The organism is Mesorhizobium sp. B2-3-12, from assembly GCF_006442205.1.
Classification (GTDB): Bacteria; Pseudomonadota; Alphaproteobacteria; order Rhizobiales; family Rhizobiaceae; genus Mesorhizobium.
The window spans coordinates 1-111,213 of sequence record NZ_VFVR01000006.1; the positions used below are offsets into that span (position 1 = coordinate 1).

The 111,213-nt window shown below is 63.0% G+C and carries 116 protein-coding genes, 3 tRNA genes and 1 pseudogene (1 of these 120 only partly in view); 63 read left to right on the forward strand and 57 right to left on the reverse strand.

What is annotated here, in order from left to right:
- Nucleotides 1-166: 166 nt before the first annotated feature.
- A tRNA-Leu gene (locus FJ948_RS17785) sits at nt 167-252 on the forward strand.
- Nucleotides 253-820: 568 nt separating this feature from the next.
- Nucleotides 821-1,606 carry a hypothetical protein gene (locus FJ948_RS17790; RefSeq protein ID WP_140706621.1) on the forward strand — a complete coding sequence of 262 codons (786 nt, stop codon included), beginning with the start codon at nt 821-823 and terminating at the stop codon, nt 1,604-1,606.
- Between the two features lie 219 nt (nt 1,607-1,825).
- Here the strand turns inward: FJ948_RS17790 and FJ948_RS17795 are convergent, their stop codons facing one another.
- Nucleotides 1,826-2,548, reverse strand: a complete 723-nt coding sequence (locus FJ948_RS17795; protein ID WP_140706623.1) for a hypothetical protein — start codon at nt 2,546-2,548, stop codon at nt 1,826-1,828.
- A 165-nt stretch (nt 2,549-2,713) separates the two neighbouring features.
- Nucleotides 2,714-3,292: an NUDIX domain-containing protein gene (locus FJ948_RS17800; protein WP_140706625.1), complete on the reverse strand. Its 579-nt coding sequence runs from the start codon at nt 3,290-3,292 to the stop codon at nt 2,714-2,716.
- 157 nt (nt 3,293-3,449) lie between these two features.
- Between FJ948_RS17800 and FJ948_RS17805 the strand changes: the two genes are divergently transcribed.
- The 4 genes from FJ948_RS17805 to FJ948_RS17820 all read left to right on the forward strand — a co-directional run bounded on the left by FJ948_RS17805 (nt 3,450) and on the right by FJ948_RS17820 (nt 5,711).
- A complete protein-coding gene (locus FJ948_RS17805) occupies nt 3,450-4,553 on the forward strand; it encodes an NADH:flavin oxidoreductase/NADH oxidase (protein ID WP_140706627.1) in 1,104 nt (367 codons plus the stop codon).
- A 215-nt stretch (nt 4,554-4,768) separates the two neighbouring features.
- Complete coding sequence (locus tag FJ948_RS17810; RefSeq protein ID WP_246677544.1) at nt 4,769-4,984, forward strand: SH3 domain-containing protein; 216 nt, start codon at nt 4,769-4,771, stop codon at nt 4,982-4,984.
- Nucleotides 4,985-5,148: 164 nt separating this feature from the next.
- Nucleotides 5,149-5,442 (forward strand): DUF982 domain-containing protein, encoded by a 294-nt coding sequence (locus FJ948_RS17815; RefSeq protein WP_140706631.1) that lies wholly within the window; start codon nt 5,149-5,151, stop codon nt 5,440-5,442.
- 29 nt (nt 5,443-5,471) lie between these two features.
- A complete protein-coding gene (locus tag FJ948_RS17820; RefSeq protein WP_136617408.1) occupies nt 5,472-5,711 on the forward strand; it encodes a DUF2188 domain-containing protein in 240 nt (79 codons plus the stop codon).
- A gap of 58 nt (nt 5,712-5,769) precedes the next feature.
- Here FJ948_RS17820 and FJ948_RS17825 read toward each other — a convergent pair whose 3' ends face one another.
- A complete protein-coding gene (locus FJ948_RS17825) occupies nt 5,770-6,054 on the reverse strand; it encodes a hypothetical protein (protein WP_140706633.1) in 285 nt (94 codons plus the stop codon).
- 55 nt (nt 6,055-6,109) lie between these two features.
- Nucleotides 6,110-7,123: an alpha/beta hydrolase gene (locus tag FJ948_RS17830; RefSeq protein WP_140706635.1), complete on the reverse strand. Its 1,014-nt coding sequence runs from the start codon at nt 7,121-7,123 to the stop codon at nt 6,110-6,112.
- A 238-nt stretch (nt 7,124-7,361) separates the two neighbouring features.
- Between FJ948_RS17830 and FJ948_RS17835 the strand changes: the two genes are divergently transcribed.
- The 6 genes from FJ948_RS17835 (at nt 7,362) to FJ948_RS17860 (ending at nt 15,157) form a co-directional block, all read left to right on the forward strand.
- Nucleotides 7,362-8,105: a competence/damage-inducible protein A gene (locus FJ948_RS17835; protein ID WP_140706637.1), complete on the forward strand. Its 744-nt coding sequence runs from the start codon at nt 7,362-7,364 to the stop codon at nt 8,103-8,105.
- Nucleotides 8,106-8,204: 99 nt separating this feature from the next.
- Nucleotides 8,205-9,038: a universal stress protein gene (locus FJ948_RS17840; protein ID WP_140706639.1), complete on the forward strand. Its 834-nt coding sequence runs from the start codon at nt 8,205-8,207 to the stop codon at nt 9,036-9,038.
- Nucleotides 9,039-9,154: 116 nt separating this feature from the next.
- Nucleotides 9,155-9,655: a xanthine phosphoribosyltransferase gene (gpt, locus tag FJ948_RS17845; protein WP_140706641.1), complete on the forward strand. Its 501-nt coding sequence runs from the start codon at nt 9,155-9,157 to the stop codon at nt 9,653-9,655.
- 210 nt (nt 9,656-9,865) lie between these two features.
- Nucleotides 9,866-10,354 carry an NUDIX hydrolase gene (locus tag FJ948_RS17850; RefSeq protein ID WP_140706643.1) on the forward strand — a complete coding sequence of 163 codons (489 nt, stop codon included), beginning with the start codon at nt 9,866-9,868 and terminating at the stop codon, nt 10,352-10,354.
- 91 nt (nt 10,355-10,445) lie between these two features.
- Entirely contained in the window at nt 10,446-10,757 is a 312-nt protein-coding gene (locus FJ948_RS17855; protein WP_140706645.1) for a PilZ domain-containing protein, read from the forward strand.
- A gap of 620 nt (nt 10,758-11,377) precedes the next feature.
- A complete protein-coding gene (locus tag FJ948_RS17860; RefSeq protein ID WP_140706647.1) occupies nt 11,378-15,157 on the forward strand; it encodes a vitamin B12-dependent ribonucleotide reductase in 3,780 nt (1,259 codons plus the stop codon).
- A 116-nt stretch (nt 15,158-15,273) separates the two neighbouring features.
- On the opposite strand, the gene FJ948_RS17865 is transcribed toward FJ948_RS17860, so the two are convergent.
- A complete protein-coding gene (locus FJ948_RS17865; RefSeq protein WP_140706649.1) occupies nt 15,274-15,723 on the reverse strand; it encodes a lysozyme inhibitor LprI family protein in 450 nt (149 codons plus the stop codon).
- Nucleotides 15,724-15,910: 187 nt separating this feature from the next.
- Between FJ948_RS17865 and FJ948_RS17870 the strand changes: the two are divergent.
- Nucleotides 15,911-16,283: pseudogene (locus FJ948_RS17870) on the forward strand (VOC family protein).
- 22 nt (nt 16,284-16,305) lie between these two features.
- Entirely contained in the window at nt 16,306-16,479 is a 174-nt protein-coding gene (locus FJ948_RS30280) for a hypothetical protein (RefSeq protein WP_181173734.1), read from the forward strand.
- Here the strand turns inward: FJ948_RS30280 and FJ948_RS17880 are convergent.
- Nucleotides 16,476-17,549 (reverse strand): GH25 family lysozyme, encoded by a 1,074-nt coding sequence (locus FJ948_RS17880; RefSeq protein ID WP_140706653.1) that lies wholly within the window; start codon nt 17,547-17,549, stop codon nt 16,476-16,478. The two genes, FJ948_RS30280 and FJ948_RS17880, sit on opposite strands and share 4 nt — an antisense overlap.
- Nucleotides 17,550-17,852: 303 nt before the next feature.
- Here FJ948_RS17880 and FJ948_RS17885 point away from each other — a divergent pair, with 303 nt between their 5' ends.
- Both FJ948_RS17885 and FJ948_RS17890 read left to right on the forward strand, forming a co-directional pair.
- Nucleotides 17,853-18,755: a DUF1402 family protein gene (locus FJ948_RS17885; protein WP_246677553.1), complete on the forward strand. Its 903-nt coding sequence runs from the start codon at nt 17,853-17,855 to the stop codon at nt 18,753-18,755.
- A gap of 25 nt (nt 18,756-18,780) precedes the next feature.
- Complete coding sequence (locus FJ948_RS17890; RefSeq protein WP_140706657.1) at nt 18,781-19,416, forward strand: DedA family protein; 636 nt, start codon at nt 18,781-18,783, stop codon at nt 19,414-19,416.
- Here FJ948_RS17890 and FJ948_RS17895 read toward each other — a convergent pair.
- The 5 genes from FJ948_RS17895 to FJ948_RS17915 all read right to left on the reverse strand — a co-directional run bounded on the left by FJ948_RS17895 (nt 19,413) and on the right by FJ948_RS17915 (nt 22,948).
- Nucleotides 19,413-20,204, reverse strand: a complete 792-nt coding sequence (locus tag FJ948_RS17895) for a phosphodiester glycosidase family protein (protein ID WP_140706659.1) — start codon at nt 20,202-20,204, stop codon at nt 19,413-19,415. The two genes, FJ948_RS17890 and FJ948_RS17895, sit on opposite strands and share 4 nt — an antisense overlap.
- Nucleotides 20,205-20,318: 114 nt before the next feature.
- Complete coding sequence (locus FJ948_RS17900; RefSeq protein ID WP_140706661.1) at nt 20,319-20,945, reverse strand: transglutaminase-like cysteine peptidase; 627 nt, start codon at nt 20,943-20,945, stop codon at nt 20,319-20,321.
- 145 nt (nt 20,946-21,090) lie between these two features.
- On the reverse strand, nt 21,091-21,963 hold the full coding sequence (locus FJ948_RS17905; RefSeq protein ID WP_140706663.1) for an undecaprenyl-diphosphate phosphatase: 873 nt from the start codon (nt 21,961-21,963) through the stop codon (nt 21,091-21,093).
- A 240-nt stretch (nt 21,964-22,203) separates the two neighbouring features.
- Nucleotides 22,204-22,401 (reverse strand): hypothetical protein, encoded by a 198-nt coding sequence (locus tag FJ948_RS17910; RefSeq protein WP_140706665.1) that lies wholly within the window; start codon nt 22,399-22,401, stop codon nt 22,204-22,206.
- A gap of 151 nt (nt 22,402-22,552) precedes the next feature.
- A complete protein-coding gene (locus tag FJ948_RS17915) occupies nt 22,553-22,948 on the reverse strand; it encodes a GFA family protein (protein ID WP_140706667.1) in 396 nt (131 codons plus the stop codon).
- Nucleotides 22,949-23,062: 114 nt separating this feature from the next.
- Here FJ948_RS17915 and FJ948_RS17920 point away from each other — a divergent pair, with 114 nt between their 5' ends.
- Complete coding sequence (locus FJ948_RS17920; RefSeq protein WP_140706669.1) at nt 23,063-24,091, forward strand: 2OG-Fe(II) oxygenase family protein; 1,029 nt, start codon at nt 23,063-23,065, stop codon at nt 24,089-24,091.
- A 64-nt stretch (nt 24,092-24,155) separates the two neighbouring features.
- Here FJ948_RS17920 and FJ948_RS17925 read toward each other — a convergent pair whose 3' ends face one another.
- The 3 genes from FJ948_RS17925 to FJ948_RS17935 form a co-directional block, all read right to left on the reverse strand.
- Nucleotides 24,156-25,112: an alpha/beta hydrolase gene (locus FJ948_RS17925; RefSeq protein ID WP_140706671.1), complete on the reverse strand. Its 957-nt coding sequence runs from the start codon at nt 25,110-25,112 to the stop codon at nt 24,156-24,158.
- 26 nt (nt 25,113-25,138) lie between these two features.
- Nucleotides 25,139-25,624 carry an SRPBCC family protein gene (locus FJ948_RS17930; RefSeq protein ID WP_181173707.1) on the reverse strand — a complete coding sequence of 162 codons (486 nt, stop codon included), beginning with the start codon at nt 25,622-25,624 and terminating at the stop codon, nt 25,139-25,141.
- 122 nt (nt 25,625-25,746) lie between these two features.
- Nucleotides 25,747-25,995, reverse strand: a complete 249-nt coding sequence (locus tag FJ948_RS17935) for a ParB N-terminal domain-containing protein (RefSeq protein ID WP_140706673.1) — start codon at nt 25,993-25,995, stop codon at nt 25,747-25,749.
- Nucleotides 25,996-26,149: 154 nt separating this feature from the next.
- On the opposite strand from FJ948_RS17935, the gene FJ948_RS17940 reads away from it, so the two are divergent.
- From FJ948_RS17940 to FJ948_RS17960, 5 genes are read left to right on the forward strand one after another with little or no spacing between them, the layout of a single operon-like run.
- Nucleotides 26,150-27,790 (forward strand): N,N-dimethylformamidase beta subunit family domain-containing protein, encoded by a 1,641-nt coding sequence (locus FJ948_RS17940; protein WP_181173724.1) that lies wholly within the window; start codon nt 26,150-26,152, stop codon nt 27,788-27,790.
- A gap of 1 nt (nt 27,791) precedes the next feature.
- Nucleotides 27,792-29,177: an aspartate aminotransferase family protein gene (locus FJ948_RS17945; protein WP_140706675.1), complete on the forward strand. Its 1,386-nt coding sequence runs from the start codon at nt 27,792-27,794 to the stop codon at nt 29,175-29,177.
- 3 nt (nt 29,178-29,180) lie between these two features.
- A complete protein-coding gene (locus tag FJ948_RS17950) occupies nt 29,181-30,110 on the forward strand; it encodes a 3-keto-5-aminohexanoate cleavage protein (protein ID WP_140706677.1) in 930 nt (309 codons plus the stop codon).
- A 9-nt stretch (nt 30,111-30,119) separates the two neighbouring features.
- Entirely contained in the window at nt 30,120-30,638 is a 519-nt protein-coding gene (locus FJ948_RS17955; RefSeq protein ID WP_140706679.1) for a GNAT family N-acetyltransferase, read from the forward strand.
- Nucleotides 30,635-31,663, forward strand: a complete 1,029-nt coding sequence (locus tag FJ948_RS17960; RefSeq protein ID WP_140706681.1) for a histone deacetylase family protein — start codon at nt 30,635-30,637, stop codon at nt 31,661-31,663. Before FJ948_RS17955 ends, FJ948_RS17960 begins: the two co-directional genes overlap by 4 nt.
- 15 nt (nt 31,664-31,678) lie before the next feature.
- Here the strand turns inward: FJ948_RS17960 and FJ948_RS17965 are convergent, their stop codons facing one another.
- The 3 genes from FJ948_RS17965 to FJ948_RS17975 form a co-directional block, all read right to left on the reverse strand.
- On the reverse strand, nt 31,679-32,947 hold the full coding sequence (locus FJ948_RS17965) for a cysteine desulfurase-like protein (RefSeq protein ID WP_181173708.1): 1,269 nt from the start codon (nt 32,945-32,947) through the stop codon (nt 31,679-31,681).
- A gap of 48 nt (nt 32,948-32,995) precedes the next feature.
- Complete coding sequence (locus FJ948_RS17970; protein WP_140706683.1) at nt 32,996-34,063, reverse strand: aldo/keto reductase; 1,068 nt, start codon at nt 34,061-34,063, stop codon at nt 32,996-32,998.
- A gap of 118 nt (nt 34,064-34,181) precedes the next feature.
- Nucleotides 34,182-34,643: a hypothetical protein gene (locus FJ948_RS17975; RefSeq protein WP_140707287.1), complete on the reverse strand. Its 462-nt coding sequence runs from the start codon at nt 34,641-34,643 to the stop codon at nt 34,182-34,184.
- A 385-nt stretch (nt 34,644-35,028) separates the two neighbouring features.
- On the opposite strand from FJ948_RS17975, the gene FJ948_RS17980 reads away from it, so the two are divergent.
- Entirely contained in the window at nt 35,029-35,193 is a 165-nt protein-coding gene (locus FJ948_RS17980) for a hypothetical protein (RefSeq protein WP_140706685.1), read from the forward strand.
- 53 nt (nt 35,194-35,246) lie between these two features.
- On the opposite strand, the gene FJ948_RS17985 is transcribed toward FJ948_RS17980, so the two are convergent.
- Complete coding sequence (locus FJ948_RS17985; RefSeq protein ID WP_140706687.1) at nt 35,247-35,753, reverse strand: DUF1993 family protein; 507 nt, start codon at nt 35,751-35,753, stop codon at nt 35,247-35,249.
- A gap of 139 nt (nt 35,754-35,892) precedes the next feature.
- On the opposite strand from FJ948_RS17985, the gene FJ948_RS17990 reads away from it, so the two are divergent.
- Nucleotides 35,893-36,936: a DUF1176 domain-containing protein gene (locus tag FJ948_RS17990; protein ID WP_140706689.1), complete on the forward strand. Its 1,044-nt coding sequence runs from the start codon at nt 35,893-35,895 to the stop codon at nt 36,934-36,936.
- Nucleotides 36,937-36,954: 18 nt separating this feature from the next.
- Here the strand turns inward: FJ948_RS17990 and FJ948_RS17995 are convergent, their stop codons facing one another.
- Genes FJ948_RS17995 through FJ948_RS18025 form a run of 7 tightly spaced genes read right to left on the reverse strand, consistent with a single transcriptional unit; the run spans nt 36,955 to nt 43,296 of the window.
- The gene (locus FJ948_RS17995; RefSeq protein ID WP_181173709.1) at nt 36,955-37,848 is read right to left on the reverse strand and encodes an alpha/beta hydrolase; all 894 of its coding nucleotides are present in this window, start codon (nt 37,846-37,848) and stop codon (nt 36,955-36,957) included.
- 32 nt (nt 37,849-37,880) lie between these two features.
- A complete protein-coding gene (locus tag FJ948_RS18000) occupies nt 37,881-39,491 on the reverse strand; it encodes a molybdopterin-binding/glycosyltransferase family 2 protein (protein ID WP_140706691.1) in 1,611 nt (536 codons plus the stop codon).
- Complete coding sequence (locus FJ948_RS18005; RefSeq protein WP_140706693.1) at nt 39,488-40,192, reverse strand: XdhC family protein; 705 nt, start codon at nt 40,190-40,192, stop codon at nt 39,488-39,490. Before FJ948_RS18005 ends, FJ948_RS18000 begins: the two co-directional genes overlap by 4 nt.
- 7 nt (nt 40,193-40,199) lie before the next feature.
- Nucleotides 40,200-40,538, reverse strand: coding sequence for an XdhC family protein (locus FJ948_RS18010; protein ID WP_140706695.1), 339 nt, complete (start codon nt 40,536-40,538; stop codon nt 40,200-40,202).
- Nucleotides 40,539-40,560: 22 nt separating this feature from the next.
- Nucleotides 40,561-41,838 carry a VWA domain-containing protein gene (locus tag FJ948_RS18015; RefSeq protein WP_140706697.1) on the reverse strand — a complete coding sequence of 426 codons (1,278 nt, stop codon included), beginning with the start codon at nt 41,836-41,838 and terminating at the stop codon, nt 40,561-40,563.
- A gap of 4 nt (nt 41,839-41,842) precedes the next feature.
- Entirely contained in the window at nt 41,843-42,772 is a 930-nt protein-coding gene (locus tag FJ948_RS18020) for a MoxR family ATPase (protein ID WP_140706699.1), read from the reverse strand.
- Nucleotides 42,769-43,296 (reverse strand): flavin reductase, encoded by a 528-nt coding sequence (locus FJ948_RS18025; protein WP_140706701.1) that lies wholly within the window; start codon nt 43,294-43,296, stop codon nt 42,769-42,771. The genes FJ948_RS18020 and FJ948_RS18025 overlap by 4 nt, the downstream gene beginning before the upstream one ends.
- Nucleotides 43,297-43,476: 180 nt before the next feature.
- On the opposite strand from FJ948_RS18025, the gene FJ948_RS18030 reads away from it, so the two are divergent.
- Together FJ948_RS18030 and FJ948_RS18035 are read left to right on the forward strand one after the other, a co-directional pair.
- The gene (locus FJ948_RS18030; RefSeq protein ID WP_140706703.1) at nt 43,477-44,550 is read left to right on the forward strand and encodes an ABC transporter substrate-binding protein; all 1,074 of its coding nucleotides are present in this window, start codon (nt 43,477-43,479) and stop codon (nt 44,548-44,550) included.
- Nucleotides 44,550-45,572, forward strand: coding sequence for a P1 family peptidase (locus FJ948_RS18035; RefSeq protein ID WP_140706705.1), 1,023 nt, complete (start codon nt 44,550-44,552; stop codon nt 45,570-45,572). Before FJ948_RS18030 ends, FJ948_RS18035 begins: the two co-directional genes overlap by 1 nt.
- A 12-nt stretch (nt 45,573-45,584) precedes the next feature.
- On the opposite strand, the gene FJ948_RS18040 is transcribed toward FJ948_RS18035, so the two are convergent.
- Nucleotides 45,585-45,839: a DUF2171 domain-containing protein gene (locus FJ948_RS18040; RefSeq protein WP_140706707.1), complete on the reverse strand. Its 255-nt coding sequence runs from the start codon at nt 45,837-45,839 to the stop codon at nt 45,585-45,587.
- A gap of 149 nt (nt 45,840-45,988) precedes the next feature.
- Between FJ948_RS18040 and FJ948_RS18045 the strand changes: the two genes are divergently transcribed.
- The 3 genes from FJ948_RS18045 to purB are packed head-to-tail and all read left to right on the forward strand — an operon-like array spanning nt 45,989 to nt 48,603.
- Nucleotides 45,989-46,714: a DUF2259 domain-containing protein gene (locus FJ948_RS18045; RefSeq protein ID WP_140706709.1), complete on the forward strand. Its 726-nt coding sequence runs from the start codon at nt 45,989-45,991 to the stop codon at nt 46,712-46,714.
- A 56-nt stretch (nt 46,715-46,770) separates the two neighbouring features.
- Nucleotides 46,771-47,235, forward strand: coding sequence for a hypothetical protein (locus FJ948_RS18050; RefSeq protein WP_140706711.1), 465 nt, complete (start codon nt 46,771-46,773; stop codon nt 47,233-47,235).
- Nucleotides 47,236-47,295: 60 nt separating this feature from the next.
- On the forward strand, nt 47,296-48,603 hold the full coding sequence (purB, locus tag FJ948_RS18055; RefSeq protein ID WP_140706713.1) for an adenylosuccinate lyase: 1,308 nt from the start codon (nt 47,296-47,298) through the stop codon (nt 48,601-48,603).
- Nucleotides 48,604-48,799: 196 nt separating this feature from the next.
- On the opposite strand, the gene FJ948_RS18060 is transcribed toward purB, so the two are convergent.
- On the reverse strand, nt 48,800-49,612 hold the full coding sequence (locus tag FJ948_RS18060) for a VOC family protein (protein WP_140706715.1): 813 nt from the start codon (nt 49,610-49,612) through the stop codon (nt 48,800-48,802).
- 243 nt (nt 49,613-49,855) lie between these two features.
- Between FJ948_RS18060 and FJ948_RS18065 the strand changes: the two genes are divergently transcribed.
- Nucleotides 49,856-50,410 (forward strand): alpha/beta hydrolase, encoded by a 555-nt coding sequence (locus tag FJ948_RS18065; protein ID WP_140706717.1) that lies wholly within the window; start codon nt 49,856-49,858, stop codon nt 50,408-50,410.
- Here FJ948_RS18065 and FJ948_RS18070 read toward each other — a convergent pair.
- Together FJ948_RS18070 and FJ948_RS18075 are read right to left on the reverse strand one after the other, a co-directional pair.
- A complete protein-coding gene (locus FJ948_RS18070) occupies nt 50,407-51,201 on the reverse strand; it encodes an HpcH/HpaI aldolase/citrate lyase family protein (protein ID WP_140706719.1) in 795 nt (264 codons plus the stop codon). The genes FJ948_RS18065 and FJ948_RS18070 overlap by 4 nt on opposite strands.
- Before the next feature lie 110 nt (nt 51,202-51,311).
- The gene (locus FJ948_RS18075; protein ID WP_010909104.1) at nt 51,312-51,632 is read right to left on the reverse strand and encodes a DUF1476 domain-containing protein; all 321 of its coding nucleotides are present in this window, start codon (nt 51,630-51,632) and stop codon (nt 51,312-51,314) included.
- Between the two features lie 276 nt (nt 51,633-51,908).
- Here FJ948_RS18075 and purC point away from each other — a divergent pair, with 276 nt between their 5' ends.
- From purC to FJ948_RS18110, 7 genes are all read left to right on the forward strand, one after another.
- Nucleotides 51,909-52,703 carry a phosphoribosylaminoimidazolesuccinocarboxamide synthase gene (gene purC / locus FJ948_RS18080; protein ID WP_013532127.1) on the forward strand — a complete coding sequence of 265 codons (795 nt, stop codon included), beginning with the start codon at nt 51,909-51,911 and terminating at the stop codon, nt 52,701-52,703.
- Between the two features lie 43 nt (nt 52,704-52,746).
- Nucleotides 52,747-52,989: a phosphoribosylformylglycinamidine synthase subunit PurS gene (gene purS, locus FJ948_RS18085; RefSeq protein WP_140707290.1), complete on the forward strand. Its 243-nt coding sequence runs from the start codon at nt 52,747-52,749 to the stop codon at nt 52,987-52,989.
- 19 nt (nt 52,990-53,008) lie between these two features.
- Nucleotides 53,009-53,263 (forward strand): hypothetical protein, encoded by a 255-nt coding sequence (locus FJ948_RS18090; protein ID WP_140706721.1) that lies wholly within the window; start codon nt 53,009-53,011, stop codon nt 53,261-53,263.
- Complete coding sequence (gene purQ, locus FJ948_RS18095) at nt 53,260-53,928, forward strand: phosphoribosylformylglycinamidine synthase subunit PurQ (protein ID WP_140706723.1); 669 nt, start codon at nt 53,260-53,262, stop codon at nt 53,926-53,928. The genes FJ948_RS18090 and purQ overlap by 4 nt, the downstream gene beginning before the upstream one ends.
- Nucleotides 53,929-53,992: 64 nt before the next feature.
- On the forward strand, nt 53,993-54,658 hold the full coding sequence (locus FJ948_RS18100; protein ID WP_140706725.1) for a glutathione S-transferase family protein: 666 nt from the start codon (nt 53,993-53,995) through the stop codon (nt 54,656-54,658).
- Nucleotides 54,655-55,062 (forward strand): hypothetical protein, encoded by a 408-nt coding sequence (locus tag FJ948_RS18105; RefSeq protein WP_140706727.1) that lies wholly within the window; start codon nt 54,655-54,657, stop codon nt 55,060-55,062. The genes FJ948_RS18100 and FJ948_RS18105 overlap by 4 nt, the downstream gene beginning before the upstream one ends.
- A gap of 7 nt (nt 55,063-55,069) precedes the next feature.
- Nucleotides 55,070-55,711, forward strand: a complete 642-nt coding sequence (locus FJ948_RS18110) for a Pr6Pr family membrane protein (RefSeq protein WP_140706729.1) — start codon at nt 55,070-55,072, stop codon at nt 55,709-55,711.
- Between the two features lie 7 nt (nt 55,712-55,718).
- Here FJ948_RS18110 and FJ948_RS18115 read toward each other — a convergent pair whose 3' ends face one another.
- A complete protein-coding gene (locus FJ948_RS18115) occupies nt 55,719-55,970 on the reverse strand; it encodes a DUF1127 domain-containing protein (RefSeq protein ID WP_140706731.1) in 252 nt (83 codons plus the stop codon).
- A gap of 90 nt (nt 55,971-56,060) precedes the next feature.
- Between FJ948_RS18115 and FJ948_RS18120 the strand changes: the two genes are divergently transcribed.
- Nucleotides 56,061-57,470, forward strand: a complete 1,410-nt coding sequence (locus tag FJ948_RS18120) for a PLP-dependent aminotransferase family protein (RefSeq protein WP_140706733.1) — start codon at nt 56,061-56,063, stop codon at nt 57,468-57,470.
- A 72-nt stretch (nt 57,471-57,542) separates the two neighbouring features.
- Here the strand turns inward: FJ948_RS18120 and FJ948_RS30285 are convergent, their stop codons facing one another.
- Complete coding sequence (locus tag FJ948_RS30285; RefSeq protein WP_181173710.1) at nt 57,543-57,707, reverse strand: hypothetical protein; 165 nt, start codon at nt 57,705-57,707, stop codon at nt 57,543-57,545.
- A gap of 244 nt (nt 57,708-57,951) precedes the next feature.
- Between FJ948_RS30285 and purL the strand changes: the two genes are divergently transcribed.
- From purL to FJ948_RS18145, 5 genes are all read left to right on the forward strand, one after another.
- On the forward strand, nt 57,952-60,183 hold the full coding sequence (gene purL, locus FJ948_RS18125; RefSeq protein WP_140706735.1) for a phosphoribosylformylglycinamidine synthase subunit PurL: 2,232 nt from the start codon (nt 57,952-57,954) through the stop codon (nt 60,181-60,183).
- Between the two features lie 44 nt (nt 60,184-60,227).
- On the forward strand, nt 60,228-60,752 hold the full coding sequence (locus FJ948_RS18130) for a hypothetical protein (RefSeq protein ID WP_140706737.1): 525 nt from the start codon (nt 60,228-60,230) through the stop codon (nt 60,750-60,752).
- 123 nt (nt 60,753-60,875) lie between these two features.
- A complete protein-coding gene (locus FJ948_RS18135; RefSeq protein WP_056562227.1) occupies nt 60,876-61,109 on the forward strand; it encodes a BolA family transcriptional regulator in 234 nt (77 codons plus the stop codon).
- Nucleotides 61,110-61,260: 151 nt separating this feature from the next.
- Complete coding sequence (gene grxD, locus FJ948_RS18140; RefSeq protein WP_013895877.1) at nt 61,261-61,596, forward strand: Grx4 family monothiol glutaredoxin; 336 nt, start codon at nt 61,261-61,263, stop codon at nt 61,594-61,596.
- Between the two features lie 205 nt (nt 61,597-61,801).
- Nucleotides 61,802-63,025 carry a multidrug effflux MFS transporter gene (locus FJ948_RS18145; protein WP_181173725.1) on the forward strand — a complete coding sequence of 408 codons (1,224 nt, stop codon included), beginning with the start codon at nt 61,802-61,804 and terminating at the stop codon, nt 63,023-63,025.
- Between the two features lie 31 nt (nt 63,026-63,056).
- Here the strand turns inward: FJ948_RS18145 and FJ948_RS18150 are convergent, their stop codons facing one another.
- The 3 genes from FJ948_RS18150 to rpsD form a co-directional block, all read right to left on the reverse strand.
- Nucleotides 63,057-63,884 (reverse strand): inositol monophosphatase family protein, encoded by an 828-nt coding sequence (locus FJ948_RS18150; protein WP_140706739.1) that lies wholly within the window; start codon nt 63,882-63,884, stop codon nt 63,057-63,059.
- On the reverse strand, nt 63,874-64,761 hold the full coding sequence (ttcA, locus tag FJ948_RS18155) for a tRNA 2-thiocytidine(32) synthetase TtcA (protein ID WP_140706741.1): 888 nt from the start codon (nt 64,759-64,761) through the stop codon (nt 63,874-63,876). Before ttcA ends, FJ948_RS18150 begins: the two co-directional genes overlap by 11 nt.
- 135 nt (nt 64,762-64,896) lie before the next feature.
- The gene (gene rpsD / locus FJ948_RS18160; RefSeq protein WP_013895883.1) at nt 64,897-65,514 is read right to left on the reverse strand and encodes a 30S ribosomal protein S4; all 618 of its coding nucleotides are present in this window, start codon (nt 65,512-65,514) and stop codon (nt 64,897-64,899) included.
- 375 nt (nt 65,515-65,889) lie between these two features.
- On the opposite strand from rpsD, the gene FJ948_RS18165 reads away from it, so the two are divergent.
- On the forward strand, nt 65,890-66,084 hold the full coding sequence (locus FJ948_RS18165) for a hypothetical protein (RefSeq protein WP_140706743.1): 195 nt from the start codon (nt 65,890-65,892) through the stop codon (nt 66,082-66,084).
- Between the two features lie 97 nt (nt 66,085-66,181).
- Here FJ948_RS18165 and FJ948_RS18170 read toward each other — a convergent pair whose 3' ends face one another.
- The gene (locus tag FJ948_RS18170) at nt 66,182-66,364 is read right to left on the reverse strand and encodes a DUF3008 family protein (protein ID WP_015318153.1); all 183 of its coding nucleotides are present in this window, start codon (nt 66,362-66,364) and stop codon (nt 66,182-66,184) included.
- A gap of 100 nt (nt 66,365-66,464) precedes the next feature.
- Here FJ948_RS18170 and FJ948_RS18175 point away from each other — a divergent pair, with 100 nt between their 5' ends.
- Entirely contained in the window at nt 66,465-67,847 is a 1,383-nt protein-coding gene (locus FJ948_RS18175; RefSeq protein ID WP_140706745.1) for an RNB domain-containing ribonuclease, read from the forward strand.
- Here the strand turns inward: FJ948_RS18175 and murI are convergent.
- Both murI and FJ948_RS18185 read right to left on the reverse strand, forming a co-directional pair.
- Nucleotides 67,791-68,660 carry a glutamate racemase gene (gene murI / locus FJ948_RS18180; protein WP_140706747.1) on the reverse strand — a complete coding sequence of 290 codons (870 nt, stop codon included), beginning with the start codon at nt 68,658-68,660 and terminating at the stop codon, nt 67,791-67,793. The two genes, FJ948_RS18175 and murI, sit on opposite strands and share 57 nt — an antisense overlap.
- Nucleotides 68,653-69,573 (reverse strand): RNA methyltransferase, encoded by a 921-nt coding sequence (locus FJ948_RS18185; protein WP_140706749.1) that lies wholly within the window; start codon nt 69,571-69,573, stop codon nt 68,653-68,655. Before FJ948_RS18185 ends, murI begins: the two co-directional genes overlap by 8 nt.
- 214 nt (nt 69,574-69,787) lie before the next feature.
- Between FJ948_RS18185 and FJ948_RS18190 the strand changes: the two genes are divergently transcribed.
- Together FJ948_RS18190 and FJ948_RS18195 are read left to right on the forward strand one after the other, a co-directional pair.
- The gene (locus FJ948_RS18190) at nt 69,788-70,999 is read left to right on the forward strand and encodes an NADP-dependent isocitrate dehydrogenase (protein WP_064991552.1); all 1,212 of its coding nucleotides are present in this window, start codon (nt 69,788-69,790) and stop codon (nt 70,997-70,999) included.
- A gap of 85 nt (nt 71,000-71,084) precedes the next feature.
- On the forward strand, nt 71,085-71,711 hold the full coding sequence (locus tag FJ948_RS18195; RefSeq protein ID WP_140706751.1) for a glutathione S-transferase family protein: 627 nt from the start codon (nt 71,085-71,087) through the stop codon (nt 71,709-71,711).
- A 234-nt stretch (nt 71,712-71,945) separates the two neighbouring features.
- Here FJ948_RS18195 and alaS read toward each other — a convergent pair whose 3' ends face one another.
- From alaS to FJ948_RS18210, 3 genes are all read right to left on the reverse strand, one after another.
- Nucleotides 71,946-74,612, reverse strand: a complete 2,667-nt coding sequence (alaS, locus tag FJ948_RS18200; protein WP_140706753.1) for an alanine--tRNA ligase — start codon at nt 74,610-74,612, stop codon at nt 71,946-71,948.
- A 267-nt stretch (nt 74,613-74,879) separates the two neighbouring features.
- Nucleotides 74,880-75,980: a recombinase RecA gene (gene recA / locus FJ948_RS18205; protein WP_013895892.1), complete on the reverse strand. Its 1,101-nt coding sequence runs from the start codon at nt 75,978-75,980 to the stop codon at nt 74,880-74,882.
- A 20-nt stretch (nt 75,981-76,000) separates the two neighbouring features.
- Nucleotides 76,001-76,252, reverse strand: coding sequence for a hypothetical protein (locus tag FJ948_RS18210; protein ID WP_140706754.1), 252 nt, complete (start codon nt 76,250-76,252; stop codon nt 76,001-76,003).
- Between the two features lie 9 nt (nt 76,253-76,261).
- Between FJ948_RS18210 and FJ948_RS18215 the strand changes: the two genes are divergently transcribed.
- Nucleotides 76,262-77,206: a carbohydrate kinase family protein gene (locus FJ948_RS18215; RefSeq protein ID WP_140706757.1), complete on the forward strand. Its 945-nt coding sequence runs from the start codon at nt 76,262-76,264 to the stop codon at nt 77,204-77,206.
- Nucleotides 77,207-77,284: 78 nt separating this feature from the next.
- Nucleotides 77,285-78,202 (forward strand): pseudouridine-5'-phosphate glycosidase, encoded by a 918-nt coding sequence (locus FJ948_RS18220; protein ID WP_140706759.1) that lies wholly within the window; start codon nt 77,285-77,287, stop codon nt 78,200-78,202.
- Between the two features lie 6 nt (nt 78,203-78,208).
- Here the strand turns inward: FJ948_RS18220 and FJ948_RS18225 are convergent, their stop codons facing one another.
- Nucleotides 78,209-78,532 carry a TfoX/Sxy family protein gene (locus FJ948_RS18225; RefSeq protein ID WP_140706761.1) on the reverse strand — a complete coding sequence of 108 codons (324 nt, stop codon included), beginning with the start codon at nt 78,530-78,532 and terminating at the stop codon, nt 78,209-78,211.
- A gap of 91 nt (nt 78,533-78,623) precedes the next feature.
- On the opposite strand from FJ948_RS18225, the gene FJ948_RS18230 reads away from it, so the two are divergent.
- Complete coding sequence (locus tag FJ948_RS18230; protein WP_140706763.1) at nt 78,624-79,121, forward strand: GFA family protein; 498 nt, start codon at nt 78,624-78,626, stop codon at nt 79,119-79,121.
- A gap of 140 nt (nt 79,122-79,261) precedes the next feature.
- On the opposite strand, the gene sufA is transcribed toward FJ948_RS18230, so the two are convergent.
- From sufA to FJ948_RS18265, 7 genes are all read right to left on the reverse strand, one after another.
- Nucleotides 79,262-79,642, reverse strand: a complete 381-nt coding sequence (gene sufA / locus FJ948_RS18235) for a Fe-S cluster assembly scaffold SufA (protein ID WP_140706765.1) — start codon at nt 79,640-79,642, stop codon at nt 79,262-79,264.
- Nucleotides 79,643-79,743: 101 nt separating this feature from the next.
- Nucleotides 79,744-80,130, reverse strand: a complete 387-nt coding sequence (locus tag FJ948_RS18240; RefSeq protein WP_140706767.1) for an SUF system Fe-S cluster assembly protein — start codon at nt 80,128-80,130, stop codon at nt 79,744-79,746.
- Between the two features lie 5 nt (nt 80,131-80,135).
- Nucleotides 80,136-81,377: a cysteine desulfurase gene (locus FJ948_RS18245; protein ID WP_140706769.1), complete on the reverse strand. Its 1,242-nt coding sequence runs from the start codon at nt 81,375-81,377 to the stop codon at nt 80,136-80,138.
- Between the two features lie 103 nt (nt 81,378-81,480).
- A complete protein-coding gene (gene sufD / locus FJ948_RS18250; protein WP_140706771.1) occupies nt 81,481-82,749 on the reverse strand; it encodes a Fe-S cluster assembly protein SufD in 1,269 nt (422 codons plus the stop codon).
- A 25-nt stretch (nt 82,750-82,774) separates the two neighbouring features.
- Nucleotides 82,775-83,530 (reverse strand): Fe-S cluster assembly ATPase SufC, encoded by a 756-nt coding sequence (gene sufC / locus FJ948_RS18255; protein ID WP_015318168.1) that lies wholly within the window; start codon nt 83,528-83,530, stop codon nt 82,775-82,777.
- 28 nt (nt 83,531-83,558) lie between these two features.
- On the reverse strand, nt 83,559-85,076 hold the full coding sequence (gene sufB, locus FJ948_RS18260) for a Fe-S cluster assembly protein SufB (protein ID WP_140706773.1): 1,518 nt from the start codon (nt 85,074-85,076) through the stop codon (nt 83,559-83,561).
- A 184-nt stretch (nt 85,077-85,260) separates the two neighbouring features.
- Nucleotides 85,261-86,424 carry a cysteine desulfurase family protein gene (locus FJ948_RS18265; protein ID WP_140707294.1) on the reverse strand — a complete coding sequence of 388 codons (1,164 nt, stop codon included), beginning with the start codon at nt 86,422-86,424 and terminating at the stop codon, nt 85,261-85,263.
- Between the two features lie 257 nt (nt 86,425-86,681).
- On the opposite strand from FJ948_RS18265, the gene FJ948_RS18270 reads away from it, so the two are divergent.
- Nucleotides 86,682-87,356 (forward strand): alpha/beta hydrolase, encoded by a 675-nt coding sequence (locus FJ948_RS18270; protein WP_027042409.1) that lies wholly within the window; start codon nt 86,682-86,684, stop codon nt 87,354-87,356.
- A gap of 73 nt (nt 87,357-87,429) precedes the next feature.
- Here FJ948_RS18270 and FJ948_RS18275 read toward each other — a convergent pair whose 3' ends face one another.
- On the reverse strand, nt 87,430-88,170 hold the full coding sequence (locus FJ948_RS18275; protein WP_246677545.1) for a phosphatase PAP2 family protein: 741 nt from the start codon (nt 88,168-88,170) through the stop codon (nt 87,430-87,432).
- A gap of 112 nt (nt 88,171-88,282) precedes the next feature.
- Complete coding sequence (locus FJ948_RS18280; RefSeq protein ID WP_140707296.1) at nt 88,283-89,926, reverse strand: glycosyltransferase family 39 protein; 1,644 nt, start codon at nt 89,924-89,926, stop codon at nt 88,283-88,285.
- A 355-nt stretch (nt 89,927-90,281) separates the two neighbouring features.
- Here FJ948_RS18280 and tyrS point away from each other — a divergent pair, with 355 nt between their 5' ends.
- A complete protein-coding gene (gene tyrS, locus FJ948_RS18285) occupies nt 90,282-91,535 on the forward strand; it encodes a tyrosine--tRNA ligase (protein ID WP_140706777.1) in 1,254 nt (417 codons plus the stop codon).
- Between the two features lie 6 nt (nt 91,536-91,541).
- Here tyrS and FJ948_RS18290 read toward each other — a convergent pair whose 3' ends face one another.
- On the reverse strand, nt 91,542-94,922 hold the full coding sequence (locus FJ948_RS18290) for a DUF3971 domain-containing protein (RefSeq protein WP_140706779.1): 3,381 nt from the start codon (nt 94,920-94,922) through the stop codon (nt 91,542-91,544).
- 95 nt (nt 94,923-95,017) lie between these two features.
- Between FJ948_RS18290 and FJ948_RS18295 the strand changes: the two genes are divergently transcribed.
- Nucleotides 95,018-95,485, forward strand: a complete 468-nt coding sequence (locus tag FJ948_RS18295; RefSeq protein WP_140706781.1) for a peroxiredoxin — start codon at nt 95,018-95,020, stop codon at nt 95,483-95,485.
- A 36-nt stretch (nt 95,486-95,521) separates the two neighbouring features.
- On the opposite strand, the gene FJ948_RS18300 is transcribed toward FJ948_RS18295, so the two are convergent.
- Together FJ948_RS18300 and FJ948_RS18305 are read right to left on the reverse strand one after the other, a co-directional pair.
- Nucleotides 95,522-96,661, reverse strand: coding sequence for a GNAT family N-acetyltransferase (locus FJ948_RS18300; RefSeq protein WP_140706783.1), 1,140 nt, complete (start codon nt 96,659-96,661; stop codon nt 95,522-95,524).
- Nucleotides 96,658-97,668 carry a sterol desaturase family protein gene (locus FJ948_RS18305; protein WP_181173726.1) on the reverse strand — a complete coding sequence of 337 codons (1,011 nt, stop codon included), beginning with the start codon at nt 97,666-97,668 and terminating at the stop codon, nt 96,658-96,660. The genes FJ948_RS18300 and FJ948_RS18305 overlap by 4 nt, the downstream gene beginning before the upstream one ends.
- Nucleotides 97,669-97,966: 298 nt before the next feature.
- Between FJ948_RS18305 and FJ948_RS18310 the strand changes: the two genes are divergently transcribed.
- From FJ948_RS18310 to FJ948_RS18335, 6 genes are all read left to right on the forward strand, one after another.
- Nucleotides 97,967-99,268, forward strand: a complete 1,302-nt coding sequence (locus FJ948_RS18310) for a M23 family metallopeptidase (RefSeq protein WP_140706787.1) — start codon at nt 97,967-97,969, stop codon at nt 99,266-99,268.
- Between the two features lie 191 nt (nt 99,269-99,459).
- Nucleotides 99,460-100,626, forward strand: coding sequence for an ROK family transcriptional regulator (locus tag FJ948_RS18315; RefSeq protein ID WP_140706789.1), 1,167 nt, complete (start codon nt 99,460-99,462; stop codon nt 100,624-100,626).
- Nucleotides 100,623-101,387, forward strand: a complete 765-nt coding sequence (locus FJ948_RS18320; protein WP_140706791.1) for an ATP-binding cassette domain-containing protein — start codon at nt 100,623-100,625, stop codon at nt 101,385-101,387. The genes FJ948_RS18315 and FJ948_RS18320 overlap by 4 nt, the downstream gene beginning before the upstream one ends.
- 39 nt (nt 101,388-101,426) lie before the next feature.
- Nucleotides 101,427-102,467 (forward strand): sugar ABC transporter substrate-binding protein, encoded by a 1,041-nt coding sequence (locus tag FJ948_RS18325; RefSeq protein ID WP_140706793.1) that lies wholly within the window; start codon nt 101,427-101,429, stop codon nt 102,465-102,467.
- A 118-nt stretch (nt 102,468-102,585) separates the two neighbouring features.
- Entirely contained in the window at nt 102,586-103,581 is a 996-nt protein-coding gene (locus FJ948_RS18330; RefSeq protein WP_140706795.1) for an ABC transporter permease, read from the forward strand.
- 13 nt (nt 103,582-103,594) lie between these two features.
- On the forward strand, nt 103,595-104,365 hold the full coding sequence (locus tag FJ948_RS18335; protein WP_140706797.1) for an SDR family NAD(P)-dependent oxidoreductase: 771 nt from the start codon (nt 103,595-103,597) through the stop codon (nt 104,363-104,365).
- Nucleotides 104,366-104,474: 109 nt separating this feature from the next.
- Here FJ948_RS18335 and FJ948_RS18340 read toward each other — a convergent pair.
- Nucleotides 104,475-104,551, reverse strand: a tRNA-Asp gene (locus tag FJ948_RS18340).
- Between the two features lie 215 nt (nt 104,552-104,766).
- On the opposite strand from FJ948_RS18340, the gene FJ948_RS18345 reads away from it, so the two are divergent.
- Nucleotides 104,767-104,842: transfer RNA gene (locus tag FJ948_RS18345), tRNA-Val, on the forward strand.
- Nucleotides 104,843-104,853: 11 nt separating this feature from the next.
- Here the strand turns inward: FJ948_RS18345 and rbsK are convergent.
- From rbsK to ugpC, 3 genes are read right to left on the reverse strand one after another with little or no spacing between them, the layout of a single operon-like run.
- Entirely contained in the window at nt 104,854-105,798 is a 945-nt protein-coding gene (gene rbsK / locus FJ948_RS18350; protein WP_181173711.1) for a ribokinase, read from the reverse strand.
- 4 nt (nt 105,799-105,802) lie between these two features.
- On the reverse strand, nt 105,803-106,255 hold the full coding sequence (locus tag FJ948_RS18355; protein ID WP_140706799.1) for an RbsD/FucU family protein: 453 nt from the start codon (nt 106,253-106,255) through the stop codon (nt 105,803-105,805).
- A 42-nt stretch (nt 106,256-106,297) separates the two neighbouring features.
- Entirely contained in the window at nt 106,298-107,347 is a 1,050-nt protein-coding gene (gene ugpC / locus FJ948_RS18360; RefSeq protein WP_140706801.1) for a sn-glycerol-3-phosphate ABC transporter ATP-binding protein UgpC, read from the reverse strand.
- A 276-nt stretch (nt 107,348-107,623) separates the two neighbouring features.
- On the opposite strand from ugpC, the gene FJ948_RS18365 reads away from it, so the two are divergent.
- From FJ948_RS18365 to FJ948_RS18375, 3 genes are all read left to right on the forward strand, one after another.
- The gene (locus FJ948_RS18365) at nt 107,624-109,291 is read left to right on the forward strand and encodes a sugar ABC transporter substrate-binding protein (RefSeq protein ID WP_140706803.1); all 1,668 of its coding nucleotides are present in this window, start codon (nt 107,624-107,626) and stop codon (nt 109,289-109,291) included.
- Nucleotides 109,292-109,379: 88 nt separating this feature from the next.
- The gene (locus tag FJ948_RS18370) at nt 109,380-110,501 is read left to right on the forward strand and encodes a sugar ABC transporter permease (protein ID WP_140706805.1); all 1,122 of its coding nucleotides are present in this window, start codon (nt 109,380-109,382) and stop codon (nt 110,499-110,501) included.
- 6 nt (nt 110,502-110,507) lie between these two features.
- Nucleotides 110,508-111,213 carry the 5' portion of a carbohydrate ABC transporter permease gene (locus FJ948_RS18375; RefSeq protein ID WP_140706807.1) on the forward strand. The gene runs 212 nt beyond the window's last position, so the window shows 706 of its 918 coding nt (coding positions 1-706); it begins with the start codon at nt 110,508-110,510; its stop codon lies beyond the right edge, outside the window.

The following is a 111,213-nucleotide window of genomic DNA, read 5'->3' on the forward strand; positions in this document are numbered from 1 at the left end:
GCCATGGCGGATCGATCCGCAGCGCAGATATCTACCGATGCCAGCAGTGCGGATAAATTCCGCGATCGCGCCAGTATCATCCCGCCTCCTCCTCTGGGTTGAGCGCTCGGGCGCCTCAGAACACGACTTGACGGGCTGTGTCTGGCGTCTGAAAAGGGCTGGCCTCGCGGACGTGGCGGAATTGGTAGACGCAAGGGACTTAAAATCCCTCGATCTCTGATCGTACGGGTTCGATTCCCGTCGTCCGCACCATTTTGCCAATTTCGTATTTGCCTCACGCCCTGCCAGAAATAGCCTGGGTATCCACTCACTATCTCTGAGATGGAATCGCACATGATCGGGTCTGGCATTGATTTTTCGCCCTAGGCATCCTTGGGTTTGGCGCGAGGTCATTGAGCAAGCTTCCCAATCTCATCGACGCCTCACCGGCCACGAACAGGCCACGTTCCACCCAGGAAGCCCGGTCTGGATTACGGCAACGTCTTGTATAAACAAGAGGCCAAGGCAGCGGATGGGTTGTGCTCTGGCTCTTCCAGTCGCTCTGTTTGCCTGTCTACCGTTCAGCGAGCCGCATTGCGCGTAGTATGCTAGCGAGCGCCGCCGCAGTTTCTAAAAACGCTTGTGTTCAGCGACATGCTGGTCAACGCTGGCTGAGTCCAATCCACAGACTGGCAGGGTGGGAAGCGTGTCGGAAGTTAAAACAAAGACGTCGGAGACAAAGAAGAAGTCCTGTTTCGTAGTATGCCCAATCGGCGCCGAAGGCAGTACGACGAGGCGGCATGCGGACTGGCTGCTACACGAAATTATCGAGCATGTCCTGGTGACAAATTTTCCCGACCAGTTTGTGGTTGTCCGCGCCGACAAGATCGACCAACCGGGTATGATCGATGCTCAGATCATAGGGCACCTCTTGGACGACGATCTGGTAATCGCTGATATGACTGAGCTAAACCCGAACGCCTTCTATGAAATGGGTATACGGCACATGAAAGAATTGCCGATCATCCATATGTTCAAGAAGGGTGAAATCATCCCCTTCGACGTAAAATTGTACAGAGCAATACCCTTCGATTATGGTGATCCAACTGACCTTAAAGCTGCGCGTGCGGACTTAACGCGAGCATTGGTTGCGGTGCTCGATCCGGATTACAAACCGGACAATCCTGTCATCCGCGCTCGTGGCGTGGTGAAATTGGCTGAAAGCGCCACGCCCGAGTCGACAATAATTCAGCAGCAGTTAAATGAAGTATCTCGACGACTTGCTTCAGTCGAAGACAGGCAATTGTTGTCTATATCAGAGAGTAGTCATGTTATAGACGAATTCGAAATGCAAAAATTCTTGCAAAGGTTCCCACCTACTGCAACCACCATAGTTGTTAGATTTTCTCCATCAACTCAAGATGATCAGCTTAATAACATGATTTCCTCTTTGGAAGGCGCCCTGAAGACAGTGATAACTAAGTTTGCAGGGTACCGATTTGGAAAGGCATTTCTTATTAAACTCCAATCCGAACCATCGGCTCCAGAACTCCTAGTGATTACTAATTTGTTAAGATCTATCGCAGGCGTTTCTGCTGTCAATGTGCAGCAGTGGGAAAGATCATAGGCAGCCTTTTCTCTGCTGAATCATTTCCCAGCCAACTAGTGGTTACAGTAGCGTCGGGCGGGACATCACTACGGTCCAAACATCCTAATTGCTGCCATAATCAATGCCATAGCCCCCTCGGCTGTCAAACTGCCGGTCGCGCCAATCAAGGCCTCTCGGGCATCCGAAAGGAAGCCTTTCATTTTGCCACTGTCAGGCGAAGACTTTCCCGCCTCGTGCTCAGCGGCGTCCATGGCACGTGCGAGTCGCGGTCCGTCTGCGCCATCGCGCACCAACAGCGGGGCGGCCTCTCTTACCTTCCGGACGATGTCTATAATCTGCTACGAGGTCGAGGCAGAGACCGAAATATCTCCCGACGTATTGCCGCTGCCCATAGGTCACGGCAGCCTCCTTGGCGCGGGTCTTCTCCGCGTCGTTAAATGATATCCCCTCGCCAGCAATGCCGGCTCGCTCAAGGTCGATGGCCCAATCAAGTATTTGATTGCGTACCGCGTCAATCACGCCTTGCAGTTGACTGATTGACAGATGGTTTGACATCCGACCGAGTTCTACATTCATTCCTTCATTTAGCGCTCGTACGGTGTCCGCGTCGTACGGCATTTCGATAAACCCGCCCTTGTCTGTACGCTCTATTACGTCTTCCAGCGCCGGCAGTGACTGGTAAGCATCCGACCGAGCAAGGGCCTCATTCTGCTTGGCTGTATTCATGATGATCGGAATCCAACCTCGATAAGGATTGAAGGCCTGAGGCCGCCCGGTCAATCGGCGGTATTTTGGGAGTACATGATCGGTCGGGTATCCATTTAGTTCATGCTCGACCCAATCCTCGATTTTACCTAGGTTGAGCTTCGCAGCCGCCAGCTTCACCTTCCGTAAAAGAGTAGCGACGGGCACGTCCCGATCTACTGCTTCCCGTTGTATCTCCTCAACTAGGCCGGCCATTCAGATTCTTCCTCCACGCAGCCCTAATATTAATCACAAAAATACGTCGCCGGCATGGTCAATTTAGAGGGCCTAAAGTCCCTCGGTCTCTGATCTGAAGGGTTCCATCCCCGTCACACGCACAAGTCGGGTCAGATGTCTAAGATCGTCGAGATCCGGTGCCACTCAAACCTTCATCGGATACAGCTTCAAATGCTGAACCAAGATAATCGTCTTGGCATCGATAATCCGGCCATCGGCAATCCCCGCGAGCGCTTCGTCGAGCGGCATTTCCAGGACCTCGATGTCCTCGCCCTCTTCCGGCGCGCCGCCGCCGGCCGAGATGCGGTCGGCGGGTGAGTAGCGGGCGATGAAGAACCAGAGCCGCTCGGTGACGCTGCCGGGGCTCATGTAAGGCGAAAACAGCCGCTCGATCTTGTTCAGCCGGTAGCCCAGCTCTTCCTCGGCTTCCTTGAGGATGGCGGTCTCCGGGTCGTTTTCGTCGAGCAGTCCGGCGCAGGCCTCGATCAGCGGTTCGCGGTGGCCGGTGGCATAGGCGGGATAGCGGAACTGGCGCACCAGGAGCACGGTCGCTCGCTGAGGGTCATAGGGTAGGATGACCGCGCCGTCGCCGCGATCATAGGTCTGGCGGATCTGCGTTTCCCATTGTCCGTCGCGCCGGCGGTAGTCGAGCACCGTCTTCTTCAGGATCGCCCAGTCGTCGGAGAGGACCTCTTCCGAGCGTATACGAATGCGGTCTTCCATGGCTACCTCGATGCTTGCTGTCGGGCGCAGGCGTAGCCGCCAACCGGCCTCTCTGCAACCGGGGCAGCGATTGGTCCAGCACGCGTTTCACCCTCTCGTGTGTGGTACGGAAGAGCACCGTTGCCTAAATAGCGGGTTTCCCTCCGGAGTTGGTTTCATGACGACATCGCTATTCCAGCCCATCACGCTCGATGGGCTCACCTTTCCCAACCGCATCGCCGTGGCGCCGATGTGCCAGTATTCCGCCGATGACGGCTCGGCCAGCGACTGGCATCTCTATCACTGGATGAACCTCGCCATGTCCGGCGCCGGCATGGTCACGGTCGAGATGACCGATGTCGAGCGGCGCGGGCGTATCAGCCATGGCTGCCTCGGCCTCTATTCCGAAGACAATGAGGCGGCCGCGCGCCGCGCGCTGGACGCTGCCCGGCGCGTGGCGGCACCCGGCACGAAGTTCGGGACGCAGCTGGCGCATGCCGGCCGCAAGGCCTCGAACCGCAAGCCATGGGAAGGCGGCGGCCCGCTGCAGCCGAATGAAGACCCCTGGCAGACCGTCTCGGCCTCGGCGATCGCCTACGATACGGGCTGGAACGTGCCGCACGCGCTGGAGGACGAAGAAATCCTGCAGCTCATCGAACGCTTCGCCGAGGCCGCAAGGCGAGCCGAACGTGCCGGCTTCGACTTCATCGAGCTGCACGCAGCGCACGGCTATCTGATCTTCCAGTTCCTGTCGCCTCTGTCCAACCAGCGCACGGACCGCTGGGGCGGCTCGCTGGAAAACCGGATGCGCCTTGTCGTCGAGATCGCCAGGGCGGTGAAGAAAGCGGTGCCGAAGCTGATGCTCGGCGCCAGGCTGTCGGTGACGGACTGGGTCGATGGCGGCTTCGACGTCGCCGACGCGGTCGAGGTGGCGAAAGCGCTGAAGGCCGAAGGCGTCGCCTATCTCTGCTGTTCGAGCGGCGGCAATTCGCCGTTGCAGAAATTGCCCACCGGACCCGGTTATCAGGTGCATCTGGCGGAAGCCGTGCGCAAGGGCGCCGGAATTCCGACCCGTGCGGTCGGCCTGATCGACGACCCGAAACAGGCCGAGGCCGTTATCGCCGAAGGCCGCGCCGACATGGTGGCACTGGCACGCGCCTTCCTCGCCGATCCGCGCTGGGGATGGCGTGCGGCCGCCACATTCAGCGAAAAAATCCATCCCGCGCCGCAGCTCGCCCGCTCGGTGACGACGATGCAACATTGGATGAAGGCCGCGGGCTGACCTGCCCCAATCCGCTGCGGCTGGACAGCTTGCGATGGCTCCGCTTTAATCGGTCCGTCACTTGTTCCGGTGGGTAAGGCCGCCTTCGGCGGCCGGATTTGGGAGGGGACATCATGTCGTTCAGGGCATTTTTGCCGGCCGCAGTCGTTATGGTTGTGGCGGGGTCATGGCTTGGCGCGTCCACGCCAAGTGTTGCGCAATACTGCGAGGGTACGGTGCACGGCCTGTCAGGCCGCTACAATGTGGCGACGGGCAGCGGTTTTCTGGCCGTGCGCACAGGGCCCAACTCGTCGTCCCGGATCATCGGACAGCTGTTCAACGGCGACCATGTCGAGATCTTCGACCGGCGCGGCAACTGGTACCAGGTCGAAATCGGCGGCGGGACCGGCTGGGCGAATGCGCGCTGGCTGCGCAATGACTGCGGCTACTGAGGCCGTCGATGCATGCCGCCCAAACCATGCTCGCGGCTTGACCCGATGGCGGGTCCGGTTGGCCGACCCTATGCCCACGCGGCGCGGCGATAAACACGACGCGACCTTTGGGCGCAGGCCGAGGGCCATTTTTGCAACCAAATTGGCTGCTTTGCGTTGCGGCCATGATGGACAACAAGCCTTTTGAAACGCCCGTCGTGGTCGAACTTGGCCATGTCGGCAAATATCGCCATATCCGCTCGACCCAGGAGGCGGCGGAGTGCCTGATGACGGTGTGGCCGCTCAATCGCGGTCCTCGTCATCGTGATGCCCTCGACACTTGCCTCAAAGTGCTGGAAGGTTATCGTTCCACAGCGGAAGCGCGCAGGGCACTGATCGAGGCCGCCAGGGAATCGGAAGTGCTGGTGCCCGACGACCGGCTGGCAGACGACCGTCTGCCCGACGACCGACTGCATTGAGCAGACGGACCTTTAACCGGAGGTTTTGAATGGCGAAGCTGACTTACAAGATCGTCGAGCATGACGGTGGATGGGCCTACAAGGTCGGCGCGACCTTCTCGGAGACATTTCCCACCCATCAGGATGCGTTGCGCGCCGCCGAAATCGCTTCGGCGGAACAACAGGTGGCCGGCGCCACCGACGGCATCCAGTATGAGGACGCCGACGGAAAATGGCACGAGGAACTGGCTGACGGCCGTGATCGGCCCCAGACTGAAATTTCCGATTGATAGTCATGTGCCAGCCGGACGCCAGGAGAGACGGCGTCCGGGGCAGGCCCGCGGCTCGCTATTTGCCGCAGTACTGATCGTTGACGTTGCCTTGGGCATTCGCGTCGGGGCCTGCCGTGTTCGAGGCACAAGGCCCGGCCGGGCCGGGATTGCCAAGGGTGTTCAATCCGGACCCGTCCGCGTTGATGCTGCCGGTGGTGCTCTGGTCGACGGCGGAAGAATCCCCGTTGCCGAACAGCCACCAATTGTGATGGTTGGAATAGGTTGCGTCGGACGATTGGGCCATCGCCGATGTAGCGAGACCGATCGTCAGGACGGATGCAGCGAAAAGTTTCCTGTACATTGAATTACTCCGTATCTTGGCCGCCTTGGGATGCGACACGGGGTAAACCCGGCAATCAGCCGGATGGTTCATTGAAATTGTCGTGAACCCTTGGTGATGCCGTATCTGAAAAAGCTCGCCCCGCGATGCGCTTGATGAAGGCAACGACCCTGTCCGGCTCGACGAATTGCGGCATGTGGCCGAGACCATCGACGGGCTCGAAATCGAGGCCCTCGAGCTTTTCCCGCATCGGCTCGCCATGGACAGCCATGCCGATGACGCGATCGGCGCCGCCGAACAGGATGCCGGCCGGCATGGCGATCTCGCCATAGCGGCGCTCGATGTCGCCGAGATCCTTCTCGACCGCCACGACATCGCTCGACGTCGCATGGTAGTGAGCGGGCCTCAGGCCGAGCCATCCGCCTCCTCCGGTCATGTAGTCCGCCGCGACGGCTTGCGGCGCGAAGATGAAGTCCATCGTCGGGCGGGCATATCTAAGGCTCGCCGGTATCGCCACCGTATAGGCCATGATCCATCGCAACAGGCGCGAGGGAATGTAGAGCAGGTCAAATCCTTGCCGCGTCCTTGTCTCAAGATGCGTCAGGGGCGCCAGCAAGGCGATGCCTGAAATCGCCTCTGGATGGTCGACGGCCAGGGTCAGTGTGATGGCACCGCCGAGAGAATGACCCACCACAAGCGGCCTTTCCAGCCCCAGTGTTTCCATGAAGCGTTTGATGATCTCGGCCTGCTCGGGCAAGCGGCCCGTCGCTCCGCTTGCCCGCGTCGAATAGCCGGAGCCCGGACGGTCGAGCGCGATCAGCCGGTAGCCGGGACCGAAACGGCCAAACACGGTGTGCCGGAAATGATGCAATTGGGCGCCAAGCCCATGCAGGAAGACGATCGGCCGCCCCTGCCCGACATCGACATAGTGGATGCGGTTGCCGTCGATCTCGATGAATTTTCCGACCGGCGGCACCAATCTCTCCGCTTTCGCCGCGATCCACAGCGTCGCCACCAGCAGACAAGCGAGCAAGAGGACTGCCGCCAGAATGGCGGCGCCGAGCAGCCAGAGCAGAATCGATATCAGCATTCGTCACCCGGATCCGAGCCGCAGCTTACCCGGCCGCGATACCGCCGCAAGGACCGACAGGACGGGCCGACCTCGCGAGGCAGCCGTTGCCGCCCTGCGGGACCAAGGACAATCTGGAGGAGACCAGTCCCTGCAATCCAGCTGATAACCGTGTCTGTCGGACCTTCGCCATCTTGGCGGCATTGCCGACGCCCGTGCGCCGCGCTATGCAGACGGCCCGTCCGCCGGAGCCCTTCCCATGCCTGAAATCGTCACTGCCGCCATGCTTGTCATCGGCGATGAGATTTTGTCCGGCCGTACCAAGGACAAGAATATCGGCCACCTCGCCGATATCATGACGGCGATCGGCATCGACCTGAAGGAGGTGCGCATCGTGCCCGACGAGGAAGACGAGATCGTGGCCGCGGTGAATGCGGTGCGCGCACGCTACACCTATGTGTTCACCACCGGCGGCATCGGCCCCACGCATGACGACATCACGGCCGATTCGATCGCCAAGGCGTTCGGCGTGCCTTGCGAATACGACGCCAAGGCCTATGCCCTGCTGGAGGCGAGCTATGCCGCGCGCGGCATCGAATACACGGAAGCGCGCAAGCGCATGGCGCGCATGCCGCGCGGCGCGGACCATATCGACAACCCGGTGTCGGTGGCGCCGGGTTTTCGCATCGGCAACGTCCATGTCATGGCCGGCGTGCCCTCGATCTTCCAGGCCATGCTCGACAATGTCGTGCCGACGCTGAAAGCCGGCACAAAAATGCTGTCGGCCACGGTGCACTGCCCGTTCGGCGAGGGCCTTGTCGGCGGGCCGTTGGGCGAGATCCAGAAAGCCCATCCCGATACGATCATCGGCTCCTATCCCAAATATGGCGACGGCAAGTTCTGGACCGAATTGGTGGTTCGCGCCCGCAGCAAGGATGCGCTCGAAGCCGCGCGCGCCGACGTCGAGGCCATGGTGGCCGGCTTCGCCAGCCAGGCGCGCTGACCCGGTCGGGCCGGAACCAAGAACGACGCTGCAACGTTTTCCTGCCGCGAGGCCCATCACTCGCGAGATTGAGGGCACTCGCAAGATTGAGGGATCATCATGCGTTTCAAGACCATCGTCGCCATTCTGCAGAACGAGCAGGACGCCGAGCGCGTGCTCGACTGCGCCATCCCGCTTGCCGGCCGCTTCCAGAGCCATTTGATCGGCATCCATGCCGAGGCGCTGCCGGTGCCCTACACGTCGGCGACCGGCTTTCCCGATACGGAATTCCTGCAGGTCTCGGCCGACATGAACCGGGAACGGGCCGACAAGCTCCAGGCCGTGTTTCTCAGGCGCATCGAGGATTCCGGCCTTTCCTTCGACTGGCGCAGCCTGGAGAGCTTCTCCGGCGACAGCGCGCTGACCGGCATTTCGACCGTGCGCGCCGCCGATCTCATCATCGCCGCGCAGCGCGAGACCGGCGGCGATCCGAGCGCCGACGTCGATACGCTGGTCTATGATGCCGGCCGGCCGGTACTGGTGGTGCCAAGCGCGGGTCCGCTCGTCACCACATTCAAACGTGTGCTGCTTGCCTGGAACGGCAGCAAGGAGGCCGCGCGCGCCGCGTTCGACGCCCTGCCCTTCATCATCGAGGCGGAGAAAACCGACATACTGGTCATCGACCCACCCGATACGCTCGACGAAAGCCCAGAGGCCGCCGGCGCCGAGATCGCGTCGGCGCTGTCGCGCCACGGCGCCACCGTCAGTGTTTCGGTGCAGAAATCGGACGGCACCTCGGTCGACGACATGATCCAGAACAGGGTCGCCGAGAGCGGTGCCGATCTCCTCGTTCTTGGTGCCTACAGCCATTCCTGGCTGCGCCAGCTCCTGTTCGGCGGCGTGACGCGCACGGTGCTGCGCACATCACAGGTAGCGGCCTTCCTGTCGCGATAAGTCCACAGCGATCGCTGCCGCCCACCCTTGCCAAACCCAAGGCTTTCCAGTTAATTCCGCGCGCATTCCCCTTTTTTGTGCACGCGGTCGTCGTGTGCCCGTGGAGTGCGCGAGAAATGTCCCTACCCGAAAAAGCCTTCCCGGTCTCCTGGGACCAGTTTCATCGTGACGCCCGCGCGCTTGCCTGGCGGCTTGCCGGCGCCAACAAGGGTCAGTGGAAGGCGATCGTCTGCATCACGCGCGGCGGGCTGGTGCCGGCGGCGATCATTTCGCGAGAACTGGGCATCCGCATCATCGAGACGGTTTGCGTCGCCTCCTATCACGACTACACCAGCCAGGGACAATTGCAGGTGCTGAAGGAGATCACGCCGAGCTTGCTGGCCGACGATGGCGCCGGCGTGCTGATCATCGACGACCTGACCGACACCGGCAAGACCGCCGGCATCGTGCGGGCCATGATGCCCAAGGCCCATTTCGCGACTGTCTACGCCAAGCCCAAGGGCAGGCCGCTGGTCGATACTTTCGTCACCGAGGTCAGCCAGGACACTTGGATCTATTTCCCGTGGGACATGGGTTTCACCTACCAGAAACCGATCGCCGACGACCACGCCGGCTGATTCGCTGCAAGGCGTTTTTTCCAACTAAGCCCGCTACGGACGACAATATTTGCTTGTGCGGCGCGCGCCACGGGCAAGTTATCCTGTGAAATCGACCTTTGTTGACGGGATTCGGCCAGCCTGACCAAAGTTTTTACTTTTATTGGTCACAATTAGCCGTAAGATTCGTGAGGCGGCAAACGATTCTGGAGGCTGGGGCTAGCTTCTCCGATGTTGACACGGGCAACGACGCACAACCATCTGGCTGAAAGGGTCCGGCGACTCTTCGGCACCGCACCATGCCGTCTGCAGGTTGCCGCCTTGCCCTGGCGCGATGCCGGGAACGGTGTCGAGGTCATGCTGATCACCAGCCGTGATACGGGCCGCTGGGTGCTGCCAAAGGGCTGGCCGGAAGCCCGGGAGCCGCTGTGCGAGGCGGCCGCGCGCGAGGCCGCCGAGGAAGCCGGCTTGCGCGGAAACATCTCCCATCTCGAAGCCGGCCGCTATTTCTATGCCAAGGTGCTGGCCTCAGGCGAGGAAGTGCCTTGCGAGGTGCTGGTCTTTCCGCTTCATGTCGACAAGGTCGCCGACCGCTGGAAGGAAAAACACTCCCGCACCCGCAAATGGGTCAATTCGAGCGAAGCCGTGCGCATGGTCAACGAGCCCGACCTTTGCCAGATCATCGCCTATTTCTGCGCCGACCCGCGCAGGTTTTCCTGATCGGCACATATCGCGGCGGACGCACAATCCTGCGCCGCAATGGTTTGCTAATTTTTCTTGGTTAGGATCGATCAGTCCTGGCGTTTGATCGATGGCGAATCCCGCAGACCCACTGCAGCAAGATCCCGGCGAGCCACAGCGCGAGCATCGACCGCGCGTGCTCAAGGGCGGAACGATCATCACCGGCATCCAGAACTCCGAGGTGGCTTGCACGGTGCGCAACCAGCATGCGGGCGGCGCCGAACTGAAAGTACCGCTTGAGTCCCGGGTTCCCGATCGCTTCCTTCTCTATGTTCCGCTCGATGGCGTTGCCTATCGCTGCGAGGCCCGCTGGCGCCGCAACGACAGGATCGGCGTCCAGTTCACCGGCACCGAGCCCAAGCCGAAATTGCACTACGGCTGACCGCCGGGCGGCCATGCCTCGCGGCAGCGCATGTTCGCCACCGGAAAATGGCCGCCACGGCGGTCAATTCTATCCCCGTTATCCACATGTGTGACACACAAGATGTTGGGGTCACAAAAGCTACGCAAACGAATCCTTGACGGCTCGAAACGAGTCGCCTTTTATAGGCCATGCGCTCCTGTTGAGAGCGCGACCGGAAAGTTCTGAGCCCGGTCTTTTTCCCGGACTATGTGTGTTTTGCCCGCATTTCCGCCTGTTTACGAGGCCGGCGGAGGCGTTGGGATCGTGGGTGATGGGGCGACGAAAGGGAGAATTGTCGGACTGGAATAAATTGTCTGTTAATACTATATTTAGTGTTTGCAGCTAAGTTCGACGCTAGATAGTGTGAATTTCCCTCAGGTGAGGGAATCGAAAAATTCAGTTTTGAGGGACCCGTAGGGTCGGTTGGCAGCCTCGGCAAACGCCCGGCAAGGCGTTTTGTCGTGTGCATGGCCGCGCCTGCGAAATGGAGATGCCGGCATTGTTCGCAATGCCGGCAAACGGCGGACCGCGCGTTTCGTCTTTGGGGGGCAGAAATCCCCTGATGAAAGCGCTATATATAGACAAAAGGGACCGGACCAATGCGCATCGAGCGTCGTTTCACCAAGCCAGGGCAATCAGCTTATGCGGAGATCGAATTCCGCAAGGCGCTTTCCGAGATCAAGAATCCGGATGGCTCGGTGGTGTTCCGCTTGGACAACATCGATGTGCCGGCGCAGTTCTCCCAGGTCGCCGCCGACATCCTGGCCCAGAAATATTTCCGCAAGGCCGGTGTCCCCGCGCGCCTGAAGAAGGTCGAGGAGAACGACGTCCCCTCCTTCCTGTGGCGCTCCGTCGCCGACGAGGCAGAGCTCGCCAAGCTGCCCGAGGCCGAGCGATACGGCTCGGAGATCGACGCCCGCCAGGTGTTCGACCGGCTGGCCGGCACCTGGACCTATTGGGGCTGGAAGGGCGGCTACTTCAAGGCGTCGGAGGAAGACGCGCGCGCTTTCCGTGACGAGCTTGCCTATATGCTGGCCACGCAGCGCGTCGCGCCGAATTCGCCGCAATGGTTCAACACCGGCCTGCACTGGGCCTATGGCATTGACGGTCCGAGCCAGGGCCACTTCTATGTCGATCCCTTCACCGGCAAGCTGACCAAGTCGAAATCCTCCTACGAGCATCCGCAGCCGCATGCCTGCTTCATCCAGGGCGTGCAGGACGACCTCGTCAACGAGGGCGGCATCATGGATCTGTGGGTGCGTGAAGCGCGCCTGTTCAAATATGGCTCGGGCACCGGTTCGAACTTCTCGCTGCTGCGCGGCGAAGGCGAAAAGCTGTCGGGCGGCGGCCGCTCTTCCGGCCTGATGAGCTTCCTCAAGATCGGCGACCGCGCCGCTGGCGCCATCAAGTCGGGCGGCACGACGCGCCGTGCGGCGAAAATGGTCATCGTCGACGCCGACCATCCCGACATCGAGGAATTCATCGACTGGAAGGTCAATGAAGAGCAGAAGGTCGCCTCGCTGGTGACCGGCTCCAAGATCGTCAAGAAGCATCTCGAAGCGATCATGAAGGCCTGCGTCAACTGCGAAGGCCATGACGACGACTGCTTCGACCCGGCGATCAACACGGCGCTGAAGCGCGAGATCAAGGCGGCCAAGAAGTCGGCGGTGCCGGAAAACTACATCTACCGCGTCATCCAGTTCGCCAAGCAGGGCTACACTTCGATGTCGTTCAAGACCTACGACACCGACTGGGATTCGGATGCCTATCTCACGGTTTCCGGCCAGAACTCCAACAATTCGGTGTCGCTGAAGGACAATTTCCTGCGCGCCGTCGAGACCGACGCCGACTGGCACCTGACCGCCCGCAAGGACGGCAAGGTCCTGAAGACGCTGAAGGCACGCGACCTCTGGGAAAAGATCGGCTACGCGGCCTGGGCTTCAGCGGATCCCGGCCTGCACTTCAACACGACGATGAACGACTGGCACACCTGCGCTTCGGCCGGTGCGATCCGGGCCTCCAATCCGTGCTCGGAATACATGTTCCTCGACGACACGGCCTGCAATCTCGCCTCGATCAATCTGCTCCCCTACCGCAATGCCGACGGCACGATCGATATCGCCGCCTACGAGCACACCGTTCGGCTGTGGACCATGGTTCTCGAAATCTCGGTGATGATGGCGCAGTTCCCGTCGAAGGAGATCGCCAAGCTCTCCTACGACTACCGCACGCTCGGCCTCGGCTATGCCAATATTGGCGGCCTGCTGATGACCTCGGGCATTCCCTACGACTCCGACGAGGGCCGCGCGATCTGCGCCGCGCTGACTGCCATCATGACCGGCGTCGCCTATTCGACCTCGGCGGAAATGGCATCCGAACTCGGCGCCTTCCCCGACTATGACCGCAATGCGCAGAACATGCTGCGCGTCATGCGCAACCATCGCCGCGCCGCCTATGGCGACAAGGACGGTTACGAGAAGCTGGCCGTCAATCCGGTGCCGCTCGTCGCCTCCGACCTCAAGCAGCAGGATCTGGCCACCCACGCCAAGGCCGCCTGGGACCGCGCCATCGAACTCGGCGAGGAGCATGGCTACCGCAACGCGCAGGCAACCGTGATCGCGCCGACCGGCACGATCGGCCTGGTCATGGATTGCGACACCACTGGTATCGAGCCCGATTTCGCCCTGGTGAAGTTCAAGAAGCTCGCCGGCGGCGGCTACTTCAAGATCATCAACCGCGCCGTGCCGGAAGCGCTGCGCACGCTCGGCTATTCCGAGAGCCAGATCGCCGAGATCGAGGCCTATGCCGTCGGCCACGGCAATCTCAACCAGGCGCCGGCCGTCAACCCCGGCTCGCTCAAGGCCAAGGGTTTTACCGACGACAAGATCGCCGCACTCAACGCGGCGCTGAAGTCGGCCTTCGACATCAAGTTCGTCTTCAACCAGTGGACGCTCGGCGCCGACTGGGTGAAGGAGACTTTTGGCTTCACCGACGAGCAGCTCAACGACTTCTCGTTCGAAATGCTGCCGGCGCTGGGCTTCTCCCGGAAGGACATCGAGGCCGCCAACATCCATGTCTGCGGTGCGATGACGCTTGAAGGCGCGCCTTTCCTCAAGCCCGAACATCTGGCGGTGTTCGACTGCGCCAGCCCGTGCGGCAAGATCGGCAAGCGCTCGCTTTCGATCAACAGCCACATCCAGATGATGGCGGCGGCCCAGCCCTTCATCTCCGGCGCCATCTCCAAGACCATCAACATGCCCAACGACGCGACGGTGGAGGACGCCAAGAGCGCCTACATGTTGTCGTGGAAGCTGGCGCTGAAGGCCAACGCGCTCTACCGCGACGGCTCGAAGCTGTCGCAGCCGCTCAATGCCTCGCTGCTCGCCGATGGCGAGGAGGACGAAGACGACGCGGTCGAGCAGCTGATCCAGGCTCCGGCGGCGGCGCGCGCGGCGCAGATCACCGAGCGCATCGTCGAGCGCATCATCGAACGCGTCTCGCGCGAGCAGGAAAAGCTGCCCGGCCGCCGCAAGGGCTATACGCAGAAGGCCAAGATCGGCGGCAACACCATCTTCCTGCGCACCGGCGAGTATGATGATGGCCGTCTCGGCGAGATCTTCATCGACATGAACAAGGAGGGTGCCACGCTGCGTGGCCTTCTCAACAACTTCGCCATCGCGATCTCGCTCGGCCTGCAATATGGCGTCCCGCTCGATGAATATGTGCACGCCTTTACCTTCACCAAGTTCGAGCCGGCCGGCATGGTCATCGGCAACGATGCCATCAAGAGCGCGACGTCGATCCTCGACTACGTCTTCCGTGAGCTCGCCATCTCCTATCTCGGCCGCAACGACCTCGCCCATGTCGACCAATCGGACTTCTCGAACACCGCGCTTGGCCGCGGCATCAGCGAAGGCAAGACCGACGCCGTCTCCAAGGGCCTGACCCGCGGCTCGCCGGTGAAGCTGGTATCGAGGGCAATCGGCAACGAGCCGAAGGGCTTTGCCGCCTCCGGCACCCCTGCCCGCTCGGCGCCGACGGCCTTCTCCGGCTCCAACGTGCTGGCGTTGAAGCCGGCCAGCGACGAAGCGATCGCCTACAAGCGCGACTATGAAGAGCGGGCCAAGGAACTGGCCGAGGACATCGCGTTCGAGGAAGCGGCCTCCGATGCCGCGACCGACAACACCGCGGCGCTGTTCACCGACACGGCGGCCCAGGAAGCGGCCGAGGCGAAGAAACTCGCCGCCGACCGCCGCGCCAAATCATTGCTCCAGGGCTACACCGGCAATTCCTGCTCCGAGTGCCAGAATTTCACCATGGTGCGGAACGGGACTTGCGAGAAGTGCGACACCTGCGGCGCCACGAGCGGGTGCAGCTGAGCTAATTCAAGCTCGCGTCGTCGACGACAGATCAAATCGGCTCGGTCGCAAGATCGGGCCGATTTGATTTCGCATAATCGCCTGCTGCAGTCGCGTGACAGGAGGCATTCCGTTCCTCACTCATCGATCTCCATCACGCGGACAAATCCCTCCAACTCCAGCGCGCGATCCCGAATGGCGTTGGTCGCATCGGCAGCCTGCATGGGTACGTACATCGTGCCTTGCCTCGTTTCGTAGAGCGCGTCTCGCGCCGTTGCCTCGGCGTCGCGGAAGGTTAGCCATGCGCGTTGCGACAGGCGGAGTTTTTGCGCGGCCTGGCGCGGCAGTTGGCGCAGGAGTGTCGCATAGGCGGCATTCATCCGGCGATCATAGTCGCTTGATGCCGTCGCCTCGCAGTCGGTCTGGCCTGAGGTGGAGGCATTGGCCGCGTCGTTCAGGCAGCGGTCGAGCGCTTCAGCCGTTGGGTCTTTCAGGGCCGTGTCCGCCAGCGCTGCCCTCGGCATGGCGGACACCAGGCATATCAGCGCCGTGGCAAGACACTTTCGCCTGCAATGCCAGATCCGCATGTCGCCTCCAAAGGACTAAAAAAGAACGGCCCGAACCGCCTGCAAAATCCTCTCGTGGCGTCATGAAGGCAAGTCCCTTGGCGCGCCGATCAAAAGCGGACGGGCCGTCTCTGGCCACCGCGTCCTCGACATCGGCTCCAGGCATCGTCATCCTGCTGTCCCAGGACTGGTCAGGCGCCACACAACAATGATCGATCACATCACCATCGAGATCAGCGACCTCGAAAAGAGCAAGCTCTTCTACGAGAAGGCTTTCGCGCCTCTGGGCTATCGCCTGTCCCTTGGCAAGGAGGGCGTGTTCTGGGCCTTCGACGTCGGCGGTGGCTGCCTCTTCGAAATCCAGCACACGGGCGAAAGGCCGCCGCTCACCCACCCTGCATGTCGCTTTCCGCGTCGGCAGCCAGGCAGAGGTGGAGGCCTTCCATCGTGCGGCGCTCGAGGCGGGCGCCGTGGACAATGGCGCGCCCGGCCCACGTCCAGGTTACGGCGAGACCTATTATACCTGCTTCGTGCTCGATCCCGACGGCTACAACATCGAGGCAATGCTCAACGCGGCTTGAGGCAGAAGCCGACACCGGCATCGTGAACCAGCTCGCCTATGTCAGAGCCGATCCGACCCAGCAAGACACGCTGACGCTTCCCACCGATGCGGCGATCGCCGAGATGATGGGCTGCGGCTGCACGAGGAAAGAATGGCAGCGGCAATCAATTCCAACAGCAAGCAGGACGGACGCCAACGCGAAAGCATCGCTCTAATCCGCGTCGGCCATCAACGCCCGGCCGCCGCCACCGGCCCAGGCTCGCCATTGCCGCTCGTCGCCATGGAAGACGTTGAGATCGATGCGGCCGGTCACGCCATGCGACAGGCCGGAGCCGGAATACTGCCAGAACAGCCACTTGCGGCCCGGATATACTTTCGACGGGTGCCGGGCCACGGCGCGCAGCCAGAACGGGTAATCCGGGAAGGCGCCCTGCAAATTGTCGCGGTAGAAATCGGGCGCCGTGTAGATGATGGGCCGCTGGCCGTAATGGCGCTCCAGCTTGTCCATGAACACCTGCATCTTCTCCAGCACCTTTTCACGCGACGGGCGCCGCTTGCAGGAGGAATCACCGTTCCACTCGACGTCGATCACCGGCGGCAGCGCGCCGTCGACCTTCGGCACGTTGCGGATGAACCAGTCGGCCTGCTCGCTGGCGACACGGCACCAGTAGAAGAAATGGTAAGCGCCGCGCTTCAAGCCAGCCGCGTCGGCATTGCGCCAATTTTTCATGAACAGCGGATCGAGATGGTCACCGCCGTCGGTCGCCTTGATATAGGCGAAGTTGGCGCCCTGGGCGCGCAGCTTCTCCCAGTCGACGTTGCCTTGCCAGCGCGACACGTCGACACCGTGTACGGCAAGGTGACGGGGCGACGAGCGGCCGAAATTGATCGGTTTGGCATCGCGGAAGCCGTAGCGCGTGACCGGGCCAGCCAGCATGGGCGGTGCCGCCCGCGACAACAGCCTGGGCGGCGACACCAAAGCGGCCTCCTGAACCGGCGGTTCGACGGCGTCGGGCAATTCGGGCGCAGGAAACGCCACCGTCTCTTCCTCGGCCAAGCCGAAGGGCCGGACGGTGTCGTCCTCGGGAGCAATCTCGACCGGCTTGCGCGTATTGCTTGCCTTGGCCATGGCAACGGACGCGATCGGCGCGCTTGGCCGCACCACCGAGCTGGTCGTTTCGTTGGAGGGTTTCTGCAGGTCGATCGCGTCCATGCCCGATGTCGACGAACAGCCGGCGAGGCATAGCGATGCGATCACGAAACTGATGACGCCTGGTAACCGCATCTGGACCTGTACTCGAAACACAACAGACCGAAGGCGACAGCCGACGGACAACCAGACCAGTTATGAACGAGAAATTACCAATAAAGTTTGAATCAAGTTTTTTACCATAGCTGTTGCCCCTTTCCGACAGCCGCCGTCGTAGGTCGGGCCAAGCCTTGACAGCGCCATGATGTGGCTGTTGAGACGGGTTTGCGGCGCTTCGCGCCGGTGTTCCCGAAACTCCTAGAAAGGCGCCCGATGACCGCGTTGCAGCGACTTCTCCTGGTCCTCCTGCTCGTCGCTGCGGGCGGTGAAGCTTTTTCGATGCGGGCAGCGCATGCGAGCGGCTTGGTCGTCGTTCCGCCCGGAAACCGTTCCGCGACACAGCCGGCCATTCCGGAAGCATCGGCCACGCGAACGCGCGCCTTCAAGACCACCTATGGCGAGAAATACGGAAAGATCGTCGCGCTGCTGAAGCGCGAGAAAAAGCTCGTGGCGCACATCAAGCAGGTGGCGGCGGCCTACGACATCGATCCCATCCACATCGTCGGCGCGCTGGTCGGCGAGCATACTTACAACGTCACCGCCGTCGGCTCGGTACAGACCTATTATGTCAAGGCGCTGTCCTATTCCGGCCTCGACTTCGCCTTCCGCTACAAGGGCGTGCCGGTGCAGACCTTTGTCCAGCGTCCGGAATTCGCGGCTTGCGGCCAGGCTGGGGACAGTGCCACCCTGTGGGGTTGCCGCGACAGGGTCTGGGTCGAGCATTTCCGCGGCAAGACGGTCGACGGCGTCACTTATGACGCGATGACCTTCCAGCAGGCGTTCTTCCAGCCTTTCTTCGCCGGCCAGACATTCGGCCTCGGCCAGATCAGCCCACTGACCGCGCTCGAGGTCACCGACCTCGTCAACAGAGTGAGCGGCTACGACAGACTGACGCCGGATCATCCGCAAGCGATCTACCGCGATGTCATGGATCCGGACCGAAGCATCGTCTACATCGCGGCGATCGTGCGCGACGCCATCGACGCCTACAAGGAACAAGGCTTCGACATCTCGGGCAATCCCGGTATCACGGCGACGCTCTACAATGTCGGCCAGCCGCGTCAGCGCGCCGCCGCCCTTGCCAGCGCCAAGGGCCGCAGGCTGCCGGTCGAGAATTATTACGGCTGGCTCGTCAACGACAAGCTCGACGATCTCAAGAGCCTGCTCGACAGCGGCAGCTGAGGGACACTTTCAAAAAGGGGCTTGCGTGCAGTCGTTCATCGACCAGAGCGTTTGTTTCATCGAGAACCATCAGGCCTGGGCTGGCCTTGTGGTCGGATTGCTCGCCTTCGGCGAGTCGCTGGTGCTGGTCGGCATCCTGTTGCCTGGCACCACGGTGCTGATCATCGTCGGCGGCCTGGTGGGCGCCGGCATCATCCAGCCCCTGCCCGTTCTTCTCGCCGCGATGGTCGGCGCGGCACTGGGCGACACCATCTCCTATTTTCTCGGCAGATGGCTCGGGCGCGGCGTCGTGCACAAATGGCCGCTCAACCGCTACCGGCGCGAGGTGGCGCGAGCGCGCCTGTTCTTCCATCGCTATGGTTTCGCCGCGGTTTTCGTCGGCCGCTTCTTCGGTCCCGTGCGCGCCACCATCCCGCTGGTCGCCGGCATGATGGGCATGCACCGGCGGCGCTTCCAGATCGCCAACAACCTGTCGGCGATCATCTGGGCGCCGGTGGTGCTGTCGCCTGGATGGCTGGTGGCGAAAGGGGCCGACAGCCTGCCCGAACTCGACGCGACCAGCCTGTTCGGCCTGGCGGTGATCGCGGCGATAGTGGCTGGGATGGCCGTCGCCGTGATTGTGGTCAGACTGCGCGGTACCAGGCGGAACCGCCTGGTCTAGCCGCGCTTCCTGAAGACGCCGATCATCGGCCCCAAGTTCCAGTAATCGTCGTTGCGGCCGATGGCCGGAGCGAGCAGGCTCGATATCGTGCCGTCGAGAAAGAGTGCGTTGTCGCAGCCGAGCGCATCGCGAAACAGGCGAGCGAAGGCGTGGAATGTCACCGTGCCGTTCGAGATGGCAAAGACCGCGACGCCATCCTTGCGCACCCCGACGCCGTCGCGGCTCTTGCGCGAGGTGCCGTCGGCCTGGAATTTCGGATGAAGCTGGCCGTCGATCACCAGCATCGGCCCCGATTGCGTTGCATAGTCGGTGGCTGGCCGCTGCCTGACGAAGTCCCTGGTCGCCCGGACCGCGGCCTTGCCGCCGCCGATATAGAAAATGCCGTTAGGCTGCAGCGAAAAATTGCCGCTGCCCGAACCCGTCTTGACACCAGCCATTTCCTGGCCGCGTTCGACATAGAGGCCGACCGGCCTGAGGTCGGGGTGGTACATGCCAGCATTGATGGCAAAAAGCATGGTACGGCCGGCCGCGCGTTGGGCGTTGTCGAGATTGTGCAGCGATTGAAACGGCTTCCCGCCTTGGTCTTTCCAGAACAGTTCGATCGAATACAGTTTCGGATCGACCTCGCAGACGAGAAAGCTGGCGGCTTCGAAGGCGACATCACGGCAAGGCGGGACCGAAGCGAACCACTGGCCGAATGCCAACGTCGTGGCGACCGCGTGCGGCAATGCGGCCTTGAGCAAAGTCAGCAACAAGGGCGCCGAATGCAGGAGTGTCAAGAAATCCATGCGCGTTCCGGATCGTCGGTTCCAACGAATTGTCGTGGATAGCACCGCTTGCCGGCACCATGAAGGATTTGCTCGGGGGAAGCGCGGATTACCAGTCCGGACGTCCGGCCAGGGCTATTTGACGGCGCTGACCAGCTTCTCCTCGCCGGCAAGAATGGAAACCCAGTGCCCGGTGTTGTCGCTGGCCTGTCTTTTCAGGTAGCGATACGGCGTCTGGTTCCAGAGACGAACCTTGTCGACCAGATTGTCGAGGATGAAGTCGCCCTTGTCGGTGCGCACCGTCAGCACGGCATGGCCTTCGCCGTCCGGCTTGCGAACCACCGTCATCAGGAGATTGGCGATGGCAATACCCAGGCCATTCAGCTCACGCCGCTTTTCCAGCGCGTAATCCTCACAGTCGCCGAAGCCATTGTCCGGATAGGCCCACCATTCCTCCTTGCCGTAATTGTCCATGTCGCTCATCGGCTTGACGCGCGTGTTGACCGAGAGATTCACGGCGGAGATCTCGTGCAGCAGTTTGCTGGTCAGACGTTCAGGCAAGCTGTCGGGCGAACGGATCGAACATTCGGCAAGGTGGATCTTGCAAAAATCATAGTGGCCGATCGGCTGGGACGTCGAGCCGCCGACAACCATGGAAACGGGTGCCGCGTAGGCGGAATTGACCGCCGAACAGACAGCAATCAGGGCAATCGCCAGCCCCAGCCCCTTCGCCTTCCGGCGCAAACCCAACGAGGATGCCATGCGGCTCCGCCATCTGTTTTTGTTAACAGAACGTTAAGGGCGGACATTGGCGGAAGTCAATGAAGGCGTACGATCACATCTTCGGGCACGAGGTGATGCCCTTCCGCGGTGGCAGCCGCGCAACACCCGCCAGCGGGCGATCAGCTTAGGCAAGCCATCCCATTGCCACGCCGAGCAGCAGGACGACCCCGAGCACGCCACGATAGATGACGAAAGGCCAGGCGGAGAAACGTTCGAGCACGCGCATCAGGCCCCAGATGGCGAAGAAGGCCGATATGGAGGCCACGAGCAGTCCCACGCCCAGAACCGACCATCCATGGGCATCGAGATGCACCTTGTGCAGTTCCCACAATTCCTTGAGGCCGGCGAGCGCAATGGCCGGCAGCCCGAGCAGGAACGAGAAGCGTGCAGCCTCGGCCCGCTTGAAGCCGAGCCCCAGGGCCGCCGTCAAGGTCGAGCCCGAGCGTGAGACGCCAGGGATCAGTGCGCCGACCTGGGCAACACCGACAAGAAGCGCATCGGCGAGCGACGCTTCGCCTATCGTGCGCTTGTGGCGGGCGAAAATCTCGGCCAGCGCCAGCAGAACCGCCATGGCGATGCAGGCCCAGCCAATCACGCTCAGGCTGCGCAGCGGCGAATTGCAGGCGTTGAGGACGCCCGACAACGCCACGCCGGCAATGACGATCGGAATTGTCGCCAGCACGATCCAGTAAGCCAGACGGAAATGCCGGTCGGCAAAATCGCGTCGCGCGAGGGCGTCGAGCGATCCAAACAGGAGATCCCTGACATCGCCCCAGAAGTAGCTGACCACCGCGGCGAGGGCCGCCAACTGCATGGCGGCGGAGAAGGCGGAGCCCGGATCCTGCCAGCCGAGCACGGCCGGCACGATGCGCATGTGGGCGGTCGAGGAGATCGGCAGCAGCTCGGTGATGCCTTGCACGAGGCCGAGGAATGCGACCTTGGCAAATCCAAGGCCGACAAAGCCCGTGTCGACGCCTTGCGTGCAGATATCAGCCATGTCGGGTTCCATGCGGGAGAGATCGGACTTGCGAAGGCATGATCGGCGCGATCAGTGCCGGGCAAGCCATACCGCCATGCAGCCGAGAATCAATTTACGGATTTGTAAGCTGGTCGCCCGAAGGACATCGTTCCGCCCCAAGCGGCGACAAATCCCAGTGCCTATGCGCGTGACACTCGCTCGCACCCAAACCGGCCAAAGGCCGGCTGGTGGTTTTCATGGAAAAACCGCAAGGCTATTTCAGGGGCACAGCCACAGTTTTTGGCAGGTTCTGGCAATGACATGCGCCGGCGGGACAACCGGCTCCTCGAGGGAAGGCCGGCGCGCGCGCTCGAGCAGCATGCGCACTTGTTCCGGGCGCACACGGTCGCGCTCCATCACAAGCAGGACCATCGGATCGCTCAAAAGCTCGTCCAGGGTGCTGATGCTGTCGTTCATCCGTCGTCTCCTCGAATGCCGGGCCCGCGACGCTTAGATAGGGAGACAAAGATGGCCCGCCAATGACGCTTTGCCGGCTATCGCGTGTCTCTTTGGATTAATTTTTGGTCATTCTGCGGCACGTCCTCTCCATTGACGGGAAGGAGGAGAGCTAGGCTGGCGGAGCGCCTTCATATTGCGGCAGGCCGTCGTCAAGCAGTACCCAGGGCTGTTTCGAGGCGGTCCACATATGCATCTGTGGCCTGAAGAACGACGGGTCGTCCAGCGAACCGGTGGTCACGCCGATGATGCCGGCGGAATCGCGCCGCGAAAACATCGTCGTCCCGCAACTTGGGCAAAACCCCCGCTTGAGATCGGGCGAGGTGTTGACCGTGGCAAGCGGTCCCTCGATCGTCACATCGTCGATGCGGAACAGAACGCGCGCATTGAAGGCCGCGCCGATCGCCTTCTGGCAGAGCCGGCAGTGACAAATGCGCTCGTTGATGGGATCGGCGTCGGTGCGGTAGCGCACCGCCTTGCACAGGCACCCGCCGTCGTATTTTGCCATCGCCTGATCCGTTGGTGGAGTGAATTGGCGGCAAGGGTAGCGGCGAGGCCGATTGGGTCAATTGAAAAGCTTTGATACAAGGTCATCGATTATCGTGATGTGGGCAGGACCGTCATGACATCGGACATCGAAACGATCGGCATTGCGGACCTGTTCGGGCCGCCCTCGCCCGCCCGCGACCGCGCCGACGCCAGGATCATGGCCGCCGCGTCCGGCATCGGCTTCATGGCGGTCCGGGATTTTCCCGGCGATGACTGGCTGACGCCGGACAAGCGCGCGCGATTGCTGCGCATCTTCGCGCTTCCCGATGCCGGCAAGCAGGAATTGCTGCGCTGGAATTTCGATCGCACGAAGAAGAATTTCTACCGCGGCTGGTTTCCGCTGCAGCCGCAAGCCGTTTCCTACAAGGAAGGCATCGACATGGGGCCGGACATTGCCGATGCGGCGCGAGTCTCGGCTTCCGACGATCCCTTGTGCGAGCCGACACCATTGCCCGCCGAAAATGCCCTGCCCGGCTGGCGCAACGCCGCGGCCGACTACTATCGCGCGATGGAGACGGTCGGCACCATGCTGATGCGGTCGATCGCACGCGGGCTTGGCCTGCCTGAAACAATCTTCGATGCCTATTTCGCTGGTGGCATCTCGACGCTGCGCCTGATCCGCTATCCCTTGCGCGACGCCAATGCCGGGGTCGACACAAGCGGGCCGGAGTTTTCGGTGATCCACAAGGGCGAGACGCGCACCATCATCGGCCGCGAACATGCCGATTCAGGCTTCGTCACCTTGCTGGCGCAAGACGGCGTCGAGGGCTTGCAGGCAAAGACCCTTGCCGGCCAATGGATCGACGTGCCGCCAGCCAATGGCACGCTGGCGGTCAATTTCGGTCAGCTGCTTGAGCGCTGGACCTGCGGCCGTGTACGGGCGACGCGGCACCGGGTGATTGCGCCGAAAACGGTGCGATTCTCGATACCGTTCTTCTACGAGCCGCGCGTCGACGCGGAGATCTCGCCCCTGCCACTGGGCGGCGCCGAACCCTTCGAGCCGTTTCTCTATGGCGACTATCTCTGGGAGTCGGCGACGAACTTCGTCGAGATGAGCGGCATCAAGCATCTGAGGCAGCCGCGCCGCACCCTCGCCTCGTAAGGAAGAGCTTCCTGGACAAGACGCCGGCCATCTCGCCGGAGACGGCCGGCGGAGATGGTAGGGGTCATTCGGCTTCGCCGACCACCTCGTCCCAGCTTTTCACCCTGGTCTGGCCGTCGAGGAACGGCAGGGCGGCGGCCGTCAGTTCCGGAGCGAAGAAGACGTCGTAGTGGGTGCGGTTGGGCAGGATGGCCAGGCGGTTCTGTGACAGGTTCTCGCGCATCCAGCCGGCATCTTTCAGCCCGCCGCCGAGCATCTGGTAGAACTTGATCTCGTGCTCGGGCTTGTACATGTCGCTGTCGCCATAGGCGAGCATGACCGGCATCTTCAGCTTGGGAACATCGGCGGAGAAATCGTAATCCTGGCGCATGAAATTGCCGAGCGCGTCGAGCAGTTTCGGGAACTCGTCGGGATGGGGCGCGACCGCGACGTAGGATTTGTACATCGGCGTGTCTTTCATGAACGGAGCGGCGGCGGCACTCACCTGAGCCTGCTGCGGGCGCATCTCGTCATAGAAGCCGTCGGCGGCATAGCCGGTTGAGACCAGGACCAGCCGGCGCACCGCCTCGGGATGCTGGACCGCCATGCGGAAAGCAACGCCGCCGCCCAGCGAATAGCCCATGACGTCGACCTTGTCATGGCCGAGCGCCTTGACGATACCAGCCATGTCGTCGCCGATCGCCTCCAGGCTGAACGGCCGCTCACCCAGCGCGGTGCGGCCATGCCCCTGCAGGTCGACGCCGATGACGGTGCGGTTTTCGGCAAGCTTGGGCAGGATCGGCGCGAACATATCGATGGAGCCGAGGCCGCCATGCAGCAGAAGCAACGGCTCACCCTTGCCATAGACGGCGTAATAGTAATTCACGCCGTTGATCGGCAGCAGGCCGGACTTTTGCGGCTTCGGCAGCGTTTTAGGTTCGGTCGTCATGGCTTGGTTTGTCTCCTCTGCATTAATGGTGCCCGGGCAAGCGAGAAACGCCGCGACCGAGGCAAGAATGGCGAAAAACAGGGTTTTGGACATGTCGATCTCCTCCTGGCCAGCCGATGTCAGAGCGTCTTGGCGAGGTCTTCGAGCTGGTCGGTGCACTGCCCCCAACCCGCGTCAAAACCCATCGCCTCGTGCTGTTCCCGATCGGCGACGCTCCAGTGCCGGACACGCGCGACGTAACGGGTCCTGCCCTCGCCCTCGCCCTCGAAGGTCAGTACGACTGTCATGAAGGGTTTTTCCGATGGCACCCACGCCTTTGTATAGGCATCGGTAAGGACAATCTTCTCGCCGGGAATGACTTCCAGGAAAACGCCGGGGTTGGGGTATTCGTTGCCGTCCGGGTCGGCCATGACGACAAGGGTCGATCCGCCGGTACGCACATCCATCTGGGCACGCGGCGTCGTCCACGGCTTTGGCGAAAACCATTGCGTGATCAGGTTCTGGTCGGTCCAGCAGCGATAGACGCTCTCGCGCGGCGCATTGATGATGCGTGCGAGAACCAGTTCGCGGTCGTCGGCGGGGGCGATGTCGAGCTTGGTGGCCACGGCGGTCTCCTTGGTTTGATCTGGCTTCCGCCCCAAGGACGAGCCGACGCAACGCAAACCGACACCGCCCGCGAAAAATTCTGGAAACGGAAGCTGGGAGGAAACCGCGAACGGGGCCTGCGTCAGTGGCGCTTGGCTTGCACCAGATAGGCGTCGATCTCGGTCTCGCCGAGCCACTTTGCGGCTTCGAGCCGATGCAGGCCCTCGACGAGGATATGGCGCTTGCCATCGTGACGGACCTGGATCGGCGTCTTCAAGCCGTTCTCCAATATGTCCTCGGCCAGATGCCGGACGGTCTCGGGGTGCAGTGTCTTCTTGCGCGCGGTGGGCACGTAGATGTCGTCGACCTTGACCTTTTGCACCCTGAGCATGCCAATCCTCGTGGCGGAACCGCCGCCGTCCTCTGAGATAGTCGGTTTGTGCAGCAGGGCCAAGGGCTCGGCTAACGAATGCTGGCATGATCGTTTCCATTTGACGCCTGGCGGGCGGATCGTCGAAATGGCGCCTCCGATGGGCCAGGGCTTCATGATCAATCTTCCGAGCGAATTTCCCGATTTCGGACTGACGGCGGAGCAGCGCCGCCACGCGGTGCGCGGGCATTATTACGAGTGGCCAGGCATGGATGGGGAGCGCGGCGAGATCTGGTGCTACAGCGACCGGTTTTCGTATCGCGCCGGCGAGACGGTGACGCTGCATGTCAGTTCGACCGCTCCGTCCTTCGGCATGACGATCGTCCGCGACGGCGGCACCTCGACGAAAGTGTTCGAGAAATCTGATATCGCATCGCGCTGGCAGGACAGTCCGGACCAGTGCTCGGCCGAAGGCTGCGGCTGGGGAGCCTCCTTTGAATTCCGTGTAGAAAATGACTGGCCGTCCGGCGCCTATCGCGTGACTCTGATCGCCGACGGGCGCGACGGGAAGCCGATCCAAAGTCACCACATCTTTATCGTCTCTCCCCAACCGGGCAAAAAGCCTGGCCGTGTGCTTCAGGTGGCGGCGACGGGCACCTGGCTTGCCTACAACACCTGGGGCGGCTCCAACCATTATCAGGGCATTACCGGGCCTGATCGCGACCAGTACTCGCCCATCGTGTCGACGCAGCGCCCCTGGTGCCGTGGCTTCGTCGTGCTGCCCGGCGATGCGCCGCGCGTGCCGTTGGAGGTCGCGGTGCCGCCGAAGACGGTGCCGCGCTATCCGCACATGGAATGGGCGCTCGCCACCGGCCATTCGAAGAAATACGCCTCGTCGGGCTGGGCGAGTTACGACAGCCACTTCTTCCGCTTTGCCGAACGCGCCGGCTACGAAGTCGACCTCGCCAGCCAGCACGACCTGCATTTCTCGCCCGAGATTCTCGACGGCTACGACTGCGCGGTCTTCGTCGGCCATGACGAATACTGGACCTGGGAAATGCGCGACGCCGTCGACGACTATGTCGAGCGCGGCGGCCACGCGGCGCGCTTCGCCGGCAATTTCATGTGGCAGACGCGGTTGGAGGACGAGGGGCGCCGGCAGGTCTGCTACAAATATCGTGCCCGCGCCGAAGACCAGGTCTATCAGGCGGGCGACGTGAGGCGCGCCACCAATTCCTGGGAAGCGCCGGAGATCGGCCGGCCGGGGTCGGCCACCTTCGGGCTCAACGCCACACGCGGCGTCTATGCAGGCTGGGGCGGCTGCGCGCCGCGCGGCGTGCGCGGCTTTCCGGTCTATCGGCCCGAGCACTGGGCTTTTGCCGGAACCGGCATCTATTATGGCGACCTGCTCGGCGCCGACAGCCATGTCTACGGTTACGAGGTCGATGGGCTCGATTTCGAAATCCGTGGCGGCCTGCCCTACCCTACGTCTGGCAGCGGCGCGCCCGACGGGCTGCAAGTTCTCGCCGTCGGCATGGCCTCCCAGGTCGAGGAAAGCGCCGACATCCCGATCGAGGACCAGTTCCTCACCGACGAGGATGGCCGCTTCACCGCCGAGACGCTGTTCGGCGACGCAAGCGACGCCAATCTCGAAAAGGTCAAGCGCGGCAATGGCATGATCGTCAATTTCCCGCGCGGCAAGGGTGAGGTGTTCCACGCCGGAAGCTGCGAATGGGTCGCCGGCCTGCTAAGACAAGACCCGATGGTCGAACGGGTTACCCAGAATGTCCTCGATCGCTATCTCGGAAAGTCCTGACATGTCGAAAGTCCAGACCGCCCCTCATGATGCCGAAGCCCGGCGCCAATCGCATCTCTTCTACCTCTCAAGCCTGCGCCGGCCGCTGATCGATCGCGCCGAAGGCATCTATATGTGGACACAGGACGGCCGCCGTTTCATCGACGGGTCGAGCGGCCCGATGGTCGCCAATATCGGCCATTCCAACCGCAATGTGCTCGACGCGATGAAGCGGCAGATGGACCGCGCCACCTTCGCCTACCGGCTGCATTTCGAGAACGAACCGGCGGAAGAACTGGCGCGAGAACTTGCCGGCAAGCTGCCGGAAGGCATGGACCGCATCTTCTTCGTCTCCGGCGGCTCGGAGGCGACGGAATCCTGCATCAAGCTGGCCCGGCAATGGGCCGTCGCCACCGGCCAGGCCAGCCGTTGGAAGGTCATCACCCGCTTTCCCTCCTATCATGGCGGCACGCTGGGTTCGCTTTCGATCACCGGCGACGATGCGCTGGCCGAGAGTTTCACGCCGATGATGCGGGTGATGCCGACCGTGCCGGCACCGACCGCCTGGCGCGACCGCGACAATCTCTCGATGGAGCAGCGCGGCGTCCGTTATGCCGACATGCTGGAGGAAAAGATCCTCGCCGAAGGTCCCGAAAGCGTCGTCGCCTTCATCATGGAGCCGATCGGCGGCGCGGCAACCGCCGCGCTGGTGGCGCCCGACAGCTATTACGCGCGCATCCGCGAGATCTGCGACCGCTACGGCATCCTTTTGATCCATGACGAAGTGATGAGCGGCGCCGGCCGCACCGGAAAATTCCTCGGTGGCGACCACTGGAACTGCAAGCCGGACATCGTCGCGCTGTCGAAAGGGCTGGGATCGGGCTACGCGCCGCTTGGCGCGCTGGCAGCACCGATGCGGCTGGTCGAGCCGCTGCTTGCTTCCGGCGGCTTCCAGCATGGCCACACCTATGCCGGCAATCCGCTTGCCTGCGCCGCCGGCCTGGCGGTGCTCGGCGAAATGGACCGGCTCGACCTGATCGCCAATGCGGCCGCCATGGGCGACGTGCTGATGGACGGGCTGAAGGCACTTGCGAAACGGTTTCCGTTCATCGCCGACGTGCGCGGCAAGGGTTTGCTCACCGGCGCCGAGATGGTTGCCGATCCGGATACGCTAAAGCCCATTGACCAGCCCAAGAAAGCGACGCAACGCCTGCTCGACCTCGCCTATGAGCGCGGGCTCATCATCTATGGCCGCAGGGTCAAGGGCGGCGTCGACGGCGACAATTTCATGGTGGCGCCGCCGATGATCGTCACCAGCGAGCAGGTCGGCGAGATCATCTCCATCATCGGCGACTCGCTCGAAGTCCTGGCCGGCGAATTAGACCTGCCGATCGAAGGCCGGGGGTAAAAAATGGCGCCGCGAAAAGTCATCATCACCTGCGCCGTCACTGGTTCGGTGCACACGCCATCCATGTCGTCCTATCTGCCGGTGACGCCGGACCAGATCGCGGCCGACGCGATCGCGGCGGCCGAAGCCGGCGCCTCGATCCTGCATCTTCATGCACGCGACCCCAGGGATGGCCGCCCGACCGCCGATCCCGAAGTGTTCATGCAATTCCTGCCGCGCATCAAGCAGGCAACCGACGCGGTGATCAACATCACCACCGGCGGCTCCTCTTTGATGACGCTCGACCAGCGGCTGGCGGCACCACTCAGGGCGGAGCCGGAAATGTGCTCGCTCAACATGGGCTCGATGAATTTCGCGCTCTTCCCAATGCTCGACAAGCCTAGGGAATGGCAACACGAATGGGAACCGAAGCTGCTCGAAGCCACGCGCGACACCATCTTCAAGAACACCTTCGCCGACATGGAAGGCGTGATCGAGCGGCTGGGCAAGGGCTGCGGCACGCGCTTCGAATTCGAATGCTACGATGTCGGCCACCTCTATTCGCTGGCGCATTTCCGCGACCGGGGGCTGGTGTCAGGCCCCCTGTTCATCCAGTTCGTGCTGGGTATCCTGGGCGGCATCGGCGCCGACCCGGACAATCTCATCCACATGAAGCGCATCGCCGACAAATTGTTCGGCGACAGCTATCAGTTCTCGGTGCTCGCCGCCGGGCGCAACCAGATGCCGCTGATCTCGATCGCCGCCGCGATGGGCGGCAATGTCCGTGTCGGGCTGGAGGACAGCCTCTACGATGGCCGCCAATTGGCGAAATCCAACGCCGATCAGGTACGCCGCATCCGTGGCATTCTCGATGGGCTGTCGCTGGAGGTTGCCACACCGGCGGAAGCGCGCGACATGCTGGCGCTCAAGGGCGGCGACCGGGTGGCTTTCTGAGGCAAGACCGTGACCAATCCAGCCTCCAATGATGTCCTCCTCCGCCCCGGCACCATCGATGACGTCGAAATCATCCACGCCGCGATCCTGAAGCTGGGCAGCCATATCGGCGCGCCCGAGGAGATCATATCGACAGCGGACGATCTCCGCCGCTACGGCTTTGGCGAAAAGCCCGCCTTCTCGACCCTGGTCGCCGAAGTCGGTGGCGAATTCGCCGGACTTTGCCTGCATTTCCCGATCTTCTCGACCTGGATAGGGCGGCCCGGCGTCTATGTGCAGGATCTGTATGTCGAAGACCGGTTTCGCGGCCGTAAAATCGGCGAACGCCTGCTGCGGCGCGTGGCCGCGGAGTGCCGCAGGGATGGCGGCGTGTATCTGAGGCTGTCCGTCGACACCGACAATGAGGGCGCCAAGGCTTTTTACGAGAGGTTGGGCATTGCCTGGTCGAGCTACGAGCAGACGCAGAAAATCATTGGCGAGGCCTTTTTCGCCTTCGCCGATGCACCGGAAAATAGGGAGCCGCAATGAAAGCCTTTTATGCGCAGGAGCAGAAGCGCCACGACCCCAAGGCATTTCTGTCCAGCGGCGCCGCGCAACCCAATCCTGAAAAACCGGAACGCGTCGAGAGATTGTTAGCCGGCGCAATATCTGCCGGTTGCATCGTCGAAAAGCCCCGGAATCATGGACTTGGCCCAGTTGCCGCCGTGCACACGCCCGAATATCTCGACTTCCTCGAACATATTTTCGAGCGCTGGCAGCGCATCGATGGCGCTTCCGCCGAGGTCATCCCCAACATCCACCCGATCGCGCGCGGCGGTTCCTATCCGGCCTCGGCTGTCGGTCAGGCCGGCTACCACATGGCCGATACGGCGTGCCCGATCTCCGGCGAAACATGGCAAAGCGCGCTGTGGAGCGCCTGGAGCGCCGTCGAGGCAGCGGAGACGGTGATGGCGGGCGCTCCCGCCGCCTATGCGCTGTGCCGCCCGCCCGGCCATCACGCCTTCGCCGACGTGGCCGGCGGCTTCTGCTTCATCAACAATTCGGCCGTCGCGACGCAAGTGCTGCGTAAACAGGCGGCGCGCGTGGCGATCCTCGATATCGACCTGCATCACGGCAACGGCACGCAAGGCATTTTCTACGCCCGCCCCGATGTGCTGACCGTCTCGCTGCATGCCGATCCGGTGCGCTTCTATCCATTCTTCTGGGGCCATGCCGACGAGCGCGGCGAAGGCCCCGGCCTTGGCTACAATTTCAACCTGCCACTGCCGCGCAAATCCGCCGACGCGGCGTTTCTGGAAGCGCTTGGCGTGGCGTTCCAGCGCATCCACGCCTTCTCGCCTGACGCGCTGGTCGTGGCGCTCGGCCTCGATGCCTTCGAAGGCGATCCGTTCGGCGGGCTTTCGGTGACGACGCCGGGCTTTTCGCGCATCGGCGAAGCGATCGCCGGGCTCAGCCTGCCGACGGTCATCGTCCAGGAAGGCGGCTATCTCTGCGACGAACTCGGCGACAATCTCACCGCCTTCCTCACCGGTTTTGGCGGCAAGGCACGGTGAGCGTTCAAGCCCGCGTCAGGATCGTTGCTGCCTGAGCATGGCGATCACCCGGTGCACGCTTTCCAGCGTCTCGTCGATCTCGGCCGCCGTGTTGTAATGCGCGATACCGATGCGCACGACGCCTTGCTCGGCCGGAATGCCGAGCTGGTGGACGATCTCCCAGGCATAGTTGTGGCCCGACCACAGGAAGATGTTTTCGGCGTTCATCTGCCGCACGATCGTCTCCGGCACGATGCCGTCCACGGTGAAGGAGACCGTCGGCACACGATCGCCGAGCCGTTTCGGATCGGTGATGCCATGGATCGTCAGGCCTGAAATGTCGAAGAGGCCATCGATCAGCCTTTGCGCCAGCGGGTTTTCGTAGGCGATGGAGACTTCGAACGCCTTGGCGATCCTGCGCCGTCTCGGCCCGCCCTCGCCGGCCGAGGCACCGATGTCGGCAAAATAGTCGACCGCCGCCGTGAGCCCGGCCATCAACTCGATCTGCGGCGTGCCGAGTTCGAACCGCTCAGGCAGGCCGTTCGAGGAACAGCGGCATTTATAGGCTTTCAGAACCTCAATGACATCGCCGCGCCCCCACAAAATGCCCATATGCGGACCGAAGAATTTGTAGGCCGAGCAGATCAGGAAATCGCAGCCGAGCTCCTGCACGTCGATCAGGCCATGCGGCGCGAATTGCACGGCATCGACATAGACCAGCGCGCCGGCCTTTTTTGCCAGGTGAGTCAATGACTTGACCCGATTGATCGAACCGGTGAGATTGCTGGCGTAGTTCAGCGCCACCAGCCGTGTCTTGCTGGACAACAGACCCGCCAGGGTCACCTCCTCGACCTGCCAGCTCTTTTCGTCGAATGGCAGCCAGCGCACGACGAGGCCGAGATCCTCGGCCAGTTGCAGCCAGGGCGACACATTGCCCTCATGGTCCATGCGGGTGAGGATGATCTCGTCGCCCGGCTTCAGCGTGCGGCCGAGCGTGCGCGACATGTGATAGGTCAGCGTCGTCATGTTGGCGCCGATGATGATTTCCCGAGGGCTCGCCGCGCCGAGGAAATCGGCCATCGCCTGGTGCGCCTCGTCGACGACGGCTTGCGCTGCGATCGTCGTTTCAAAATAGCCGCCCAGATTGGCGTTGGTCGTCAGAAGGCAGCGCGACACGGCATCGGCCACGGCCTGCGGCACCTGCGTGCCGGCGGGGTTGTCGAGATAGATACGCCGGCGTCCTTTGTCGGTCAGCGAGAGAGCGGGGAATTTTCCACGCACGGCCTCGATCGAAAAATCCACCATTGTCTCCACCCCTTTGCTGCTGTTCGACAATTCCGCTTCCCGGCCCGGTCACGGGCAGGGATTGCCGACCCTCTGGTGAATGGCATCCACTGCCTTTTGCATCTCTTCGGTCCAGACGACATCCACCGAGGACAGCGCCATTTCCAGCTGCGACACGGTTGTCGCGCCGACGATGTTGGAGGTCACGAAGGGCCGGCTCGAGACATAGGCATTGGCAAACAGCGCCGGCTCCAGGCCGAAAGAGCGCGCCAGCTCATTGTATTCGCGCAGCACTTCGGCGGCATTGGGCGTCTCATAACGCTGACCGCGGTTGAACAACTGCGAGCGCGAGCCCTGCGGGCGGGCGCCGTGATCGTATTTGCCGGTCAGATAACCCTGCGCCAGCGGAGAATAGGCAAGCAGAGACACCCCCTCGCGCTCGCAGACCTCCGCAAGGTTCACCTCGAAGGTGCGGTTGACGAGATTGTAGGCGTTCTGGATCGACGCAACGCGGGGACCGATGCCCTTGTCCGCTTCGGCGAGGTAGCGCATCGTGCCCCAGGAACTCTCGTTGGAGAGACCGAAATGGCGGATCTTTCCCGCCTTCACCAATTCATCGAATACCGCAAGCGTCTCGGCGATCGGCGTCTCGGCCGCCGGAGCGCCGACAGAATCGGCACGACGCGCTACCGCCCCGACGCGCGTCGGGTTGGCGCCCCAGGGGATGTCCCGCTCCGGCCAATGAATTTGATAAAGGTCGAGATAGTCGGTGCCGAGCTTGGCCAGCGACTTGTCGATGGCATCAAGGATATCGGCCCGCACCAATTGCGAGGGCCGGTCACCGCGAAACCAGCGGTTGGCGGTGCGGCCGACGACCTTGGAGGCAAGGATGACCTTGTCGCGATTGCCATTGGCCTTCATCCAGCTGCCGATAATCTTTTCGGTTCGCCCCTGCGACTCCTGCTTGGGCGGGATCGGATAGAGTTCGGCGGTGTCGATGAAATTGACGCCACGCGAGAAGGCCAGGTCCATCTGGGCATGGCCCTCGGCCTCGGTGTTCTGCTGACCCCAGGTCATCGAACCAAGGCAAATCTGGGTAACAAGGAGATCGGTCCGACCGAGACGGCGTTTGTGCATGGAATTCTGCTCCGGAGGAAAGCATGCGCGGCTGCGCGGGGAGGAAATGGCATCTTATAGGAAAAGCGGGGACGCTCTCCAAGCCTCGCCTGGCCGACTTTTGCGTGAGCCGACGCGATTAGCGGCGTGCGGCGGCCACGGCGCGGCGCTTGGCCTCGTCGATCAGCATGTTGGCAACCTGCATGCGGATCATCGCGCGCTGGCGCAGATGCGGGGCAACGCGGTCTGGATGGTTGGTGAAAGCAAAGCTGCGCCGCATGCGACCGAAATCGGCAACGCTCTTGGAGGGATCCAGCCCCAGTTCGACCGCGATCGATTCAGGATCGATCGGCGGCAACTTTTCTTCCGGCTTCGGCTCTTCGCCGGCCAGGGCCAGCTTTGCATGGTCGAGCAAGGCGGCGAACTCGGCCGCCAGATCGGCGCCTGCTTCGCGATAATCGGCGGCGGACACCTTGATGCGGCCCGAATGGAGTTCGTCGGCGACCGAGAGATAATCGAACGGAATGGATGGGCGCGCGCCGGTCTCTTCGCCCTCAATGCCGTCGCCCTTGTCGGAGGCGACGAAAAGGTCGTCGAGCAGCGAGGCGAAATCCCGCTTGGCGCCGGTAACGATATCAGCCTCCCCGTGCTCGGACTGTCCAAGGCCTGAACATAGAACCGGCTCGTTAAAAATAAATGCCACCGGTCTTGAGAATTTGCCCGTTGCAGAGTGTCGCTGGCCGAGCCGCGGGTAAAAGCCGGACTGCATTTTCATGCAGTCCGGAAATTCGCCAGGAGTGGCGAGGAAAAACTGGCCATGAGCCAGCATCGAAGCCTACGATTGGCGCGGCGCAAGAGTTTCACGGGGCCGCAAAAAAATTTTATGAAAATCATACGAGCATGGCAGGCATGCAAATGCTGCACTGCACAATTGTCACGACTCGCCTATATTGTCGGACGTGGAGGATCAACCAGGAGCCTGAATCATGGGTTTCTTCACGGAAATGTTCGCCCGGCCCCGCCCGCAGGAACATCAGAAATACCGCGCCGCCCTTGCGCTGCTTCATTCGATGAGCAATGCCGAGCGCGCCGACATCGGCATCAAGCCCGCCGATTTCCCGCGTATCGCCCGCGAAATGTCCATCCGCTAGGATGCATTACACGAGATGCCCCGGATCGATCCGGGACATCTCGAACTCATGCCTCAACGCGATCCCAGGAAGGTCGCCTTGCCCAGCGGCACGCCATTGTGGCGAAGGATGTCGTAGGCGGTGGTGAGGTGGAAATAGAAGTTGGGCATGGCCACATGCAGCAGGTACTGCATGCCGCCCAATGTGGTTTCCCGGCCTCCCAGCTTCAACTCGATCATCCTGTCGTCCGACCCCTCCATATCGGCGGCCGAAAAAGTCGCCAGAAGGGCGACGGTCTTGGCGATCCTCGCTTCGAGGTCGGCAAAGCTTGCCTCATTGTCCTCGTATTTCGGCACTTCGCGGCCGGCCAGCCGTGAAGGCGCGCCCTTGGCATGGTCGGTCGCGATCTGCACTTGCCGGGTCAAGGCGAACATGTCGGGCGCAAGCCGCGCCGTCAAAAACACCTGCGGGTCGATCTTGCGGTCAAGGGCATTCTGTTCTGCTGCCGCAAGCACACTGGAAAGTGCTTTCAACCTGGCTGAAAAAACGGGCACGGATGCCTCATACATCGATATCGTCACGTCAAATCTCCTGTCCGGCCGAACGCCGGCGCACAGGAGGTGCGCCTTCAAACACGATTCTTCAAGCGTCACCGACGCCGCGTCACCACGTCGCCGCAATCGCCGTGGTAGAATCTTCGTTATCGAGCGGAGATTCCCGATGAGACGCGCCCTTCTCGCAGCGACTGCCCTTCTCTCCCTTGCCAGCCAAGCGGCATTGGCCGCCGATACGCCCGAAGCGCCCTATGTCGATGATCGCTCCAGCGCCGAGGCGGTCGTGCGATCGCTCTACAGCGCCATCAACCGGCACGAATTCGCCCGCGCCTGGGGCTACTACGGAGATACAAAGCCGGCAAAGGATTTCGATGCGTTCGTCAAAGGCTATGACGGAACCGATAGGGTGGAGGTCAAGACCGGCGCTGTCTCGGACGATGGCGCGGCGGGCAGCATCTATTACAACGTCCCGGTCGCCATCCAGGCAACCGACAAGCAAGGCGAGGCGAAGGTTTTCGCCGGCTGCTACACGCTGCGCCAGGTGAATGCGCAGAACCAGGCAGCGCCGCCTTTCGATCCGATCCACATCGAAAAAGGCGCGCTGAAACCTTCCACCGCGGATTTCGACGAGGCGTTGCCGCCAAGCTGCGGCGACGGTCCGCCGCCGCCGAAGAAGGATACCGCGCTGGAGCAGGCCAAGAAGGTTTTTCTGGCGACCTATGGCGACCAGTGCGACAAGGACCGTCTGGCCAATGAGCCGGAGGTCTTTTCGATCAAATACAAGGATAAAAATGCCCAGCCAGGCGATCCGGACAGGGAAACCCGCCTGTTCCATTTCGCCTGCTCGGCCGCCGCCTACAATGAAAGCTCGGTCTACTATATGACCGATGAGGTGGACGGTGTCAGGCAATTGCAGTTCGCCGAGCCGGAGACAGACATACGATACGAGAACAACGACAGCAACGGCAAGCTGTTGAGCGTGACGGTGATCGGCTTCCAGACCACGGGTTGGGCCACCAATTCAGACTATGACCCCAACGCCCACACCATCACCACGTTCAACAAATGGCGCGGTATCGGCGATGCCTCGGACTCCGGGACATATCTCTTCCGCAACGGCGATTTTTCGCTGGTCCAGTACGATGTCGACGCGTCTTATGACGGCGAGGAAAATCCGCAGACGATTGTCGACTACAACACCGCGCCATAGAGCGTTCACATGTCGGCTTTACGGCGCTTTCGACAGCATCCAGTTGAGCGTGCCGCGCCAGTCGACCATGCGGATCGGCGTGCCGTGTGTGCCGGTTTCGAAGCGGACGAAGCGGGTCGGATAGGTCTTTGATTTGGCAAGGATGGAGCGGAAGAACGCTTCCTGGTTGGCCACGGGAAAGACCACGTCATGACTGCCCTGGCCGAAGAACACCGGCACGCGACGCTTGAAGGCGGGACTGGCAAGAAAGCTCTCGTCCCATAGCGATCCAAGCAGCAGCAACCCGTCGATGCGCCGACCCGTGTCGTTGAGTGCGGCAAGCTTCCAGCACAGCGCCCCACCCATCGAGCCGCAGGCGACGAAGATTTTCGCGCCCGGGGACTGTTGCCCATAGTGATCGATCAGTGCCGCGACCTGTGCGGCACCCTTGTCGCCGAAATCTGGAAAATCCGGAGAGATATAGAGCCCGCCATTGCCGGCCACCAGGTTCTTGAGCCGGTTGAAATTGCCACCGAAGGTGAAGTCGTCGACGCCTTGCTTGCGGCTGCCGCCCTGGCCGTGCAGATAGAGCACGATGACGGCGGCGCCTAGCGTCTTGCCGACCGCGACATGCCTGACATCGCCGGCATCCGTCTTCAGCATCAGATCCTGCTGCACCTTGCGCACGCCGGTGTCGGTGTACTGGGCGCGCACGCGCTTTTCCGGCACCTCGTCACGCTGGTTGATGTCGCGCATCTCCCGGTAGTCGAGGACGGTGTAGGCGCCGTTGCTGTCGGATGAGAGCGTCGCCGGATAGGCGAAAAGATCATCCTTGAAGGGTTTTAGTTCGAGCGAATTGGCATGGACGGCAACGCTAAGAGCAAACGTCGCGACCAGAAAGGCATGAGAAGCGGAAAGAGCACGAAAAGCCATTCCCGAGGCATGCGGAATTCAGGCCGGCTTTGTCAATCCTGCAGCACGCCGCCGGCGCCTTGGAGGGCCTCACGAGTGTCGACATCGAGGGAGGCGCCCTCGCCGATCTCGACATCGATGACATCGAGCCCCTCGGCCTCGACCAGATGGCGCGCGCCGGTATCGCCTTCGAGATGGGCGACGGCCGAAAACAACGAACGCGGCAGGAGCACCGGATTGCCGCGCCTGCCTTCATGCGAGGCGCGAACGACGCAATTGCCGCCGGCCGCGCGGAACGCATCGATCAGCCGGTCGAGGTCGCCGGGCGCCACGCCCGGCATGTCGCCAAGGACGATCATTGCACCGGCGACGTCTTGCGGCAGACAGGCAATACCGGCCTTGAGCGACGTGGACAGGCCGTCGGCAAAGTCGGGATTGTCGGCGAAGGTGATTTCGAGGCCTGACAATGCCGCGCGCACCCGCTCGCGCTGATGTCCGGTGACGACCACCGTGCCCGAGGCCTTCGAGGCGAGAGCGCGTTCGGCGGTGCGGCGCACCAGCGGCTGGCCGTCGAACAGCGCCATCAGCTTATTCGGCCCACCCATGCGGCTCGACCGACCCGCGGCCAGAAGCACGATGGCGACCTTGAGCCGGCTTTTGACCGGCAGCGGCTCGCGCGGCTGCGGCCGTGTCGGAATTTCCATCAGCAAGCCGCCGACACCCATGCCGGCGATGTCGCCCGCCGTGACGTCGAGGCCGGCAATCAACCGGTCGAGCACCCAGTCGAAGCCGTTCTCCTTGGGGCTGCGGGCGCAGCCAGGCGCGCCGATGACGCGCTTGCCGCCGAGCGTGCCCAGCACCAGCAGATTGCCGGGATCGACCGGCATGCCGGCGCGGACAACGATCCCTCCGGCCCGCTCGATCGCCGCCGGAACGACATCGGCGAAATCGCTCATGGCGGAAGCGCCGAAGATCACCACCATGTCGTTGTCGTGCGCGAGTGCGATGGCCGCCTCGGCGACAGGGGCGATCTCATGCGGCGTGCGGCGCTCCGCCGTCAGCCTGCCGCCCGAGCGCGCCAGCCGGGCTTCGGTGACGCGTAGCGTCTTGTCGAGCACGGTTGGTTTGGTGCCCGGCAGCACCGTCTGGATGACGCCGACACGCAGCGGCCGATAGGGGTTGACGGCAAAGACCTCGCCGCCGGCGCAGATCTTCATCACGGCGTCGACCAGCGACGAGGCGACCGCGAAAGGGATGATCTTCACCGTCGCCACCATCTGATCCTTTTCGACCGGCGCATGCTGGGCCAGAGTCGCAACGGTGATAGCGGGATCGACGGCATTGATGGCGTCGATGACAGCGGCATTGACCGTGAAGATGCCGGCCGCCTTGGCGTGGAGATTGACCCGACCGGTAGCGGCGGGCCTCGCTTCGATGCCGCCAAAAATCATGCTCTGCGCAATTCTTTGCGCCGCGGCGTCCTCGCCGAGATCGTTTGGGGCCAGCACGGCGGCGACAACCTGGGTGATACCCGCCTTCTTGAGCATGGAAACGTCTTCGGCGCTCAACCTGTGCGCCTTACGGAACCGCTTTTCGCCGGCGATGGTGGCATGGGCAAGCACCGCCCCCTCGGCCGCCTCTATCGGGATCGGACCGAATTTCACGCCGCCGCGCCCTTCGCATCCAGACCGCGCGAGCGGAAGGCAAGGATGGTCTGCGCGAGAATAGCGACGGCGATCTCGGCCGGGCTTGCCGCCCCGATATCGAGCCCGATCGGCGCATGGATACGCGCGATCCGGTCGGCGCTCGCGCCCAGCGCCAGCAGGCGCTCGACGCGCTTGGCATGCGTCTTGCGGCTGCCAAGCGCCCCGACATAGAAGCAATTGGCGTCGAGTGCCGCCTTCAGCGCGAAATCATCGATCTTCGGATCGTGGGTGACGGCGGCGAGCGCGGTGTAAGCGTCGAGCGGCTGGCGGTTCAATACGTCTTCCGGCCATTCGGCATGCAAGGCGACATCGGGGAAACGGTCCGATGTGGCAAAGGCGGTGCGCGGATCGATGATCTCCAGGGGATAGCCTGATATCCGGGCCATCGGCGCCAGAGCCTGGCTGATGTGGACGGCGCCGATCACCACCAGGCGTGGCCGCGGCAGATGCGCGTTGAGAAAGAAAGTCCGCCCTTCCGCCTCGACGGAACCGGAATTGCCGGAGCGAAACGCCTTGGCGATCGCCGCTCCAAGATCGCCGGCGACCTGATCACCCTCGCGCACGATGCGATCGCGACCATCACCGAGATCGGTGACGAGGATCGCCGCGCGGCGGGCGCGTCGTTCGGCGTTGAGGGTTTTCAGCGCATAGGGATCCATTGGGAAATCAGCCTAATCTTTCCACATACACCTTGATGCGGCCGCCACAGGACAGGCCGACCTGCCAGGCGGTCTCGTCGGCTACACCGAACTCCAGCATCCTCGCCTCGCCGGAGCCGATGACGTCGACCGCCTCGGTCACGACAGCGCCCTCGACGCAGCCACCTGAAACCGAACCGTGGAAATTGCCATCGGCATCGATCACGAGATGGCTGCCAACCGGGCGCGGCGCCGAACCCCAGGTCTCGACCACGGTCGCGATAGCGACATCCTTGCCCTCCTTCATCCAGGCTTCCGCGATGATCAGAGGATCGCGGGCCTCATCGAGATAAAGACTGTCGCTCATTGTTGCTTCTCTCAGGGTTTGTTTATCCAAGGCGCCGGGAAAACATATGGCTATGCGGCGCGCCTCGCGCCAGCATCATCCACCGGCGCGGATCGACCGAAAGCGCCGATTTCTTGTCCAGCGAGGCGCAGAGATCGGCGAGCGCGTCGAGATTGTGCACCGAACGGAATTCGTCGACATGCGGCAGCATCGCCTTGACGCCCCGGGCGCGCGCCTGAAAACCGTCGAAACGCAGCAATGGGTTCAGCCAGATCAGCCGTCGGCAGGATTTGTGCAGCCGCTCCATCTCCTCCGACAAGCCCACAACATCGTCGCGCTCAAGCCCGTCGGTGATCAGAAGCGCCACCGCGCCCTGCCCCAGCACGCGCCGCGACCAGACAAGGTTGAACTCGGCCAACGCATCGCCGATGCGCGTGCCGCCCGACCAATCCTTGACCGCCGCCGAGCAATCGGCAAGCGCTGCATCGGGATCACGGTGGCGCATCTGCCGGGTCAGGTTGGTCAGCCGCGTGCCGAAGACAAAGGTATGCACGCGCCGGCGCTTTTCCGTCAGCGCATGCAGGAAATGCAGGAAGATGCGCGTGTACTGGCTCATCGAACCGGAAATGTCGGCCAGCACCACCAATGGCGGGTGGACTTCGCGGACCGAGCGGAATTTCGGCAGGATTAATTCGCCGCCGGTACGTGCCGCTGCGCGCATCATGGCGCGCGGATCGATGCGGCGGCCATGCGCATCGGCCTTGAAGCGCCGGGTCCGCACCATGTCCACAGGCAGCCGCAACGCCGCGATCGCCTTCCTGGCATCGGCCATTTCGGCTGCGTTCATCTGCGCGAAATCCTTGCCCCGCAACAGTTCGTTGCCGGAGAAAGTGAAGCGGGCGTCGACCTCGATCTCCGGGATTTCCTGTGTCGGCCGGTTTTTCTGATGACCTTCGAACATCGCCTGGCTGACGCGGTTCTCAGCCGCGCGCGGCTTCTGTTTTTCCCTGGTGTCGGGCGCCACCGGCGAGAACATCGCCAGCAGTTTCTCGATCAGTTCGCGCGATTTCCAGAACAGCCTGAAAGCTTCGTCGAAGACGGCATGATCCTCCTGCCGCGAAACCAGCACGGCGTGCAGGGTCCAGTAGAAATCGTCGCGCGAGCCGATGCCGGCGACGAGCACCGCCTCGATCGCATCCTTGACCGACGCCGGCCCGACCCGCATACCGGCCTTGCGCAAGGTGCGGGCGAAATAGACGATTTTGTCGGCGATCCGGCCATCCGCCGTCGCCTCTCTGGGGTCGGGACGCGGCGCCGGCATCCCGCTACTCCGCCGCCGCGAGCTCGGCCTTGACCTCATCGAGGATGCGCCGGCCCTCGCCCGTGCCGATGCGAGCAATGTCGTCCTGGTATTTCAGCAATACGCCGATCGTGTCGGACACGGTCTCCGGATCGAGCGCCACCTTGTCGAGCTCGGTCAGCGCGCCGGCCCAGTCGATGGTCTCGGCGACGCCCGGTACCTTGAACAGCTCGATCTGGCGCAGCTTCTGGATGAAGGAGACCACCTCGGCCGAAAGCCGCTGGTTGGCCCGAGGCACCTTGCGGCGCACGATCTCCAGCTCGCGTTGCGCATTGGGATAGTCGACCCAGTGATAGAGGCAGCGCCGCTTCAGCGCGTCGTGGATCTCGCGCGTGCGGTTGGTGGTGATGATGACGATCGGCGGCTCTTCCGCCTTGATGGTGCCGAGTTCAGGCACCGTCACCTGGAAGTCGGAGAGGATTTCGAGCAGGAAGGCCTCGAAGGCTTCGTCGGTGCGGTCGAGCTCGTCGATCAGGAAAACCGGGGCCGCACCCGCCTTGCCGGTCAGCGCATCGAGCACCGGCCGGCGGATCAAGTACTTTTCGGAGAACACATTGCGCTCCATGGCGGACCGGTCGACCTTGCCGGCGGCCTCCTCCATGCGGATTTCGATCATCTGCGCGGCGTAATTCCACTCATAGACGGCCGAAGAGACATCGAGCCCTTCATAGCACTGCAGGCGGATCAGCCGGCGGCCAAGCGCATGCGCCAACACCTTGGCGATCTCGGTCTTGCCGACGCCGGCCTCACCCTCGAGGAAAAGCGGCCGTTGCATGCGCAGCGAGAGGAAAAGCACCGTTGCCAGAGACCGGTCCGCGACATAGTCCGCGCCGGTCAGGAGATCGAGGGTCTCGTCGATCGTCCGCGGCACGGCGCGCGGTTTCAAGTCGCTCATTCCTTCTCCGTGGGTGCGGCTGCCCCACTTTCCAGGACGTGGTAGCCGCGCGCGTGATAGATCAGCGGCCGCAAATTATCGCCCATGCGCAAGCCTGTCACCTTGCCAAAAAGCACACGATGGGTGGCCAGGTCCTTGGTGTCGATCAGTTCGCAGTCGAACACGGCGAGCGCGCCCTTCAGCGTCGGCGCGCCGGTGGAAATCACGTCCCATTCGCCGAGCGCGAAGCGCTCTTCGACCGGCAGGCCGGTCATGCCGGAGAATCCAATCGACAGCGGCTCCTGGTGCGAAGCCAGCGTGTTCAGCGCAAATCTGCCGTTCTTCACGAACAGCTCATTCTTGGCATTTTCACGATTGAGGCAGACCAGAATGGTCGGCGGCGTGTCCGATACCGAACAGGCCGCGATTACCGTCGTGCCACGTTTGCCGGCGGGGCCATCGGTGGTAACCACATGGACGTGACCGGCAAAATGGGCCATCGCGTCGCGATAGGCCTGCGGTCCGATATCGTTCTTCTTCAGCACTGGAAGTTTTCCATGGCCATTGTTCGCCTGACATATATGGCCAGACATGACAGGCCACAAGCGAAGTGCTTGGCCCATATCCGGAATTCGCGTGTTGCACCAAGGCCGGGCAGCCTTTAGGTCTTGGCGGGAATTGGCGCTCGCGCGATTGCAGCGGGCTTGGAGGGACGGTTCGGCAGGATGCGATCGGGGGCAACGATATCCGCGGCAGTGGCCTGGCTGTTGCTGAGTGGCGCCGCCGGCGCCCAGACGCTCACGATCGGCGTCGCCGCGCCCCTGTCGGGACCATCGGCCATCCTTGGCAAGCAGATCGAAGCCGGCGCCGGGCTGGCAGCGGAAGCAACCGGCGTCGAACTCAAGACTGTGGATGACGCCTGCACAGGCGACGGCGGCGCCGCGGCGGCCAGGGGGTTCGCCGCAGCCAAGGTCGATGTCGTGATCGGCTTCCTCTGCACGGAAGCGATCGAAGCCGCCATGCCTGTCCTGAAGGACGCCAACATCCCGGTCATCACCGTCGGCGTGCGAACCGAAAGCCTGACCGACCGCCGCGCCAAGACCGGCTGGCCGGTCTTTCGCCTGGGGCCGCGCGGCGATGACGAGCGTAACGCCGTCGCCTCCTCTCTCACCAGGCTGTGGCAGAATGAGCTGTTCGCCATCATCGACGACGGCACAATCTATGGCCGAGAAATGGCGGAGACATTTCGCGCCGCAGCGGAGCAGGCAGCACTCAAACCTGTTTTCGTCGACACGTTCCGGCCGCAGCTCGACAACCAGATCGGCCTCGTCGGCCGGCTGAAAAAGGCCGGTGCCACGCATGTCTTTGCCGGCGGCGACGGCGACGACATCGCCATCATGGGGCGCGATGCCGCCCAGCTCCAGGCCGGCATCGTCCTTGCCGGCGGCGAAAACCTGCGCACGCCGCCCGGCGATGTGCCTTATGCAACGGGCACGCTGATGATCGCGCCGCCGGAATGGGCCGATGTCGCGGACCCAAAAGTGCTGGAAAGCTTCTCCGCGCAAAAGATCGTGCCGGACGGCTATACTTTGCCGGCCTATGCGGCGGTCGAGATCGCCAAGGCGGCGGCGGTGGACGCTGCAGGCTCCGGCAAACCGCTGACCGACGCGCTCACCGGGCATGATTTCAGGACGGCGATCGGGCCGGTCCGCTTCGACGCCAAGGGCGACCTCAGCCAGAGCCCCTACCGCGTTTTCCGCTTCAACGGCACAAGCTTCGTGCCCCTGGAAAGCAATTGATGTTCCGAACCGGCCCGCGCAATCTGATATCGGACGTTGCCGGCTTGCGCGTCGGCAATGCTTCCGATGCCAGGCTGAAGTCCGGCGTGACGACCGTGCTTTGCGACGAGCCGGCGGTGGCGGGTGTACAGATCCTGGGCGGCGCACCCGGGACCCGCGAGACGGATCTGCTGGAACCGCACAATTCGGTCGAGGCGGTCCATGCCTTGGTGCTGTCGGGCGGTTCGGCTTTCGGCCTCGATGCCGCATCCGGCGTGCAAGCCGCGCTGCGCGAGCGCGGCATCGGCTTGGAGGTGGGCGGCTTTCGCGTACCGATCGTGCCGGCGGCGATCCTGTTCGACCTGCGCAATGGCGGCGACAAGGGCTGGGGCCGCTATCCGCCCTATCGCGATCTCGGCTACGAATCGGTCGAGGCCGCCGCCGTCGATTTCCAGCTCGGCACTGCCGGCGCCGGTACCGGTGCACTAACTTCGGGCCTGAAGGGAGGCCTGGGGTCCGCCTCGACGCTGCTGGACAGTGGCGTCACCATCGGCGCACTGGCCGCCGTCAACCCCACCGGTTCGGTGACCGTCGGCCGCAGTCGCCATTTCTGGGCAGCGCCCTTCGAAATCGGCGATGAATTCGGCGGGCTCGGCTATCCCTCGCCCATGCCGGACGACGCGAAGTGCATCTTGCTGAAATACCGCGACAAGCAAATCGGACAACAGGTGGAAACCGGCGGCAACACGACCATCGCTATCATTGCCACGGATGCGGTCCTCACCAAGGCCGCGGCAAAACGACTGGCGATTTCGGCGCATGACGGCTTCGTTCGCGCCATCTGGCCGACGCACACGCCGGCCGACGGCGACCTTGTGTTCGCGCTGGCGACCGGAAAGAGCGGAATTGAACTCACGGCCGACGCTGCGGTCGATCTCTACGCCGCCGCCGGGGCCACAATGGCGCGCGCCATCAGCCGTGGCGTGTTCGCCGCGACGCCAGCCGATAATGATCTGTTCCCGGTCTGGTCGTCGCGCCGCTAGCCGGAGCCCTTCTCAGACAGGATCGGATTTTTCTTCCTCGAACGTCACCGCGACGTCCGAATTCGCGGACAACCACACCTTCTTGCCATCGACCTCGGCAACCAGGGCCAGGGAAATATAGTGGTGGTGGCCCTTGTGAGAGCCCTCGCCGCTGTCGGCCTTGGTCAGCTTGATGCGCTGGCCATCGACCTTGTCGACGGTGCCGATATGCACGCCGTCGGCGCCAACGACTTCCATATGCTCACGAATCTTGCTGGTGTCGGTCATGTCAGATTCTCCATTGGGGTGGTTTTCCACTGGGAGTGCCGACAATAACAAATGACGAGCCGATTGGATGCATCGGCTTTGGCCCGCACGACGTTTTGATTTCATCGTGCTAGGGATTGAACCGATCAGGGCTGCCGGAGTGAAACCCGATGCGAATGCTTTTCCTGTTTGCCGTTTCACTGGCCGTGCAGTTCGCGGCGTCGGTCGGCGCGCAGGCAGGCGATGTCGCCGAGCTCGAAATCCTTGGCTTCACCAAGGACGGCGGGGTGTTTGCCTTCGAGGAATACGGCGTTCAGGACGGGTCGGGCTTTCCCTACGCCAACCGCTATTACGTCGACACGGGCAATGACAGCTTTCTCAAGGGCACGCCGATCAGGGTCCGGCTCGACGATGAGAACGCAACGCTGGACGCCGCCCGCCTCCAGGCCCGCCAGAAGGGCGAGGCTGTTGTCAGCCAGGCCGAGCTCAGCGCCAACCGGGGCATCACCGCCGGTTTCAACCCGGTGACCGAGCTTTCGGCCGATCCGCATCGCATCGCGGTCAACCCTCGCCCGATCTTCCCCCCGGTTGATCAGCCGCTCGAGTTCCGGCTCGACGAGATCGGCATGAACAACACGCAAGGCTGCGACAGCCAGGGCGAGATCAACGGCTTCCGGCTGCTGCGTATCGAGGCGCAGGATGGCGGCACCACCAAATTGCTGCATGAGGACAAAGCGATCCCCAAGAGCCGGGGCTGCCCGACCGGCTACCGCATCGGCGCGGTACAGACCTTCTCGAGGGACAGCCTCAGCGCCTACGCGGTTCTGATCGCGGTGCGCCAATATGGCTTCGAGGGGCCGGACTTTCGCTGGATCGCCGTGACCGGCCGGCTGTGACAGAGCTTGTCCAACCCGTAAGGCGCAATCGCGCCCTGGGCCGCCTTCGCGACGCGATGCCGACACCGCGCACGGCACTTCTCGGCGCCATGCTGTGGGCTGCCACGATGGCCTCCAGCGCACTCGTCAACCTGCTGCTGGACAATTGGGTGACGCCGGGCAAGATCCGCACCGTGTCGCTGCTGTTCGCGGCCGGCGGCACCCTGGCCTTTCCGGCTGGCCTGTTCGCGGCGCGGCTGGTCTCGCTCGGAAGAGGCGCCGAGGTCGCCTTCGCCGCGGCGTTGGTGTGCCTTGCTGGCGCAACGATCGGCCTGACCGCCGGGCTGTATGCCCTGCAATACCGGTCCTATTATGCCGAATGGCATGCGCCCACATTCACCCTCACCTGGGCTTTTCAGCTCGCCTTCACGATGGCGGTGGCGTCCTACCAGTTCGTGGTACTGGGCATCCGGCTCTATTTTCCGCTTGGTTTTGTCGCCTTGTTCGCTGCCGGCCTCTGGTTTGCGCGGCATCAGCGTTGAGCATTCGGTCCGCCTCTGTTAGGACGCGGACAAATCCCTCCGACACATCAGGACTGACCGATGATCCCTCGTTATTCCCGGCCGGAAATGGTCGCCATCTGGTCGCCCGAAACCCGGTTTCGGATCTGGTTCGAAATCGAGGCCCACGCCTGTGACGCGCTGGCCGAACTGGGGGTCATCCCCAAGGAAGCGGCCAAAACCATCTGGGAAAAGGGAAGCGCGGCGGAATTCGACGTCGAGAAGATCGATGCGATCGAGCGTGTCACCAAGCATGACGTCATCGCCTTCCTGACCCATCTTGCCGAATTCGTCGGGCCGGATGCGCGCTTCATCCACCAGGGCATGACGTCGTCTGACGTGCTCGACACCTGCTTTGCGGTGCAACTTACCCGCGCCAGCGACATCCTGCTCGCCGACATCGATACCTTGCTTGCCGCGCTCAAGCGCCGCGCCTTCGAACACAAGGATACCGTCACCATCGGCCGCAGCCACGGCATCCATGCAGAGCCGACCACCTTCGGCATCAAGCTGGCGCAGGCCTATGCCGAATTCTCGCGCTGCCGCGAGCGGCTGGTGCACGCACGCGAAGACATTGCCACATGTGCGATTTCAGGGGCGGTCGGCACCTTCGCCAACATCGAACCCTATGTCGAGGAGCATGTGGCGGCGAAGCTTGGTCTGAAGCCTGAACCCGTATCGACGCAGGTCATTCCGCGCGACCGCCACGCCATGTTCTTCGCCACGCTCGGCGTCATCGCCTCGTCGATCGAGCGGCTGGCGATCGAGGTCCGGCATCTGCAGCGCACCGAAGTGCTGGAAGCTGAAGAGTTTTTCTCGCCAGGCCAAAAGGGCTCGTCGGCGATGCCGCACAAGCGCAACCCGGTGTTGACCGAGAACCTCACCGGCCTTGCCCGCATGGTGCGCTCCATGGCGCTGCCGGCGATGGAGAATGTGGCGCTCTGGCACGAGCGCGACATCTCGCACTCCTCGGTCGAGCGCATGATCGGGCCGGACGCCACCGTGACGCTCGATTTCGCGCTGTCACGCCTGACCAGCGTCGTCGACAAGCTGGTCGTCTATCCCGAGAACATGCTGAACAACATGAACAAGTTCCGCGGCCTGGTGCATTCGCAGCGCGTGATGCTGGCCCTGACGCAGGCCGGCCTGTCGCGCGAGGACTCCTACCGGCTGGTGCAGCGCAACGCCATGAAAGTATGGGAACAAGGCGCTGATTTTCTTGAGGAACTTCTGGCCGACAAGGAAGTGACCGCAGCGCTACCCGAAGCCGAGATCCGCGAGAAATTCGACCTTGGCTATCACACCAAGCACGTCGACACGATCTTCAAGCGGGTGTTCGGAGAAATTTAGCCCTCTTCTCCCCGTCACTATACGGGGAGAGGTGCCGGCAGGCGGATGAGGGGCGGCACCAACGTCGGCGGCTAAAGTTACCCATGGCATTGTGTCAGACACGATAACCTTGCACCCTCGGCGCCGCCCCTCGTTGCCCTGCCGGGCATTTCTCCCGGTATAGTGACGGGGAGAAAGAAGCTGTGGTGACGTACAATCACGCCTTGCCAGGCACGGTCCTGATCACCGTGCCCCAGGGGTCCTCGCGGATGATTTCGCTGGCCACATTGTCCGAACGCATCTCGACCCAGGCGAGACCGGACCGGCTCGGATCGCGACGGCCGGCGCCGGCGCTCTGCCAGGCATTTGCGCCGATGTGGTGGTGGTAATGGCCTGACGACAGGAACACCGCCTGGCCGCCATATTTGGCCACGGTATCGAAGCCGAATTCCTGGTTCCACCAGGCCTCCGCCTCTTCCGGCCTGCCGACGCGCAGGTGGACATGGCCGACAATGCTGTTTTCCGGCGCACCCTGCCACCCCGCATCGCCGGCCGGCACTTCGGCGACGACGGAGGGAATGTTCATCCGCTCGGTCGCCATGGCGATCTTGTCGCCGTTCCATTTCCAGTCCTGCGGGCGGCGGTCGGCATAGATCTCGATGCCGTTACCCTCGGGATCGGTCAGGTACAGCGCTTCGCTGACCAGATGGTCGGAAGCCCCCTCGATGGCGATCTTGTCTGAAATGGCATGGTTGATCCAGCGGCCGAGATCGGCACGGCTGGGCAGCAGGAAGGCCGTGTGGAAGAGGCCGGCGCCGCGCGGATCGTCCGGCTTGGCCGAAGTATCCGGTTCGAGAACCAGCAGCGGACGGTTGGCGGCGCCGAGCGTGATCGCGCCATCGGCGCGGCTCAGTTCCTGCAGGCCGACAACCCGGCGGTAATAGGCCGCGAGGCTCTCGGCATCACGCGCCTTCAGCCCGACCCTGGCAACGCTCACCGGCGTGGTGGCGGCAAATGGCAGTTCGCTCATCATTGTCTCCGTTGCGGCGACGTTTCGCGAAGCTCCCAAAGCCAGGAGTCCCGTGGCGCCGATTATCGTACGTCGTGTCAGCGCCAAAATACCGGTCCTCCACGGCTGTTTCTTTCCCGACAGAGATCGTCGATCTTCATCGTTCACACAAGACGGCGAAAAGCGAACATGGTGTTCACCGTTACGAACGGAGCTCGTCCATCAACGGTTGCATGAGGCAATCGCGCTCGCTATCTCAGCGCCATGAAAGTCAAAGACGCAGATATCCTGATCGTTCCCGGCTACACCAATTCCGGGCCTGAGCATTGGCAGACGCGCTGGCAATCGAAACTGTCGACGGCGCGGCGCGTCGAGCAGGCCGAATGGTCGAAGCCCGTGCGCGAGGACTGGACGGCGAGCGTCGCCAAGGCGGTCAACGAGGCCGAGAAGCCAGTGGTCATCGTTGCTCACTCACTGGGAGTGGCCGCGGCCGTACAGGCCATTCCGCGGTTCCGGAAGCCGGTCGCCGGCGCCTTCTTCGTGGCGCCGCCCGACGTCGCCAATCCCAAGATCAAGCCGAAGCATCTGATGACCTTCGGCCCCTATCCGCGCGAGCCGCTGCCGTTTCCATCGATCGTGATCGCCAGCCGCAACGACCCGTTCTGCCCTTTCGACGTCGCCGAAGACATTGCCGGAGCCTGGGGTTCGCTGTTCATCGATGCTGGCGAGACCGGCCATCTCAGCGAGGATTCAGGCTTCGGGCCGTGGCCCGAGGGGTCCATGACCTTCGCCAAGTTCCTGACCGACCTGAAGGCTTAGGGAGGTGGTCGCGCCGCGTCAGCGTCGATGGAATCCTTGATGCCCTTGAGCAAGGTCTTTGCCCCCAGTGAAATCAGCGCATGCTCGGAGCCCGTGGCGAGCAGGCGGTAGCCCATCGACACGACACGGCCTGATATAGCCGGTTCGACGACATAGATGGCCGCATGCTTGCCGGCTTTACGGGTGCGCTCGGCAACCGAGGCCACTGTCTCCATCATGCTTTCGAGCGTCGAATTGACTGTCGCGCCGTTCGACCAGGCGATCGAGAAATCGGATGGCCCGAGGAAGATGCCGTCGATGCCAGGCGTGTCGAGGATGCCGTCGAGCGCATCGAGCGCGGCGCGTGTCTCGACCATCGCAAAAGCCATGGTGCGTTGATTGGTGTCGCGCAGCCATTCGGCATGGTCGCCCTTGCCATGCCGGGGGAAGGCATAGGTCGGGCCCCACGAGCGCTCGCCGAGCGGCGGATATTTCATGGCGGCGGCGAACAGCTTTGCATCGGCCACCGAGTTGACCATCGGCGCGATGACCGCTTCGGCGCCGAAATCGAGAGCCCGGCTGGCCATGTCGAAACGGCCGACGGGAATGCGCACCAGCGCCGGCTTGTTTGCGGCGAGCACGGGCACGAGACCGCGCAGCACGCTGTCCTCATGATGGCCGCCGTGCTGCATATCGAGCGTGACCGCGTCGAAGCCCTGTTTGGCGAGGATCTCGACGGTCAGCGCGTCCGGCACGCCCGACCAGGCGGTGACCAGCGTTTCGTCCGCGGCAAGACGGGACTTCAGGGACATCTAATCTCTTTCCTTGTTGACGTCGGCAGTTTCAGCCGGAAACCGCCGCAAAGGCAAAGAAAAACCGCCCGGCTTGGCCGGGCGGTCGATTGGTCCAGGAGGAGGCCGGATCAGGTGTTCTTGATCTGCTCGATCGCCTGCGCCATCAGCTCGTCCATGGTGCGGCGAATCTGGTGATCGGACTGTTCGACGCCGGCGGCATCGAAATCCTTGCGGATCTTGCGGAACACGTCATGGTCGCCGGCTTCCTCGATGTCGGAAACAACGACTTCCTTGGCGTAGGCGTCGGCATCGGCGCCGGACTTTCCGAGCTTTTCGGCTGCCCACAGGCCAAGCGCCTTGTTGCGCCGCGCCGAGGCCTTGAACCGAAGCTCCTCGTCGAATGCGAATTTGCGCTCGAAGCCCTCTTCGCGGTCTTTCATGCTGCTCATGGCGTCCCTCCGGGTCAAATCCGATTCGTTGGCAGGTGAATATGTGTGTTGCCGAAGCACAAACCAAAAGGTCGCGGGCCGGTCAATATGCTTCGTCATATGCTGCGCTGCGGCATTTCAGTCCCGAAAGCGGTTGATTGGAAGGATTTGCCGATTGAGCAAACGATGTGATTGGGATAGACCCGGCATTGAACGTCACCGTCGCCGCACTAATTCAGGCGGACGGACAGGAAGTGGTCGCTTACCGCCTGCCCGCAAATCCAGAGAAAAATTCAAATGAAAAATCGCCGCCGCATTTATGAAGGCAAGGCCAAGATCCTCTATGAGGGCCCCGAACCGGGCACGCTGATCCAGTTCTTCAAGGACGACGCAACCGCGTTCAACAAGAAGAAACACGAGGTCATCGACGGCAAGGGCGTGCTCAACAACCGCATTTCCGAGTACATATTCAATCATTTGAACCGCATGGGCATTCCGACCCACTTCATCCGCCGGCTCAACATGCGCGAGCAGCTGATCAAGGAAGTCGAGATCATTCCGCTGGAAGTGGTGGTGCGCAATGTCGCCGCCGGTTCGCTGTCCAAGCGCCTTGGCATCGAGGAAGGCACCGTCCTGCCGCGCTCGATCATCGAATTCTACTACAAGGCCGACGCGCTCGACGATCCGATGGTGTCGGAAGAGCACATCACGGCGTTCGGCTGGGCAAGCCCGCAGGAGATCGACGACGTCATGGCGCTAGCCATCCGCGTCAACGATTTCCTCTCCGGCCTGTTCATGGGCGTGGGCATCCAGCTCGTCGACTTCAAGATCGAGTGCGGCCGCCTGTTCGAGGGCGACATGATGCGCATCGTCGTGGCCGACGAGATTTCGCCGGACTCCTGCCGCCTGTGGGACGTGGCGACGCAGGACAAGCTCGACAAGGACCGTTTCCGCCGTGACATGGGCGGCCTCGTCGAGGCGTACCAGGAAGTCGCCCGCCGCCTCGGCATCATGAACGAGAACGAGCCGCCGCGCCCCACCGGCCCGGTGCTTGTCGCCTCGACCGACGGCCTCAAAGGCAAGCCGCACTGATAGCGGCTTGCGCCCCAATATCCGGAACAGGAGCATGTCCAGCGTGATCAAGGCCCGCATTACCGTCACCCTCAAGAATGGCGTGCTCGACCCGCAAGGCAAGGCAATCGAACACGCGCTGTCGGGACTGGGCTTCGATGGCGTCGGGCAGGTGCGGCAGGGCAAGGTGTTCGACGTCGAACTGGCTGAAAGCGACAAGGCCAAGGCCGAGGCCGATCTCAAGGCCATGTGCGACAAGCTGCTGGCAAACACGGTGATCGAGAATTATAGTGTGACGCTTACCTGAGGTTGTGTCAGAGGGGCTGGTGGCCGAGATAGATGGAAGCTTGATATTTGAAGTCCTCAGATCCATTCAATCTGGGTTGGACAGGATGGATTTGACGCTCGGAGAGGTAAAATCCGAGCTTGGCTCCATCCACGGTCATCTGATAGCCACCGAGAGTGACGTGAAGAACATCTATGGCGTGCTCGCTCGCCAGGATGATCGGCTGGAACATATCGAACGCCGTCTCGACCTGCGCGAGCTTGCCGAAGCACAAAGGCCTTACGAACCAAAATGAAAACAGCCGTCGTCCTTCTCCCCGGCCTTAATCGCGACCGCGACATGATCGCGGCGCTGACCAAGATTTCCGGACAGGCGCCGGCAACCGTCTGGCAGACTGATACCGAGATCCCCGATGTTGACCTGATCGCCATTCCAGGCGGCTTTTCCTTTGGCGACTATCTGCGCTGCGGCGCGATCGCCGCGCGCATGCCGGTGATGCGGGCGGTCGCCGAAAAGGCGGCCAAGGGCGTGATGGTGATCGGCGTCTGCAACGGCTTCCAGATCCTGGTCGAGGCGGGACTGCTGCCGGGCGCCCTGATGCGCAACACCTCGCTGAAATTCGTCTGCCGGCAGGTCAAGCTCGAGATCGCCAACGCCAACACCATGTTCACCCGCCGCTACCAGCCTGGCCAGATCATCCGCTCGCCGGTGGCGCATCATGACGGTAATTATTTCGCCGACCCCGACACGCTTGCCCGCCTCGAAGGCGAAGGCCAGGTGGTGTTCCGCTATGCCGAAGGCACCAACCCGAACGGCTCGATCAACGACATTGCCGGCATCATCAACGAACAGGGCAATGTGCTCGGCCTGATGCCGCATCCCGAGAACCTGATCGAAGCAGCCCATGGCGGCAGCGACGGCAGGGCGTTGTTCGAAGGTGCCCTGGGCATTGCCGCTTGAAGTTTGCAACCGCAACCTTAAGAATTGCGGCAATTCAAAATCATAACGTGAGGGAGACACGGTCATGAAACTCTATTCGCGGCCGCTGTCGCCCTACTCGTCGATCGTGCGGGCACTGGCCTATGTCAAGGACGTGCCGCTCAAGATCATCGCGCCGCCGCCGGGTTTTCCGATCCCCGAGGAGTTTCGCGCCATCTCGCCGCTGAACCGGATTCCGGTTCTGATCACCGGCTCGGGCGAGACGATCGTCGAATCGGTGGTCATCGCCGAATATCTCGAGGAGCGGTTTCCCGAACCCGCGCTGCTGCCGCCCGACTCCAAGGACCGCGCGCTGGTGCGCATGTTTGCCCGCATCGTCGATCTCGATGTGCTGACACCGACGATGAAGCTTTTCGAGCTGCATTTCGTGCCGAAGCGCAACACTGCCGAGATCGACGCCCAATTCACCCGTCTCCACCATGGGCTGGCGGCCATCGAGGCACGCATGGCGCAAGGCCCCTTCGCACTCGGCAGCGACATCAGCTTCGCCGATGCCTGGCTGACGCCGACGCGGTTCATCTTCAACAATTTCCGCGCCATGACGGGTCGCCACGACCTCATCGAGGCCTATCCCAAATTCGATGCCTATCAGCAGATCGCCTCGCAGCATCCTGCCTTGTCGCGGGTATGGGGCGAGATGAACGACGGCCTGAAGATCTTTCTGTCCGAACTCGAAATGGGTGCCGCTTGATCAAGAACAGGACGATCGCCCTGATCGCCATGTCGGGCCTGGCCTTGGCATCGTGCCAGTCGAGCCCCAAGAGCACGCCCGTGCCGTCGGGCAAAAGTGCGGCGCTGCTGGCCATGGAACAGGTGGCGATCGCAGCCCACAAATGCTGGATCGCCAGCAAGGATCCGGCCTTCAAGCAATATCAGATGGCCAATGAGCTGAATTCGTTCAGCGGCACGCCGCGTTTCCTCTTGGTGCCGGCCAAGCATTATGGCGGCAAGCCGTTGCTGGTCGTGCAGGCGCAGGGCAATTCAAGCCGCGTCGACGTCTTCGGACCGCTGATGAACGACCCGCTCGGCGCGCGCATCAGCTCTGATATCGCGCGCTGGCAGGCGGGTAATCCGGCCTGCGCGGCCACGGCCTGAGCCAGCCATGGGCCGGCTCCTGCGGATCGCGGGATTGGTTGGCGGCCTGATCGCGCTTGTCCTGCAGTTCTCGATCACCATTCCGGCGTCGATGGAAGCGGGCCGCGGCCTGCTCGGCTCGATCGTCTTCTACTTCAGCTTCTTCACCATCCTGACCAACATCGCGGCCGTGCTGGTCTACACTTCGCTGCTGTCATCCAGCTTCTATGCCTGGTTGCCGGCCTTTGCCGGACCACGGATGCGCGCGGGAGTCGCGGTTTCGATCACTCTGGTCTTCATCGTCTATGCCACCGTGCTGGCGCGGCTCTGGCAGCCGCAGGGCCTGTTCCTGCTCTGCGACGTCCTGCTGCACTACGTGACGCCGGTGCTGTTCGTGCTGTGGTGGCTGATATCGGGGGCGGACGGCAAAACGCGATGGAGCGACATCTCCTGGTGGGTTGTCTATCCCATCGCCTATCTCGCCTATGCGCTGGCACGGGCGCCGCTGGCGGGCGAGGTGCCCTACCCCTTCCTCGATATCGCCAAGAACGGCGTCGGCAGCGTCACTGTCTCGGCGCTCGCCATCACCGCGCTGTTCCTGGTGATCTGCGTCGTCGCCGTTTTCGTCGATCACGGTATCGGCCGCCTCAGGAGCAAAAGCGTCCGATAGACCGGTGCTATTCCCAGAGCGGCTTGATGCCCTCGCGGTGGGCGTCGCAGCGCGAAATGCCGATGTCCTTGAGCTGATCGTCGGTCATCTCCAGCAATGCCAGCCGGCCGCGCCGGCGCTCGAGCAGATGGTCGATCCATTTCGCCAGCGACCTGACCACTTGCACAAGCCGGCCGGCGAAGCCGCGCTGTCCGGACGGGCGAGCCGGCTGGCCGAGCAATTCGGTCGCCGAGTGACGGAATGTTCCGATTGTATCCATTGTCTTTCTGCCAAATATCAATTGCACCCTTTTTAGTGCGATTGTGGTATGTATTGACTCCCGGAACGGTGCAATATAGAAATTGTCACCATGACAAATTGGATTCCCGATCTCACCGGTTCAGGACCGCTGTATCAGCGCCTCGCGGATGCCATCGAGGCGGATATCGACCGGGGGGTGATCGGCGCCGGGGCAAAGCTGCCGCCGCAGCGCGACCTCGCCTACGACATCGGCGCCACCGTCGGCACGGTCGGGCGCGCCTATCAATTGCTGCGCGAGCGTGGTCTGGTCAGCGGCGAAGTGGGACGCGGGACCTATGTGCTCGGCGAAAACAAAGGCGTTACAAAGCCGGAAGCTCCCGACGTCAGCGTGGAAGGCACGTGTTATGTCGATGTTCCCAAGGACAAGCTGCGTTTCGACAGCACGGCCGCCCCCGATATCGGCCAGGGCGCCATTGTCGCCGATGTGCTGTCGCGCGCCGCACAAGATCATCCGCATGAGATTTCGAGCTACACGCGCGACTTTCCTGATCGCTGGTACGAAGCCGGCGCCCGATGGCTGTCACGCAACGCCTTCCGGCCGACGGCAGAGACAATCGTCCCCACTCTCGGCACCCACGCCGCAGTGATGGCCGCGATCGCGGCCATGACGACGCCCGGCGACTATGTCGCCTTCGAGCACCTCACCTACTCGCAGATTTCCCGCAGCGCCGGTCTGATCGGCCGGCGCACCGCGCTGGTGGCGTCGGATGATGAAGGCCTTGATCCGGCGGATTTCGAGCGTGTCTGCGCGCAAAAGCACCCCAAGATGATCTTCCTGATACCGACGGCGCAGAATCCGACCTTGGTGACCTTGTCGCCGGCGCGCCGCGAGGCGATCGCGCGTATTGCCCGTGAATACAACGTCATCCTGATCGAGGATGACCTCTACGGCCATCTGACCGACGACCCGACACCGCTGCTTGCCGAATTCGCGCCCGAACGCACCATCATTGCCGGCGGCCTGTCGAAATCGGTCGCCGCCGGTCTGCGTGGCGGCTGGCTCTCCTGCCCGCCCGCCTATCGCCACCGCATCCGGGTCGCCCACAAGATGATGACGGGCGGCATGCCCTTCCTGTTGGCGGAGGTGAATTCTCGGCTGGTGCTTTCCGGCCAGGCCAGCGAAATCCGCAGGCGCAGCATCGCCGAGATCAGCGCCCGCATGTCCATTGTGCGCGAAAGTCTGGCGGGCTTCTCCTTCAAATCGCACGACAAAGTGCCGTTCGTCTGGCTCACCCTGCCCGATCCCTGGCTGTCCGGGACGTTCAAGAATGCCTGCCTTGAGCACGGCGTGCTGATCGACGATGAGGATGAGTTCAAGGCGGGGCGTTCGGAGCGGGTTTTCCACGGCGTGCGCTTCGGCGTCTCGCAACCGAGGCGGCGCGAGGATATCGCTGGTGGCGTCGCGGTGATCAGGCGGTTGCTGGACGAGGGCCGCGCGGGCTACGACAGTTTTTCCTGAACCCTTCGCGGCCCCCGCCCCGCTTGCCTTCGAGACGCCGCCCTACGGGACGTGTCGGAGCCGGACTCGGGATCACCCTTCGGCCTTGAAGTTCTTGGCTTCCTTCCGCGCCTTGTCCTTGCCGTGCTTCTCAGCCAATTCCTTGGCCTGCCGGGGCGAAACGTCGGTGGTTTCCGCGATATGGAGAGCCTCCTTGTCCGAGAGGCGATTGTCGTTCTTGCCTTGCTTGGTAGCCATCGTGCTGTCTCCTGAGTGATAGGACCCTAACGGCTGGGACATCATGGCGTTCCCCATTTGGCTGTGCGGGGTCGCAATAGCTGGCCGGCGCCTTTCGTTGCCCGCGGAAGCGGCTGGCGTCGTCCATCGCGATCATCACCCTGTTGCTTTCTGCCTTTTTCCTCGGCCGACGGGTGTATCGGCCGCAAAGCTTGCGATAAGAGGGGACTCAAAATCCCTGTTCCATGGACATAAATCACCGCCCATGACCATTTCCAATTCCGTGCCGATCACATCGGAACTCATCGCCGCGCATGGGCTGAAGCCCGATGAATATCAGCGCATACTGGACCTGGTCGGTCGCGAACCGAGCTTCACCGAACTCGGCATCTTCTCGGCGATGTGGAACGAGCATTGCTCGTACAAGTCCTCGAAGAAGTGGCTGCGCACGCTGCCGACCACTGGTCCGCAGGTCATCCAGGGACCGGGCGAGAATGCCGGCGTTGTCGATATCGGTGACGGCGACTGCGTCGTCTTCAAGATGGAAAGCCACAACCACCCCTCCTTCATCGAACCCTACCAGGGAGCCGCGACCGGCGTCGGCGGCATCTTGCGCGACGTCTTCACCATGGGCGCGCGGCCGATCGCGGCGATGAACGCGTTGCGCTTCGGCGCGCCGGACCACCCCAAGACAAGGCACCTCGTCTCAGGCGTCGTTTCCGGCGTCGGCGGCTACGGCAATGCGTTCGGCGTGCCGACGGTCGGCGGCGAGGTCAATTTCGACGCCCGCTATAATGGCAACATCCTGGTCAACGCCTTCGCCGCCGGCCTTGCCAAGACCGATGCGATCTTCCTGTCGGAAGCCAAAGGCGTCGGCCTGCCGGTCGTCTATCTCGGCGCCAAGACCGGCCGCGACGGCGTCGGCGGCGCCACCATGGCCTCGGCCGAATTCGACGACAAGATCGACGAGAAGCGCCCGACCGTGCAGGTCGGCGATCCCTTCACCGAAAAATGCCTGCTGGAAGCCTGCCTCGAATTGATGGCCTCGGGCGCCGTCATCGCCATCCAGGATATGGGCGCGGCCGGCCTCACCTGTTCGGCGGTGGAGATGGGCGCCAAGGGCGATCTCGGCATCGAGCTCGACCTCGACAAGGTGCCGGTGCGCGAAGAGCGCATGAGCGCCTATGAGATGATGCTGTCGGAAAGCCAGGAGCGCATGCTGATGGTGCTGCGCCCCGAAAAGGAGAAGGAAGCCGAGGCGATCTTCCACAAATGGGGTCTCGACTTCGCCATTGTCGGCAAGACCACCGACGATCTGCGCTTCCGGGTACTGCACCAGGGCGACCAGGTCGCCGATCTGCCGATCAAGGATCTCGGCGACAAGGCGCCCGAATATGATCGCCCCTGGATCGAACCCAAGAAGCCGGCATCGCTTGCCGCCAACGACATCCCGCGAGCCGACCTCGCCGATGCGCTGTTGAAGCTGCTTGGCGGACCGGACCTGTCTTCGCGCCGCTGGGTGTGGGAACAGTACGACACGCTGATCCAGGGCAATTCGCTGCAGCTCCCGGGCGGGGATGCCGGCGTGGTGCGGGTCGAGGGCCATCCGACCAAAGCGTTGGCCTTCTCCTCCGACGTGACGCCGCGCTATTGCGAGGCCGACCCCTATGAGGGCGGCAAGCAGGCGGTGGCCGAATGCTGGCGCAACCTGACCGCGACCGGTGCGCTGCCGCTGGCAGCCACCGACAATCTCAATTTCGGCAATCCCGAACGGCCCGAGATCATGGGCCAGCTGGTCGGCGCGGTGAAAGGCATCGGCGATGCCTGCCGGGCGCTCGGCTTCCCGATCGTGTCGGGCAATGTCTCCCTCTACAACGAGACCAACGGCCAGGGCATCCTGCCGACACCGACCATTGGCGGCGTCGGCCTAATATCGGACTGGTCGAAGATGGCGCGGATCGGTTTCGCGGCCGAAGGCCAGATGATCCTGCTGATCGGCGCTCCGGCTTCCTGGGGCACGCATCTCGGCCAATCCGTCTATCTCAGGGATATCCACGGCCGCAGCGATGGCCCGCCGCCACCGGTCGACCTCGATCACGAGAAGCGCGTCGGCGACCATGTGCGCTCGCTGATCGCGTCCGGCATCGTCACGGCGGCGCATGATGTCTCCGACGGCGGCATCGCGGTGGCTCTGGCCGAAATGGCGATGGCGTCAGGCATCGGCGCGACCGTTCCCGGGCTTGTCGGCACCGATCCGATCCCGGTCTGGTTCGGCGAGGACCAGGGCCGCTATCTCCTGACGCTGTCGATCGATCCGCATGGCGCCGAATGGGACGCCATCCGCAAGCAGCAGGGCGAACTTGGCATCTTCGCGCCGTGGATCGGCTCGACCGGCGGCGACGCGCTGAAGCTCGGCGATGCCGGGGCTATCCCGGTCAGCTACCTGACCGCCGCCCATGAAGGCTGGTTCCCCCGCTTCATGGACCAGTCCAGTTGACCAGGGCATGATCCCGAAAAGTGGAACCGGTTTTCGGAAAGATCATGCCCAACAACAAGGCACTGACCGCTCGGGCCCTGCTTGCAGTCGTTTTCTGGCCGTCGCTGTTCTTCTTCTGGTGCCTCGGGCCGTTCGTCTTCTTCCTGCTGTCGACGACCTCCAGCGAGGTTTGTCCGCTGTTGGAAAGGCGTGAGCAGTTCCTGACTTCGGCAAATGGCACGCTGCCGATGCTTGTCCTGCAGAACCTGATCTATGCGATTCCTATCGGCTGCCTGGTGCTCTGGAGCTGGCTCCTGCCAGATCCGACGCGGGCAAGGCACATCGTTACCTGCATCAAGCTTTTCGTCGTCTCGGCGGTCTTGGGAGCTTTGTGGGAGTACGGGTCTTCGCTGGTCTGCGATGGCTACGGCCAACCCTTCTTCTCGCCTGCGTGGCGGATGACCAGTTATCTGCCGATCGCTGACATAGTGGTCAACCTTCCCCTCTATGTGCTGGTCTTCAGCCTCGGCCGCACCTTTTCGACGCGTGAGGACGAGCCGGCGCAGGAGCCCGGCGAAACCATCTCCTGAACACCAACCGACCGGACACTGGACGGAACCGCTTCAATAAGGATTGGAAAGGCTCTAGGCTCGCCCGACTCTCATCGCACGGGCCGCCACGCCGCCGCCCTCCCGAAAACAGGAATTTCTGCAATGGCAATGGACGCCCGCGACATCGAAAAACTGATCAAGGACGGCATCCCCGACGCGAGAGTGACCATCCGCGACCTTGCCGGCGATGGCGACCACTACGCGGCCGAAGTCGTGGCCGAGAGCTTTCGGGGGAAAAGCCGCGTCCAGCAGCACCAGATGGTCTATGATGCGCTGAAGGGCAATATGGGCGGCGTGCTGCACGCGCTGGCGCTGCAGACCAGCGTTCCCGACTGAGGCATTTCCAGCCGACACGCTTGGCCCAAAACAGCCCATTCTTTGCGCCATTCGAGTGATGGCATGGCTAAAGTCTTGTTTCGGGCACCCTATGGGTTTATTTGAAAGACATGCTTCGAGCCTGGCTCCCACGGGCGTGAAAGGATATTCCATGAGCGGTATCAACGACTACATCGACAATGAAGTGAAGGGCAACGACGTCGTCCTCTTCATGAAGGGCACGCCCGGCTTTCCGCAATGCGGGTTTTCCGGCCAGGTCGTCCAGATTCTCGACTATATCGGCGCCGACTACAAAGGCGTGAATGTCCTGGACTCCGCCGAATTGCGCCAGGGCATCAAGGACTATTCCAACTGGCCGACGATCCCGCAGCTCTACGTCAAGGGCGAATTCGTCGGCGGCTGTGACATCATCCGCGAGATGTTCCAGGCCGGCGAGTTGCAGACGTTCCTGGTCGAAAAGGGCGTGAGCGTCAAAGGCGCCGCCTGATTTCAAGTTAAGGCATGTCGTCGACATGCCTGGGCACCGAGGCTCACCCACCTCGGCGATATTTATGTCCCGGATCCCGGGATCAGCACGAGCCAATGCGCCGGCCCGCCGGCGCGTTTTCGTTTGAGAGATCGGACTTGCCGTGGACCAGCAGAAATCAGCGCCGCAAGGGGCAAGCACCTTGCCCTGGGCAAGCCAGTTGCCCATTCCGCGCTGGGAGTTCATCGCGCTCTGCGCGGCGCTGATGGCGCTCAATTCGCTGGCCATCGACATCATGCTGCCGGCGCTGCAACAGATCGGCGCCACGCTTGGCGTCGAGAATGAAAACCACCGGCAATATGTGGTCACCGCCTACATACTGGGTTTCGGTGGCGGCCAACTGTTCTTCGGGCCGATCTCGGACCGCTACGGACGGCGCGCGCCACTCGTGGCCGGCCTGATCATCTACGTGGCGGCGGCCGCCGCGGCCGCGATCGCGCCGAGCTTCGAGACACTTCTGATATGCCGCGCCGTGCAAGGCATCGGCGCGGCCGCCACGCGCGTGATCGCGGTCTCGATCGTGCGCGATACATTCGACGGCCGGCGCATGGCCGAAGTCATGTCGCTGATCTTCATGGTGTTCATGGCCATTCCGGTCGTGGCACCAGGCATCGGCCAGTTCATCATGCTGTTCGCGACCTGGCACTGGATCTTCGTCACCATGGCCGTCGGCGCCCTGGTCGTGTCGGCATGGTCGCTGCTGCGCCTGCCAGAGACGTTGCATCCCGAATATCGGCGGCCGCTGACGGTGTCCTCCATTGTCGGCGGCTTCCGCATCGTGCTCACCAACCGCATCGCGCTCTGCTATGCCTTCGCCAGCACTTTCATCTTCGGCGCCATGTTCGGGTTCATCGCCTCGGCCCAGCAGATCTACGTCAACATCTTCAATGTCGGCGAGATGTTTCCCGTCATCTTCGCCGGTGTCGCCGGCGTGCTCGCTTTCTCCAACTATCTGAACTCGCGCCTTGTCGGCCGCATCGGCATGCGCCGCTTGTCGCAGGGCGCGCTGCTGCTGTTTCTGGTGATCAGCCTGGCCTGGCTGGTGATTTCCCTGGAAATGAAGATGCCGCTCTGGCTGTTCATCACCTTCTTTGCCAGCGCCATGCTGCCGTTCGGCTGCCTTGGCGCCAATTTCAACGCCTTGGCCATGGAGCCGCTTGGCCAACTGGCCGGAACGGCGTCATCCATCCTGGGTTTCATGCAGACGTTTCTCGGCGGCATTCTCGGCACGCTGATCGGCCAGGCCTTCAACGGCACGGTGACGCCGCTGGCCGCCGGCTTCTGCAGTGTCTCGGTCGCGGCACTGCTGATGATCCTGATTGCCGAGCGCGGCAAGATGTTCCAGCCGCAGAACGCTCCTGTTTCAGGGCACGTCACCGACCTGCACTGATCTGCTGCCGGCCGGGGCCTACCGGTACAACCTATTCCGCCCAGAGCTCGCGGCGCAGGTCCTGCCAGCTGTCCTGGTCGGGCGCGACAAGCAGGCCGCCATCGACATGCGACGGCAGATAGGCGCTGCCGTCGATGCGCGCGGCATGACCGCCGGCTTCCTGATGGATCAGCACGCCTGGCAGATGGTCCCAGGGCATCAGCTTGTTGTAGACGACAAAATGCGCATGTCCGCTCGCCAGCAAGCGATATTCGTGGGCGGCGCAGCGATAGGCGAATTGCGACAGCGCCTTGGTCTGGTTGCGCGCCAGGCGTGAGCGCTCCGGTTCCTCGAGATATTGCCAGGAGACCGCGCCGGTCATTTGCGAGATCGGCACGGGTGCAGCCACATGGACTTTCTCCAGGCTGCCATGAGCATGCCTGATATGGCTGCCGGCGCCCTTGGCGGCGATCAGCGAATCCTTGCCCACCGGATCATGGATGATGCCCGCGACCGTCTCGCCCCTGACCACGACCGCCAGCATGACGCCGAACAGCGGCACGCCGGATGCGAAATTGAAGGTGCCGTCCACTGGGTCCACGGTGAATGCCAGTTCGGCATCGCCCAAGCCATCGAGCAGCGCCGGATTGTCGGAGCAAGCCTCCTCGCCCACCACCATGGCCGAGGGATAGCGCTCGCGCAGCCTGGCGGTGATCAGCCGCTCGGCGTTGACATCGGCCTCCGTCACGAGGTCGGCGGCGGAGGTCTTCCGCCTGACGTCGCCGTCGCTCAATCGGCGAAAGCGCGGCATGATTTCAGCCTGGGCTGCCTCGGCCAGAATCCCGGCCAGCCAGTCAATCGCGGTATCGTCAAATGTCATTGGAAATGCCTTGCCTGATCGCGAGGGTTTCATTGAGGGCGGCGAAATCGAACAGCTTTCGGTCGAGCAAATGCGACGGCCTGGTGTTGGACAGGGCGCGAAGCATCGTGTCCTTGCGGCCGGGCATGCGCTTTTCCAGGTCATCGAGCATCGCCTTCATGGCGTTGCGCTGCAGGCCTTCCTGGCTGCCGCAGAGATCGCAGGGGATGATCGGGAACCGCATCGCGGCGGCGAACTTCTCCAGATCGACCTCGGCGCAGTAGCTCAGCGGCCGCAATACCATGACGTCGCCTTCGTCGTTGAGCAGTTTTGGCGGCATGGCGGCGAGACGGCCGCCATGGAACAGGTTCATGAAGAAGGTTTCGAGTATGTCCTCGCGGTGGTGGCCTAGCACCAGGGCCGAACAGCCCTCCTCGCGCGCAATCCGGTAGAGGTGGCCACGCCGCAGTCGAGAGCAGAGCGAGCAATAGGTGCTGCCTTGCGGCAACTTGTCGGTGACCACCGAATAGGTGTCCTGGTACTCGATGCGGTGCGCGATGCCGTTGGCTTCGAGATAGTCGGGCAGGATATTTTTTGGAAAATTCGGCTGGCCCTGGTCGAGATTGCAGGCCAGCAAGTCGACAGGCAGCAGCCCGCGCCATTTCATGTCCAGCAGCAGGGCGAGCAGGCCGTAGGAGTCCTTGCCACCCGACAGCGCCACCAGCCAGCGCTCGCCGGGCTTCACCATCGCGAAGTCCTCGATCGCCTGGCGTGTCAACCGCAGCAGCCGCTTGCGCAGTTTGTTGAACTCGACCGAGGACGGCACATCGGCGAACAGCGGGTGGGAACCGCCCTCGGCGGCCGGTTCAAGCGTTTCGATGTCTGGCAGCATGTTCATGGCGCGGCGGCCCCGGAATGTGACGTCCGCCCGGATTAGCGCATTGGCCGGAAAATCGAAACGGCAAAGCGGATGCCGGAAAACAAAAAGGCCGCTCGAGGGCGGCCTTTCCGATATCGCAGAAAAAGCGTTCGCTTAGCGCGAATAGAATTCGACGACCAGGTTCGGCTCCATCTGCACGGCGAACGGGACGTCCGCCAGGCCGGGGATGCGCGAGAAGGTCGCGACCATCTTGTTGTGATCGGCTTCGATATAATCCGGCACGTCGCGCTCGGCGAGGCCGACCGATTCCAGGACGATGACCAGCTGCTTCGACTTTTCGCGCACTTCGACGACATCGCCCGGCTTGCAGCGGTACGAGCCGATGTTGACGCGCTTGCCGTTGACGTTGACGTGGCCGTGGTTGACGAACTGACGGGCGGCGAAGATGGTCGGCACGAACTTCGCGCGGTAGACGACCGCGTCCAGACGCGACTCGAGCAGGCCGATCAGGTTCTCCGAGGTGTCGCCCTTGCGGCGGTCGGCCTCTTCATAGACCTTGCGGAACTGCTTTTCCGAAACGTCGCCGTAGTGACCCTTCAGCTTCTGCTTGGCGCGCAGCTGCAAGCCAAAGTCGGAAAGCTTGCCCTTGCGGCGCTGGCCGTGCTGGCCGGGGCCGTATTCACGCTTGTTGACTGGGGACTTCGGGCGGCCCCAGATGTTTTCGCCGAGACGGCGGTCGATCTTGTATTTCGCGGATTCGCGCTTGCTCATCGCATTCCCTTTTCAAAAACAACACACCCGGCACCTCATGGTCCGGGTGAAGGAAACGCGCCCTCCTCTGGCCTCCGTTTTCGAGACCTGACAGGGTTTTCCCACGCAACGCGGCGGAAAACCCACGGGACACGTCAGTTCAAACAAGATCGGAAAGACCAGGCCGACCAATCTTGCGTATACAAAAGAAACACCGGACATCGCTGCCCGGCGTTGGCGGGGTGGTTAAACCCAGATTTAACCGCTGTCAAGCTTGCGAGTGGCGCCGCGCAACGCAACCGTATAGCGTCCGGGGCGTTATGCGATGCCGGATGTGGCGGGAGGTTAGCGCCAGCGGCACCAGGAAGGGACTGGACCTTAGAGGAGCCAAACTACATGAAGAAGTTTTTCCTTACCCTGGCAGGCGCCGCGGTGCTTGCAGGATCGATGGCGGTGGCCCCGGAGCCGGCCATGGCGCGCCATTGGCACGGCCACAAGCAAGTCTGCCGCATCATCGTGAAGAAGCGAGTGGTGTGGCGGCATGGCCATCGCAGGGTGATTGTCGAGAGAGTACGGCGCTGCCGCTGGTAAGGCTGTTCGAAGCCACAATCCCCGGGCCAGCGAATGTCGCTGGCCCATTTTCATTCCAGGGTTTGTAAGCGATAGCCCTGGTTCGATGCGTTCGACGCTAGGATTTTTTCTCCGGCAATCCCTTCCGCTTGGTCTCGGCGAATTCCTCGAGCTGCTTTTCATTCATCGATTCATACATGCCCTTGGACGCGCCTTTGAGTTCGCTTTTCTTGGTCTCGCCGCGTTTGGCGGAGAGTGCGGCGCCGGCGGCTTTCTGCTGGGCTTTCGAGGTGGCTGGCATGACGGGTTCTCCTTCGCTGTCAGGAGAAACGCAGCGCCTGCGCGGCAGTTCCAGCGCCAACGGCCTTCCCGTGTCCGGGGCCCCAGTGTAGGACGGTTGAATGAAATCCCTGACCGATCCCTCACAGGCTCTCTCGACCGGCCTGGCGAAAATCCGCACCGAATTCCACGTGCCGGATGGGTTTCCGGCCGAGGTGATGGCCGCGGCGGAGGCGGCAGCCAAACGCGTACCCAACCAGCACGCCGATCGAACCGATATGCCCTTCGTCACGCTCGATCCGGCTGCCTCCACCGATCTCGATCAGGCGTTCTCGATCGAGACGAGCGGCAGTGATCTTCTGCTGCACTATGCCATTGCCGACGTCGCCTGGTTCGTCGAGGACGGCGACCCGATAGACCGCGAAGCCTGGACAAGGGGCGAGACGTTCTACTTGCCGGACGGCAAGGCCGGGCTCTACCCGCCGGTGATTTCCGAGGGTGCGGCCAGCCTGTTGCCTGACGGACCGCGTCCAGCTGTCATCTTCACGGTCCGGGTTGCGCAGGATGGTGCGGTGAAGCTGGACGGCGCCGAGCGGGCAATCATTCAAAGCCGCGCGAAGCTCGCCTATGACAGCGTGAAAGCCTCGGACGTTCCGGCCGGCTTCGCCGAAATGGCGCGGCGCATGGCCGCAAACGAAGAACGCCGAGGCGCTTCCCGCGTCGACCCGCCGGAGCAGGAGGTGGAACGGCTTGCCGATGGCACATACCGGCTTTCATTCAGGCCGCTGCTGCAATCCGAGCAGGACAACGCCGCACTCTCGCTGGCCGCCAACATGGCGATTGCCGATGCCATGTTGGCGCACAAAACCGGGTTGTTTCGGGTGATGTCGGGGCCGGATGGTTTCAAGGTTCAAAGACTGCGTAACGCGGCACAGGCTCTCGGACTGTCCTGGCCGACTTCCACCAGCTTGCAAGACTACCAGCGAACCCTTGATCCGACCGATTCGCGACAAGCGACGCTGATGTTGGAAATCCGCCATGCAAGCCCCGGCGCGTCCTATCAACCCTATCAGGACGGCATAGTCCCCTGGCATGAGGCGATGGCGGCGACCTATGCCCATTCAACCGCGCCACTCAGGCGACTGGCCGATCGCTACGTCGTGCGCTGCGCGCTGGCTATCGCCAACGGCCACCCCATGCCCCAGCCTGTCACCGACGCCTTCGCCAGGTTGCCGAAGGCGATGGGACGTGCCGATAGCCGGGCTTCGCAGATCAACCATGCCGCCATCGACCTTGCCGAAGCGGTGATGCTCAGAGGCCGCGAGGGTGAGACGTTCAAGGCAGTCGTCACCGACATCGTCGACCATGGCGTGCGCGTTCAGCTTGCCGACATGCCTGTCGTTGCCACCGTAAAGGCCTCGGGGCTCCGACAGGGCGATGCTCTGACGCTAAAGCTGGCCCTGGCCGATCCGGGCCGACGCAGCATCGTCTTCGAGCCTGCTTGAGTGGCGGGCGGTTTTGCCACCGTCCAAGTGTACGGTCAGCCCGAACCCCTGCATCAGCCGGCTGACGGCGAAATCCGCCTTGCCCGAAGTGAAAACGGCGATATCGGGTTCGCCTTGCGGCAACGCCCCATCGATGGGTGGCAGCAGCGAAAGGGCTCGCCGTGCGATCGCCTCGGCCGGATCGATCCAGTCGACCGGCCAGGGCGCGGTCTTGCGCATGCGATTGACCAGGAAGGGATAATGCGTGCAGGCCAGCACGACGATGTCGGTGCGCATGCCGTCGCGCTCGATGAAGCATGGCGCGATTTCGGCGCGCACGGCCTCCTCGTCCACGAAGCCCTCGCGCATATAGGCTTCGGAAAGGCCCGCCAGCCTGTCGCTGCCGACCAGGCGGACATGGCATTTCCGCGCCCATTTGCTGATCAGGTCGCGCGTATACTGGCGCTTCACCGTGCCCGGCGTCGCCAGCACCGAGACCAGGCCGGAGCGGGTGCGCTCGGCCGCCGGCTTGACCGCCGGTACGGTGCCGACGAAGGGATGGCCGGGAAATCTGTCGCGCAACGCGTCGATCACCAGCGTCGAGGCGGTGTTGCAGGCGATGACTGAAATGACCGGGTTGAACCTGTCGAGCAGCCTGGCGAACAGTTCGAGTATGTGGGTTCGCAGCGCCGGCTCTTCCCAGGCGCCAAAGGGAAAAGCGGCATCGTCGGCGACATAGATGAAGCGACGGTCGGGCATCAGGACGCGCGCCTCGCGCAACACGGTGAGCCCACCGACGCCGGAATCGAACATCAGGATCGGCTGCTCAGTCATTGTCGGTTCCCTTGCCGCCCAGCGGCGGCGGTTCCGTGTCGTCGCCGTTTGCGTCCGGTATCTGGCCAGCCGCATCCGCCTTGCGGGCGCGCGCGGCGGCCGCGGGCAAACGCCGCGGATCATCTCCCGGTGACCCATCACCGCGCGGCATCGCCGGCGAAAACCGGTCGAGCGAGGAAATGATGCCGCGCAACACCTTCAGCTCCGGTTCGGCAAAGCCGGCACGCGTCAGCACGGCGCGCAGATTGTCGACCATCTTCGGCTTCTTCGGCGCTGGACGGAAATAGCCGCGCGCTTCCAATGCGCCTTCCAGATAGGCGAACAGGCCGTGCAATTCTTCCTTGCTGGCCGGCTTCATCTCCGGGCCGGTAAAGTTCGTCCTGGTCTCGTCCTCCAGGCCCGACTTCATCCACTCATAGGACATCAGCAAGGCCGCCTGGGCGATGTTGAGCGACGAGAAATCCGGATCGACCGGAAAAGTGACGATCTCGTCGGCAAGGCCAACCTCGTCATTGTAGAGACCGAAGCGCTCACGGCCGAACAGGATGCCGGTGCGTTGTCCCATTCCATGACGGGCGCGCAGCATCCTGCCCGCTTCCACCGGGCCGCGCACCGATTTGAAGCCGTCGCGCTGCCTGGCGGTGGTGGCGAAGACGAAGTTCAGGTCGGCGAGCGCCGAGGCCAGATCGTCGAACACCTTGACGGCGTCGATGACATGGTCGGCACGGCTGGCGGCGGCGCGCGCCTTCTCGCTCGGCCAGCCGTCACGCGGATTGACCAGGCGCAGTTCGGCCAGGCCGAAATTGGCCATGGCGCGGGCGACCATTCCGATATTCTCGCCAAGCTGCGGCTCGACGAGGATGATCGCCGGGCCGGCGGCTGAGAGGATGGTGGTGTCTTCGGTGGCTGGCATGATTGTCAATGAACTGCTGTTTGCGGCATTTCAGCGTCCCCTGCCATATTCGGCCGCGAAAATGAAGCATTCGCAAATGACGCGGCCATGGCCTCACATTCGTAACCGATCGCCGTTTGCGTGGCCAAAAGCGCTTTGATATACGGGCGGCATCCCCCGGCCGAACGCCACACGGGCAAGGCCGTCCCAATCCCAGCAACGAGGCATTCTTTCCATGGCGAAGATCAAGGTGGCGAACCCGGTCGTCGAACTCGACGGCGACGAGATGACCCGCATCATCTGGCAGTTCATCAAGGACAAGCTGATCCACCCTTATCTCGACCTCAAGCTCGAATATTACGACCTCGGCATCGAGCATCGTGACGCCACCAACGACCAGGTGACGATCGATTCGGCCAACGCCATCAAGAAATACGGCGTCGGCGTGAAATGCGCGACGATCACCCCCGACGAGCAGCGCGTCGAGGAATTCAAGCTGAAGAAGATGTGGAAGTCGCCCAACGGCACCATCCGCAACATTTTGGGCGGCACCATCTTCCGCGAGCCGATCATCATGAAGAACGTGCCGCGCCTGGTGCCCGGCTGGACCAAGCCGATCATCGTCGGCCGTCACGCCTTCGGCGACCAGTACCGCGCCACCGATTTCCGCTTCCCCGGCAAGGGCAAGCTGACGATCAAGTTCGTCGGCGAGGATGGCCAGGTGATCGAACACGACGTGTTCGACGCGCCCGGCTCAGGCGTCGCCATGGCCATGTACAATCTCGACGAGTCGATCCGCGAGTTCGCCCGCGCGTCGCTGAACTACGGCCTGCTGCGCAACTATCCCGTCTACCTGTCGACCAAGAACACCATCCTCAAGGCCTATGACGGCCGCTTCAAGGATATCTTCCAGGAGGTCTACGAGGCTGAATTCGAGGCCGAGTTCAAGTCGAAGAAGCTGTGGTACGAACACCGCCTGATCGACGACATGGTGGCGTCGAGCCTGAAATGGTCGGGTGGCTATGTCTGGGCCTGCAAGAACTATGACGGCGACGTCCAGTCCGACACGGTGGCGCAAGGCTTTGGCTCGCTCGGCCTGATGACCTCGGTGCTGATGACGCCGGACGGCAAGACGGTGGAAGCCGAAGCCGCGCACGGCACGGTCACCCGTCACTATCGCCAGCACCAGAAGGGCGAGGAAACCTCGACCAATTCGATCGCCTCGATCTTCGCCTGGACGCGCGGCCTCGCGCACCGCGCCAAACTCGACGACAATGCCGAACTGAAGCGCTTCGCCGAGACGCTGGAAAAAGTCTGCATCCAGACCGTCGAGAGCGGCTTCATGACCAAGGATCTTTCGCTGTTGATCGGCCCGGACCAGCCCTGGCTGTCGACCACCGGCTTCCTCGACAAGATCGACGAGAATCTGCAGAAAGCGATGGCGTAAGCTTTAGTTTGTTGAATGACGAAGGCTCCGAAAGGAGCCTTCGCTTTTTTGTGGGACGACGCAAACGCCAGCCCGGAGCGGATCGATGGCCAAGCCAATTCTTTATGGCGCGGATTACAGCGTCTACGTTCGCATCGCGCGGATGGCTCTGGAGGAAAAGGGCATCGACTACGAGCTGGTGCCGCTCGACATCTTCGCCGCCGACGGCATCCCGGCCTGGTATCTCGAACACCATCCGTTCGGCCGCATCCCGGCTTTCGAGCACGAGACGTTCCGCCTCTTCGAGACAAATGCAATCGCGCGCTATGTCGATGAAGCTTTCCACGGGCCGGCGCTGCAGCCGGCCGATGTGCGGGGGCCTGCGCGGATGGCCCAGATGACAGGCATGCTGGACGCCTATGGTTATCGCGCGATGGTCTGGGACGTCGCTGTCGAGCGGCTCGAGAAGGAAATGCCCGACGAGGCGCTGATCGCGGACGGGCTGCGCCAAGCCGAAACGGTGCTGAAGGTGCTGACCTCGCTGAAGGCGAATGGACCTTGGCTCCTCGGCGACCAACTGACGCTGGCCGACCTGCACGCCGCGCCGATCCTTGCCTATTTCGTCAAGGTTGCCGAGGGGCGGAACCTGATTGAGCGGTTCGCGGATATCCAGGATTGGTATTCGCGCATCGCGGCCCGCCCGAGCTTCACGCGCACCGAGAAGGCTGGCTAATTCGAGCGAACTTGCTCTGGGTCAGCGCCGCCCCTCATTGCCCTGCCGGGCATTTCTCCCCGTAAACGGGGAGAAAGAATCTAATCCGCACCGGCTGCGCAACGCTGGTGATTGGAGAAGGGCCGCGATTACAGCGCCCTTCTCCCCGTTCAACGGGGAGAAGATGGCGGCAGCCAGATGAGGGGCAGCGCTTACCTCTGACAGCAATGCACCTAACCGTCTGCTTCTGGCACCTTACGCCGCTTCCAGCGCCGCCCTCACCGCCGCGATAGCGTCATTGGCCTTCGAGGCATCCGGACCACCGGCCTGGGCCATGTCGGGGCGGCCGCCGCCGCCCTGCCCGCCCAAGGCGGCGGAGGCCACGCGAACAAGGTCGACGGCGCTGAAACGGCCGACGAGGTCGTCGGTGACGGCGACCACGACGCTGGCCTTGTTGTCCTCACCGGCGCCGACGAACACGACGACGCCGGAACCCAACGAAGTCTTGCCTGCGTCGGCCAGCGGCTTCAAATCCTTCGGCGAGACACCGGAAACCGACTTGCCGAGGAAGCCGACGCCCGCGACCACTTCGTTTTCGGCGGGCGCACCAGCTCCCGCGCCGCCCCCCAGCGCCAGCTTCTTGCGTGCTTCGGTCAGATCCTTTTCGAGCTTCTTGCGCTCCTCGAGCAGCGCTTCGACACGCGCCGGCACATCCGCCGGCGAGATCTTCAGCGTGGCGGCGGTCGCTTTCAGGCGCCTGTCCTGCTCGTCGAGATGCTTGCGCGCCGCTTCGCCGGTCAGTGCTTCGATGCGGCGTACGCCTGCCGCCACGGCGCCATCCGAAACGATGCGCACCAGACCGATATCGCCGGTTGACCGGACATGCGTGCCGCCGCAAAGCTCGACCGAATAGGGCCGGTTGGCCTTGGCGCCATGCAGGCCGGTACCCATCGAGACGACGCGCACCTCATCGCCATATTTCTCGCCGAACAGCGCCACGGCGCCCTCGGCGATGGCGTCGTCGACCGACATCAGGCGCGTAGTCACCGGGCTGTTTTGCACGACGATCTCGTTCGCCATGCGCTCGACCTCCTCGAGTTCCTCCGGCGAGATCGGCTTGTTGTGCGAGATGTCGAAGCGCAGCCGCTCGGGCGCGACCAGCGAGCCTTTTTGCGCGACATGGGTGCCCAGCACCTCGCGTAGCGCCTCATGGATCAGATGCGTCGCGGAGTGGTTGGCGCGCAGCCTGGAACGCCTGGCGTGGTCGACCTTGAGTTCGACCGCGACGCCCGTCTTGACCGTACCGCTGGCCACCTTGCCCAGATGCACGAACAGGCCGTCGGCCTTCTTCTGTGTGTCGGAAATCTCGATCGAGAACCCCTCGCCCGATATCACGCCGGTGTCGCCCATCTGGCCGCCGGATTCGCCATAGAACGGCGTCTGGTTGACGACCACGGCAACCGCGTCGCCCTTGCCGGCGCTGTCGACGGTCTTGCCGTCCTTGACCAGGGCCTGGATGAGGCCTTCGGCGGCTTCAGTCTCGTAGCCGAGGAATTCGGTGGCGCCGGTCTTTTCACGCACCGAGAACCACACCGTCTCGGTGGCCGCCTCGCCGGACCCCGCCCAGTGCTTGCGCGCCTCGGCCCTCTGCTGCTCCATCGCATTGGTGAAGCCGGCAAGATCGACCGAGATGTTGCGTTCGCGCAGTGCGTCCTGCGTCAGATCGAGCGGAAAACCGTAGGTGTCGTAGAGCTTGAACGCCGTTTCGCCATCAAGCATGTCGCCGGCACCAAGCGTTTCCGTCGCCTCCGAGAGCAGGCCGAGGCCGCGCACCAGCGTCTTGCGGAACCGTGTCTCCTCGAGCTTCAGCGTCTCGGTGATCAGCTGTTCGCCGCGCACCAGTTCCGGATAGGCCTGTCCCATCTCGCGCACCAGCGCCGGCACCAGCTTCCACATCAGCGGCGAGTTCGCACCGAGCAGCTGCGCGTGGCGCATGGCGCGGCGCATGATGCGGCGCAGCACGTAGCCGCGGCCTTCGCTCGACGGCAGCACGCCGTCGGCGACCAGGAAGGAGGACGAGCGCAGGTGATCGGCGATGACGCGATAAGACGCCACCGTCTCGGCATCGGGCGCGCGGCCCAGCGCGGAGGACGCCGCATCGATCAGGTGACGGAACAGGTCGGTCTCGAAGACGCTTTCCACCCCCTGCAGGATGGACGCCATGCGCTCCAGGCCCATGCCGGTGTCGATCGACGGGCGCGGCAGGTCGACGCGCTCCTCCTTCGTCACCTGCTCATACTGCATGAACACCAGGTTCCAGAATTCGAGGAAGCGGTCGCCATCCTCCTCCGGACTGCCCGGAGGGCCGCCCCAGATATGCTCGCCACGATCGATGAAGATTTCCGAGCACGGGCCGCAGGGTCCGGTGTCACCCATCGCCCAGAAATTGTCCGAGGTCGCGATGCGGATGATGCGGTCGTCGGAGAAACCGGCGATTTTCTTCCAGAAGCCGGCCGCCTCATCGTCAGTGTGATAGACGGTGACCAGCAGCTTGTCCTTCTTCAGCCCGAATTCCTTGGTGATCAGGTTCCAGGCAAGCTCGATGGCGCGCTCCTTGAAATAATCGCCGAACGAGAAATTGCCGAGCATCTCGAAGAAGGTCAGGTGGCGCGCGGTGTAGCCGACATTGTCGAGATCATTGTGCTTGCCGCCGGCGCGAACGCTTTTCTGGGCGGTGGTGGCACGCGAATAGGACCGCTTCTCCAAACCGGTGAAGACGTTCTTGAACTGCACCATGCCGGCATTGGTGAACATCAAGGTCGGATCATTGCGCGGCACGAGCGGGCTCGAGGCCACGACCTCATGGCCCTCCTTGCGGAAATAGTCGAGGAATGTCGACCGGATCTCGTTCACGCCACTCATGACTCTGCCTTTTCGCGAAAACCGCCGGCACGGCCGGCGGAAACTGGCTCTGCCTTTCAGAAGGCAGACATGGCCTTTTAGCGGGCACGCCCCACCCTGTCCAGAAACACGGAATTGGGCCAAATAAGCTCGCCAGCCGGCACCGCTCTGCCCCAAAAACGAAAACCGCCGGCGCGAAGGCCGGCGGTTTTGAACGCGGTACTAAAGAACTCTGTTACTTAAGCGTCGGATAATAGGCCGGATTTATGGCCAAACTCCGGCCGTTGCCTACATCGCGCCGGCTTCGTCCTCAAAACCGTCGTCGCCATTGCCCTCGGAGCCGCCATTCTCGAGGAATTTTTCGGCGATCAATCCGGCATTCTGCCTGAGCGCCAGCTCGATCTCACGCGCGGTGTCGGGATTGTCGCGCAGGAACAGTTTTGCATTCTCGCGGCCTTGGCCGAGACGCTGCGAATTGTAGGAGAACCAGGCGCCCGACTTCTCAACCACGCCGGCCTTGACGCCGAGATCGACCAGTTCGCCGGTCTTGGAGACGCCCTCGCCATACATGATGTCGAATTCGACCACCTTGAAGGGCGGCGCCAACTTGTTCTTGACCACCTTGACGCGGGTCTGGTTGCCGACCACCTCGTCGCGGTCCTTGACCGAGCCGATGCGGCGGATATCGAGGCGCACCGAGGCATAGAATTTCAGCGCGTTGCCGCCGGTCGTGGTTTCGGGCGAACCGAACATGACGCCGATCTTCATGCGGATCTGGTTGATGAAGATGACCATGGTGTTGGAGCGCGAGATCGATGCGGTCAGCTTGCGCAGCGCCTGGCTCATCAAACGGGCTTGAAGACCGGGCAGCGAATCGCCCATCTCGCCCTCGATTTCGGCGCGTGGCGTCAGCGCCGCCACCGAATCGACCACCAGAACATCGATGGCGCCGGAGCGCACCAGCGTGTCGCAGATCTCCAGCGCCTGCTCGCCGGTGTCGGGCTGCGAGATCAGGAGGTTCTCGAGATCGACGCCGAGCTTGCGGGCGTAGACCGGATCGAGCGCATGTTCGGCATCGACGAAGGCGCAGATGCCGCCCTTCTTCTGGGCTTCCGCGACCGTATGCAGTGCCAGTGTTGTCTTGCCCGAGCTTTCCGGTCCGTAGATCTCGATGATGCGGCCGCGCGGCAGGCCACCGACGCCGAGCGCGATGTCGAGGCCGAGCGAACCGGTCGGCACCGTTTCGATTTCGACGACCTGCTCGTTGGCGCCGAGCCGCATGATCGAGCCCTTGCCGAAAGCCCGCTCGATTTGCGACAGCGCCGCATCCAGAGCCTTTGATTTGTCCACTGCCTTATCCTCTACCAGCCGCAAAGAATTCTGAGCCATGATACATCACCCCTTGGTCGTCAATGAAGGCCGGACAATCCGTAATCCCTGGCATTTTGTACCTTTTTTGTTCTCATTTGGCAAGAGGCAACAACCAATTGAAAAACAAGTAATATCCTGATTTGTTCTTTTTTTGTCTCGAAACGCCAGGCAGGAACAAGCTCGGCATTGGGCCAGCCGGCCCCCGCGACCCGTTCAGCCGAATCGCGGTCTTGCGTGCGAAGCTCTGTCGCGCACTCTAGCGCTTGTGCGGCCGCAACAACAAAGGTCATATCGCCGCCATGGTGAAATCCCCAGAGATACTGGCCGTGGGCGGCGCCCATATCGACCGGCGTGGCCAGGTGTCCGGCCCCTATGTCCCGGCAGCCTCCAATCCCGGCACGATGCGCGAGGATGTGGGCGGCGGCGTCTTCAACGCGCTGCGCGGCATGGTGCGGCGCGGCGTATCGGCGTCGCTGATGTCGATGCGCGGCGGCGATGCGGGAGCGGATACGGTTTCCCGCGCTATCGCCGAGGCTGGTATTGCCGACCTGTCGGCCGTGTTCCTCGACCGCACGACGCCGAGCTATACGGCGCTGATCGATCGCGAAGGCGAGCTGATCGTCGGCTTTGCCGACATGGCGCTTTACGAGCTGGCATTTCCCAAGCAGATGCGACGCTCCAAGGTCCGGGAAGCGATCGCCGCCGCCGATGCCATTTTGTGCGACGCCAATCTGCCGACCTCGGCGCTGGAGCGGTTGGTTGCGCTTGCCGCCGGCAAGCCGGTTTTCGCCATCGCGATTTCGCCGGCCAAGGTGACGCGGCTGATACCGGTGCTTGGCGAACTGGCTCTGCTCTTCATGAACCGGCGGGAGGCCGTTGTCCTGGCAGGCGTCGATGCAGGTGCCGCCGAGCGGGAAATGATCGACGGGCTGCGGTGCAGCGGCCTTGCCAGCGGCGTGGTCACGGCGGGCAGCGCGCCCGTGCTGGGATTCGATGACACAGGCGCTTTTTCGATCCTGCCGCCTGCTCCGAGAAGAGTCGCCGATGTTACCGGCGCCGGCGACGCACTGGCGGGCGCGACGGTGGCGGCGCTGTTGCACGGCCTGCCGCTGCGCCAGGCCCTGCGCGAAGGCGTCGCGGCGGCGACGCTGGCCATCGAAAGCGCCAATGCGGTGCCCGAATTCTCCGCGGCGAGCTTCGCGGAAGCGCTGGCCCTTGTGCCGGATGCCAGGGAAGTGGCATGAGACCGGCGAATTCATAGTGCCGCCGTGACGTTTGCGCTTTCCCGATGGATGCGCCGCCCTTCGGATTGGAGATCAGAGATGACGCCAGAGACCGCCCGCCCTTTCATCGATATCCACGCACCCGTGGCACAGGCGCTGGCCGCCGGGCGCCCGGTGGTGGCGCTCGAAAGCACCATCATCACCCATGGCATGCCCTACCCCGACAATGGCGCCATGGCGGCCAATGTCGAAAAGATCATCGCTGACGGCGGCGCGGTGCCGGCAACCATCGCCGTGGTCAACGGCCGCATCAAGATCGGGCTCTCCGACGGCGAGCGCGAATCGCTGGCGATGACGGGTGACGCCATGAAGCTGTCGCGCGCCGATCTTGGCTTCGCCGTGGCGCAAGGGCGCACCGGTGGCACGACGGTCGCGGCGACCATGATCGCGGCTGACATGGTCGGGATAAAGGTGTTCGCCACCGGTGGCATTGGCGGCGTGCACAAGGGTGCCGAAAAGAGTTTCGATATCTCGGCCGACCTCGATGAACTGGCGCGCACGCCGGTCATCGTCGTCTCGGCCGGCGCCAAGGCCATCCTCGACATCGAAAAGACGCTGGAAGTGCTGGAAACACGCGGCGTGCCCGTCGTCGGCCACGGCTGCGAGACGATGCCGGCCTTCTGGTCGCGGCAGTCGCCGTTCCGCGCCCCGCTGACCTTGTACAAGCCGGAAGACATCGCGCATTTCTACCAGACCCGCCTGGCCCTGGGACTTAGCGGCGGCTTGCTGGTCGCCAATCCGGTGCCGGAAAACCATGAAATCCCCGCTGAAGAAATGGCCGGCTACATCGAAGCCGCCCAGAAGGCCGCGGAAGCCCTCAACGTCACCGGCAAGGCGGTGACGCCGTTCCTGCTGGGAAAAATCCTGGAACTCACGGGCGGGCGCAGCCTGAAAACCAACATCGCGCTGGTCGAGAACAATGCAAGGCTGGCGGCAGACATCGCCAAGGCTTTGTAGGCGCCGCTACTTCCCCGCCCTTCGCCCCGCCTCATAAGCCCGCCGCGCCCACACCGTCATCTCGTCAGGGTCGTCAAAGGCGCTGTCGGGAATGCTCCAATAGGGCATGGCGACCAGCTTGCCGTGGCGCGTGCCGGTGTAGGTCCACTGCCGGCAGCCGGCGGCTTCGAAATCCGGCACGCTTTGCTCGTCCGCCTTCAGCAGCAATTCGCCGCGCAGGACGATGGCGACGATGACGCCGTCGAAATAGATGCCCTTGCCGCCGAAGAGTTTGCGGATCGAGACCGGGCCGAGGCCCTCGAACAGTTCTGCGATGCGTTCATTGTCCATGCCGCGATCATGTCACCGCTCCGCGGACTTGTCATCGCCGCAACCAAAGCGTTGCTGACAGGTTGAGAGAAAAACATCGGAGTTTTGCGCCATGCCTGTCCTGCTCAAGGGCTCCTGCCGCTGCAACGCCGTGCGCTTCGAGGTGGAAAGCCACACACCGGTGCCGTTCATGCTGTGCTACTGCTCGATCTGCCGCAAGCAGCAAGGCGGCGGCGGCTTCGCGATCAATCTCGGCGCTGACTATGAGACGCTGAACATCAGGGGCAAGAGAAGCCTCGGCGTCTACCGCGCCGAGATCGAGGACGACGAGCATCCCCATTGCGAGGTCTCGACCGGCGAGCGCAATTTCTGCAAGAGATGCGGATCGGCACTCTGGCTCTACGACCCGACCTGGCCGGACCTGGTGCATCCCTTCGCCTCGGCGATCGACAGCGAGCTGCCGAAACCGCCCGAAAAGGTGCATCTGATGCTGAAATACAAGGCGAACTGGGTTGAGCCCGAGATCGGCAAGGGCGACAAGACGTTCGACGTCTATCCCGAGGAATCGATCGCCGACTGGCATAAACGGACTGGCATGTGGGTGGATTAGGGTTCTTCTCCCCGTCACTATACGGGAGAAGATGCCGGCAGGCAGATGAGGGGCGGCGCGAACTCTTGAGAGGCTGGCGCTGCCCCTCATCCGTCACTTCGTGACACCTTCTCCCCGTATAGTGACGGGGAGAAGGAAAGCTAGGCCGACGCCCGAGCCTCCGCCAGCGCCTTCAGATCAGCCGGCTTCAGTTCGACGGATTCGCCACAGCCACAGGCTGAACTCTGGTTCGGGTTGTGGAAGGTGAAGCCCGTGCGCAGCGTCGTCTGCTCGAAATCCATTTCGGTGCCGAACAGGAAAAGGGCTGCTTCGGGCGCGACATAGACATGGGCGCCGTCGCGCTCGATGTGGTCGTCCTTGTTGTTGGGCTCGGTCACCAGGTCGACCGTATATTCCATGCCGGCGCAGCCGCCCTTCTTGATACCGAGGCGGATGCCATGCGCGTTGTCGCGCGTGGCGACGATCTCGCGCACCCGGTCGGCGGCCTTTTCGGTCATCGTGATGACGGCAAAGCGTCCCATGTTCTTCCATCTCCATTCCATGCGGGTTCAAGGCCCGCCGAATGATTCCTCACCTAAAATGGTGAAGTTTTACCCCTGGCGCAAGTGTGCCAGGCTTGGCGCTAGTACCAACCCACCGCGACCTGTGCCTCTTCCGACATGCGGTCGGGCGTCCAGGGCGGGTCGAAGGTCATGTTGACCTCGACGCCGGACACGCCCTCGACAGCGCCCACCGCGTTCTCGACCCAGCCGGGCATTTCGCCGGCCACCGGGCAGCCGGGCGCGGTCAGCGTCATGTCGATCTTGACCGAGCGGTCGTCCTCGATGTCGATCTTGTAGACAAGGCCGAGTTCATAGATGTCGGCCGGAATTTCCGGGTCGTAGACGGTCTTCAGCGCCGAGACGATGTCGTCGGTCAGCCGCGCCAGCTCGTCGGCGGGGATCGTCGAGGCGGAAACCACGCTGTTGGCGGCCGGTACGGTCTCTGCGGTGGTGCTCACATCATCCATGGTCGTTACCCGAAGAATTTGCGCGCTTTTTCAAGCGCCTCGGCCAAAGCGTCGACTTCGGCCCTGGTATTATACATGCCGAACGATGCCCTGCATGTGGAGGTTACGCCAAGGCGTTTCAACAGCGGCTGGGCGCAATGGGTGCCGGCACGGACCGCGACACCCTGCCTGTCTATCACCATCGACACGTCATGGGCATGAATTCCCTGCAGTTCGAAGGAGATGATGGCGCCCTTGCCGGGCGCATCGCCGAAGATGCGCAGCGAGTTGATGGCGCGCAGGCGTTCGTGAGCATAGATCTTGAGATCTTCCTCATGCGCCGCGATACGCTCGCGACCGACGGAGTCCATGTAGTCGAGCGCGGCACCCAGCCCGATCGCCTGGACGATCGGCGGCGTGCCGGCCTCGAAACGGTGCGGCGGGTCGTTGTAGGTGACGATGTCTTCCGTCACCTCCTCGATCATCTCGCCGCCGCCCATGAAGGGCCGCATGCCGGCGAGACTATCCTTCTTGCCGTAGAGCACGCCGATGCCCGAGGGACCATAGACCTTGTGGCCGGTGAAGACGAAGAAATCGCAATCGAGATCCTGCACGTCGATGGGCATATGCACCGCGCTCTGGCTGCCGTCGACGAGTACGGGAATGCCCCGCGTGTGCGCGATCCGGACAATCTCCTTGATCGGCGTCACAGTGCCCAGCGCGTTCGACATCTGCGTGATGGCGACCAGCTTGGTGCGGTCGGTCAGGCGCTTCTCGAATTCCTCGATGTGGAACACGCCGAGATCGTCGACCGGAACCCAGACCAGTTTTGCACCCTGCCGTTCGCGGATGAAATGCCACGGCACGATGTTGGAGTGGTGCTCCATGATCGACAGCACGATCTCGTCGCCCTCGCCGATATTGGGCATGCCATAACCGTAAGCAACGGTGTTGATCGCCGAGGTCGTGTTCGAGGTGAAGACGATGTTGTCGGTGCTTGGCGCGTTGAGGAAACGGCGCACCGTCTCACGCGCCTTTTCATAGGCGTCGGTGGCGGCATTGGAGAGGAAATGCAGGCCGCGATGGACGTTGGCGTATTCCTGGGAATAGGCATGCTGGATGGTGTCGAGCACCACCCGCGGCTTCTGTGCCGAGGCGCCGTTGTCGAGGTAGACCAGCGGCTTGCCATAGACTTCGCGCGACAAGATCGGGAAATCGCGGCGGATCGCTTCGACATCGTAGGGGGTGGTTTCGATCTTCTGGTCCATCACAAGCTCTCTCGAGGCATCGCCTCACTCCGTCACGCACCCCTCATCCGTCTTGGTGCTGCGCACCGATCCACCTTCTCCCGCAAGGGGAGAAGGAGAGGCGCTACCCGTGCGTCACAAACCACTCGTCGAGCCGCGCTTCCAGCGCCTCGATGATCGCCTCATCGTCCAATTCCTCGATGACTTCCGCCACGAACGCCTTCACGAGCAACCCGCGCGCACTCTTTTCGTCGACGCCGCGCGCCATCAGGTAGAACAGATGGTCGTGGTCGATCTCGGTGACCGTGGCGCCGTGGCCGCAGACGACGTCGTCGGCGAAGATTTCGAGTTCCGGCTTGGTCGAGAACTCGCCATCGTCCGACAAAAGCAGCGTGTTGCAGGCCATCTTGGCGTTGGTCTTCTGCGCGTATTGATGGACGTTGATGCGACCCTGGAACACGCCGCGCGCCTTGCCCGTGACCACATTGCGGATGACCTCGGTCGAAGTCGTGTGCGGCACGGCGTGGTCGAGCACCATGGTGACGTCGGTATGGGTGTCGCCGGCGAGCAGATTGATGCCGCGCAGCTTGAAGTCGGCGCCCTCGCCCGTCGTCCTGACCATGATCTCCTGGCGCACGAGCTTGCCGCCGGCGTTCATGACGAACAGCGTCAGCTTCGCGTTCTTGCCGATATGGGCCTTGAACTGCGCCAGATGCGTTGCCGTCTCGGGCTGTTCCTGAACGATCAGCCAGGTCACCTCGGCGCCTTCGCCGAGCACGAGCTGGCTGACCGAGCTGGTCAGCGCCGCTCCCTCGCCGGCCTGACGTTCGACGATGACCGCCTTGGCGCCGGAGCCGACGCGCACCGGCAGGCGCACATGGGTCTGGCCGCCGGCCTGCAGGTTCTGCAGCTCGACCGGCTTTTCCAGCTCCGTCCCATCGGCGATGTCGATGAAGTAGCCATCGGCGACAAAGGCCGTGTTCAGGGCGCCAATGGCGTCGTCGCTGCCATAGGGGTCGAGCCCCGGCGCGATGCTGCCGTCGGTCAGCTTTTCCGACAGGCGCTGGACGCTGACGCCTTCGACAGTTGGCGCCTTGGCGTTCGATACGCCGTTCAACAAGGACAAAACCGTCGAGCCGTCGACGATTGGCGCGATGGCTTTCGCTGCGGCGGCCGGATCGAAGTCCGGCACCGCATTCAAGAGACGGCGCAGGTCGGTGTAGTGCCAGGACTCGATGCGCCGCGTCGGCAGGCCGTGCTTGATCGCCTCGATGGCGTCGTCACGCTTCAGCATCACCGCGCCATCGCCCGGCAGCAGCGACAGCCGGTCGCCGAACGCGTCGATCAACGCTGTTTCGGCTGGTGTCCTCTGGGGCTGAGTGTGCATATTCATCAGTTTGACCTTGCCTTCTGGCATCTCACGCGGCTTCGCCGATCACGCCGGCATAGCCATTGGCTTCCAGATCCAGCGCCAGCGACTTGTCGCCCGACTTGATGACCTGGCCCTTGTAGAGCACGTGCACGCTGTCGGGCACGATGTGCTCGAGGAGGCGCTGGTAATGGGTGATGACGAGGAATGCCCGGTCCGGCGCGCGCAGTGCGTTGACGCCGTCCGAGACGATCTTCAGCGCATCGATGTCGAGGCCGGAATCGGTCTCGTCGAGCACGCAGAGTTTCGGCTCCAGGAGCTTCATCTGCAGGATCTCGGCGCGCTTCTTCTCGCCGCCGGAGAAGCCGACATTGAGCGGCCGCTTCAGCATCGCCATGTCCATGCTGAGCGAGGCGGCTGCTTCCTTCACGCGCTTCAAAAATTCCGGGATTTTCAGCGGCTCCTCGCCGCGCGCCTTGCGCTGCTCGTTCATCGCCACTTTCAGGAATTCCATCGTCGCAACGCCCGGTATCTCCATCGGATACTGGAAGGCGAGGAAGATGCCTGACGTGGCGCGCTCGGCTGGATCCATTTCGAGGATCGACTGGCCGTTGTAGAGGATGTCGCCTTCAGTGACCTCATAGTCCTCGCGGCCAGCGAGGATGTAGGACAGCGTCGACTTGCCCGACCCGTTCGGGCCCATGATGGCGGCGACCTCGCCGGCTTTCACCGTCAGGTTCAGGCCGCGGATGATTTCGGTGCCGTCATCGACGATGCGGGCATGCAGGTTCTTGATCTCAAGCATTCTTTTGTTTCCTGAAATATCTGTCCGGTCAGCCGACCGAGCCCTCGAGCGAAATCCCGATCAGCTTCTGCGCCTCGACCGCAAACTCCATCGGCAGTTGCTGGATGACGTCCTTGACGAAGCCGTTGACGATAAGCGCAATGGCTTCCTCTTCGGGAATGCCACGCTGCATGACGTAGAATTTCTGGTCCTCGGATATTTTCGAGGTTGTCGCCTCGTGCTCGAACTGCGCCGTCGAATTCTTGGCTTCCATGTAGGGCACGGTATGCGCGCCGCACTGGTCGCCGATCAGCAGGGAGTCGCAATTGGTGAAGTTGCGCGCGTTGGTCGCCTTGCGGTGCGCCGAGACCTGGCCGCGATAGGTGTTCTGCGAGAAGCCGGCGGCGATGCCCTTGGAGATGATGCGGCTCGACGTGTTCTTGCCGAGATGGATCATCTTGGTGCCGCTGTCGACCTGCTGGTAGCCGTTCGACACGGCGATCGAATAGAATTCGCCTTGGGAATCGTCGCCGCGCAGGATGCAGCTCGGATATTTCCAGGTGATCGCCGAACCGGTCTCGACCTGCGTCCACGAAATCTTCGAACGGTCGCCACGGCAGTCGCCGCGCTTGGTGACGAAGTTGTAGATGCCGCCCTTGCCCTCGGCGTCGCCGGGGTACCAGTTCTGGACAGTTGAATATTTGATCTCGGCATCGTCGAGCGCCACCAGTTCGACCACCGCGGCATGGAGCTGGTTCTCGTCGCGCTGCGGCGCCGTGCAACCTTCGAGATAGGAGACGTACGCCCCTTCCTCGGCGATGATCAGCGTGCGCTCGAACTGGCCGGTGTTCTTCTCGTTCATGCGGAAATAGGTCGACAGCTCCATCGGGCAGCGCACGCCCTTGGGCACGAAGACGAAGGAACCATCGGTGAACACGGCCGAATTCAGCGTGGCGTAGAAATTGTCCGAGGCCGGCACGACCGAACCAAGATATTTCCGCACCAGTTCCGGATGCTCGCGGATCGCTTCCGAGATCGAGCAGAAGATCACGCCGGCCTGCGCCAGTTCCTTCTTGAAGGTCGTGACGACAGAGACGGAATCGAACACCGCGTCGACGGCGACGCGGCCTGATTTGTAGACGTTGTCGCTGGCTTCCTCGAACTCCGAGGCGTCGGTCTTCTGCACGCCGGCGAGGATCTCCTGCTCCTTCAACGGAATGCCGAGCTTCTCGTAGACCTTCAAGATCTCGGGATCGACGTCGCTGAGCGAAGTCGGTCCGGGCGTGCTCTTGGGCGCCGCGTAATAGTAAATGTCCTGGAAATCGATATTGGGATAGTTGACGCGCGCCCAGGTCGGTTCTTCCAGCGTCAGCCAGCGACGATAGGCTTCCAGGCGCCATTCCAGCATCCAGGACGGTTCGTCCTTCTTGGCCGAAATGAAACGGATGATGTCTTCGCTCAGGCCTTTGGGAGCCTTGTCGACGGCGATCTCGGTCTGGAATCCGTATTTGTATTGGTCGACGTCGATCTTTCGGACCCGATCGATCGTGTCCTGCACAGCAGGCATATGCGTTCTCCATCCACGCCGGGGTCAAGGCCCGACAGTTTTCAAACTATGGCACCGCCAAATGAAACGCCGAAGACGCTCGCGGCAGCGTAAGTTCCATATAGTGCGCCTCGACCGGAAATTCACCCGGCCAGCATGAAACGCACGGCTCTACCAGGCCGAGAGGCCCAAAATCGTCCAACCGCTAGGCGGCTCTCTCCTTGTCCGCCCGGCGAGCGGCTAGCCCAGCAAGCGCGGCGCGGAACAGTTCGATGTCCTCGACACCCGTCGCCGCACCGATCGAGACGCGCAAGGCGCCAAGACTGTCGCCATGGCCCATGGCCTTCAGCACATGGCTCGGACCGACCTTGCCCGACGAACAGGCCGAGCCAGCCGACAGCGCCACGCCGGCAAGATCGAAGGCGATCTGGGCTGTTTCGGCCTTGATGCCGGGAATAGCGAAGAATGTCGTGTTGGCAAGCCTCGGCGCGCCGGTTCCGAAGATTTCTATGTCCGGCGCCAGCGTTTTGAGAATGGTTTCGACCTCGTCGCGACGCCGACGCACGGGATCGATGGTCTGCAACCCGGCGAGAGCCTGCCTGGCCGCGGCGCCAAATCCGGCAATGCCGGGCAGGTTTTCGGTGCCGCCGCGATGGCCCTTTTCCTGGCCACCGCCATTGATCAGCGGCTTCGGCATCATCAGATCCGAGGCGGCGACGATGGCGCCGACACCCTTGGGGCCGCCGAGCTTGTGCGACGACAGAATCAAATAGTCGGCGTAACCCGCTGACATGTCGATGGAAAGTCGGCCTGCCGCCTGCACCGCGTCAACAACGAGGACGCCGCCCGCCGCCTTGACGGTTTCGGTAATGCGGCCGATGGGCTGGATCACGCCGGTTTCGTTGTTGGCGGCATGGATCGCCACAAGCGGCAAGCCGTCAGCCTTGTCGTGACCGGCAAGCGCCGCCGTCAAGGCATCGAGCCTAACAATGCCATCAGCGTCGACACCGATCCGCGTCACCTGGCTCGCCGGGAAGCGTCCGCCATTCAGCAGGCACGGATGGTCGGCCTCGCACACGTAGAGCCGGCTCATGCGAATGGCGCCGCGCCCCATCCGCCAGTCCGGCGTCAGCAGCGTCGCGGCGGCTTCCGTTGCGCCCGAGGTGAAGACGACATGTTCCGGCTTGCCGTTGATCAGTGCGGCCACATCGCGCCTGGCGGTTTCGACCAGGCGGCGGGCGACGCGTCCCTCGGCATGGACCGACGACGGGTTGGCTGCCACATCGAGCGCCGCGACCATGGCCTCGCGCGCCGCTGGAAGCAGCGGCGCACTGGCGTTATAGTCGAGATAGGCGCGTGTCGCGGCCATTTTCGTCCAGTTCATCCCGTCAGTAGCCATTCCGCCGACGTATGGCGTTATTTCCTTGAAATTCCAAGGCAAGCCGTCCTATTTACGCGGCTTGCGGCGAGGGCGACCGGGCGATTGCGTTTCGGCCACCCAGTTTTGAATAATTCTAAACTAGCTTCTATGAAGGCGCTCGCCCTGCGTCAAGGTCTGTGGAAGCGGGCGCCGTAGGAAGAGCGTTCCGGGCGCCGCGCGCTCGTTTTACCCAAGTGGAGTATTTCATGCCTGAGGTCATTTTCACCGGTCCGGCCGGTCGCCTGGAGGGACGCTACCAGCCCTCGAAGGAAAAGAGCGCGCCGATTGCCATCGTGTTGCATCCGCACCCGCAGTTCGGCGGCACGATGAACAACAAGATCGTCTACGACCTCTTCTACATGTTCCAGAAGCGTGATTTCACCACGCTGCGCTTCAATTTCCGCGGCATCGGCCGCAGCCAGGGCGAATTCGACCACGGCACGGGCGAATTGTCCGACGCGGCGGCCGCGCTCGACTGGGTGCAGTCGCTGCATCCGGATTCGAAGAGCTGCTGGGTCGCCGGCTATTCCTTCGGTTCGTGGATCGGCATGCAGCTCCTGATGCGCCGGCCCGAGATCGAAGGCTTCATCTCGATCGCGCCGCAGCCCAACACCTATGATTTCTCATTCCTGGCGCCCTGCCCGTCCTCGGGCCTGATCATCCATGGCGATGCCGACAAGGTGGCGCCGCCGAAGGATGTGCAAGGCCTGGTCGACAAGCTGCACACGCAAAAGGGCATCACCATCACGCAGAAGACCTTGCCCGGCGCCAACCATTTCTTCGCCAACGACGCGGATCTGCTGATCGAGGAATGCGCCGACTATCTCGATCGCCGGCTGGCCGGTGAATTGTCCGATCCGCGGCCGAAGCGGCTGCGCTAAACCGCCAAGCAAAGCGTACGGGCGGGCGGGCGACGTCCCTCCGCTCGACATTTGGCGATGATCCGGCCCTGATCTACTTTTCGGGGGCAATCAAGCGGAACGATGGCTTGCGGACCGGCAATCCCGACGGTGCCGGCCGGAAGATGAAGCCCAGCCGGGCAAAGACCAATCCGCAGGCCAGCGCGAAGGCGCAGCCGAGGCCGAAGCCGGCAACGGTATCGCTGGGATAGTGCGCGCCGACGAAGATCCTGGTCGAGGCGATGCAGGCCGTGAGCACCAGGGCAATGTACCAGCGGCGCGGAAACAGGAGCAGAAGCACGCCGAACACGGCGCCCATCGTCGTGGCATGGCCGGAGGGAAAGCCCGCAAAGCGCGCATCGAGGGCAAAGGGGTGCAGTGCAAGGACGCCGAAATCCTGGAAATAGAGCGGGCGGGCCCTGCCAATGGCATATTTCAGGACATTGACGGCAAGACCAGAGAGGCCGACGGCGCTCAGCACCAGGAAAGCCAGACAGGTCCAGCTGTAGACCAGTATCAGCGCGCGCCGCGAGAGGCTTCGCCAATCCGTCAGATTGGCCGCGACAAGCAGAAGCGCGGACGGAATGAGATACCAGCCGCCCAGTCCGAACTGCGTGAAGAACTCGGCGAGCCTGCCCACGGCAGGCGACCATCGGTCATGCGCCATGCCCGCCGGCGTATCCAGCCGAACAAAGGCCGCGGCCGTCAGAAAGACCCAGACCAGGCCCCACGCCCACCATGAGATGTTGGGATAGCGAGCGGGACGAACAGCGAGGCGCCGTCTCGCGATCTGCATCGTGTCGCGAAAATTACCGAGGGATCGGCGTCCTGTTCCGAGCAGCGAACTGGACACCGGAGGGCGCGATTTCACGAGCATTGGAAACTGGACTCTGTCATCGACCCAGCCGTCATTTGGCCACACGATAAAGGCCGAGCGACAGTTTGTCTCCCGACGAATAGTTGAGGCCATCGATTTCGGCGAGACGATTCACCGATTTTCCTTGCACCGACAGCATGCCATTCAGCTTCTGCTCATCCCCGATCGGCGCCAGCCCCAGTGCACAGGCAGGATCGGCGAGCAGGTGCTCCGCCACGCCTCCGATATCGGTCAGCACCGTTTTCGTGCCGACCAGAAACACCAGGCTCGGCTCCTGATACCGCGCCGAGGCCAGCACCGTTGTGTCGCATGCCTGGTTGGCAAGCACGGCTTGCTTGATCGCCGGGCTCAACCACATGGGCTTCAGCGACGGTGCGATGATACCGAACAGCAAGGCATAGGTGATGCCCGCGCAGGCCGCGGTGGCTCCGATGCGAGGCAGCGGCACCTGCAACTGACGCGAGAAGGCCAGATAGCCGGCGCCCAGCGCCGACGCCGCCGCCGGGATACTCCACCACGAGAAGCTGTGGGTAAGGTAGATCGGTGCCCCGATGCAGACCGCCGCCAGGCCGAGGCTGACCACCACCAGACCGAAAGCGGTCGACCACCACAACCATTGCTGCCAGCGCTTGAGTGGCGCATTGGCGTCCTGCGGCTGCAGGGTCAACAGCCAGCCGATCAGCAGCGCCATGCCGGGATAGGCCGGCAAGACGTAATGCGGCAGCTTGGTCGGGATAAGTTCGAACACGAGCCAGAAGGGAATGTACCATGCCAGGCAAAAGCGCAGCCTGAAATCGTCGCGCACCCGATTGAGGGCCTGCAGGCCGGCGCCGACCGCGATCAGGCCGAACGGCCACATGAACAGCGAATAGGTCAGCATGTAGAAACCCGGCGGCAGGCCGTGCGATTCCTCGCCCGACGCGACCTTGTTCAGCATATCCTTGCCGACGGCTTCTTGGAAAAAGGCGCCGCCGCTCTTCCAGCCGATAAAAGCGACCCAGGGCAACACGATGAGCAAGACGAGCGCGATGCCGCGCACCAGCTTCAACTTCAAAAGCCAGCGCCAGTCGCGTTCGAAAGCAAACAGGGCGGCCGCCGTCAGCAGCGACAGCAGCGGGGCCACGGGTCCCTTGATGAGGATCCCGACGCCTTGCGCCAACCAGAATATCCACGGCAGATGGCCCGCCACCGGCTCGTTGCGACGCGCCGCCAGATAGATTTGCGCCAGCGCGCCCTGCGCGGCCACGCAGCAAGCCAGAAGCATGGCGTCGGTCTTGGCGTCGCGGCCCTCGAAGGCGGTGGCGAAGATCGCCGCCATCATCAGGCCGGCGGCAAGGCCGGCATTGGCACCGAAAAGTTTCGTCCCCGTCCAGGCGATGCCCAGAACAGCGAGCGCTATTCCGAGCATCGAGACAAGGCGATACACCCAGATCGGCGCGGCGGCGCCCTCGCCGCTCAAGGCGACAGCGGCCGATTGCAGCCAGTAGATGCCGATCGGCTTCTTGTAGCGCGAGACATCCTGGAAGCGAATGTCGATATAATCGCCAGTTTCGACCATCTGCTTGGTCGCCTGGACAAAACGGGACTCGTCGCGGTCGATCGGCGGAAGGCTCGCCAAGCCGCTGAAACTCATCAGCAAGCTGAACAGAAAGAGGAAGACGTAGTTTCTGTTCATCGCGGGAGCTTTCCGGATCTGATCTGCGGGACGGCCCCGTCGCGGCGTGCGGGCGCTGCCCTTGCGCGGCGCCTCATTACGCCAGCGGCATGAATGAGGCAAGAACTGGCCCGACGCTCGCGAGAGGCGCGCGATCCGACGCAAAACCGGAATCCACTTTTGCTGATCGCGAACTCCTGGTTGGCGCGCGATCCGGCGCAAAACCGGAATCCACTTTTGCTGATCGCGAACTCCTGGGTGGCGCGCGATCCGGCGCAAAACCGGAATCCACTTTTGCTGATCGCGCTTGGGTGCTAAACGCGCGCGTTCACATATGTCCGGGCCGGACCGGGCGTACGCTTTCGGGAAACAAAAAATGCCTGCCTTCAAATCCGACTTCCTGCGCACGATGAGCGAGCGCGGCTTCATCCACCAGACCTCGGATGATGTCGGCCTCGATCAAATCTTCGCCAAGGAGACGGTGACGGCCTATATCGGCTTCGACGCAACCGCCAGGAGCCTGCATGCCGGATCGCTGATCCAGATCATGATGCTGCACTGGCTGCAGCAGACTGGCCACCGGCCGATCGCGCTGATGGGCGGCGGCACGTCGATGATCGGCGATCCCTCGTTCAAGGACGAGGCCCGCAAGCTGCTGACGCCCGCGGATATCGACGACAATCTCGCCGGCATCCGCCGCAACTTCATGCCCTACCTGAAATTCGGCAGCGGTCCGAACGACGCCGTCATGGTCAACAATGCCGACTGGCTGATGGAGATCAACTACGTCAATTTCCTGCGCGATGTCGGCCGGCACTTTTCCGTCAACCGCATGCTTGCGTTCGATTCCGTCAAGCTGCGGCTCGATCGCGAGCAATCGCTGTCGTTCCTCGAATTCAACTACATGATCCTGCAGGCCTATGATTTCGTCGAACTCTACAAGCGCCACGGCTGCCGCCTGCAGATGGGCGGCTCCGACCAGTGGGGCAACATCATCAACGGCATCGATCTCGGCCGCCGCATGGAGGATGCGCAACTTTATGCGCTGACCACGCCGTTGCTCACCACCTCGTCCGGCGCCAAGATGGGCAAGTCGGCCTCGGGCGCGGTCTGGCTCGATGCGCAGATGCTGAGCCCTTACGAGTTCTGGCAATACTGGCGCAACACCGAGGATGCCGATGTTGCCCGCTTCCTGAAACTCTACACCACGCTGCCGCTGGACGAGGTGGCGCGGCTCGAGCGGCTGGGCGGCTCCGAGATCAACGAGGCCAAGAAGATCCTCGCCACCGAGATCACGGCCCATCTGCATGGCCGCGCGGCCGCCGAACAGGCCAGCGAGACGGCGCGCAAGACCTTCGAGGAGGGCGCGCTCGCCGACACGCTGCCGACCGTCGAGATCGAAGCGGCGAAGCTGGAAGCCGGCGTCGGCATCCTGTCGCTGCTGGTCACGGCTGAGCTGGCGTCGTCCAATGGCGAGGCACGGCGGCACATCCAGGGCGGCGCCGTACGCCTCAACGACCAGCCGGTAAGCGACGACCGTCGGCTGGTCACGGTTCAGGATTTGAGTCCGGAAAACGTCGTAAAGCTTTCATTGGGCAGGAAAAAGCACATCCTGGTGCGGCCGGCCTGAGGACCCTCACCGGTACTCGAAGATCGACCTGAATATCCCCGGCGCGATCACCGACAGCGGATTGACGTCCAGCACCGGCTTGTTGGCATTGCCCCTGAGCCGGTAGGTGACGCCGATCAGGCCTCGGTCGCGGCCGTTGCCGAGAAGCGCGCCGACGATGGGCAATTCGCCAAAGATGCGGTTGAGGCCGTAGACCGGCATGAAGGTGCCGGTCATGTCCATATTGTTGTTCTGGTCGTAGAGGATGCCCTGGAAGGTCGTGCCGATGCGCGGGCCACGCAGCACGCCGTTGGTCAGCTTCAGGTAGCCGCTGCCCTTGTCGATTTCGGCGTAGCCGCGCTCGAACTTGACCCGCGACGTGTCGAGCTTGCCCTTCACCGCCTGGTTGAGGCTGCGGCTGTCGCCGGCCGGCGTGGTCGAGACGATGGAGGCGAGCTTGGGCTCGTTGACGATGAAGAAGTTGGTGGTGTCGACCTTGCCCTTCATCGGTCCGTCGCCGGCTCCCGACAGGGCCAGGGTGATCGCGCCGCCTTCCATGTGCTCGTAGATGTTGAGGAACCGCAGGATGGCGCCGGCGTCCGCCGACCGCACGTTGAGCGAACGCCTGCCGTCGCCGGTGGTGTTGCTGATGGCGATGGCGGCGCCGGAACTCGCTGTCGCGCTGACCTTGAGCCCGTTCACGCGCGAACCGGCGGCACTGTAGTCGAGCTTCAGGTTGGACAGCTGCTCATCGTGGAAGCCGGTCAGCTGATCGACGTCGGCGCTGACCGAAATATTGTCCGTTCCAGTCGTCTTCGTCGCGGTGTCCACATCGGACGTGAACTGCTTGATCAGCGAACGAGCATCAAGCGCATTGCCATTGATGCCGACCGCATAGCCCTTGCCCGATCGCTTCACCGACACGGAAACATCATCGCCCCGGTTCAGGGTGACCCTGCTGAACTTGGCCGAAGACAGCGCGCCGTTGACCAGCACGATGCCGCCATCGATGGAGAATGTCTTGCCACCGAGGTCGAAGTCGGACAGCGTCGTGGTGTCGCCGGACTTGGTCATGACGAAGTTGGCGCTGGCGGGAACCCCCGCCCCCTTGCTCCAGCCAGCCCAGGGGATGTCCAGCCTGGCATTGGTCAGGTCGACCGAAACGTTCTGGTTGCCGTTGCCGCTCTTGTCGATCGCGACCTTCACCGTTCCGCCAAGCAGCGGCGTCAGGCCAGGCATGGCGGCGGCGCGGATCTTGTCATCGAGCACCAGGGCCACCTTGCGGCTGCGCGCCGGCCCGTCATCCCTGAGCGGCTCGACGAGATCGAGTTCGGCCGGAATGCCGTTGAGCGATGCCTTGGCTGAAATGACCGCCTTTTCCGGGTCGACCGTTATCGAACCATCGGCACCGGTCACGGCCTGTCCCTCGAACGGCTTGGCCAGGGATAGGCCGGTATAGTCGAGCGACACCAGCCAATCGAGCTTCGCGGTGTCGACACCCGACTGCAGCGGAATGTCCGCCCTGACATGGCCGGTGACGCTGCCGGACAGGTCCTCCGGCAGGATGCCGACATGGCGCATGGCGTTGATCGGTTCGTAGGAGGCAAGTTCGGCGACAGCCGGTGCCTCTCCCTCGACATCGATGTCGAGCGCGCCGATGACCGGCGGACGGTTCGCGGCCTTGACCGTCAGCGTGCCGTTGCTGGCCGCCACCGTGCGGCCACTGGGCATGAAGACGGTGCCCGACGACAACGAAACGTCGACGTCGTTGCCGTGGAACGCGACGACGCCCACCGCATCGCGGATCGGCGGAATGCGGCCGGCCGTGTCGAAACGCGCCCCGTCTATCTGGAAGCGGCCGAAGACCTCCTCGGCCGAAAGCGGTACGCCATTGCCGAGGCGATCCGGCACCACCTGGAACTGGAGACTGGCGTCGACCACGCGGCCGCCGAACAGATTGTTCAGCACCCAGAGCCGCGCATTGCGCGCCGAAAACCACGGCCACAGCTGTTTGACGTGCGAGACAGGCATGTCATGGACGTTGAGCGCCACATTGATCCCGGGGGCCTTGCCGTCGACGAATTCCACGGTTGCGGTGCCAAGCACCTCGCTGGAAGCGGAGGAGCGAACCGCGATCTGCTCGGCCACCAGTTTATGGCTCTTGGTCTGATAGACGCCGGCGACGCGCGAGAGGAAGGTCAGCGCGGGTTCCGGCGATTCCGACGGTGCCAGGGTCGAGCCGTCGCTGGTCAGGTCATAGCGGTAGGCAGGCTCCTCGCCGGCGGCGCCGGTCGAGGGCTTGGGCCCGACGGAGCCGGCAAAATCGAAAGTCGAGCGGCCGGTCTTGAGCAGCAATCTGTCCACCTGGATCTTGTTGGAGCCGTAGACAAGCGTCGCATTGACATCGGCATTCGCCGGCAGCAGGCCGCGCGTGCCAAGATCCAGCACCGATCCGGTCGACGAAAGGGCGGCCGCCAAGCGTGACGCCGTGGCACCCGAGCCTTCCGCTCCTGTCAGCTTCAACGCGACGGTCCCAAGTTTGCCGGCGCCGGCAGCGGTAGCGCCGGCATCCGCCAGATTGATGCTGGCATCCAGGGCAGTCACCCGATGCGCGGCGATATCGCGGGTGGCCGAGGCTGCAACGGTAACCGTCCTGCCGTCGACATCGGCATCGGCGGTAAACGCCATGCCGCCCGGTCCCGACTGAGCGACGGTGGCGTCGGTGATCTTGACCAGTTTGATCGATCCGGCGTCGGGCAGCACGAACTCGACATTGCTGAGATCGATCCGGCGCATCGAATCCTCGCGCACGGCGTCGAGCACGTGATGGATGTTGCCGAACACCGCGTCCAACAGTTTTTCCGGATCGACAAGGCCGTCATCGTTGCGCAGCGCCGCGGTCCAGTCGCCGCCGGACGGCATCGCCGCCAAGACGATGCGGGCATCGGATATCCTGGCGCTGGTCAGCCGCACCTCACCCCACAGAAGCGGCACCAGGCGCACGCCGAAGCGCACACGCCCCGCATCGGCCATTGGTTTGCCGTCCGATGTCTTCAGGCTGACATCGCTGACCTGCAGGGCAACGAAGCTCGAACTGTCGAGCGTGATGCGGGCGGGCCCGACGGCCACTTTGACGTCGACGCCCGCAAGCCTCTCGATAGCGCTCTCGGCCTCGACGCGTAGCCTGTCCGAGCCTATGCCGGAAAGGCCGATGAGATAGACCGCCATCGCGGCCAGCAGCATGAAAGCGACCAGGCCGGCAAACACGCGCGAAAGCATTCGAAAGCCGCGGCCGATGGCAGCCTGACCGAGCGGCGGGACGCGGCACGCGGACGGCAAGGTCCCCAGGTCGGTGATCTCGTCCCGCCTGAACCTGATCTTCTCGTGCTGCGGTTGCTCCTGATCCACGCAATCTTCCGTTGTCCGAATTCGCTCGTGGACGAATCCCCGCTCGACACTATATCGCTGTGGCTTCGCCCGTAACCTCAAACAAGGGCATCGATATGGCCGACCTAGACGTGGGCGATCTTGCGCCGCAATTCGACCTGCCCCGGGACGGCGGTGGATCGCTCAGCCTGGCCGCATCCGCCGGCAAGCCGGTGGTGCTCTATTTCTATCCGCAGGACGACACGACAAGCTGCACGCAAGAGGCGATCAGCTTCTCACGGCTGAAGCCGGAATTCGAGAAGGCCGGCGCCGTCGTCATCGGCCTGTCGCCCGACAGCGCCAAGAAGCACGACAAGTTCAAGTCGAAATACGATCTCACCATCGATCTCGCCGCCGACGAGGAGCGCAAGGTGATCGAAGCCTATCATCTCTGGGTCGAGAAATCGATGTATGGCCGCAAATACATGGGCGTCGAGCGCGCGACGTTCCTGATCGGCGGTGACGGACGGATCGCCAGGATTTGGCGCAAGGTCCGGGTCAAGGGACATGCCGAGGCCGTGCTGGAAGCTGTTCGCGCGCTGTGAGCGGCAGAGCCCACGAGGGCAAACGCGATCGTGGCGTTATTCGTCGGGCGGCGCGTCGGCTTTCGGCTGCCGCCGCGTCCTCCAGGACTTCGAAACATGGCTCACCTGATCGGCCAGCGCGGCGAGATGACCGCGCAAGCCGCGCGCACCCATCATCGACGACAGCGCGACTGATTGCGTGGCGAAGCGGCGCTTGAAATCCTCGCCGCCGCAGAGAAAATCGATCGTGGCAAGGCCACGGTCGAGCGACCACTGGATATAATCCATCATCAGCACCATACCCGGCGAGCCGCGCTCGTATTCGGGATCATAGGTGGTGACGAAGGCCATCATCGTGCCGTGCTGCTCGAAATTGATCGAGACGGCGATGGTCGTGCCGTCAAGCTCCAGCACGAAGACGCGCAACAGCCTGAGGTCGGCCAGCACGGAAATAAGCGCGGCGAGAACCGGCGAGCCCTCATCGAACAGATCCGAGGCGCGACCATGCCGAACGAGCCAGAGCCGCTTCAGCGTCGCGACCCGCTCGAGCACCGGCTCGCGCGGATCATCCGCATCCAGGAGGCGGAAACGCAACGCGCCGCTCTCTTCCATGAACTTGCGGCCGCGACGATAGTTCTGCCTGCCCTTTTTCGACAGCGTCTCGAACCATTCCGCCCCACTCTGCCAGGGACCCGTGACGCGATAGCTGATTTCACCACGGTGATTGGGCCGAAGCGCTTTGCCTTGGGCCGGGCGCAGCAGGGCATGGACACCGGCATCCGGCAGCAGGCGGTTGAGGTAGATCAGGTCGAAGCCGCCTTGATCAAAAACATACTGCCAAAGGCGGGAGATGGCCTGTGGGTCGCTGTCGGGTGCAACCAGCGCGTCGCCATAGTCGCTATGGTCCTTCGCCGCCCATTCGAGCATGCGGATGCCGGAGCGCCTGAAGGTGGCGAGCGCTATCACGCCGTCGAGCCGGTCGCCGTTCCAGGCGAGCCCGATCCTGAGCGCGCGCCGCTCCTGATGCGGGGTCGTGCGCCACCAGGCCGCGATCCAGTCCGGGTGCTGGAAGACAAGCCCGCCAGCCCGCTGCCAGAGTTCGCTCCAGGCCGGTGCGATCTCGGCCAGGCGCTCGGCCGACGTCACGACCTCGAAGCTGCGTGTTCGCGGTACGGCAAGCACAAAGGGGGCATTCATGGCCGTGTCCCTTCCGACGATTGCGAGGTCCGTGGTTTTGCCGGGCGCGGTCGCCGGGCCCTGAAACGCTTGGCAATATGCCCCCACATCCGCTTCAGCGGCATGACATAGAGGCCTGCGAGCGACTGGTAGTCGCGCACATCGCGGTCGACCAGTCCGAACTTGAAGTCCTCGTCGGGCCTCGGCACGCACAATGTTCCAAAGAGCCGATCCCAGAAGGAAAAGAGCAGCCCGAAATTCTTGTCGTAGTGACGCGGATCGGTGCTGTGATGCAGTTGGTGCCAATGAGGACACAGGATCAAATTGTTGAGCGGGCCGAACGAGATCTTGAAATGCGTGTGCCTGACGAAATCCATCATCAGAATGTTGCGCATGACATAGACGTTGACGCCAAAGACGGTAAGCTCGACAAGGTTCAGCGAAACCAGCGACCAGATGCCGAAACAGAACCCCACGATGAGGCCGTCCCAGGCTCTATTCATCAACTCGTCCAGCGGATGGACGCGGTCCTTGGTGATCCCGACCATCACCTCGGCCGAGTGATGCACCTTGTGCAGTTCCCAAAGCAGCGGATAGCGATGCTGGGCGACGTGATAGAGATAGTAGGAAATGTCGTATGCGAGCAGCATGGTGATGGTAAAGATGAGCACCGTCACGGGCCCCGCCGGCCCCTCGATCAGCGGCGGCTGGAACTGGAATAGCGTCGAAAACAGCCAGTTGGTCCCGTAGCCGACCGCGGTGACGAAGACAATTCCCGCCGGCAGCATCAGGAAGGGCATCAGGGCCTTCTTCGTCACCCAGAACAAAAGGTCGGCCTTCGCCGAGGGATGGGTGATGACTTCATGGGGAATGGCGAACTCGAAAAATTCCTTCCAGCTCTTCTCCTCGACCGTGCGCCAATAGGCCACGAGCGCGCTGACAAGAGCGGTCAGCAGCAAGAGCCCGGTCGCCAGCAGACTGGTGCCCGAAATCTTATCGAGGATCTTGCCAACCAGGTCGTCCAGCATTCCTACAGCCATGTTGAATCCCAATACCATCATGCCTTTACTCGAAAAACGTCAATTAAATGCGATGGAAGACAGTTAAGGAACTTCAACCTTGCTGTGTGAGCGACAGGCCGTTCCTGGCGCGACATTGGCGCCTGTGCCAACGATTTCGCGACCTGGCGGCCATCCTGGTGATTTCATGCAACCCCTTGCCCGCGCCGCGTGCATTCGGCGCCGCGCCGGCGGCACGACAAGTCTTTGTTAACCCTAATAATGTGTAATCAGGCTGTCGTGGTGTCGTAAACGAAAGCTTGGTCCCGTGAACGCAACCGGTCAGTCCGCAGTCTTTGGCAGGCGCAAGGAACCGCACACCGTCATCATCGCGCGGGGCAACGAGATCAGGCATTTCACGATCCGGCCCTGGCTCGCGGCATTCATCGGCTCGGCACTCGCCGCCATTGCCATCGGCTACCTCCTGGCCACATCCTATCTCGTGCTGCGCGACGATCTGATCGGCGCCACCACCGCGCGCCAGGCGCGCATGCAGCAGGCTTACGAGGACCGCATTTCGGCGCTTCGCGCCCAGGTCGACCGCATCACCAGCAGGCAGTTGCTCGACCAGCAATTGATGGAAACCAAGGTCAGCGAACTGCTCGCGCGACAGACACAGCTCAGCCAGCGCCACGGCCGCCTCGGCCCGCTGCTAGAACGCGCCGAAAACGACGTCGGAACGGTGCCTGCCGAAGATCCGGCCGCCGCCAAGCCGGACAAGCGCGCCGAGGTGACAGGCAGCATCAACGTGCCAGCGCAGAACTACGCCGTTGCCAGCCTGAGCGCCGACCTTGGCACGGCCGACACCCGGCCCTTCTCCTTGTGGTCGACCCGTACCGATCCACTGCCCAGCGATTCCGCCGCCGATCGTGCCGACAGGCTGTTCGTCTCGATCAACCAGTCGCTGAAATCCATCGAGAATGACCAGCTCAGCCGCATCAGCACGCTCGCGGACAATGCCTATAAGAGCGCCGATGCCATTCAGCAGGCGCTGCAGGCGGCCGGACTGCCGGTCGACGGCGATTTCGGCAAGAACGAAAGCGATGTCGGCGGACCGCTGATCCCGCTCGACTCCTCGATGATCTTCGACAGCAAGGTCAAGGAGTTGGACGAGGCGCTGGATACGCTCGATCAGCTGAAGAAGGAAGCGCGCCGGCTGCCGCTTGCCAATCCCGCCCCCGGCCACTCCGTCACCAGCCCGTTCGGCGTGCGCACCGATCCCATTCTGGGCACGGCCGCGCTGCATTCGGGAATGGATTTCAGGGCACCGATCGGCATGGCGGCGCGGGTGACAGCGCCCGGCGTCGTCACCAAGGCCGGCTGGAACGGCGGCTATGGCCGCATGGTCGAGATCGACCATGGCAATGGTTTTGCCACGCGCTACGGACATCTCAGCGAGATCGACGTCACGGTGGGCGAAAAAGTCGACGCCGGCGCCATCATCGGCAAGACCGGCAGCAGCGGACGCTCGACCGGCCCGCATCTGCACTATGAAGTACGGCACAATGGCGAGGCGATCGATCCGCTGCGCTTCCTGACCGTCGGCAGGAAAGTCGCGCAGTATCTCTAGCAAGGGCAACCGCTGGCTTGCTGAATCCGGAGCCGTCGCTCCCGGTCAGGCACACCTCTCCTCGTCATGCGGTATCCCGCACCGCCGTAAAGCGCCATATCCGCGGCTCCCCGTGTTCCGAATCATTTTTGAATTCCATTTGACTGAATAAACCTTTGATGCGAACCTTGCGTCAACCGGGGGCGCAAGGCATGGCATTGCGGGGGACCAATCAGGAATTCGGGCGGCCGTACAACCGGCGCATCGTGCTGGAGTCCATCCGCCGTCACGGCCCGATTGCACGTGGCGACATCGCCAGGCATGTCGGGCTCACCGTCCAGACCGTGTCGACCATCGTGCGCGAACTGGAGGAACAGGGCTACATCCTGTCCGTGCGCGAAGAGCCGAAGGGGCGCGGCCTGCCACCGGCGACGCTGCGCATCAACCCGGAAGGCGGCTATGCCGTCGGCATCCACCTGACACCGCTTGGAGTAGACGCCGCGCTGATCAATCTCAGCGGCGACGTCGTCGAGAGTTCACATCGCGAAGCGCCCAACGCGACGCCCGACCATGCGTTCGAACAGATTGGCGCCATGGTCCGCGACCTGACGGGCAAGCGGCCAGGCGGCCGCGTCATCGGCGTCGGCATGGCGCTTCCCGGCCCGTTCGACGTCGATTCCATGAGCTTTGTCGGCCCGACCACGATGACCGGCTGGAAGCATGTGCCGCTGCGTGAGCGACTGACGGCCGCGACGGGATTGCCGGCGTTTTTCGAGAGCGACATGGCCGCCGCCGCGATGGGCGAACGACTCTATGGCATCGGCGCCCGCCATTCCGACTATTACTATCTCTATTTCGGCGTCGGGCTCGGCGGCGCCATGATGCATGACGGCAGCGTCCTGCGCGGCGCCTGGGGCAATGCCGGCGAGATCGGCCACATTCCCATGGTCCCTGGCGGCGAGCTTTGCCCCTGCGGCAATCGCGGCTGCCTCGAGCGCTATTTGTCGCTCGAAGCACGGGGCCGCCGGGCCGGTAGCGACGCCGATTGGGTGGCGCGGGTCGGCCCGATCTTCCGCAACGCGATCGCCATCATCGAAAACCTATTCGACCCGGAGACGGTCGTGCTCGGCGGCCTGGCGGCATCGGAATTGCTCGAACGCCTGGCGGACGCGGCCGAACCGCTGCACAATTCGGTTTCGGCCCGCGCCGACCGCAAGACGCCGCGCGTCATCGTCGCCAGCGGCGGCCAGCACGCCGTGCTGCGGGGTGCCGCCGCACTCGCCGTCTCAGGGGTGTTGTCGCCGCGCTTCGGCCAGATGTTCACCGCCGAGCGCGAGCGCGGCCGCGATCCCCTGGCGGCCAGGGAGATTGCCGCATGAATGAACCGCTGCTGGTGCTCGACAACGTCACCAAGAACTATGGCGCGATCGAAGCGCTGAAGGGCATCAGCTTTTCCATCGGCAAGGGCGAAGTGGTGGCGCTGCTCGGCGACAATGGCGCCGGCAAGTCGACGCTGGTCAAGATCATTGCCGGCGGATTGGAACCGACCTCCGGCCGCATGCTGTTCGAAGGCAAGGAGTTTCTGGCGCGGTCGCCGGCGGAGGCCAAGGCGGCGGGGATCGAAACCGTCTACCAGGACCTGTCGCTCTGCACCAATGTCGACGTGGTCGCCAATTTCTTCATGGGCCGCGAGATCACCAGGAAGGTGCTTGGCATTCCGGTGCTCGACGAACGCGCGATGGAGGCCGTCGTCGGCAAGGCGCTGGCCAGCGCCGGCACCCGCATTCCGTCATTGCGCACCAATGTCGAGCATCTCTCGGGCGGCCAGCGGCAGGCCATCGAGCTCAACCGCTTCGTGCACTGGGGCGGCAAGCTGGTGCTGCTCGACGAACCGTTCGCCGCACTTGGCGTCGAACAGACGCGGCGCGGCCTCGACATGATCCGCCAGGTGGCGAGCCAGGGCATCGGCGTCGTCATCATCACCCATATCATGCAGCAGGCTTTTCAGGTCGCCGACCGGATCGTGGTTATCCGGCAAGGTGTCGTGGCGGGCGACGTCGCCCGCAACAAGACAAGTCCCGATGCGGTGATCAACATGATTACCGGGGAGACGCTTGCCGGTGCCGGACCGGCGAGCTGAGGGACAAAGAGGGGTCCGGCTTAACAGGGAGCCAACCACATGAAGCGAATACTTCTTGCTGTCTTCGGTATCCTGGCACTGGCCTTTGCCACGCTCACGCCGGCATTCGCGCAGTCCAAGGGTGTCGTCTATTACATGGTGCCGACACTGCTCGACGAGTTCCAGACCGGCTCGGTGAGCGCGCTGGAGCTGTTCCTGAAACAGACCGGCTACGAGATGAAGACGCTGAACGCCGACAACAAGACCGACGCGCAGCAATCGCAGATGAACGACGTCATCGCGCTGAAGCCGGCGGCGATCATCCTGGCGGCGGTCGATTTCAATGCGCTGAAGCCGTCGATCGAGGCGGCCCGCGCGGCCGGCATCCCGGTGGTCGAGTTCGACCGCCAGATCACGTCGACGCCGTCCGACTTCACATCGGTCGCGGGTACCGTCGAAATCGGCTACGTCGCCGCCGACCAGGCCGAAAAGCTTCTCAAAGCCAAGAATGGCGCGGTGAAGGGCAAGGTGCTGCAGGTGCTTGGTGACCCCGGCGATCCCTATACGCTCGACATTCAGAAAGGCTTCGAGGAGAAGATGAAGGCGTTCCCGGACGTCAAGATCATCTCGCTTCCGGCCATGCAGTGGGAAGCCAGCAATGCCGGCACCATCGTCGCCGACCAGATACTTGCCAACCCTGACATCGACCTGATCTTCAGCCATGCCGCGCACCTGTCGGTCGCCGCCGTCGCCTCGCTCGAGGCCGCCGGCAAGAAGCCGGGCGACGTCATGCTGATGAGCTCGAACGGCGCGCCGGTCGGCCTCGACCTGATCCGCAAGGGCTGGCTCAACGTCGAGGTCGAGCAGCCGCTTTACGCACAGGCGGCGGCCGTCGCCATGTTCATGGACAAGGTCGTCAAGAAGGAAGAGATCAAGCCCGGCGAATATGACGTGCTCGGTCTGAAATCGACCGTGACCAAAGAAGCCTGGGGTCCCAACATCAAGATCCCGGGTGCCGCGATCACCAAGGAAAACGTCGACAATCCGGCCTTCTGGGGCAACCAGAAGCCACCGACCGATACGGTCAAATCAGTCGAATAGGCATGTCGCCTGAAACGCTCCGGGCCAGCTCGGTCCGGAGCCGCTTCCCCGCAATTCCAATCCGCGCATCATCCCCGCGAGAATCGTTCTCCGGATCATGCGCCAGCCGGATCTGCTCATGAACCCCCGCACCCGCCATGCCCTGGAGTTCGTTCTCGACAACCTCGTCTGGTTCATGCTGCTGTTCGTGCTGGTGGTCTTCTCCATCTTCATCCCGAACTATTTCCAGCTCGGCATCTTCGCCAACATCATCGAGGCCTCCAGCGTGCTCGGCGTGATGTCGATCGGCCTGGCGCTGGTCATCATCGCCGGTCACATGGATTTGTCCGTCGAATCCGTCGCGGCGCTCAGCGCCATGGCGGTCGGCATCCTGTTTTGCTCCTCGGGTATCGGCATGGGCGTCCAGCTGCATCCGGAGTGGCTTATGGTTCCGGTGTCGCTGCTGCTGGCGCTTGCCGTCGGCGGCCTCATCGGCGCCTTCAACGGCTATCTCGTGGTGAAGGTCAAGATGAGCGCCTTCATCATCACGCTGGCGTCCTACATCTGGGTGCGCGGCCTGGTGCTGGTCGTTTCGGGCGGCCGCTCCGCGCAGGACCTGGCGCCCGCTATCCGCTGGTTCGGCATCCAGCGGCTGATCGGCCTGCCGCTCACCGCCTGGATCGCCATCGCCTGCTTCGTCATTTTCTCGCTGATCATGGCCAGGACGCCGTTCGGCAGGCATCTCGTGATGATCGGTGGTAACGAGACAGCGACCTTCCGCGCCGGCATCCGGGTGAACCGCAATCTGATCATCGCCTTCGTGCTTGCCGGCGCCATCGCCGGCCTCGCCGGCTGGCTGCTGGCGATCCGCACCTCGGGCGCTACCGCCAATCTCGGCGTCGGTCTTTTGTTCAACGCCTTCGCGGCCGTGGTCATCGGCGGCGTCAGCCTGAAGGGTGGCGTCGGCACCTTGCCCGGCGTCTACGCCGGCGTGCTCCTGCTCTCGGCCATCAACACGGCGATCAACCTGATGGGCCTGCCCGCCAATTTCACCCAGGTCATCCATGGCCTGCTGGTGCTGGCGGCCGTGCTGCTCGACGCATTCAAGCAAACCATTCGCCAAAGATTGGCGTAAGGCGGGGATTGGCATGACAGGACGACTGGAAGGCAAGGTGGCGTTGGTCATCGGCGCCGCGCGCGGCATCGGCAAGGGCATCGCGCTGCGCTTCGCCGAGGAAGGCGCAAGGCTGGTGCTGGCCGACTCGGAGAGCGAGGCCGGGCAAGCAAGCGCGGATGAACTGGGCGTCCCCTTCATCCGCACCGACATCTCGCAAATGCGCGACGCCGAGGCCGCGGTGGCGCTTGCGCTGAAACACCATGGCAGGCTCGACATCATCGTCCAGAATGCCGGCATCTACCCCTGGCAACTGATCGAAAACACCAGCGCGGACGATTGGGACCGCGTCATGGCCGTCAACCTGCGCGGCACCTTCAATGCCAGCCGCGCGGCCCTGGTGCCGATGAAAGCGCAGCGCTCTGGCCGCATGCTCTATACTTCATCGATCACTGGCCCGCATGTCACCAGCCCTGGGCACGGCCATTATTCGGCGACGAAAGCGGGCATCAACGGCTTCATCCGCGCTGCGGCGCTGGAATTCTGCGGCTATGGCATCACCGTCAACGGCGTCGAACCCGGCAATATCCTCACCGAAGCCATCCGCGAGCATCGCGGTGACGCCTATATTAAGAACATGGAGGACTCGATCCCGCTCGGCCGGCTCGGCAGCCCGCGCGATGTCGCCAACGCCTTCCTGTTCCTGGCCTCGGACGACGCCAGCTACATCACCGGCACGACCATTGTCGTCGATGGCGGACAGTTGCTGCCGGAGGGCAAGGATTTCAAGATGGTGCCGCCGTGATGAACACAAGCAAGCCAGATACGGAAATATCCGGGCTATCTGCTGAAAACTTGTGATATTCGACGTCTACATTTCTCTGGAGCCAAGGGCTTGAAACCCTTGAGAGAAATGGCGCGAGTGACGGGGCTCGAACCCGCGACCTCCGGCGTGACAGGCCGGCACTCTAACCAACTGAGCTACACCCGCGCATTTGACGAGCGCGTGTCCGCGTTCGTCGTTGGGGCGGTGGATAAGGGGTTCGGTACCGGGTGTCAAGCGCGGGAAGACAGCATAAACGCAAAGTCGAGAAGGTTTTTTGACAGCCGGCGATTTGGTCGCAGATGCGGCCGTCGAACAGGCCGCCGGCTGATCATTTGGCCTTGCGAAGCCGGGCCCGACCGCTTAAAGGTCCGGCCCGGAGAGGGCGATTAGCTCAGTTGGTAGAGCGCTTCGTTTACACCGAAGATGTCGGCGGTTCGAGCCCGTCATCGCCCACCATTCAAGCCTCTTCAACCCCTCGCCAGCAGCGTCTCGACTTCTTCCAAGGTCGGCATCGACGGCGCCGTCCCCGGCCGCGTCACCGAAATGCCGGCCACGGCACAGGCAAAGCGCACCGCCTGCAGCGGCTCGACGCCTCGCGAAAGTGCCGCTGCGAACCCGCCATTGAATGCATCGCCTGCCCCCGTGGTCTCGACCACGGGCCCGGCGCTGATCGCTGGGACATGCTCGGAGCGATGCTTCGTGTGCAGGAGCGCGCCCTTGTCGCCGAGCGTGACGATGACCGTACCTACACCCTTTTCGAGCAGTTTGCCGGCAGCGGTGCGCGCTTCGTCGACCGAGGAGACCCTTAGCCCGGTCAATTCCTCAGTCTCCGTCTCGTTGGGCGTGAGATAGTCGCAGAGCGTGTAGATGCGGTCGGGAAGCTTTGCCGCCGGCGCCGGGTTGAGGATGGTCGTCACCCCTGCCCCGCGCGCGATCTCCAGCGCCCGCAGCGCGGCCTCGATCGGCTGCTCGAGCTGCGTCACGAAGACGCCCGCACCACGGATCAGCCCGGCACTGGCCTCGATATCCCCAGGCGAGATCAGCATGGCCGCGCCGGGGCTGACGATGATGGCGTTGTTGCCGCTTCCCTCCTCGACGAAGATGTAGGCAGCACCGGTATAGCTGTCCGGCGTATCGATGGCGGCGCTCTTCACGCCGGCATCCGTCCAGGTCCGCTTGGCCATATCGGCGAAAGCATCGACGCCGAGCCGGGTGAGAAACGTGACGTCGGCTCCCAGCCTGCCGGCGGCCACCGCCTGGTTCGACCCCTTGCCGCCTGGCCCCAGCTTGAAGGAATTGCCGAGGATGGTTTCGCCCATGCGCGGCTGGCGCTGTGCCCTGTAGGCGGTGTCGGCGACAAACACACCCAATATCACGACAGGCTTCATGACGATCGGCTTGCCCGAGCCCATGTCTCTACTCCGCGTCCGGCGGCACGACGCCCTTGCGGAAGGCGAAGCAGCCATAGAAGCGGCGTTCGCCGGTCTGGATGACGCAATAGGCCTGCTTGGCGCGCTCGTAGAAGGCGTAACGCTCGACCGGGACCATCGGCCAGGACTTGCCCTCGGCGGTGTCGATCTCCTTCTGCACTTCCTTTTGCACGGCCGGGATCTCGTCCGGCTTGCCGACGATCTCCATGCGGGCGGCCGAATCGTCGACGAACGTGTCCAGCGGGTAAAGCGACAGCACCGCCTTCACCACTTGCGCCGCCGAGGCGTCGACGCGCAGCACCCGGCCGAGCGCGGTCCGGCGCGCCACCGAATCGGAAGGGAAGTTGGTGTCGGCGATGATCAGGTCGTCGCCATGTCCCATCGCCCGCAATGCCTGGAGCACGTCGGCATTGAGCAACGGATCGATCCCTTTGAGCATGATGGTCCTCGTGAAGTGCGTTGGAGATCAGAGACGTTGAGATCAGAGACGCTGGCCGGTCTCGGCGTCGAATAGATGGATATGGTCGAGCCTTGGCCGAAGCGTCAGCGTGTCGCCAGGCTTGAAGTCATGGCGCTCGCGAAACAGCGCCACCATCTCGCCGTCGCCAAACCGCAGGAAGACCAGGGTTTCCGAGCCGGTCGGCTCGACCACCGAAATCTTCGCCGGCACGCCATCGGGATGGATTTCGAGATGTTCGGGGCGCACGCCATAGACCACCGCGCGGCCCTCCTCGACGGCGTTGCCAGGAGCAGCCGGGAACAGCGCTCCGGCAATGTCGACGCCGCCCTTGCGCGCGGTGCCCTTGAGCAGGTTCATCGACGGCGAGCCGATGAAGCCGGCAACGAAAAGGTTCGCCGGCCGGTCGAAAAGCTCCAGCGGCGCGCCGACCTGCTCGATGCGCCCGTCGCGCATGACGACGATCTTGTCGGCCATGGTCATGGCCTCGATCTGGTCGTGGGTGACATAGATGGTGGTGGTCTTCAGCCGCTGGTGCAGTTCCTTGATCTCGGTGCGCATCTGCACGCGCAGCTTGGCGTCGAGGTTCGAAAGCGGCTCGTCGAACAGGAACACCTGCGGATTGCGCACGATGGCGCGCCCCATGGCGACGCGCTGACGCTGGCCGCCGGAAAGCTGGCGCGGATAGCGCTTCAGATAGGGGCTGAGGTCGAGGATGTCGGCGGCGCGCTTGACCCGCTCGGCGACCACGGCCGGATCCGTCTTGCGCAGCTTGAGGGCAAAAGCCATGTTCTGCTCGACCGTCTTGTGCGGATAGAGCGCATAGTTCTGGAACACCATGGCGATGTCGCGTTTCGCCGGCGGCAAATGATTGACGACGCGGTCGCCGATGGCGATCGTACCGCCGGAGACGGTCTCCAGCCCCGCCACCATCCGGAGCAGCGTGGACTTGCCGCAACCGGACGGGCCGACAAGCACGACGAACTGGCCATCGGCAATGTCGACGCTGACTTCGTGCAGAACCTTGACGGTTCCAAACGCCTTGGCCACATTGCTGATCGCGACTTGAGCCATCGTTCCCCCATCGGCTCCACTGGCCGTAGGCGCAGAAGCTAACCAACGCGACCGGTCAGGGCAAGTCGGTCTCTTATAGATAAAAACCCGTCCTCGTTGACACGGCGTTTGGTTGTGAGAATAGTGACGAGCGCCAATCCGAACGCCGGTACTCTACCCGAAAAAACGGAACGCGAAGCGACGCAGGTTGGGGTCCTGGTTTCGCTTCCGGACAAGGCCAGCGCCCGGCACGATTGGCACTTCGGTTCACGACTAATTTTCTGGGAGGAATAGTCCATGCGAGTAGGTCTTTACGACAAACTGGTCCGTGCCGGCGCGACAAGGCGCGACATATTGAAGGGCGCGGCCTCGATGGCCGCGATCGCGGCCGCTTCCGGTGCCGGACTTGGCGCCCTGACGCGCCCGGCTTCCGCCGCGAGCGAACTGCGCTCGAAAATCCTGCAGATCCCCGGCGTTGGCAAAGGCCAGCCGACCGACGCCGACTTCCAGAAGGTCGGCGAGCTTTGCCTCGAGGCGACAAAGGCCAACGTCAAGGAAGGTGAATTCGCCGGCGTCGAACTCACCTTCATGGGCCTCAACAACCAAAACCTGCACAATGTGCTGTTCCGTGGCTTCCTGAAGCCGTGGGAGACCTATACCGGCGCCAAGATCAGCTGGATCGACCTGGCGCAGGCCGACTACAACGCCCGCCTGCAGCAGTCGATCGCCACCGGCACCGTCGACTTCGACATCATCGAGATGGGCGCGCCGTTCGAGGGCGACGTCTGCGGCAAGGGCCTGACGTCGGAGATGCCCGACTGGGTCAAGAAACAGATCGACTTCGACGATCTCGTCAACTACCTCAAGCCGCCCGTCGGCACCTGGGACGGCAAACAGTACCGCGTCACCATCGACGGCGACACGCACAATTTCAACTACCGCACCGACGTGTTCGCCGATGCCGACCTCGCCAAGCAGTGGAAGGACGGCGGCGGTGAGGGTGAGTGGGGCGTGCCGAAGACCTGGCAGCAGGTGCAGGCCGTGACCAAGTTCCTGAAGGGCAAGAAGTTCAAGGGCCAGGACGTCTACGGCTATCTCGACGCGCCCAAGCCGTGGGGCGGTTTCGGCTTCTACTTCCTGGGCAGCCGCGCCACCGCCTATGCCAAGCATCCCGACGACAAGGCCTGGCTGTTCGACGCCGACACGATGAAGCCGCGCGTCAACAATCCGGCCTGGGTACGCGCCATCCAGGACGTCATCGACGCGCTGCCGTCGGAACCCGCCGACCAGATCAATGCCGACCCGAACACCACCGCCTTCCAGCAATTCCTGGCCGGCACCGGCTCGATGATCCCCTGGTGGGGCGACGTCGGCTCGAACGTCAAAACCAATGATTCCTCGGTCATCGGCGACGTCACCGGCTTCTCGATCCTGCCGGGCTCCGACGACGTCTACAATTCCAAGACCGGCAAGTGGGACAAGCTCGCCAGCGGCCCGAACTATTCGCCGAACTGCGCCTATCTCGGCTGGGGCGTCTATGTCATGGCCCGCGTCGATAGCGACGAGAAGAAAAAGAAGGCGGCATGGTCGGCCGCCGCCCATCTCGGCGGCAAGGACCTGTCGATCTGGACGGCGATGTATCCGTCGGGCTTCCAGCCTTACCGCAATTCCCATTTCGACATTCCCGAGTGGGTGGCGGCCGGCTACGACGAGGCGTTCATCACCTCGTACCTGAAGTCGGAAGGCGACAGCTACAACCATCCCAACGCGGCGATCGAGCCGCGCATCCCCGGCATCTTCCAGTACTACAGCGCCGCCGAGGATATCCTGGCCAACACCTTCGCCGGCAAGATGAAGGCGCAGGAAGGCGCCGACGCCATCGCGGCCGCCTGGGAGAAGCTGACCGACCAGATCGGCCGCGACAAGCAGATCAAGCTCTACAAGGCCTCGCTGGGCTTGGCCTGATCCATCGACCATGGTCCGGCGGCTTGCCCGCCGGACCATATCCGACCGGTTCCGGTGATCCCGGACCTTTGCAAAACGGGCGAGATTTGTGGCTGACCAGACTTCGACCGCGACCCGGTGGCCGGCAGACGCCGCCCCCTATGATCTGATCCCGCCAGGCCGCCGGCGTTTGGGCTGGGCGCTGATGGCGCTTGCCACGCTCGGCCTGTTGGCAACGATCGCGCTGCAGATCCTCTACAAGACCGAGGTCGACACGATCGGCTTCGAGACGTGGCGGCCCGTGGTCTATGCCTATGTGCTGTGGGGCGTGGCGATCGGCATCGGCCAGGTCCTGACCCGCGGCGAGGACGGCCAGCGCGCGCTGTTCCTGCTGCCCGCCCTCTTGTTCACCATCGCCATGGTGATCTTCCCGACGCTGTTCGGCTTCTACATCGCGCTCACCGACTGGAACCTCTCCTCCTTCAGCGGGCGCAGGTTCAACGGGCTCGACAATTTCTGGCAGATGCTCGCCGACCCCTACTACCGCAACGCGCTGTTCAACATGGTGCTCTACGTGCTGGCGGTGCTGGTCGAATATGTCATCGCCTTTGGCCTGGCGCTGCTGCTCAACGCGCAGATCCGCGCCCGCAAATTCTTCAGGGTGGTGTTCCTGATGCCGCTGATGCTGTCGCCGGTCGCGGTGTCGTGGATGATCGGCAAATCGCTGATGGAATACCGCTTTGGGCCGGCGGCGACGCTGGCGCGGCATATCGGCTGGGAAGACCCGGCCTTCTTCTCGAACCCGATCACCGCCCGTATCTCGATCATGCTGCTGGACGCATGGACCTTCATTCCGTTCATGATGATCATGCTGCTGGCCGGGCTGCAGGCGATGTCGCGCGAGGTGCTGGAGGCGGCGCGTGTCGATGGCGCGACGGCCTGGCAGACCTTCTGGCAGGTCACGTTCCCGCTGATGCTGCCGGTGTCGGTGACGGCGGTGATCCTGCGCATCATCTTCAAGCTGAAGCTTGCCGACATCATCATCACGGTCACCTCGGGCGGTCCGGGCGGCGCCACCGATTCGGTGTCGAGCTTCATCTACCGCGAATACCGCGACCGTTCGAATGTCGGCTACGGCACCATGCTGGCGATGGCCTATCTCGTCATCATCGTGGTGTTCGTGACCTGGCTGTTGAAGTTCGCCAGCCGTTTCGTGCGCAATGTGAATTAGGTTGAGATGAGCGTCCAGACCACCGACTACGTCGCATCCGAGATCCGCTCGCCGGCGAGCTTCGTCGCCAGCCGCGTCTTCATCTATGGCGCGCTTGCCTTCTGGGCCTTCATCTGCCTGTTTCCGATCTACTGGACCATCACCACGTCGTTCAAGACGGCGGTGGACGTCACCCAGGGCCACTTGATCCCGTTCGTCGACTTCCAGCCGGATTGGAAAGGCTGGCGATCGCTTGGCTTGTCGCCGGACTCGATCTTCCAGACCTCGACGGTGCGCGACGAGTTCCTCAAGCGCTTCATGAACTCGGTCATCACCTCGGTTGGGGCGTCGAGCCTAGCGATCGTCATCGGCAGCCTCGCCGCCTATGGCCTGACCCGCTATCGCTACCATTTCGCCTGGTTCAAGAACGAGGACATCTCGTTCTTCTTCCTGTCGCAGCTGATTCTGCCGCCGGTAGTGCTGGCCCTGCCCTTCCTGGTGCTCTACCGCGAAGTCGGCCTGCTCGATACGCGCGTCGGGCTGATCCTGCTCTACACGCTGATGGTGCTGCCGATCGTCATCTGGATCATGCGCGACCAGTTCAATTCCATCCCCGTCGAACTCGAGGAAGCAGCCCTTGTCGACGGCCTGTCGATCTGGGGCGCCTTTTTCCGCATCGTCATGCCGATCGCCCTGCCAGGCATGGTCGCGGCCTTCATCCTGGCGATGGTGC

Bases quoted from the DNA above. Each gene is read 5' to 3' on its own strand.
- FJ948_RS17795 (WP_140706623.1), bottom strand. From the start codon at position 2,548: ATGGCCGGCCTAGTTGAGGAGATACAACGGGAAGCAGTAGATCGGGAC.
- FJ948_RS17800 (WP_140706625.1), bottom strand. From the start codon at position 3,292: ATGGAAGACCGCATTCGTATACGCTCGGAAGAGGTCCTCTCCGACGAC.
- FJ948_RS17805 (WP_140706627.1), top strand. From the start codon at position 3,450: ATGACGACATCGCTATTCCAGCCCATCACGCTCGATGGGCTCACCTTT.
- FJ948_RS17815 (WP_140706631.1), top strand. From the start codon at position 5,149: ATGATGGACAACAAGCCTTTTGAAACGCCCGTCGTGGTCGAACTTGGC.
- FJ948_RS17820 (WP_136617408.1), top strand. From the start codon at position 5,472: ATGGCGAAGCTGACTTACAAGATCGTCGAGCATGACGGTGGATGGGCC.
- FJ948_RS17825 (WP_140706633.1), bottom strand. From the start codon at position 6,054: ATGTACAGGAAACTTTTCGCTGCATCCGTCCTGACGATCGGTCTCGCT.
- FJ948_RS17830 (WP_140706635.1), bottom strand. From the start codon at position 7,123: ATGCTGATATCGATTCTGCTCTGGCTGCTCGGCGCCGCCATTCTGGCG.
- FJ948_RS17835 (WP_140706637.1), top strand. From the start codon at position 7,362: ATGCCTGAAATCGTCACTGCCGCCATGCTTGTCATCGGCGATGAGATT.
- FJ948_RS17840 (WP_140706639.1), top strand. From the start codon at position 8,205: ATGCGTTTCAAGACCATCGTCGCCATTCTGCAGAACGAGCAGGACGCC.
- gpt (WP_140706641.1), top strand. From the start codon at position 9,155: ATGTCCCTACCCGAAAAAGCCTTCCCGGTCTCCTGGGACCAGTTTCAT.
- FJ948_RS17850 (WP_140706643.1), top strand. From the start codon at position 9,866: ATGTTGACACGGGCAACGACGCACAACCATCTGGCTGAAAGGGTCCGG.
- FJ948_RS17855 (WP_140706645.1), top strand. From the start codon at position 10,446: ATGGCGAATCCCGCAGACCCACTGCAGCAAGATCCCGGCGAGCCACAG.
- FJ948_RS17860 (WP_140706647.1), top strand. From the start codon at position 11,378: ATGCGCATCGAGCGTCGTTTCACCAAGCCAGGGCAATCAGCTTATGCG.
- FJ948_RS17865 (WP_140706649.1), bottom strand. From the start codon at position 15,723: ATGCGGATCTGGCATTGCAGGCGAAAGTGTCTTGCCACGGCGCTGATA.
- FJ948_RS17880 (WP_140706653.1), bottom strand. From the start codon at position 17,549: ATGCGGTTACCAGGCGTCATCAGTTTCGTGATCGCATCGCTATGCCTC.
- FJ948_RS17885 (WP_246677553.1), top strand. From the start codon at position 17,853: ATGCGGGCAGCGCATGCGAGCGGCTTGGTCGTCGTTCCGCCCGGAAAC.
- FJ948_RS17895 (WP_140706659.1), bottom strand. From the start codon at position 20,204: ATGGATTTCTTGACACTCCTGCATTCGGCGCCCTTGTTGCTGACTTTG.
- FJ948_RS17900 (WP_140706661.1), bottom strand. From the start codon at position 20,945: ATGGCATCCTCGTTGGGTTTGCGCCGGAAGGCGAAGGGGCTGGGGCTG.
- FJ948_RS17905 (WP_140706663.1), bottom strand. From the start codon at position 21,963: ATGGCTGATATCTGCACGCAAGGCGTCGACACGGGCTTTGTCGGCCTT.
- FJ948_RS17910 (WP_140706665.1), bottom strand. From the start codon at position 22,401: ATGAACGACAGCATCAGCACCCTGGACGAGCTTTTGAGCGATCCGATG.
- FJ948_RS17915 (WP_140706667.1), bottom strand. From the start codon at position 22,948: ATGGCAAAATACGACGGCGGGTGCCTGTGCAAGGCGGTGCGCTACCGC.
- FJ948_RS17920 (WP_140706669.1), top strand. From the start codon at position 23,063: ATGACATCGGACATCGAAACGATCGGCATTGCGGACCTGTTCGGGCCG.
- FJ948_RS17925 (WP_140706671.1), bottom strand. From the start codon at position 25,112: ATGTCCAAAACCCTGTTTTTCGCCATTCTTGCCTCGGTCGCGGCGTTT.
- FJ948_RS17935 (WP_140706673.1), bottom strand. From the start codon at position 25,995: ATGCTCAGGGTGCAAAAGGTCAAGGTCGACGACATCTACGTGCCCACC.
- FJ948_RS17940 (WP_181173724.1), top strand. From the start codon at position 26,150: ATGATCAATCTTCCGAGCGAATTTCCCGATTTCGGACTGACGGCGGAG.
- FJ948_RS17945 (WP_140706675.1), top strand. From the start codon at position 27,792: ATGTCGAAAGTCCAGACCGCCCCTCATGATGCCGAAGCCCGGCGCCAA.
- FJ948_RS17950 (WP_140706677.1), top strand. From the start codon at position 29,181: ATGGCGCCGCGAAAAGTCATCATCACCTGCGCCGTCACTGGTTCGGTG.
- FJ948_RS17960 (WP_140706681.1), top strand. From the start codon at position 30,635: ATGAAAGCCTTTTATGCGCAGGAGCAGAAGCGCCACGACCCCAAGGCA.
- FJ948_RS17965 (WP_181173708.1), bottom strand. From the start codon at position 32,947: ATGGTGGATTTTTCGATCGAGGCCGTGCGTGGAAAATTCCCCGCTCTC.
- FJ948_RS17970 (WP_140706683.1), bottom strand. From the start codon at position 34,063: ATGCACAAACGCCGTCTCGGTCGGACCGATCTCCTTGTTACCCAGATT.
- FJ948_RS17980 (WP_140706685.1), top strand. From the start codon at position 35,029: ATGGGTTTCTTCACGGAAATGTTCGCCCGGCCCCGCCCGCAGGAACAT.
- FJ948_RS17990 (WP_140706689.1), top strand. From the start codon at position 35,893: ATGAGACGCGCCCTTCTCGCAGCGACTGCCCTTCTCTCCCTTGCCAGC.
- FJ948_RS17995 (WP_181173709.1), bottom strand. From the start codon at position 37,848: ATGGCTTTTCGTGCTCTTTCCGCTTCTCATGCCTTTCTGGTCGCGACG.
- FJ948_RS18005 (WP_140706693.1), bottom strand. From the start codon at position 40,192: ATGGATCCCTATGCGCTGAAAACCCTCAACGCCGAACGACGCGCCCGC.
- FJ948_RS18010 (WP_140706695.1), bottom strand. From the start codon at position 40,538: ATGAGCGACAGTCTTTATCTCGATGAGGCCCGCGATCCTCTGATCATC.
- FJ948_RS18015 (WP_140706697.1), bottom strand. From the start codon at position 41,838: ATGCCGGCGCCGCGTCCCGACCCCAGAGAGGCGACGGCGGATGGCCGG.
- FJ948_RS18020 (WP_140706699.1), bottom strand. From the start codon at position 42,772: ATGAGCGACTTGAAACCGCGCGCCGTGCCGCGGACGATCGACGAGACC.
- FJ948_RS18030 (WP_140706703.1), top strand. From the start codon at position 43,477: ATGCGATCGGGGGCAACGATATCCGCGGCAGTGGCCTGGCTGTTGCTG.
- FJ948_RS18035 (WP_140706705.1), top strand. From the start codon at position 44,550: ATGTTCCGAACCGGCCCGCGCAATCTGATATCGGACGTTGCCGGCTTG.
- FJ948_RS18040 (WP_140706707.1), bottom strand. From the start codon at position 45,839: ATGACCGACACCAGCAAGATTCGTGAGCATATGGAAGTCGTTGGCGCC.
- FJ948_RS18045 (WP_140706709.1), top strand. From the start codon at position 45,989: ATGCGAATGCTTTTCCTGTTTGCCGTTTCACTGGCCGTGCAGTTCGCG.
- FJ948_RS18050 (WP_140706711.1), top strand. From the start codon at position 46,771: ATGCCGACACCGCGCACGGCACTTCTCGGCGCCATGCTGTGGGCTGCC.
- purB (WP_140706713.1), top strand. From the start codon at position 47,296: ATGATCCCTCGTTATTCCCGGCCGGAAATGGTCGCCATCTGGTCGCCC.
- FJ948_RS18060 (WP_140706715.1), bottom strand. From the start codon at position 49,612: ATGAGCGAACTGCCATTTGCCGCCACCACGCCGGTGAGCGTTGCCAGG.
- FJ948_RS18065 (WP_140706717.1), top strand. From the start codon at position 49,856: ATGAAAGTCAAAGACGCAGATATCCTGATCGTTCCCGGCTACACCAAT.
- FJ948_RS18070 (WP_140706719.1), bottom strand. From the start codon at position 51,201: ATGTCCCTGAAGTCCCGTCTTGCCGCGGACGAAACGCTGGTCACCGCC.
- FJ948_RS18075 (WP_010909104.1), bottom strand. From the start codon at position 51,632: ATGAGCAGCATGAAAGACCGCGAAGAGGGCTTCGAGCGCAAATTCGCA.
- purC (WP_013532127.1), top strand. From the start codon at position 51,909: ATGAAAAATCGCCGCCGCATTTATGAAGGCAAGGCCAAGATCCTCTAT.
- purQ (WP_140706723.1), top strand. From the start codon at position 53,260: ATGAAAACAGCCGTCGTCCTTCTCCCCGGCCTTAATCGCGACCGCGAC.
- FJ948_RS18100 (WP_140706725.1), top strand. From the start codon at position 53,993: ATGAAACTCTATTCGCGGCCGCTGTCGCCCTACTCGTCGATCGTGCGG.
- FJ948_RS18110 (WP_140706729.1), top strand. From the start codon at position 55,070: ATGGGCCGGCTCCTGCGGATCGCGGGATTGGTTGGCGGCCTGATCGCG.
- FJ948_RS18115 (WP_140706731.1), bottom strand. From the start codon at position 55,970: ATGGATACAATCGGAACATTCCGTCACTCGGCGACCGAATTGCTCGGC.
- FJ948_RS18120 (WP_140706733.1), top strand. From the start codon at position 56,061: ATGACAAATTGGATTCCCGATCTCACCGGTTCAGGACCGCTGTATCAG.
- FJ948_RS30285 (WP_181173710.1), bottom strand. From the start codon at position 57,707: ATGGCTACCAAGCAAGGCAAGAACGACAATCGCCTCTCGGACAAGGAG.
- purL (WP_140706735.1), top strand. From the start codon at position 57,952: ATGACCATTTCCAATTCCGTGCCGATCACATCGGAACTCATCGCCGCG.
- FJ948_RS18130 (WP_140706737.1), top strand. From the start codon at position 60,228: ATGCCCAACAACAAGGCACTGACCGCTCGGGCCCTGCTTGCAGTCGTT.
- FJ948_RS18135 (WP_056562227.1), top strand. From the start codon at position 60,876: ATGGCAATGGACGCCCGCGACATCGAAAAACTGATCAAGGACGGCATC.
- grxD (WP_013895877.1), top strand. From the start codon at position 61,261: ATGAGCGGTATCAACGACTACATCGACAATGAAGTGAAGGGCAACGAC.
- FJ948_RS18150 (WP_140706739.1), bottom strand. From the start codon at position 63,884: ATGACATTTGACGATACCGCGATTGACTGGCTGGCCGGGATTCTGGCC.
- ttcA (WP_140706741.1), bottom strand. From the start codon at position 64,761: ATGAACATGCTGCCAGACATCGAAACGCTTGAACCGGCCGCCGAGGGC.
- rpsD (WP_013895883.1), bottom strand. From the start codon at position 65,514: ATGAGCAAGCGCGAATCCGCGAAATACAAGATCGACCGCCGTCTCGGC.
- FJ948_RS18165 (WP_140706743.1), top strand. From the start codon at position 65,890: ATGAAGAAGTTTTTCCTTACCCTGGCAGGCGCCGCGGTGCTTGCAGGA.
- FJ948_RS18170 (WP_015318153.1), bottom strand. From the start codon at position 66,364: ATGCCAGCCACCTCGAAAGCCCAGCAGAAAGCCGCCGGCGCCGCACTC.
- FJ948_RS18175 (WP_140706745.1), top strand. From the start codon at position 66,465: ATGAAATCCCTGACCGATCCCTCACAGGCTCTCTCGACCGGCCTGGCG.
- murI (WP_140706747.1), bottom strand. From the start codon at position 68,660: ATGACTGAGCAGCCGATCCTGATGTTCGATTCCGGCGTCGGTGGGCTC.
- FJ948_RS18185 (WP_140706749.1), bottom strand. From the start codon at position 69,573: ATGCCAGCCACCGAAGACACCACCATCCTCTCAGCCGCCGGCCCGGCG.
- FJ948_RS18190 (WP_064991552.1), top strand. From the start codon at position 69,788: ATGGCGAAGATCAAGGTGGCGAACCCGGTCGTCGAACTCGACGGCGAC.
- FJ948_RS18195 (WP_140706751.1), top strand. From the start codon at position 71,085: ATGGCCAAGCCAATTCTTTATGGCGCGGATTACAGCGTCTACGTTCGC.
- alaS (WP_140706753.1), bottom strand. From the start codon at position 74,612: ATGAGTGGCGTGAACGAGATCCGGTCGACATTCCTCGACTATTTCCGC.
- recA (WP_013895892.1), bottom strand. From the start codon at position 75,980: ATGGCTCAGAATTCTTTGCGGCTGGTAGAGGATAAGGCAGTGGACAAA.
- FJ948_RS18210 (WP_140706754.1), bottom strand. From the start codon at position 76,252: ATGACCTTTGTTGTTGCGGCCGCACAAGCGCTAGAGTGCGCGACAGAG.
- FJ948_RS18215 (WP_140706757.1), top strand. From the start codon at position 76,262: ATGGTGAAATCCCCAGAGATACTGGCCGTGGGCGGCGCCCATATCGAC.
- FJ948_RS18220 (WP_140706759.1), top strand. From the start codon at position 77,285: ATGACGCCAGAGACCGCCCGCCCTTTCATCGATATCCACGCACCCGTG.
- FJ948_RS18225 (WP_140706761.1), bottom strand. From the start codon at position 78,532: ATGGACAATGAACGCATCGCAGAACTGTTCGAGGGCCTCGGCCCGGTC.
- FJ948_RS18230 (WP_140706763.1), top strand. From the start codon at position 78,624: ATGCCTGTCCTGCTCAAGGGCTCCTGCCGCTGCAACGCCGTGCGCTTC.
- sufA (WP_140706765.1), bottom strand. From the start codon at position 79,642: ATGGGACGCTTTGCCGTCATCACGATGACCGAAAAGGCCGCCGACCGG.
- FJ948_RS18240 (WP_140706767.1), bottom strand. From the start codon at position 80,130: ATGGATGATGTGAGCACCACCGCAGAGACCGTACCGGCCGCCAACAGC.
- FJ948_RS18245 (WP_140706769.1), bottom strand. From the start codon at position 81,377: ATGGACCAGAAGATCGAAACCACCCCCTACGATGTCGAAGCGATCCGC.
- sufD (WP_140706771.1), bottom strand. From the start codon at position 82,749: ATGAATATGCACACTCAGCCCCAGAGGACACCAGCCGAAACAGCGTTG.
- sufC (WP_015318168.1), bottom strand. From the start codon at position 83,530: ATGCTTGAGATCAAGAACCTGCATGCCCGCATCGTCGATGACGGCACC.
- sufB (WP_140706773.1), bottom strand. From the start codon at position 85,076: ATGCCTGCTGTGCAGGACACGATCGATCGGGTCCGAAAGATCGACGTC.
- FJ948_RS18265 (WP_140707294.1), bottom strand. From the start codon at position 86,424: ATGGCCGCGACACGCGCCTATCTCGACTATAACGCCAGTGCGCCGCTG.
- FJ948_RS18270 (WP_027042409.1), top strand. From the start codon at position 86,682: ATGCCTGAGGTCATTTTCACCGGTCCGGCCGGTCGCCTGGAGGGACGC.
- FJ948_RS18275 (WP_246677545.1), bottom strand. From the start codon at position 88,170: ATGCAGATCGCGAGACGGCGCCTCGCTGTTCGTCCCGCTCGCTATCCC.
- FJ948_RS18280 (WP_140707296.1), bottom strand. From the start codon at position 89,926: ATGAACAGAAACTACGTCTTCCTCTTTCTGTTCAGCTTGCTGATGAGT.
- tyrS (WP_140706777.1), top strand. From the start codon at position 90,282: ATGCCTGCCTTCAAATCCGACTTCCTGCGCACGATGAGCGAGCGCGGC.
- FJ948_RS18295 (WP_140706781.1), top strand. From the start codon at position 95,018: ATGGCCGACCTAGACGTGGGCGATCTTGCGCCGCAATTCGACCTGCCC.
- FJ948_RS18300 (WP_140706783.1), bottom strand. From the start codon at position 96,661: ATGAATGCCCCCTTTGTGCTTGCCGTACCGCGAACACGCAGCTTCGAG.
- FJ948_RS18305 (WP_181173726.1), bottom strand. From the start codon at position 97,668: ATGCTGGACGACCTGGTTGGCAAGATCCTCGATAAGATTTCGGGCACC.
- FJ948_RS18315 (WP_140706789.1), top strand. From the start codon at position 99,460: ATGGCATTGCGGGGGACCAATCAGGAATTCGGGCGGCCGTACAACCGG.
- FJ948_RS18320 (WP_140706791.1), top strand. From the start codon at position 100,623: ATGAATGAACCGCTGCTGGTGCTCGACAACGTCACCAAGAACTATGGC.
- FJ948_RS18325 (WP_140706793.1), top strand. From the start codon at position 101,427: ATGAAGCGAATACTTCTTGCTGTCTTCGGTATCCTGGCACTGGCCTTT.
- FJ948_RS18330 (WP_140706795.1), top strand. From the start codon at position 102,586: ATGAACCCCCGCACCCGCCATGCCCTGGAGTTCGTTCTCGACAACCTC.
- FJ948_RS18335 (WP_140706797.1), top strand. From the start codon at position 103,595: ATGACAGGACGACTGGAAGGCAAGGTGGCGTTGGTCATCGGCGCCGCG.
- rbsK (WP_181173711.1), bottom strand. From the start codon at position 105,798: ATGGGCTCGGGCAAGCCGATCGTCATGAAGCCTGTCGTGATATTGGGT.
- FJ948_RS18355 (WP_140706799.1), bottom strand. From the start codon at position 106,255: ATGCTCAAAGGGATCGATCCGTTGCTCAATGCCGACGTGCTCCAGGCA.
- ugpC (WP_140706801.1), bottom strand. From the start codon at position 107,347: ATGGCTCAAGTCGCGATCAGCAATGTGGCCAAGGCGTTTGGAACCGTC.
- FJ948_RS18365 (WP_140706803.1), top strand. From the start codon at position 107,624: ATGCGAGTAGGTCTTTACGACAAACTGGTCCGTGCCGGCGCGACAAGG.